General features: G+C 70.1%; 110 protein-coding genes, 1 tRNA gene and 2 pseudogenes (1 of these 113 cut by a window edge). 51 read left to right on the forward strand and 62 right to left on the reverse strand.

What is annotated here, in order from left to right; all coding sequences use genetic code 11:
* The 5 genes and pseudogenes from ABD808_RS37620 to ABD808_RS37640 all read right to left on the reverse strand — a co-directional run.
* Positions 1–187 (reverse strand): annotated as a pseudogene (locus ABD808_RS37620) (hypothetical protein); the annotation flags it as partial.
* Positions 188–408: 221 nt separating this feature from the next.
* A complete protein-coding gene (locus ABD808_RS37625; RefSeq protein WP_344908078.1) occupies positions 409–843 on the reverse strand; it encodes a hypothetical protein in 435 nt (144 codons plus the stop codon).
* An 11-nt stretch (positions 844–854) separates the two neighbouring features.
* Positions 855–1319 (reverse strand): hypothetical protein, encoded by a 465-nt coding sequence (locus ABD808_RS37630; RefSeq protein WP_344908080.1) that lies wholly within the window; start codon positions 1317–1319, stop codon positions 855–857.
* A 1-nt stretch (position 1320) separates the two neighbouring features.
* The gene (locus ABD808_RS37635; protein ID WP_344908083.1) at positions 1321–1584 is read right to left on the reverse strand and encodes a hypothetical protein; all 264 of its coding nucleotides are present in this window, start codon (positions 1582–1584) and stop codon (positions 1321–1323) included.
* 74 nt (positions 1585–1658) lie between these two features.
* Positions 1659–2882 (reverse strand): helix-turn-helix domain-containing protein, encoded by a 1224-nt coding sequence (locus tag ABD808_RS37640; protein ID WP_344908085.1) that lies wholly within the window; start codon positions 2880–2882, stop codon positions 1659–1661.
* Between the two features lie 94 nt (positions 2883–2976).
* On the opposite strand from ABD808_RS37640, the gene ABD808_RS37645 reads away from it, so the two are divergent.
* Positions 2977–3483 carry a hypothetical protein gene (locus ABD808_RS37645; protein ID WP_344908088.1) on the forward strand — a complete coding sequence of 169 codons (507 nt, stop codon included), beginning with the start codon at positions 2977–2979 and terminating at the stop codon, positions 3481–3483.
* A gap of 311 nt (positions 3484–3794) precedes the next feature.
* Here the strand turns inward: ABD808_RS37645 and ABD808_RS37650 are convergent, their stop codons facing one another.
* The 6 genes from ABD808_RS37650 to ABD808_RS37675 all read right to left on the reverse strand — a co-directional run bounded on the left by ABD808_RS37650 (position 3795) and on the right by ABD808_RS37675 (position 6070).
* A complete protein-coding gene (locus tag ABD808_RS37650) occupies positions 3795–4226 on the reverse strand; it encodes a DUF2637 domain-containing protein (protein ID WP_344908091.1) in 432 nt (143 codons plus the stop codon).
* Positions 4124–4339 (reverse strand): hypothetical protein, encoded by a 216-nt coding sequence (locus tag ABD808_RS37655; RefSeq protein WP_344908094.1) that lies wholly within the window; start codon positions 4337–4339, stop codon positions 4124–4126. Before ABD808_RS37655 ends, ABD808_RS37650 begins: the two co-directional genes overlap by 103 nt.
* Positions 4327–4581: a hypothetical protein gene (locus ABD808_RS37660; RefSeq protein WP_344908097.1), complete on the reverse strand. Its 255-nt coding sequence runs from the start codon at positions 4579–4581 to the stop codon at positions 4327–4329. Before ABD808_RS37660 ends, ABD808_RS37655 begins: the two co-directional genes overlap by 13 nt.
* Positions 4578–4952, reverse strand: a complete 375-nt coding sequence (locus ABD808_RS37665) for a hypothetical protein (protein WP_344908100.1) — start codon at positions 4950–4952, stop codon at positions 4578–4580. Before ABD808_RS37665 ends, ABD808_RS37660 begins: the two co-directional genes overlap by 4 nt.
* 11 nt (positions 4953–4963) lie before the next feature.
* Positions 4964–5866 (reverse strand): tyrosine-type recombinase/integrase, encoded by a 903-nt coding sequence (locus ABD808_RS37670; RefSeq protein WP_344908103.1) that lies wholly within the window; start codon positions 5864–5866, stop codon positions 4964–4966.
* Positions 5867–5995: 129 nt separating this feature from the next.
* A tRNA-Val gene (locus ABD808_RS37675) sits at positions 5996–6070 on the reverse strand.
* Positions 6071–6187: 117 nt separating this feature from the next.
* Here ABD808_RS37675 and ABD808_RS37680 point away from each other — a divergent pair.
* Positions 6188–7810, forward strand: coding sequence for a hypothetical protein (locus tag ABD808_RS37680; RefSeq protein ID WP_344908106.1), 1623 nt, complete (start codon positions 6188–6190; stop codon positions 7808–7810).
* Here ABD808_RS37680 and ABD808_RS37685 read toward each other — a convergent pair.
* From ABD808_RS37685 to ABD808_RS37725, 8 genes are all read right to left on the reverse strand, one after another.
* Positions 7802–9943: a tetratricopeptide repeat protein gene (locus ABD808_RS37685; protein ID WP_344908108.1), complete on the reverse strand. Its 2142-nt coding sequence runs from the start codon at positions 9941–9943 to the stop codon at positions 7802–7804. The two genes, ABD808_RS37680 and ABD808_RS37685, sit on opposite strands and share 9 nt — an antisense overlap.
* A 77-nt stretch (positions 9944–10020) precedes the next feature.
* Positions 10021–11469 (reverse strand): aldehyde dehydrogenase family protein, encoded by a 1449-nt coding sequence (locus ABD808_RS37690; RefSeq protein WP_344908111.1) that lies wholly within the window; start codon positions 11467–11469, stop codon positions 10021–10023.
* Between the two features lie 97 nt (positions 11470–11566).
* Positions 11567–12523: an AraC-like ligand-binding domain-containing protein gene (locus tag ABD808_RS37695; protein ID WP_344908113.1), complete on the reverse strand. Its 957-nt coding sequence runs from the start codon at positions 12521–12523 to the stop codon at positions 11567–11569.
* A 111-nt stretch (positions 12524–12634) separates the two neighbouring features.
* Complete coding sequence (locus ABD808_RS37700) at positions 12635–13027, reverse strand: nuclear transport factor 2 family protein (RefSeq protein WP_344908115.1); 393 nt, start codon at positions 13025–13027, stop codon at positions 12635–12637.
* Between the two features lie 114 nt (positions 13028–13141).
* Positions 13142–13399, reverse strand: a complete 258-nt coding sequence (locus tag ABD808_RS38755) for an FAD-dependent oxidoreductase (RefSeq protein ID WP_425549026.1) — start codon at positions 13397–13399, stop codon at positions 13142–13144.
* Positions 13400–13429: 30 nt separating this feature from the next.
* On the reverse strand, positions 13430–13849 hold the full coding sequence (locus ABD808_RS37715) for a CBS domain-containing protein (RefSeq protein ID WP_344908118.1): 420 nt from the start codon (positions 13847–13849) through the stop codon (positions 13430–13432).
* Positions 13850–13913: 64 nt separating this feature from the next.
* Entirely contained in the window at positions 13914–14828 is a 915-nt protein-coding gene (locus ABD808_RS37720) for a proteasome assembly chaperone family protein (protein WP_344908121.1), read from the reverse strand.
* Positions 14829–14885: 57 nt separating this feature from the next.
* Positions 14886–15071, reverse strand: coding sequence for a hypothetical protein (locus ABD808_RS37725; RefSeq protein WP_344908124.1), 186 nt, complete (start codon positions 15069–15071; stop codon positions 14886–14888).
* Between the two features lie 322 nt (positions 15072–15393).
* On the opposite strand from ABD808_RS37725, the gene ABD808_RS37730 reads away from it, so the two are divergent.
* Positions 15394–16593, forward strand: a complete 1200-nt coding sequence (locus ABD808_RS37730) for a saccharopine dehydrogenase family protein (protein WP_344908128.1) — start codon at positions 15394–15396, stop codon at positions 16591–16593.
* Here the strand turns inward: ABD808_RS37730 and ABD808_RS37735 are convergent.
* From ABD808_RS37735 to ABD808_RS37760, 6 genes are all read right to left on the reverse strand, one after another.
* Positions 16543–17601 (reverse strand): potassium channel family protein, encoded by a 1059-nt coding sequence (locus ABD808_RS37735; RefSeq protein ID WP_344908131.1) that lies wholly within the window; start codon positions 17599–17601, stop codon positions 16543–16545. The two genes, ABD808_RS37730 and ABD808_RS37735, sit on opposite strands and share 51 nt — an antisense overlap.
* A gap of 96 nt (positions 17602–17697) precedes the next feature.
* Complete coding sequence (locus tag ABD808_RS37740; protein WP_344908134.1) at positions 17698–18039, reverse strand: hypothetical protein; 342 nt, start codon at positions 18037–18039, stop codon at positions 17698–17700.
* Positions 18040–18093: 54 nt separating this feature from the next.
* Positions 18094–18561, reverse strand: a complete 468-nt coding sequence (locus ABD808_RS37745; RefSeq protein ID WP_344908136.1) for a peroxiredoxin — start codon at positions 18559–18561, stop codon at positions 18094–18096.
* A 122-nt stretch (positions 18562–18683) separates the two neighbouring features.
* Complete coding sequence (locus tag ABD808_RS37750) at positions 18684–19112, reverse strand: DUF3052 domain-containing protein (RefSeq protein ID WP_344908139.1); 429 nt, start codon at positions 19110–19112, stop codon at positions 18684–18686.
* Positions 19113–19337: 225 nt separating this feature from the next.
* Complete coding sequence (locus ABD808_RS37755; RefSeq protein ID WP_344908141.1) at positions 19338–19745, reverse strand: secondary thiamine-phosphate synthase enzyme YjbQ; 408 nt, start codon at positions 19743–19745, stop codon at positions 19338–19340.
* 71 nt (positions 19746–19816) lie between these two features.
* Entirely contained in the window at positions 19817–20014 is a 198-nt protein-coding gene (locus tag ABD808_RS37760; RefSeq protein ID WP_344908144.1) for a DUF1918 domain-containing protein, read from the reverse strand.
* 308 nt (positions 20015–20322) lie between these two features.
* Here ABD808_RS37760 and aceE point away from each other — a divergent pair, with 308 nt between their 5' ends.
* Positions 20323–23112: a pyruvate dehydrogenase (acetyl-transferring), homodimeric type gene (gene aceE, locus ABD808_RS37765; protein WP_344908147.1), complete on the forward strand. Its 2790-nt coding sequence runs from the start codon at positions 20323–20325 to the stop codon at positions 23110–23112.
* Between the two features lie 71 nt (positions 23113–23183).
* Here the strand turns inward: aceE and ABD808_RS37770 are convergent, their stop codons facing one another.
* Both ABD808_RS37770 and ABD808_RS37775 read right to left on the reverse strand, forming a co-directional pair.
* Entirely contained in the window at positions 23184–23558 is a 375-nt protein-coding gene (locus tag ABD808_RS37770) for a VOC family protein (protein WP_344908150.1), read from the reverse strand.
* The gene (locus ABD808_RS37775; RefSeq protein WP_344908153.1) at positions 23555–24040 is read right to left on the reverse strand and encodes an ATP-binding protein; all 486 of its coding nucleotides are present in this window, start codon (positions 24038–24040) and stop codon (positions 23555–23557) included. The genes ABD808_RS37770 and ABD808_RS37775 overlap by 4 nt, the downstream gene beginning before the upstream one ends.
* 216 nt (positions 24041–24256) lie before the next feature.
* On the opposite strand from ABD808_RS37775, the gene ABD808_RS37780 reads away from it, so the two are divergent.
* From ABD808_RS37780 to ABD808_RS37790, 3 genes are read left to right on the forward strand one after another with little or no spacing between them, the layout of a single operon-like run.
* Positions 24257–25111, forward strand: coding sequence for a helix-turn-helix domain-containing protein (locus ABD808_RS37780; RefSeq protein ID WP_344908155.1), 855 nt, complete (start codon positions 24257–24259; stop codon positions 25109–25111).
* Positions 25108–25305, forward strand: a complete 198-nt coding sequence (locus ABD808_RS37785; protein WP_344908158.1) for a DUF397 domain-containing protein — start codon at positions 25108–25110, stop codon at positions 25303–25305. The genes ABD808_RS37780 and ABD808_RS37785 overlap by 4 nt, the downstream gene beginning before the upstream one ends.
* The gene (locus tag ABD808_RS37790) at positions 25302–25487 is read left to right on the forward strand and encodes a DUF397 domain-containing protein (RefSeq protein WP_344908160.1); all 186 of its coding nucleotides are present in this window, start codon (positions 25302–25304) and stop codon (positions 25485–25487) included. The genes ABD808_RS37785 and ABD808_RS37790 overlap by 4 nt, the downstream gene beginning before the upstream one ends.
* An 8-nt stretch (positions 25488–25495) precedes the next feature.
* Here ABD808_RS37790 and ABD808_RS37795 read toward each other — a convergent pair whose 3' ends face one another.
* A complete protein-coding gene (locus tag ABD808_RS37795; protein WP_344908162.1) occupies positions 25496–26071 on the reverse strand; it encodes a dihydrofolate reductase family protein in 576 nt (191 codons plus the stop codon).
* Positions 26072–26231: 160 nt separating this feature from the next.
* On the opposite strand from ABD808_RS37795, the gene ABD808_RS37800 reads away from it, so the two are divergent.
* Together ABD808_RS37800 and ABD808_RS37805 are read left to right on the forward strand one after the other, a co-directional pair.
* Complete coding sequence (locus ABD808_RS37800) at positions 26232–27227, forward strand: sigma-70 family RNA polymerase sigma factor (RefSeq protein ID WP_344908165.1); 996 nt, start codon at positions 26232–26234, stop codon at positions 27225–27227.
* Positions 27228–27366: 139 nt separating this feature from the next.
* Positions 27367–28374, forward strand: a complete 1008-nt coding sequence (locus ABD808_RS37805; protein ID WP_344908168.1) for a DUF6236 family protein — start codon at positions 27367–27369, stop codon at positions 28372–28374.
* 81 nt (positions 28375–28455) lie between these two features.
* On the opposite strand, the gene ABD808_RS37810 is transcribed toward ABD808_RS37805, so the two are convergent.
* Positions 28456–29094, reverse strand: a complete 639-nt coding sequence (locus ABD808_RS37810) for a helix-turn-helix transcriptional regulator (protein WP_344908171.1) — start codon at positions 29092–29094, stop codon at positions 28456–28458.
* Positions 29095–29297: 203 nt separating this feature from the next.
* Here ABD808_RS37810 and ABD808_RS37815 point away from each other — a divergent pair, with 203 nt between their 5' ends.
* Positions 29298–29804 (forward strand): RICIN domain-containing protein, encoded by a 507-nt coding sequence (locus ABD808_RS37815; RefSeq protein WP_344908174.1) that lies wholly within the window; start codon positions 29298–29300, stop codon positions 29802–29804.
* A 165-nt stretch (positions 29805–29969) separates the two neighbouring features.
* Here the strand turns inward: ABD808_RS37815 and ABD808_RS37820 are convergent, their stop codons facing one another.
* Positions 29970–30449: a CGNR zinc finger domain-containing protein gene (locus ABD808_RS37820; RefSeq protein WP_344908175.1), complete on the reverse strand. Its 480-nt coding sequence runs from the start codon at positions 30447–30449 to the stop codon at positions 29970–29972.
* A gap of 106 nt (positions 30450–30555) precedes the next feature.
* On the opposite strand from ABD808_RS37820, the gene ABD808_RS37825 reads away from it, so the two are divergent.
* Complete coding sequence (locus tag ABD808_RS37825; RefSeq protein WP_344908178.1) at positions 30556–31425, forward strand: alpha/beta fold hydrolase; 870 nt, start codon at positions 30556–30558, stop codon at positions 31423–31425.
* A 67-nt stretch (positions 31426–31492) separates the two neighbouring features.
* Here ABD808_RS37825 and ABD808_RS37830 read toward each other — a convergent pair whose 3' ends face one another.
* Both ABD808_RS37830 and ABD808_RS37835 read right to left on the reverse strand, forming a co-directional pair.
* Entirely contained in the window at positions 31493–32203 is a 711-nt protein-coding gene (locus ABD808_RS37830) for a helix-turn-helix transcriptional regulator (protein WP_344908180.1), read from the reverse strand.
* A gap of 32 nt (positions 32204–32235) precedes the next feature.
* Positions 32236–33258 (reverse strand): PHP domain-containing protein, encoded by a 1023-nt coding sequence (locus tag ABD808_RS37835; RefSeq protein ID WP_344908183.1) that lies wholly within the window; start codon positions 33256–33258, stop codon positions 32236–32238.
* A gap of 213 nt (positions 33259–33471) precedes the next feature.
* Here ABD808_RS37835 and ABD808_RS37840 point away from each other — a divergent pair.
* From ABD808_RS37840 to ABD808_RS37875, 8 genes and pseudogenes are all read left to right on the forward strand, one after another.
* Positions 33472–33651: pseudogene (locus tag ABD808_RS37840) on the forward strand (response regulator transcription factor); the annotation flags it as partial.
* A gap of 93 nt (positions 33652–33744) precedes the next feature.
* Positions 33745–34695 carry an alpha/beta hydrolase gene (locus ABD808_RS37845; RefSeq protein WP_344908186.1) on the forward strand — a complete coding sequence of 317 codons (951 nt, stop codon included), beginning with the start codon at positions 33745–33747 and terminating at the stop codon, positions 34693–34695.
* Positions 34696–34719: 24 nt separating this feature from the next.
* Positions 34720–35724: an alpha/beta hydrolase gene (locus ABD808_RS37850; protein ID WP_344908189.1), complete on the forward strand. Its 1005-nt coding sequence runs from the start codon at positions 34720–34722 to the stop codon at positions 35722–35724.
* Between the two features lie 54 nt (positions 35725–35778).
* On the forward strand, positions 35779–36951 hold the full coding sequence (locus ABD808_RS37855) for a PucR family transcriptional regulator (RefSeq protein ID WP_344908192.1): 1173 nt from the start codon (positions 35779–35781) through the stop codon (positions 36949–36951).
* A gap of 166 nt (positions 36952–37117) precedes the next feature.
* Positions 37118–38038, forward strand: coding sequence for an ACP S-malonyltransferase (locus tag ABD808_RS37860; RefSeq protein WP_344908195.1), 921 nt, complete (start codon positions 37118–37120; stop codon positions 38036–38038).
* A complete protein-coding gene (locus ABD808_RS37865; RefSeq protein WP_344908198.1) occupies positions 38035–39003 on the forward strand; it encodes a beta-ketoacyl-ACP synthase III in 969 nt (322 codons plus the stop codon). Before ABD808_RS37860 ends, ABD808_RS37865 begins: the two co-directional genes overlap by 4 nt.
* A gap of 56 nt (positions 39004–39059) precedes the next feature.
* A complete protein-coding gene (locus tag ABD808_RS37870; RefSeq protein ID WP_344908201.1) occupies positions 39060–39332 on the forward strand; it encodes an acyl carrier protein in 273 nt (90 codons plus the stop codon).
* Between the two features lie 89 nt (positions 39333–39421).
* The gene (locus ABD808_RS37875; RefSeq protein ID WP_344908203.1) at positions 39422–40729 is read left to right on the forward strand and encodes a beta-ketoacyl-[acyl-carrier-protein] synthase family protein; all 1308 of its coding nucleotides are present in this window, start codon (positions 39422–39424) and stop codon (positions 40727–40729) included.
* A 200-nt stretch (positions 40730–40929) separates the two neighbouring features.
* Here ABD808_RS37875 and ABD808_RS37880 read toward each other — a convergent pair whose 3' ends face one another.
* Positions 40930–41424 (reverse strand): DUF3145 domain-containing protein, encoded by a 495-nt coding sequence (locus ABD808_RS37880; protein WP_344908206.1) that lies wholly within the window; start codon positions 41422–41424, stop codon positions 40930–40932.
* Positions 41425–41748: 324 nt separating this feature from the next.
* On the opposite strand from ABD808_RS37880, the gene ABD808_RS37885 reads away from it, so the two are divergent.
* From ABD808_RS37885 to ABD808_RS37900, 4 genes are read left to right on the forward strand one after another with little or no spacing between them, the layout of a single operon-like run.
* Entirely contained in the window at positions 41749–42972 is a 1224-nt protein-coding gene (locus ABD808_RS37885; protein ID WP_344908209.1) for a S8 family peptidase, read from the forward strand.
* Positions 42973–43026: 54 nt separating this feature from the next.
* On the forward strand, positions 43027–43554 hold the full coding sequence (locus ABD808_RS37890; RefSeq protein ID WP_344908211.1) for an RNA polymerase sigma factor: 528 nt from the start codon (positions 43027–43029) through the stop codon (positions 43552–43554).
* Positions 43551–44000, forward strand: a complete 450-nt coding sequence (locus ABD808_RS37895) for a hypothetical protein (protein ID WP_344908214.1) — start codon at positions 43551–43553, stop codon at positions 43998–44000. The genes ABD808_RS37890 and ABD808_RS37895 overlap by 4 nt, the downstream gene beginning before the upstream one ends.
* Complete coding sequence (locus ABD808_RS37900) at positions 43997–46663, forward strand: CHAT domain-containing protein (protein ID WP_344908217.1); 2667 nt, start codon at positions 43997–43999, stop codon at positions 46661–46663. Before ABD808_RS37895 ends, ABD808_RS37900 begins: the two co-directional genes overlap by 4 nt.
* A gap of 64 nt (positions 46664–46727) precedes the next feature.
* Here the strand turns inward: ABD808_RS37900 and ABD808_RS37905 are convergent, their stop codons facing one another.
* The 3 genes from ABD808_RS37905 to ABD808_RS37915 form a co-directional block, all read right to left on the reverse strand.
* The gene (locus ABD808_RS37905; RefSeq protein WP_344908220.1) at positions 46728–47558 is read right to left on the reverse strand and encodes a sulfurtransferase; all 831 of its coding nucleotides are present in this window, start codon (positions 47556–47558) and stop codon (positions 46728–46730) included.
* A 70-nt stretch (positions 47559–47628) separates the two neighbouring features.
* The gene (locus ABD808_RS37910) at positions 47629–48753 is read right to left on the reverse strand and encodes an alkaline phosphatase family protein (RefSeq protein ID WP_344908222.1); all 1125 of its coding nucleotides are present in this window, start codon (positions 48751–48753) and stop codon (positions 47629–47631) included.
* Positions 48750–49331 carry a DUF5998 family protein gene (locus ABD808_RS37915; protein WP_344908225.1) on the reverse strand — a complete coding sequence of 194 codons (582 nt, stop codon included), beginning with the start codon at positions 49329–49331 and terminating at the stop codon, positions 48750–48752. The genes ABD808_RS37910 and ABD808_RS37915 overlap by 4 nt, the downstream gene beginning before the upstream one ends.
* 87 nt (positions 49332–49418) lie before the next feature.
* Here ABD808_RS37915 and ABD808_RS37920 point away from each other — a divergent pair, with 87 nt between their 5' ends.
* Positions 49419–49709 carry a hypothetical protein gene (locus ABD808_RS37920; RefSeq protein WP_344908227.1) on the forward strand — a complete coding sequence of 97 codons (291 nt, stop codon included), beginning with the start codon at positions 49419–49421 and terminating at the stop codon, positions 49707–49709.
* Positions 49710–49747: 38 nt separating this feature from the next.
* On the opposite strand, the gene ABD808_RS37925 is transcribed toward ABD808_RS37920, so the two are convergent.
* Entirely contained in the window at positions 49748–52189 is a 2442-nt protein-coding gene (locus tag ABD808_RS37925) for a bifunctional acetate--CoA ligase family protein/GNAT family N-acetyltransferase (RefSeq protein WP_344908230.1), read from the reverse strand.
* A 168-nt stretch (positions 52190–52357) separates the two neighbouring features.
* Here ABD808_RS37925 and ABD808_RS37930 point away from each other — a divergent pair, with 168 nt between their 5' ends.
* On the forward strand, positions 52358–53281 hold the full coding sequence (locus tag ABD808_RS37930) for a carbohydrate kinase family protein (RefSeq protein ID WP_344908233.1): 924 nt from the start codon (positions 52358–52360) through the stop codon (positions 53279–53281).
* Between the two features lie 273 nt (positions 53282–53554).
* On the opposite strand, the gene ABD808_RS37935 is transcribed toward ABD808_RS37930, so the two are convergent.
* Positions 53555–54580 carry a LysR family transcriptional regulator gene (locus ABD808_RS37935; RefSeq protein ID WP_344908236.1) on the reverse strand — a complete coding sequence of 342 codons (1026 nt, stop codon included), beginning with the start codon at positions 54578–54580 and terminating at the stop codon, positions 53555–53557.
* Positions 54581–55048: 468 nt separating this feature from the next.
* Entirely contained in the window at positions 55049–57142 is a 2094-nt protein-coding gene (locus tag ABD808_RS37940; RefSeq protein ID WP_344908239.1) for a RecQ family ATP-dependent DNA helicase, read from the reverse strand.
* Between the two features lie 184 nt (positions 57143–57326).
* Between ABD808_RS37940 and ABD808_RS37945 the strand changes: the two genes are divergently transcribed.
* The 3 genes from ABD808_RS37945 (at position 57327) to ABD808_RS37955 (ending at position 60190) form a co-directional block, all read left to right on the forward strand.
* Positions 57327–58655, forward strand: a complete 1329-nt coding sequence (locus tag ABD808_RS37945) for a threonine/serine exporter family protein (RefSeq protein ID WP_344908241.1) — start codon at positions 57327–57329, stop codon at positions 58653–58655.
* Positions 58656–58733: 78 nt separating this feature from the next.
* Complete coding sequence (locus ABD808_RS37950; RefSeq protein ID WP_344908244.1) at positions 58734–59060, forward strand: hypothetical protein; 327 nt, start codon at positions 58734–58736, stop codon at positions 59058–59060.
* A gap of 11 nt (positions 59061–59071) precedes the next feature.
* A complete protein-coding gene (locus ABD808_RS37955) occupies positions 59072–60190 on the forward strand; it encodes a DUF6745 domain-containing protein (RefSeq protein WP_344908247.1) in 1119 nt (372 codons plus the stop codon).
* 83 nt (positions 60191–60273) lie between these two features.
* Here the strand turns inward: ABD808_RS37955 and ABD808_RS37960 are convergent, their stop codons facing one another.
* From ABD808_RS37960 to ABD808_RS37980, 5 genes are read right to left on the reverse strand one after another with little or no spacing between them, the layout of a single operon-like run.
* The gene (locus ABD808_RS37960; RefSeq protein WP_344908250.1) at positions 60274–61119 is read right to left on the reverse strand and encodes an STM4011 family radical SAM protein; all 846 of its coding nucleotides are present in this window, start codon (positions 61117–61119) and stop codon (positions 60274–60276) included.
* Entirely contained in the window at positions 61119–62402 is a 1284-nt protein-coding gene (locus ABD808_RS37965) for an STM4012 family radical SAM protein (protein ID WP_344908252.1), read from the reverse strand. The genes ABD808_RS37960 and ABD808_RS37965 overlap by 1 nt, the downstream gene beginning before the upstream one ends.
* On the reverse strand, positions 62399–63199 hold the full coding sequence (locus ABD808_RS37970; protein ID WP_425549027.1) for an STM4013/SEN3800 family hydrolase: 801 nt from the start codon (positions 63197–63199) through the stop codon (positions 62399–62401). The genes ABD808_RS37965 and ABD808_RS37970 overlap by 4 nt, the downstream gene beginning before the upstream one ends.
* Positions 63187–64272, reverse strand: coding sequence for an STM4014 family protein (locus ABD808_RS37975; protein WP_344908258.1), 1086 nt, complete (start codon positions 64270–64272; stop codon positions 63187–63189). Before ABD808_RS37975 ends, ABD808_RS37970 begins: the two co-directional genes overlap by 13 nt.
* Positions 64273–64312: 40 nt before the next feature.
* The gene (locus ABD808_RS37980; protein WP_344908261.1) at positions 64313–65281 is read right to left on the reverse strand and encodes an STM4015 family protein; all 969 of its coding nucleotides are present in this window, start codon (positions 65279–65281) and stop codon (positions 64313–64315) included.
* 266 nt (positions 65282–65547) lie between these two features.
* Between ABD808_RS37980 and ABD808_RS37985 the strand changes: the two genes are divergently transcribed.
* The 4 genes from ABD808_RS37985 to ABD808_RS38000 all read left to right on the forward strand — a co-directional run bounded on the left by ABD808_RS37985 (position 65548) and on the right by ABD808_RS38000 (position 70266).
* A complete protein-coding gene (locus tag ABD808_RS37985; protein WP_344908264.1) occupies positions 65548–66129 on the forward strand; it encodes a TetR/AcrR family transcriptional regulator in 582 nt (193 codons plus the stop codon).
* Between the two features lie 81 nt (positions 66130–66210).
* Positions 66211–66960, forward strand: coding sequence for an SDR family NAD(P)-dependent oxidoreductase (locus ABD808_RS37990; protein ID WP_344908266.1), 750 nt, complete (start codon positions 66211–66213; stop codon positions 66958–66960).
* A gap of 40 nt (positions 66961–67000) precedes the next feature.
* Positions 67001–67690: a class I SAM-dependent methyltransferase gene (locus ABD808_RS37995; protein ID WP_344908269.1), complete on the forward strand. Its 690-nt coding sequence runs from the start codon at positions 67001–67003 to the stop codon at positions 67688–67690.
* Positions 67691–67779: 89 nt separating this feature from the next.
* Complete coding sequence (locus ABD808_RS38000) at positions 67780–70266, forward strand: DNA gyrase/topoisomerase IV subunit A (RefSeq protein ID WP_344908272.1); 2487 nt, start codon at positions 67780–67782, stop codon at positions 70264–70266.
* Positions 70267–70281: 15 nt separating this feature from the next.
* On the opposite strand, the gene ABD808_RS38005 is transcribed toward ABD808_RS38000, so the two are convergent.
* From ABD808_RS38005 to ABD808_RS38020, 4 genes are all read right to left on the reverse strand, one after another.
* Entirely contained in the window at positions 70282–70665 is a 384-nt protein-coding gene (locus ABD808_RS38005; protein ID WP_344908274.1) for a hypothetical protein, read from the reverse strand.
* Between the two features lie 75 nt (positions 70666–70740).
* Positions 70741–71403, reverse strand: a complete 663-nt coding sequence (locus ABD808_RS38010; protein WP_344908277.1) for a response regulator — start codon at positions 71401–71403, stop codon at positions 70741–70743.
* Positions 71404–71473: 70 nt separating this feature from the next.
* A complete protein-coding gene (locus tag ABD808_RS38015) occupies positions 71474–72613 on the reverse strand; it encodes a sensor histidine kinase (protein ID WP_344908279.1) in 1140 nt (379 codons plus the stop codon).
* Positions 72614–72789: 176 nt separating this feature from the next.
* A complete protein-coding gene (locus ABD808_RS38020; RefSeq protein ID WP_344908282.1) occupies positions 72790–74880 on the reverse strand; it encodes a DNA gyrase/topoisomerase IV subunit B in 2091 nt (696 codons plus the stop codon).
* Positions 74881–75092: 212 nt separating this feature from the next.
* Between ABD808_RS38020 and ABD808_RS38025 the strand changes: the two genes are divergently transcribed.
* From ABD808_RS38025 to ABD808_RS38035, 3 genes are all read left to right on the forward strand, one after another.
* Complete coding sequence (locus tag ABD808_RS38025; RefSeq protein ID WP_344908285.1) at positions 75093–75995, forward strand: ABC transporter ATP-binding protein; 903 nt, start codon at positions 75093–75095, stop codon at positions 75993–75995.
* Positions 75992–77065, forward strand: coding sequence for an ABC transporter permease (locus ABD808_RS38030; protein ID WP_344908288.1), 1074 nt, complete (start codon positions 75992–75994; stop codon positions 77063–77065). Before ABD808_RS38025 ends, ABD808_RS38030 begins: the two co-directional genes overlap by 4 nt.
* A 151-nt stretch (positions 77066–77216) precedes the next feature.
* The gene (locus ABD808_RS38035) at positions 77217–77447 is read left to right on the forward strand and encodes a DUF7455 domain-containing protein (protein WP_344908290.1); all 231 of its coding nucleotides are present in this window, start codon (positions 77217–77219) and stop codon (positions 77445–77447) included.
* 166 nt (positions 77448–77613) lie between these two features.
* On the opposite strand, the gene ABD808_RS38040 is transcribed toward ABD808_RS38035, so the two are convergent.
* Positions 77614–78345, reverse strand: a complete 732-nt coding sequence (locus tag ABD808_RS38040; protein ID WP_344908293.1) for a GNAT family N-acetyltransferase — start codon at positions 78343–78345, stop codon at positions 77614–77616.
* A gap of 22 nt (positions 78346–78367) precedes the next feature.
* Here ABD808_RS38040 and ABD808_RS38045 point away from each other — a divergent pair, with 22 nt between their 5' ends.
* Positions 78368–79114 (forward strand): YaaA family protein, encoded by a 747-nt coding sequence (locus tag ABD808_RS38045; RefSeq protein ID WP_344908296.1) that lies wholly within the window; start codon positions 78368–78370, stop codon positions 79112–79114.
* A gap of 66 nt (positions 79115–79180) precedes the next feature.
* On the opposite strand, the gene ABD808_RS38050 is transcribed toward ABD808_RS38045, so the two are convergent.
* The 3 genes from ABD808_RS38050 to ABD808_RS38060 form a co-directional block, all read right to left on the reverse strand.
* The gene (locus ABD808_RS38050) at positions 79181–80854 is read right to left on the reverse strand and encodes an RNA polymerase sigma factor (protein WP_344908299.1); all 1674 of its coding nucleotides are present in this window, start codon (positions 80852–80854) and stop codon (positions 79181–79183) included.
* Positions 80855–81109: 255 nt separating this feature from the next.
* Positions 81110–83260: a SpoIIE family protein phosphatase gene (locus tag ABD808_RS38055; RefSeq protein WP_344908302.1), complete on the reverse strand. Its 2151-nt coding sequence runs from the start codon at positions 83258–83260 to the stop codon at positions 81110–81112.
* 350 nt (positions 83261–83610) lie between these two features.
* Positions 83611–84180, reverse strand: a complete 570-nt coding sequence (locus ABD808_RS38060) for an HhH-GPD-type base excision DNA repair protein (protein ID WP_344908305.1) — start codon at positions 84178–84180, stop codon at positions 83611–83613.
* Positions 84181–84393: 213 nt separating this feature from the next.
* Here ABD808_RS38060 and ABD808_RS38065 point away from each other — a divergent pair, with 213 nt between their 5' ends.
* From ABD808_RS38065 to ABD808_RS38090, 6 genes are all read left to right on the forward strand, one after another.
* On the forward strand, positions 84394–84642 hold the full coding sequence (locus tag ABD808_RS38065) for a hypothetical protein (protein WP_344908308.1): 249 nt from the start codon (positions 84394–84396) through the stop codon (positions 84640–84642).
* A 148-nt stretch (positions 84643–84790) separates the two neighbouring features.
* Positions 84791–86329, forward strand: coding sequence for a hypothetical protein (locus ABD808_RS38070; RefSeq protein WP_344908446.1), 1539 nt, complete (start codon positions 84791–84793; stop codon positions 86327–86329).
* Positions 86330–86428: 99 nt separating this feature from the next.
* Positions 86429–87958: a TY-Chap domain-containing protein gene (locus tag ABD808_RS38075; RefSeq protein WP_344908311.1), complete on the forward strand. Its 1530-nt coding sequence runs from the start codon at positions 86429–86431 to the stop codon at positions 87956–87958.
* A 176-nt stretch (positions 87959–88134) separates the two neighbouring features.
* Positions 88135–88887: a LamB/YcsF family protein gene (locus ABD808_RS38080; RefSeq protein ID WP_344908314.1), complete on the forward strand. Its 753-nt coding sequence runs from the start codon at positions 88135–88137 to the stop codon at positions 88885–88887.
* The gene (pxpB, locus tag ABD808_RS38085) at positions 88884–89498 is read left to right on the forward strand and encodes a 5-oxoprolinase subunit PxpB (protein ID WP_344908317.1); all 615 of its coding nucleotides are present in this window, start codon (positions 88884–88886) and stop codon (positions 89496–89498) included. Before ABD808_RS38080 ends, pxpB begins: the two co-directional genes overlap by 4 nt.
* Positions 89495–90343: a 5-oxoprolinase subunit C family protein gene (locus tag ABD808_RS38090; RefSeq protein ID WP_344908319.1), complete on the forward strand. Its 849-nt coding sequence runs from the start codon at positions 89495–89497 to the stop codon at positions 90341–90343. The genes pxpB and ABD808_RS38090 overlap by 4 nt, the downstream gene beginning before the upstream one ends.
* Before the next feature lie 7 nt (positions 90344–90350).
* On the opposite strand, the gene ABD808_RS38095 is transcribed toward ABD808_RS38090, so the two are convergent.
* Positions 90351–92930, reverse strand: a complete 2580-nt coding sequence (locus tag ABD808_RS38095) for an AAA family ATPase (protein WP_344908322.1) — start codon at positions 92928–92930, stop codon at positions 90351–90353.
* A 183-nt stretch (positions 92931–93113) separates the two neighbouring features.
* On the opposite strand from ABD808_RS38095, the gene ABD808_RS38100 reads away from it, so the two are divergent.
* Both ABD808_RS38100 and ABD808_RS38105 read left to right on the forward strand, forming a co-directional pair.
* Entirely contained in the window at positions 93114–93917 is an 804-nt protein-coding gene (locus ABD808_RS38100) for a ribonuclease HII (RefSeq protein WP_425549028.1), read from the forward strand.
* 75 nt (positions 93918–93992) lie between these two features.
* A complete protein-coding gene (locus ABD808_RS38105) occupies positions 93993–94625 on the forward strand; it encodes an HhH-GDP family DNA glycosylase (protein ID WP_344908328.1) in 633 nt (210 codons plus the stop codon).
* Positions 94626–94632: 7 nt separating this feature from the next.
* On the opposite strand, the gene ABD808_RS38110 is transcribed toward ABD808_RS38105, so the two are convergent.
* The 3 genes from ABD808_RS38110 to lplAB form a co-directional block, all read right to left on the reverse strand.
* Positions 94633–95295, reverse strand: a complete 663-nt coding sequence (locus ABD808_RS38110) for a nitroreductase family protein (RefSeq protein WP_344908330.1) — start codon at positions 95293–95295, stop codon at positions 94633–94635.
* Between the two features lie 92 nt (positions 95296–95387).
* On the reverse strand, positions 95388–96836 hold the full coding sequence (locus ABD808_RS38115) for a TerD family protein (RefSeq protein WP_344908333.1): 1449 nt from the start codon (positions 96834–96836) through the stop codon (positions 95388–95390).
* Between the two features lie 110 nt (positions 96837–96946).
* On the reverse strand, positions 96947–97996 hold the full coding sequence (gene lplAB / locus ABD808_RS38120; RefSeq protein ID WP_344908336.1) for a lipoate-protein ligase LplAB: 1050 nt from the start codon (positions 97994–97996) through the stop codon (positions 96947–96949).
* Positions 97997–98108: 112 nt separating this feature from the next.
* On the opposite strand from lplAB, the gene ABD808_RS38125 reads away from it, so the two are divergent.
* Together ABD808_RS38125 and ABD808_RS38130 are read left to right on the forward strand one after the other, a co-directional pair.
* Positions 98109–98636 carry a pirin-like C-terminal cupin domain-containing protein gene (locus ABD808_RS38125; protein ID WP_344908339.1) on the forward strand — a complete coding sequence of 176 codons (528 nt, stop codon included), beginning with the start codon at positions 98109–98111 and terminating at the stop codon, positions 98634–98636.
* Between the two features lie 133 nt (positions 98637–98769).
* Positions 98770–99474: a DoxX family protein gene (locus ABD808_RS38130; protein ID WP_344908342.1), complete on the forward strand. Its 705-nt coding sequence runs from the start codon at positions 98770–98772 to the stop codon at positions 99472–99474.
* Between the two features lie 20 nt (positions 99475–99494).
* Here the strand turns inward: ABD808_RS38130 and ABD808_RS38135 are convergent, their stop codons facing one another.
* Both ABD808_RS38135 and ABD808_RS38140 read right to left on the reverse strand, forming a co-directional pair.
* Positions 99495–100607, reverse strand: coding sequence for a sensor histidine kinase (locus ABD808_RS38135; protein ID WP_344908345.1), 1113 nt, complete (start codon positions 100605–100607; stop codon positions 99495–99497).
* A complete protein-coding gene (locus ABD808_RS38140; RefSeq protein WP_344908349.1) occupies positions 100604–101269 on the reverse strand; it encodes a response regulator transcription factor in 666 nt (221 codons plus the stop codon). The genes ABD808_RS38135 and ABD808_RS38140 overlap by 4 nt, the downstream gene beginning before the upstream one ends.
* Before the next feature lie 253 nt (positions 101270–101522).
* Between ABD808_RS38140 and ABD808_RS38145 the strand changes: the two genes are divergently transcribed.
* The 3 genes from ABD808_RS38145 to ABD808_RS38155 are packed head-to-tail and all read left to right on the forward strand — an operon-like array spanning position 101523 to position 104595.
* A complete protein-coding gene (locus tag ABD808_RS38145) occupies positions 101523–102389 on the forward strand; it encodes an ATP-binding cassette domain-containing protein (RefSeq protein ID WP_344908450.1) in 867 nt (288 codons plus the stop codon).
* A gap of 8 nt (positions 102390–102397) precedes the next feature.
* Complete coding sequence (locus tag ABD808_RS38150) at positions 102398–103912, forward strand: ABC transporter permease subunit (RefSeq protein ID WP_344908352.1); 1515 nt, start codon at positions 102398–102400, stop codon at positions 103910–103912.
* Entirely contained in the window at positions 103909–104595 is a 687-nt protein-coding gene (locus ABD808_RS38155) for an ABC transporter permease (protein ID WP_344908355.1), read from the forward strand. Before ABD808_RS38150 ends, ABD808_RS38155 begins: the two co-directional genes overlap by 4 nt.
* On the opposite strand, the gene ABD808_RS38160 is transcribed toward ABD808_RS38155, so the two are convergent.
* Entirely contained in the window at positions 104557–105207 is a 651-nt protein-coding gene (locus tag ABD808_RS38160; RefSeq protein WP_344908357.1) for a TetR/AcrR family transcriptional regulator, read from the reverse strand. The genes ABD808_RS38155 and ABD808_RS38160 overlap by 39 nt on opposite strands.
* A gap of 111 nt (positions 105208–105318) precedes the next feature.
* On the opposite strand from ABD808_RS38160, the gene ABD808_RS38165 reads away from it, so the two are divergent.
* Entirely contained in the window at positions 105319–106335 is a 1017-nt protein-coding gene (locus ABD808_RS38165) for an NADPH:quinone oxidoreductase family protein (protein WP_344908360.1), read from the forward strand.
* Positions 106336–106415: 80 nt separating this feature from the next.
* On the opposite strand, the gene ABD808_RS38170 is transcribed toward ABD808_RS38165, so the two are convergent.
* From ABD808_RS38170 to ABD808_RS38180, 3 genes are all read right to left on the reverse strand, one after another.
* Positions 106416–110306, reverse strand: coding sequence for a vitamin B12-dependent ribonucleotide reductase (locus tag ABD808_RS38170; RefSeq protein WP_344908363.1), 3891 nt, complete (start codon positions 110304–110306; stop codon positions 106416–106418).
* Between the two features lie 118 nt (positions 110307–110424).
* A complete protein-coding gene (gene nrdR / locus ABD808_RS38175; protein ID WP_344908366.1) occupies positions 110425–110898 on the reverse strand; it encodes a transcriptional regulator NrdR in 474 nt (157 codons plus the stop codon).
* Between the two features lie 248 nt (positions 110899–111146).
* Positions 111147–111482 (reverse strand): LysM peptidoglycan-binding domain-containing protein, encoded by a 336-nt coding sequence (locus ABD808_RS38180; protein WP_344908369.1) that lies wholly within the window; start codon positions 111480–111482, stop codon positions 111147–111149.
* Positions 111483–111657: 175 nt separating this feature from the next.
* Here ABD808_RS38180 and lexA point away from each other — a divergent pair, with 175 nt between their 5' ends.
* On the forward strand, positions 111658–111661 hold the start of the coding sequence (gene lexA, locus ABD808_RS38185; RefSeq protein ID WP_344908372.1) for a transcriptional repressor LexA. It continues 698 nt past the right edge of the window; the window shows 4 of its 702 coding nt (coding positions 1–4); its start codon is at positions 111658–111660; its stop codon lies off the right edge, out of view.

Below are 111661 nucleotides of genomic sequence, written 5' to 3' on the forward strand. Positions count from 1 at the left end.
CGGACCCCCAAGCGTCGCTCAAACCGACGCACAAACGTTCCTGCTTCTCGCGGCTGCAACCAGCTCGCAGGACGGGGCCATCGTCATGGGGCGAGATGATGACGTGCGGGACCTTGGGGACGCGGTACTCCACGTCCCCTCGGGACGGGTACGCCTCATGGGCGGTTTGAGAGTGGTAGATCCCCACCAGCTCCTCGCCCCGTCATACATCGCCTCCCGGGCGGCGAGCTGCTGGGTGGGCTCGAACGCGTAGTCGGTCTCGGAGTGCAGCTCGTTCTCCATCGGGACGATGCGGGCCGGCGAGTCTGCTGGGCCGCACAGGATCCACACGCCTCGATGGGGTGCTCCTCTAGCGCGTGGGCGGTCATCGCCTCCGCCAGCTTCCGCGTGATCCTCATGGCCCCACTATCAACCGGCCTGCGCGCACACCCGGCGCACTCCGGGCATCACGCTGGTGATGACGTCCCCCAGGCCCGCCTGCCCGGACGCCAGGGCCATGTCCACCTCGTTCACCACCCCGCTGAAGGCCGTGTACTCCAGCGGAGCGAGCCGGGCCTGCTCCTCCCCCAGGACCAGCGCAGTGTCCCCGCCCTGCGTCCGCACCTGGGCGTACCGGGCGAGGGACTGGGTCACCGCCCTCTCGCAGCCACGAGAGCCGCTGAGAGCCCCTGTGGCGGTACGGGTGTCCTCGGGTACCGGGGTCACCTGTACGGCGGTCGGTGGCGAGCCCCCACCGCGCGCAGCGGCCATCCAGGCGACGGTGCCCAGCAGGGACAGCAGCACGAAGCCCGTGACGAGAACGAGCACGGGACGGTGGGGGTCAGGGGGTGCCGCGTGCATCATGTCGTCTCCCATCAGTGCTGAGGCAGCAGGTCGGCCAGCCAGCACTCGGGACGGGCCTCGGACAGGTCGCGCTCGATCAGATCGCGGGTGCCGCCGGAGCGGATGACCTCGGCGGCCTTGATGATCGAGTAGTCCTGCGCGGGCCACATGCCCACGGTCATGACCATCTGGATCGGGCGGGCGGCCAGCCGGTGCGCGGGACCGGCGGGGGTGGCCATCTCCTCGGCCAGCGTCACCTCGAAGGGGGCGACGTGCACCATGGCCCGCGCCCCCCAGTCGCGGATCTCCTCGGCGATGTCGTCCGGCGTGTCCTGGAAGGGCACGCCCGAGATGGAGCTGATCAGCCGGTGACGGCCCCGGCGGTCCATCAGCAGGAGCATCTCGGTCACATGGTCGTCGTTCAGCATGTGCCTGCGGGCGACCTTGAACAGCAGGTCGGCGGCGGTCTGGACGTGGGAGGTCTGGAGGCGGGCCATCTCAGCCCTCCACGATGGCCAGCACGCGGGAGACCCGCCGGGCGGCCACGGCACGCTCGCCGACCGGGGCGATGGTCTGGCCCCAGGACCACTGGTAGTAGCCCTCCAAGACCTTCACCCGCTCGCTGAGGCGGGCGGCTTTCCGGTTGGTGACGGTCAGCTCGGGCCAGTCTCCGGCCGCGCGAATGAGCTGGGTGCGGAAGGTCTCGGGGTCAAGCTCCCCGGCAAGCTCGGATAGGTACTGCTCGGCAGCGTTGGTGTCCATGGCCGGGGACGGTAAGCCTGACCCGACGCGTGAATTTCACGGCTGTGAAGGCAGGACGAAAAGATTAAAAAATCTCAGTGCGGGACGCCGATTCGTGCGGCCAATCCTCGCAATTCACGCCCAACCGCTGCACCGTACGACTGCTGAAGCATCACCGCAACCGTCTCCCCCACGGCTCCGGAGTTGCGGATCTTGTGCGGGGCGACCCGCTCCGCACGCAGCAGCCACTGCTCCGCCTGGCTCCTGGTCTTCTTGTCCCGGGCCAGCCCGCGTCCCACGTCGGCCAGGAACGAGGCGTGCCGTCCCCGCCGGGGAGCGATGACGTCCTCGTCCACGTCCTGCGCCAGCTCCAGCAGGGTGCCACCGGACTCGCCCCGCTCGGTGGCCAGGGAGACCTTCCAGACACCGACATTGGAGGAGGAGAACGCGCCCCAGTTCTCGCCCGGGGTGTCGGACGTGCGCCCGGCCAGTTCGGTGGCCTGGTCCATCCAGTGCTCGGCCTTGCCGTAGTCGTAGACGACCGTGGCCGTGAGCGAGGCAGCCAGGGCGAGCATGCCCAGCACCTGCACGCCAAGGTCGTCGGTGGCGTGCGGTTCCAGGGTGTTGGCCGCGTTCTCGGCCGCCTGGAGGGTGGCGTGCCGGGTGGTGGTCGGCATGGTGTGCACGCGCAGGCTCGCGGCCTTGGCGGTGGTGATGGGCTCGTCCAGGATCGCCGCCACCTCGGCCGCCTTCATCGCGGCGATCGTTGCCAGGTCGTCGTACCCCAGGTCCTTGGCCGTGAAGGTCGCCGTCTGGAACGCCTCGATGAGCGTCTTCAGGGCGAGCCGGTAGGCGCGCTCGTCGGCAGGAGCTGCGGCGTGGACGTGCAGTTCGCCGATGAGCTGGGGAAGCTTCTCACCCACGGTCGTGTGCTTGAACTCCGACCGGTCGATCTTCCCCATCTCGGCGACCAGCTCGTCCAGCGGGCGGGCCCCGTCCACCGCCGGAGCGGTCAGGGTGTTGGTCATCAGGGCCGCCCGGACGGCCGGGATGGTGGCGTGCGGTGCGGCCTGGACGGGGTCGGCCGTCAGGTGGGGACCACCGATCAGGTCCTTCTCCGAGACGCGCAGCGCGGTGGCCAGAGCGGAGATGTGCGACCGCCGGTCGAGTGCGCGCTGCCCCCGCTCGGCCATCGACAGGAACGAGGGCGACAGGCCCGAGAGCCCGGCCAGCTCGGTGAGGGTCAGCCTCCGCCACTTGCGCAGGACCCGCAGACGCGCACCGATGGTGCCCGGGTCCCACGTATCCTGATCATGCATCGGCCCGTCCTCCTGGTTGCTCGCACTCCCAGGTTAGGCACGGGCCGACGCTGTTCGTAAGAAAAGCTGGAGCAGATCCGCCAGGATCAGTCTTATGAGGCTAACGCCCAACGAAGTCGCCTTGATCACCTCGGGGCTGACGACGTTCATGGCTCTGGTGACCGTCGTCGTCACGCGCCGCAATACCCGTGACACTTTGCAGCATCAGCGCGAGCTGGCTCACGACGAGCGCGTGTGGCACGAACGAGCGGCGTTGTACTTGGATCTCCTCGACTGGGTCCAGCGCCAAGAGGCTCACGTGACCACTCATCTGGGAAACCCCGACCTCCCCGCCGTCCTGCAATCGAGCGACGAAGAGGTCCGGGACAACCACCGTCGCCGGGCGCGTGTCCACGCCTACGCATCTGACGAGGTCAAGGGCCTGGAGCACGAGATGCACACCGTGCTGCTCGCCATGGTGGCCTGGAATGGGTCGCTGGTACGGGACGGCCGGTGGGGAGACATCAGGTCGCCGGAGTACGAGCACCACTCAGGTCAGGTCAAGCAACACCGAGAAGCTCTCGTCGGACAGATCCGACGAGAGCTACGACTCGACACCTAAGCGGTCTTCAGCTCACGGAGCACCGAGCTGGCGGTGTTGGTCGAGACCCCCAGGGCCACCCGGAGCTTGTCCCGGGAGATGGGCTTGCCCGCCTTCTCACGGTGCTTGGCGTCCAGCTCCTTGGCCAGGATCAGCAGCTCGGCCAGGGACTTCGGCGGCTTGGGGGACGCCTTCTTCTTGCCCTTCTTCTTCGGCTTCGGCTCGGGGGGCAGGCTCGGGCTCGATCACCGGCTCCTCGTCCTGGACGGGCTCGCTGACCGGCTCCTCCTGCGTCTCCTCCGCAAGGGCCGGCTGGCTCCCCCGCCGCTCGATCAGGGCCACCGCCAGCAGGAAGGCACCCGCCGGGACGCCCGCGCAGATGCGCCCCCAGACGGTGGGCTGGGCCTCGGCGAGGTTGGCTGCCAGGGTGAGCAGGACGCTACCCGCCAGCACCAGCGTGGGACGGTGCTCCTCTTGCCCATGCGCTTGTCCCGGCGAATCTCCAAGCTCGCCACCACCGCGAGGGCGTCCACGCAGACGGCCACCGCGTAGCTCATCCAGCCGTCCTGGCCGGACCTCTCCGCGAGGTGGGCGATGTGGCTGAAGCTCCCGCAGGCCGCGATCACGGCCAGCACCCCGATGGGCAGGTGGTCCAGGATCCTCACTGCTCCTCCAGGATCTCGTGGGCGACGGTGTACAGCTCGCTGTCGGTGGCCCCCATCAGCGCGGCGTGCAGATGCTCCAGCCCCTCCATCGGGATCCACGACGTACGCAGGACGGCACCCAGCAGGGCCTCGTCCATCTCGGCCACGAAGGCGGTCTCGTGGCCCTTCAGGGCGAGCCGGACGGCCCGGCGCAACTCGGTCACCTCCCGCACGGGCACCTCCCGGCCTGCTGGCAGGGGCAGTCCAGGATCTTGTCGGTGAAGGCGTAGACGGCCTGAGCGAGCCTGAGAAGCCCCTCACCCATCGAGGGGTGCCCGGAGTACCCGGCGAGGGAGATCGGCCGCGTGTGTCCCGCCGTCTCGACGAAACGGGGGCGGTACTCCTTGACGAGCAGGACGCCCATCAGGGCGATGCCCGCCAGGTCGCAGACGAGGGCGAGGTAGAGCAGGATCACCGGCCCTCTTCCTCGGCCTCGGTGAAGTCGGTGCACCGGCAGGCCGGGCAGCGCAGGCCCTCCGTGTGGTCGGTGGAACGGTGCCCGCAGGAGGCGCAGACCGCCGACCGGGGGACGGGAGCGGTCAGGTCCAGCTCGGTCTGCTCACCCTCCTGCGGGGTGCGTCCCATCTCCTCCACCAGTGCCTGCTTGGCGAGGTAGATGGCCGTGGCCGCCTCGTCGAGCAGGGCCCCGATCACGGGGCCGTCGCTGGCGTCCCCGATCAGGAGCCACGGGGCGAGGGTGTCGGCCTGCCGCAGGACCCGGCGGGCCCGGCGGACCTGCCGGTGCAGCTCGTGCTGCGGCCGGGGCCGCCGCTTGTTGTTCCTCATGTGGAGCCTCCTCAGATCCGGTCGCCCAGCGACAGCCGCTGTCCGGCCGCGCGGGCGCGTTGATCAGCAGCGGAGGCCCCGTAGCGGGAGGCCATCGAGACCGACTTCCAGCCCGCCAGGCGCATCAGGTCGTCCACGGAGCCGCCGTTGAGGCGGAAGAAGTGGCTCCAGGTGTGGCGGAGCATGTGCGGGAACAGCTCCCTGATCCCGGCGTCGGTGCCCCTGCGCTGGATCATCTGGAAGATCCCGGAGCTGGTGAGGTGGCAGCCCTGCGTCCCGAGCCACAGCCAGTCCAGGTGCGCGAGCCGCTGCTTGCTGCGGGCCTTGAGGTAGCGGTCGAGAGCCCGGCAGGTGGCGTGGCCGAACGGGACGGTCCTGGAGCGGCGGCCCTTCCCGAGGACCTTGACCTCGCGGTAGTCCAGGTCGATGGCGTCCAGCTTGAGGGCCGCCAGCTCGCCCCGCCGCAGGCCCGCGTCCATCAGCAGCATGAGGATCGCGGTGTCGCGGAGCTGGACGAAGGTACGGCCCTCGGCGGTCTTCAGGAGCTTGCCGAGCTGCTCCTGGGACAGGACCGGGATCGGCTGCTCGGGGACCATCGGGGGCTTGAGGCCCCACATCGGGTTGGCGTACCCGTACTCGCCGGACCACCAGCGGAAGAACTGCTGGATCGCCCGGTAGAGGTTGTTGGCGTAGCCCGCGCTGCGGCTGTCCAGGATGTCGATCGTGAAGTCCTGGACGTCGCGTCCCTCCACGTCCTCCCAGTCCGCGCAGTCGGTGTGCGCGATGAGCCACCGGGCGAACTTCTCGGTGGCCTGGACGTAGATGGTGGTGGTGCGCTGGCTCTTGTTCTCCGCGCGCAGATGCCTGCGGAAGGAGTCGATGTCGGGCTGGTAGGGGGTCGTGCTGGTCTTCAAGGTGACGTCCTTACTGCTAAGGAGTCACCCTCTGTGCGGCCTTCTCGGGTAAGAAGCGACGTCTCTTCAGACGTCCCGCACAGCGGGTCCTCCCTGCGGGGAACGTGTCCTCGCAGGTCAGACCGGCTGTGGTGGGCGCGGCAGGTTTCGAACCTGCGGCCACTCGCTTGTAAGGCGAGTGCTCTACCCCTGAGCTACGCGCCCGCGTTGCCGGGAAAGCGTACCTGGTTCGTGGTGGCGGGCGCGAAACGGTTTCCGTGGCGGGGGCGGATAGGGTGTGCTTCCCAAGGAAGGCTCAGGAGCGAGGGAAGCACCGCGACGTTGACCGCACTGCACCGGGACGCGGCCACGGTCCGGACGGAGCGTTCCGTCCTGGCCGTCGCTCATTCGGTGACGTCGACGACTCGGCTCATGGACGCGATGGCCGCCCTCGACGGGGATCTGCGGCTCCAGTGCTACTTCACCGAGATCCCGGGAGCCACCGTTCCGGACGGGGTCGCAAGGTTTCTCAGCGATCTTGAGGTGCGGGAGATCCCCTGGGAGCAGGCGGTCAGGCGCCGGTTCGATCTTGCTGTGAGCGCCGCTAGTAGTGGGCCCGTTGATCAGATCGACGCGCCGTTGATGAGCATCCCGCACGGTGCCGGATACAACAAGCATCTGGGGGCGGGGGCGCAGGTCTACGGGCTGAGCCGGGAGCAGCTTCTTCGTGGGGGGAGGGTTGTTCCTTCGGTGCTTGTCCTTTCGCATGAGGGGCAGGTGCGGCAGCTCGCTGACCAGTGTCCGGAGGCCCTTGATGCCGCGCTTGTGGCCGGGGATCCCTGTTATGACCGGCTTGTCGCCGGGATGCCGTGGCGGGACGACTATCGGGCCGCGCTCGGGGTGCGGGCGGATCAGCGGCTTGTGGTCGTGTCGTCCACCTGGGGGGCGGAGTCGTTGCTGGGGCGGGGGCCTGAAGTGCCCGCGCGGTTGCTTGCTGACTTGCCGGTGGACGAGTACCGGGTCGCGGCCGTGTTTCATCCGAACGTGTGGCACGGGCATGGGGTCTGGCAGTTGCGGGCGTGGCTCGCTGATTGTCGGAGGGCCGGGCTTCTGGTCATTCCGCCTCGGGAAGGGTGGCGGGCCGCGTTGGTCGCGGCGGACGCGGTGGTGGGCGATCACGGGTCCGTGACGCTGTACGCGGCGGCCCTTGGGCGTCCCGTGTTGATGGGGTTCGCGGCGTCTGGGGAGGTTGTGGCGGGGACGGCTATGGCGGAGTTGGGGCGGGTCGCGCCCGTTCTCGATCACCGGCCGGTCGACGCTCAGATCGAGGCGACTATCGCCCGTGGGTGGGAGGGGGCCGGGTTGTCCGCGGCCTCGTTCGCCGTCCAAGGGCGTAGTTCGGAGGTTCTGCGGGCGGAGATGTACCGGTTGATGGATCTGGCTCCGCCGCCGGGACGAGTGCGTGTTCTTCCCGTGCCGCCGCCGTATCCGGAGCCGCGCCGGTGGGAGGACGCCGAGCGGCCCGCGCTGGTGGCCTCGGTGACTGTTGAGGAGGCGCCCGGCCGCGTCGTCTTCGGGGTCGAGCGGATTCCGGCCGAGGTCGCCGATCTGCGGACAACCCCGCGCGGCGGTCATCTGGTCGTGGACGGCACCGAGACCGATCACCGGCTGCGTGGGCTGGCCGATGTGCTGGTTCGGCGGCACGACGCCGGGCACCGTCCCGTGTTCAAGGGGGATGAAGCCCGCACGGTCGCCGAGACGTCGGCCGACGGGTCGTGCCGGGTTCGGGTGCGGGACGGCTGTGCGGTCGTGGTGCGCGCGCGAGGCATGATCGACCCCGGGGTTCTCGCGTCGGTCGTGCATGCCTGGGTGGAGCGGAGGCGGCTCCTCGATGACCTGCCCAAGGAGACTGTTGTTCGGATCGGGACGAGGGTTCTGCCCTTCACCTGGGAGCCGTCAGGCTGAGGCGTCCCGGAGCTCGTCGGCGCGGAGGCTGCCGACCTCGTCGTAGGCCATGATCGCGGCCTGTCGCAGGGTCTCCGAACGGTCGGGGTCGCCCGTCAGCGCGGCCACCTCCGACAACGACTCGGTGATCTCGGCGACCTGGTAGGTGCGGTGCTGCGTGCGCATGATCTCCAGGGCCGTTTCGAGGACGGGCATCGCGGCGCCGGGGTCGCCCGCGGTGAGGTGGAGCCTGCCCAGGGTGGTGAGGACTCTGGCCTGGTTGTACGGGTCAGGGATCTCCGCGAAGAGTCGCTGTGCGCGTTCCAGGCAGTCTCTGGCCTCGTCCAGGGTGTTCAGTGCCAGGTGGGCGCGGCCCAGGTGGTGCAGGTTGATGGCGACGCCCCGTGGCCGGTCGTGTCGCGTTTCGAGGTCCCGGGCCTGGAGGAAGTACTCCAGCGCGCGTTCCGGTTCTCCCGCGTCGAGGTGGGCGCGTCCGATGAACTCCAGGGCCGTGGCGCGGTCTAGCGGCGCGGTCGCGGCGTGGAGGGCTCCGGCGAGGACCTCGTGCGCCTCCTCGAAGCGTTTGGTCTCGTACAGGGCGCGGCCGAGTTGGATGCCCATCCGGAAGCGTGCGCCCGGGTCGTCCAGCTCCTGAGCGGCGCGCAGTCCGATGCGGTGGGTGTCGATCCACTGGTCGTAGTGCTTGAGCGAGAAGTAGAAGCCCCACAGGGCTTCGCACACCTGCCAGGCCAGGTCGTGCCACCCCCGGTCACCAGCCGCATGGACGACGGCGGCCAGGTTCCTGTGCTCAAGACGCAACCGACCTAGCGCCCGCTGCACGGCGTCGCGGCCCTCCCCGTAAGGCGACGGCCGCCCCCGCAACTCCCGAAACACGGGCCCAGTCGTCGGACGGTACGGGTTGATCGCCAGATCCGCCTCGGCGGCCATGCGCAGGTACCACTCGGCGACACGCCGGACGGCCGTGTCCCCCTCCGGCTCCGCATGGCCGCGGGCGTGCGCCCGGACCAGGCCGTGGAAGGCGTAGCGGCCCGAGTCCGCGTCAAGGAGGTGGCGGTCGACCAGGGAGTCGAGGAGGTGGTCCGTCTCGGGTGCCGGACGGTCCAGCAACGCGGCGGCCGCGCCCGAACCGAACTCGACCGTCGAGGTGGGGCCGCCGGGCACCACGGTGGGACGGTCTCCGCCCGGATGCAGGGCGAGCAGGCGGTAGGCACGGCGCAGGTCGTCCGGCAGGTCACCGTACGCGGCGTCGCCGACCATCTGCACGATCCCCTCCTCGGCGGGGCCCGGACGCGGGACGCGCCGCGCGGCCTCCAGACCGGCGGCGAGTTCGCCGAGGCCCCGGCGGCGGACCTTCACCCGTCCCGCCGCCATCCGGATCGCCAGTGGCCAGCCGCCGCAGGCCCGGACGAGCCGCAGCGCCCCGTCCGGATCGCGGTCGACGGTCTCGTCGCCCGCCAGGGTGCGCAGCAGCGCCAGCCCGTCGGCCTCGGGCAGCCCGCCGAGGACGAGGACCTCAGCGTCGTGGCGTCCGGCGAAGTCGCCGACCTCGGTCAGGCCGCCGTCGGTGGTGACGAAGACGACGCTGTGTGGGGACGTGGGCAGCAGCCGTTCCACCTCCCCGGACAGGCGCGCGTCGTCCAGCAGCAGGAGCACCTTGCGACGCGCCAGCCGCGACCGCAGCAGGGCGAGACGCCCCTGGTCGGAGTACGAGAGATGGTCGCCGGACACCCCGAGCTGCTCAAGCAGCGACGTCACCGCCTCGCCGAGCCCGCCGCCCATGCCGCGCCGGGACAGGCCGCCGCCCAGGTCGGCGTACAGCAGGCCGTCCGGGAAGCGGTCGCGTTGCGTGCTGCCCCAGTGGACGGCCATCGCCGTCTTGCCCACCCCGCGCAGCCCGGCGACGACGAACAGCGCGGGGCCCGAGCCGTCGCGGGACGTCACGACCTCGGTGATGCGCTCCAGCATCGTCCGGCGGTCGTGGAACCGGTTGGCGGCGAGGGGGAACGCGCTGGGCGGCTCCGGCGGGCCAGAGCCGCCGTGCACATGCATGACCTCGATGTGCTGCGCCTGGACGACGTTGCGCGCTTCGCCGTCGAACCGGTTACCGCTCCCGTGCTCGTCGTTGCCGGACACCCAGGCACCGCCCCGCGAGTCGTGTTCGCTTGATCGAACGCAAGTCTGTCAGCGCGGCGGCCCGGCGGCAACGCGGGTCAGGGGGTGTCCAGGTGGACCCAGACCCCCTTGATCTCGGTGTAGGCCTCCAGGGCGTAGGGGCCCATCTCGCGGCCCCAGCCGCTGGACTTGTAGCCGCCCCACGGCGCCGCCGCGTCGGGGATGGGCAGCATGTTGATGAAGACGGCGCCCGCGCGGATGTCGGCGGCGAGGCGGTGGGCGGTGGCCAGGTCGCGGGTCCACAGGGACGCGGCCAGGCCGTACTCGGTGTCGTTGGCGCGGACGGAGAGTTCCTCGGGGTCGTCGTAGGCCAGGACCGGCAGGACGGGTCCGAAGATCTCCTCGCGGGCGATGGTCATGTCGTCGGTGACGCCGCCGAAGACGGTCGGCGAGTAGAAGTAGCCGTTCGCGAGGGGGCCGTCGGCGCGCTGCCCGCCGGTGACGAGTTCGGCGCCCTGCTCGCCGCCCGTCTGGACGAGTGAGTCGACCCGCTCCAGCTGTTCGAGGGACACCAGCGGGCCGATCTGCGTCTCGGGGTCGAGGCCGGGGCCGAGGCGCAGGGACGACGCGGCGGCGGCGAGCTTCTCGGTGAACTCGTCGACGCGGCGGCGGTCGACGTAGAGACGCGTGTAGGCAGCGCAGACCTGGCCGCTGTTGAGCAGGGCACCCTGGAGGTTCCCGGCGACGGCCTTGTCGATGTCGGCGTCGCGGGCGATGACGCTGGGCGCCTTGCCGCCGAGTTCGAGGGTGACGCGCTTGAGGTTGCCCGCGGACGCCTTGACGATCTCGCGTCCGACCGCGCTGGAGCCGGTGAAGGAGACCTTGTCGACGTTCGGATGCTCGACGAGGGCGCGCCCGGCGGCGGGGCCGCCGGTGAGCAGGTTGATCACGCCGGGCGGGAACCCGGCCTCGGCGCACAGCTCGACCAGCCGGACGGTGGTGAGCGGCGTCTGCTCGGCGGGCTTGATGATCACGGTGTTGCCGCAGGCGAGGGCGGGCGCCAGCTTCCACGAGGCGATCATCAGCGGGAAGTTCCACGGGGTGATCAACGCGCAGACGCCTACGGGTTCGCGGCGGACGTAGTGCAGCGTGTCCGGGAACGAGATCGGGGACACCGCGCCCTCGATCTTGGTGACCCAGCCCGCGAAGTAGCGGAAGTGCTCGGCCGCGCCGGTGACGCTGACGGACTGCGCGACGCCGAGGGGCTGCCCCTGGTCGCGGGTCTCCAGCTCGGCGAGGTCGGCCTGGTTCGCCTCGATCAGGTCGGCCACGCGCCACAGCAGACGGGCCCGGGCGCTCGGCGCCATGGCGGCCCACGCGGGGTCGTGCAACGCGGCGCGGGCGGCGTCGACGGCGGCGTCGACGTCGCTCGGGCCTGCTTCCGCGCAGGACGCGAGGAGAGTTCCGGTCGCGGGATCGGACGTGGTGAACTCCGCGCCGTCCGCCGCGGCGGCCCATTCGCCGTTGATGTAGAGCCGTGTGTTCATAAGGGGACCTCCCTCGCAGGTGGGGCCCCAGTCTCGGCGGACGGCGCTGATCAGGTCTTGTCTGTGGGCGTACGGGCTTTGACCGAACCGGTAACGATCAGCTGCCGTCGACGGTGACCCGGTACTCGCGGGGGCTGGCGCCGTAGGTGGCCTTGAACAGGCGGCTGAAGTGCGCCGCGTCCACGAAGCCCCAGCGGGCCGCGATGGCGCTGACGGGACGGTGCAGCTGGAGCGGGTCGCGAAGATCGCGGCGGCAGTGCTCCAGGCGGCGTTCCTTGATCCACGCCGAGACCGTCGTGCCCTCCTCGCGGAACAGGTTGTACAGGTGCCGGGACGAGACGAAGTGCGCGGCGGCGATGTCGTCCGGGGACAGTTCCGGGTCGTCCAGGTGCCGTTCGATGTAGGCGCGGACGCGCAGCAGCAGGGCGCGGCGGCGCGAGTCGGTGGTGGGCGCCGTCATGTCGAGGCGTTCGGCGAGGAGGGTGACCAGGAGGTCGACGATGTTGTCGCCGAGCCGGACGCTGCCGTGGTCGTCGAGGTCGTCCAACTGCTGGGCGAGCTGGAGGAGGAACGGGGACAGCAGCCCGCCGACGCCCTGGCGGCCGGAGATCCGGGTGGCGGTGATGCCCGCGACGGCGTCCTGCGGAAGGTGCAGCAGGCGGCGCGGGACCATCAGCACGAGCTGCCGGTACGAGTCGTCGAACGACAGCGTGTACGGGCGGGTCGTGTCGTAGATCGTGAAGTCGCCGGGGACGAGTGCGGCCTCCCGCCCGTCCTGCGTGAGCACGCAGTACCCGTTGAGCTGCACGCCGATCTTGTAGTGCCCGGGGTCGGACTGGGCGATGAGCGCGCCGGTGCGGCGGACGACGTTCGGCGTGGACGCCACATCGGCCACCTTGAGCGCGCCCAGCTCACGCCCGCGCATGCGGCCCTCGAAGCGTTCCGGGCGTGCCGTGTCGGCGCGCAGCGGCACGAACATCTCCGTGACGGAGTTGCGCCAGTACTCGAACCGCTCGGCGACGGGCAGTTCGGACGTGCGAATAACCATGGACATGAACGTTTCCCCAGTTGAGGCCCCATTCCCCTGATGTCCACATGGTGCACCGTCCGGACCGGATCGCGCTAGTGGCGTCCCGGTCCGGACGGTGGTCGCGTACCGTCCCGTTCAGGACATGGCCTCGCGGACGTTGTGCGTGTCGCAGAACTGCTCGAAGCCCGTGACCGCCCCGTCCTTCACCCGCCAGACGTGGACGAACCGCACCTTCATGGCCTTCCCGGTCGCACGGTAGGTGCCCGAGTAGTGACCGATGGCGACGACCGTCCCGTCGGTGCCGTCGATCAGCTCGGCGGCGTCGGCGCGGAAACCCTCCCAGTCCGCGTTGAGGCGCGCGAAGACCCCGGCCTTGATCTCGTCGGTGCCGACGTAGGTGCCCGCGTAGGGGAACCCTGCCATCTCCGTCCAGGCGATGTCGTCGGCGAACGCCTCCAGCATGCCCGCCAGGTCGCCCCGGTCCGACGCCGCGTAGTGCGCCTTGATGATGTCGTAAGCCTCGCTCATATCCTGCCCTCCCATTCCTGCCAGTCCAGCGTCTCGGCCAGCCCAAGATCTTGATTGTGTCCGAACGGCCCTTGTCTGTCGCGGCACAGGTTCAGGACGCGGGCGTGACGCGGGTCAGCGCGGCCGCGAGCCGGTCGGCGGCGGACGGGGCGGCCGGTGCGGGCAGGGTGCCGACGACCGTGAGGGCGAACCGCATGAGGGCCGGGTGCGACAGCCCGTGCCGGGCGGCCAGGCGCATGACGCGCGGGTCGTCGATGGCGCAGGCGCGGCCGAGGCCTTCTCCAGGACGAGAACGTCCAGACCAGACCGGGCCAGATGACAGGCGACAGCGGATCCGGCCGGACCGGCGCCCACGACGATGACATCACGCATCACAGACGACGATTGAACCACTACACAGCGTCATGTGGTGGGCGGTCCCGCGCTGATGTCGGCAAGGGCGGAACGTTCGTCGCGCTGAACGGCCAGGTCGCCGATCGACACCATCCCGATCGGACGATCGCCGTCCACGACCGGCAGACGACGCACGGCGTGGCGGCGCATCAGCAGCACGGCGTCGTCGGCGTCCGCGTCCGGCGCGACGGTCACGATGTTGGTGCTACAGATGTCGGCGACGGCCGTCGTGGACATGTCCTTCTCGACGGCGACGGCGCGGACCACGATGTCGCGGTCGGTCACCAGGCCGCGCAGCCGCCCCTCGTGGACGACGAGAACGTCCCCGATCCCGTGCTGCCGCATCAGATCACCGACCCGCACCAGAGACGTGTCCGGGGACACGGCCACCGGCACGGGAGTCATCACCTCGTTCACCTTCTGGGCCATGTGCGAGCCTCCCCTCACGGGCTCGCGTACCCACCGACAAGCGGGATATGTCGGCATAGGGACGTCAGCCCTGGGCGTCGGGCCCGTCCTGCTCGGCGAGGAAACGCTCGAACTGCGCGCCCAGCTCATCGGCGGTCGGCATCTCCTGCGACTCGGCGAGGAGGCTGTCGCGCTCGGCGGCCCCGGCGAAGGCGTCGTACTGCTGCTCCAGGGCCCGGACGACCTTCTCCACCTCGTCGTTGCCGTCCACCTGCTCGGCGATGTCGGCGTCCGTCGCGGCGGCGGCCTCACGCAACGTCTCGACGGGCAACGCCAGCCCGGTCGCGTCGACGATCGCCTCCAGCCCGGCGACGGCGGCCGCCGGATACGCGGACTGCGCCAGGTAGTGCGGGACGTGCACGGCGAACCCGACCGCGTCCTGCCCCGCCTCACCGAGCCGCAACTCCAGCAGACCGGCCACGCTGCCCGGCACCTGCACCTTGTCGAACCACGAGTTCCGCGAGATCAACTCCGGCCGCGTCGCGTGCGAGGTGATCCCCACCGGACGCGTGTGCGGGACGCCCATCGGAATCCCATGGAACCCGACGACCAACCGGACACCAAGCCGCTTCACCAGATGCAACACCGACGCCGTGAAGCCCTCCCACAACCGGTCGGGCTCCGGCCCGGACAACATCAGGAAAGGATTCCCCGCGTCGTCATAAAGGACCCGCACCACCAGCTCCGGCGACTCGTAGGACGCCCAATGATCACGGTCAAATGTCATCGGCGGGCGCCGAGCCCGGTAGTCGAGCAGCGCGTCGACATCGAACCGGGCGACGACACGGTGCTCCAGCGCTTCGAGGAGGTGCTCGCGCACGAGCTGCCCGGTGGACCCGGCGTCCACGAAGCCGTCGAGGCTGTGCAACAGCACCGGACCCGTCAGCTCCGGCAGGTCGGCGTCCAGCTCGTACAGATCCTCAGGGTTCAGCCTGCTCATTGCACATCTCTCGACTCGCCTGGCGGCTTCACGGACGTTGGGAGGCTCCTCGGGAACTCAGGGGAGGCTCCACAGGGACAGGGACAGCAGTCCCAGGCTAACCGCGATGAGGATCACCGCGACCGACTCGCCCCCCTCGTCAGCGGGCTCCGTCCTGCCGCGCGTCACCAGAGCCACGAACCACACGACGAACCCCACGGCGACGACATCCATCGCGACGGCGAGCGCGATCACATTAATCACCCTATCTATCTGGGGGGCGACCCCCAGACCCCCGGCTGCGCGGCTCGGGTCTCCTCGCTTCGGTCGCTGACTGTTGTTTATCGGGGGGGCGACCCCCCGAGCCCCCCGGAGGCGCGGTTCGGGTCTCCTCGCTTCGGTCGCTGGCGCTCCCTACGCTGCGGGACCCGCCCGCGCGCGCGGGCGTGCCCGCTCCGCTCGCTGGCGCTCACTCCACGTGCCCACCCGTAACCCTGTGGCTGAGGTTAGAGCCCCGTGACCGAGGTTAGGGCCTTGCGGAAAGGAACGCGGGAGAATCCGGGGTGGGATTGGGTTAGGGGTGTTCATGGCTGGTCGGTACGACATTGTGTTGTTCGGGGCTACCGGGTTCACCGGGGGGCTGACCGCCGCGTATCTCGCCTTGCATGCTGAGGCTGGGACGACCTGGGCTCTTGCTGGGCGTGATCTGGGGAGGCTGGCGGCTGTTCGTGAGCGGCTTGCGGAGTTGAATCCGGCTTGTGGGGAGCTGGCGCTGCTGCGTTGTGATGCCTCTGACGCCTCGTCGGTCGAGGACGTCGCTCGCTCGGCACGGGTTGTGATCACGACTGTTGGGCCGTATGCGCGGCTTGGGGAACCGCTTGTGGCGGCGTGTGCGCGGTTTGGCACCGATTACGTCGATCTCACGGGTGAATCCGCGTTCGTTGATCGGATGTATGTGAAATATCACGACGAGGCCGTGCGGAGTGGGGCGCGGATCGTGCATGCGTGTGGGTTCGACTCGATCCCGGCCGATCTCGGCGCGTATTTCACGGTCAAGCAGCTTCCGGAGGGCGTGCCGCTGCGGGTTGAAGGGTTCTTGCGGGTGCACGCGGAGGCCTCGGGTGGGACGTTGCATTCGGCGGTCGGTGTCTTCGCGGATCTGGGTGGGTTGGTGCGCGCTGGGCGGGAGCGGCGGCGGGTTGAGCGGGCCCCTGCCGGGCGTGCGGCTCGGGTCTCGCGGGTGCCGAAGACTCGGGTCCGTGGGTGGGCGCTTCCGTTGCCCACCATTGATCCGCGGGTGGTGGTTCGGTCGGCGGCGGCGATGGAGCGGTACGGGCCGGACTTCAGTTATGGGCATTTCGTTGCCGTCCGGCGCCTTCGTGGGGTTGTGGGGCTTGTGGCGGCGGGTGGGGCGTTGGTTGTGCTGTCGGTGTTGCCTCCGACTCGGCGACGGTTGCTAGGGCTGCGTTCCTCTGGTGAGGGGCCTTCTGAGGAGCGGCGTGGGCGCCACTGGTTCAGTTTGAAGTTCGTGGGGGTGGGCGGCGGCGAGCGGGTCGTGACGGAGGTCGCGGGAGGTGATCCCGGCTATGACGAGACCGCTGTGATGCTTGCCGAGTCGGCGTTGTGTCTTGCTCATGATGAGCTGCCGGTGAACGCTGGTCAGGTGACTACGGCCGTTGCCATGGGGGACGCGCTCATCGACCGGTTGGTCTCGGCGGGGATTGTCTTCCGCGTCCTAGAGCTCGTGCCAGGGGATTTCGGGGCGGGTCGGGGCCACCACTGCTAGGGACTGGCCGCCGCAGACCTTCTCGTCTGGGTTCAGGGTGAGCCGGAAACGGGCGTTGGGACGGTGCGACTCCCCCACCGCCAACAGGGTGCTGCCACGGCGCAGCAGGAACATCGACAGGTCGATGCGGGACCACTCGCCCGCGTCCTCTGGAACGTCCACCCGGTAGAGGGTTCCGTCCGTGTCGAGCGTGCTCGCGAGGTTGTGGTAGATCGACGCGACGCCGGGGTTGCGGACGGCGACCGCGACGATGGCGGGGTCGTCGATGTCGACCAGCTCGATGTCGGGGCTGATCAGGGCGAGCGCCTCGGTGATCTCCGCGCGGTGGCCGCCGTCGTGGACGCCCGCGAGCAGGTGCACCGACCCACCGTCCTCGCGGCGCAGGTAGGCCGACACGCCGAGCATCACCCGGACGGTCTCGTCGTCGCTGCGGCCGATGACCACGGCGGTGCGGGCCTTGTCCAGGCACGCGCGCTCGTAGGCGGTCTCGTCCAGAGCGACCACGTCGTACAGGTCGGGGTCGGGGTTCTCGCCCGCCAGCTCGTCCGTCCGGAAGATCGCGACGACGGGGGTCGCGGCGAACTCGGGGTCGGCGCGCAGCTGGCCGATGATGGCCCGCAGTCCCTCGCGCTCGTAGCCGATCACCACGAGGTGCCGCCGTTTGTGGAGCCGCGCCTGGCCGGTGGCCCGCATGGTCCGTCCCCTTCCCATCCAGAGCGTCAGCTCGGCGAACATCACCAGGCCCGCGGTCAGCCCGGCCACGATGACGATGGCGCCGCCGATCCGGCCGCCGGTCGTCGCCGGGGACAGGTCGCCGTAGCCGGTGGTGGTGCCGCTGACGAGGAAGTACCAGATGTAGTCCGTGGGCCGCTTGATGTCGGCGCCGGGCTCCTCGAACACCGCGATCAGCAGCCAGCCCGTCAGGAACGCTCCAAGGAGCACCAGCGCGGGCGCCCGCCAGGACCGCCGGGTGATCCGGTTGACCAGGCGCACCAGCATGATCGGCATCCGCGCAGCGTGCCAGCGGGCGAAATGCCGCGTCAAGGGGTGAATGCCCCGGTCACGGCGAGAGGGGGCTGGCCGAACACGGCCACGCGCCCGCGATCAGGTCGCCGGACCCCGCCGCAGCACACGGTTCAGCGCCGCGGCGACCTCCTCGGACAGATCACCGTCACCGGCCGGGACGGCCTGTGCCCCGGACGCCACCAGATCGGCGGGGGCCGCGTCGCGCGTGTGGCCGCAGTCGCGGCACTCGACCTCGCCCAGACGGCACACCAACGCGGTGGAGCCGCAGGTGGCGCAGGAGTCGAGGTCGTCCGCCCAGTCGTGGGCGGACTGGCAGCCAGGGCAGATCAGAACCTGACGGTCCGCCCGGACCCCGCGCTTCCACGGGCTCGCGCCGCGCACGGGGTCGGTCTGCCGCGCCCCGCAACGGAAGCAGGGCATCACACCTCCAGGGGTGCGGGGGCCGGTCCGTCGCGTCGGACCGGCCCATGTCACTCAGAGCCCGGCGAGCACCCTGCGGTACTCGTCGATGTCGCGTGCGTCGGGGATCGCGTTCACGACCTTCCAGCGGACCACGCCCTCGGTGTCGATGATGAAGGTGCCGCGCCGGGCGAGGCCCTTCTCCTCGTCGAACACGCCGTATCGCTGTGCCGTCCCGCCGTGCGGCCAGAAGTCCGACAGCAGGGGGAACTGGTACTTCTCCTGGTCGGCCCAGGCGCGCAGCGCGAACGTCGAGTCGACCGACACCGCGAGCACCTGGACGTCGTCGCCCGCGCCGTCGCCGCCCAGGGTGGGCAGCTCGTCCCGGATCTCGCACAGTTCGCCCGTGCAGACGCCGCTGAACGCCAGCGGGTAGAACACGAGGACGACGTTCTTCCCGCGCAGGCCGGAGAGCCTGACCGGGGTGCCGTGGTGGTCCTTCAGTTCGAAGTCGGGTGCGCCGTCGCCTACCTCAACCGTCAAGGTCTCTCCCGCGATTAGTGCCCGCCCATAGCGGGATATGCCCGCCTCCCACCGGACATGGGAGGCGGGCCCAGTCTGTCATCCCGCGGCGCCCACCGGCCCCGGGCCCCGGGTCGTCCGCCCTACTTGCGGACCTTCGGCGCGACGAGCCGCGTCCCGGACCACTCCCTCGCGGCGCTGACGCTGCTGGTCTGCGACAGACCCGCCGTCTGGGCGGCCTCTCCTATGTCGCTCGGCTCGACGTGACCGTCACGGCCCGCCTTGGGCGTGAGGAGCCAGATGTCTCCACCGCCCGTGAGCGGGATCATCGCGTCGGTCAAGCCCTCGAACAGGTCGCCGTCCTCCTCGCGCCACCACAGCAGCACGACGTCGACCACGTCCTCGTAGTCCTCGTCGACCAGCTCGCTCCCCGTGATGGACTCGACGGATTGCCGGAGCTCCTCGTCGACGTCGTCGTCGTAGCCGATCTCCTGCACCACCTGGCCCGCCTTCAGGCCGAGCCGTTCGGCCAGGCTGCGCTCAGACTGCGCCTGACCCGCGGTCGCGCTCACGAAAGTCCTCCCATTGTCGTCATTCCGCACGGTGTCGTGCGCTTGTCCCGGCCCCCTGGACCGGTGGCCCGCCCGCACCCGTGCGGTGTTTGCGGGACAGTCCACACAAGTGAGGGCCCCTAGCGCAAGTGTCTTCCCGGCTTTTGGTGGCCTCATTGGCCCGATTACGGAAATCACTGTCACAGAACGCACACGCACGGTGACCTGTCCCCGCGTCTTCGCGTGTCATCCCTTGATGAAGGACAGCCTGACCTGGCGATCGGGGTTGTCGACGTTGAGGTCGACCAGCGCGACCGCCTGCCAGGTGCCGAGGGCGAGACGTCCGCCGACGACAGGAAGCGTCGCGAACGGTGGTACGAGCGCGGGCATCACGTGTGAACGGCCATGCCCCCTTGACCCGTGCGCGTGTTCCCAGCGGTCGTCGGCCGGGAGCAGGTCGCCCAGGGCTGCCAGCAGGTCGTCGTCGCTGCCCGAGCCGAGTTCGAGGATCGCCACACCGGCGGTGGCGTGCGGGACGAACACGTGCAACAACCCGTCCCCACCCGCCGACGCGGCGAACCTCTCGCATTCGGCCGTGATGTCGTGCACGGTCTCGCGCGTACCGGTGGCCACCTGGACCACGGTGCTATCCATGACCCCCGGTCTACCCCATCCGGAGACCGGAACGCACCCGGAGCGGACGGAACCTCCGTCCGCGAATCCGCTCAGCGCGTAACTCGCGCCTTTTGTTCGATCACCGTGTCCGGCCCCGGGTAGACCAGAGCCTCGTGACCGTCGTCGAAGCGGACCAGGTAGGGCGGAGCGCCGTCCCTGCCCCGTACCTCGACGATCTCTCCCATGCGATCCGGCTGTCCCACGACGTTGCCGTGCACGTGCAGCCGGTCACCGATCTGTCCGTTCATCTCTCCCCCAAGCTCGTCCGTCCGGACCGTGCCGGGCATGGGGTGCCGTTGTTCCCCCCGCCTCATACGTTCCCCGCGTCCTACCAGGGGGAATCCTTCGCGGACACGGAAAACCGACCTCGCCGGGCAGGACGGCGCCCGCGCCGACCGGAGAGAATGGTTACCGAGTGGTAGAGATGCGTTAGCCGTGATTAGCGGCGACGATGGATCACGTGCCGAGGCGACGAACAGTCGACCCGGCGATCGGGGGCCACCACCCTGGCGGCACCGGTCTCACCAGCAAGGACGGCAAGGACAGAGGGGACCACGTGGCTTCCGGACGTCAACGCTTTTCGATCATCAGCGACGGCCTGCCGAGCCAGCTGCCCGACATCAACCCGGACGAGACCCGGGAGTGGCTGGAGTCGTTGGACGCGGTCATCAAGACCGAGGGCCGCGGCAGGGCCCGCTACGTCATGCTCCGGCTGCTGGAACGCGCCCGCGAGTTGCAGGTCGGCGTGCCGGGCCTGCGCAGCACCGACTTCATCAACACGATCCCGCCGGAACACGAACCCTGGTTCCCCGGCGACGAACACGTGGAGCGGCGCATCCGCGCCTACATCCGCTGGAACGCCGCGATCATGGTGTCGCGGGCGAACCGTCCCGACATCGGCGTCGGCGGGCACATCGCCACGTACGCCTCCGCCGCCTCTCTGTACGAGGTCGGCTTCAACCACTTCTTCCGCGGCAAGGACCACGGCGAGTCCGGCGACCAGGTGTTCATCCAGGGGCACGCCTCACCGGGCATCTACGCCCGCGCCTACCTTGAGGGACGCCTCCCCGAGGACAAGCTGGACGGGTTCCGCCAGGAGCACTCGCATCCGGGCGGGGGCCTGTCGTCGTACCCACACCCGCGGCTCATGCCCGACTTCTGGGAGTTCCCCACCGTCTCGATGGGTCTGACCGCGATCGACTCGGTGTACCAGGCCCGGTTCAACCGGTACCTCTACAACCGCAAGATCAAGGACACGTCCCGGTCGCACGTGTGGGCGTTCCTCGGCGACGGCGAGATGTCCGAGCCCGAGTCGCTGGGCGCGATCGGCCTGGCGGCCCGCGAGGAGCTCGACAACCTCACCTTCGTCGTCAACTGCAACCTCCAGCAGCTGGACGGCCCGGTGCGGGGCAACGGGAAGATCATCCAGGAGCTGGAGTCGTTCTTCCGGGGCGCGGGCTGGAACGTCATCAAGGTCATCTGGGGCCGCGACTGGGACCCGCTGCTCGCCCAGGACGTCGACGGCGTGCTCGTCAACCAGATGAACACCACGCCGGACGGGCAGTTCCAGACGTTCAGCGTCGAGTCCGGCGAGTACATCCGGGAGAAGTTCTTCGGCGCCGACCCGCGGCTGCGCAAGATCGTCCAGCATCTGTCGGACGACGAGCTGCGCAAGCTGTCGCGCGGCGGCCACGACTACCGCAAGGTGTACGCGGCGTTCCAGGCCGCCCGCGAGCACGTCGGCCAGCCGACCGTGATCCTCGCGCACACCATCAAGGGCTGGACGCTCGGCTCCGACTTCGAGGCCCGCAACGCCACCCACCAGATGAAGAAGCTCACCAAGGCCGAGCTGAAGGAATTCCGCGACCGCCTCTACCTCGACATCCCCGACTCGGCTCTGGAAGCGCCCCTGCCGCCCTACTACCACCCGGGCGAGGGGTCGGACGAAATCCAGTACATGCGCGAGCGGCGCGCCGCCCTCGGCGGGTTCCTGCCGAAGCGAGTGGTGCGCGCCAAGCCGTTGAAACTGCCGGGCGACCCGGTCTACAGCGAGATGAAGAAGGGGTCCGGCAAGCAGAACGTCGCGACGACGATGGCGTTCGTCCGGCTGCTCAAGGACCTGATCAAGGACGAGAACATCGGGGCCCGGTTCGTCCCGATCGCCCCGGACGAGTACCGCACGTTCGGGATGGACTCGCTGTTCCCCACGTCCAAGATCTACTCGCCGCACGGCCAGACCTACGACGCGGTCGACCGGAAACTGCTGCTCTCCTACAAGGAATCGGAGAGCGGGCAGATGCTGCATGAGGGCATCAGCGAGGCCGGTTCGATGGCGTCGACCATCGCCGCTGGCACCGCCTACGCCACACATGGCGAGCACATGATTCCCGTCTACATCTTCTATTCGATGTTCGGGTTCCAGCGGACCGGCGACCAGATGTGGGCCCTCGGCGACCAGATGGGCCGTGGTTTCCTCCTCGGCGCCACCGCGGGCCGCACCACCCTCACAGGCGAGGGTCTCCAGCATGCGGACGGCCACTCGCCGCTCCTCGCGGCGACGAACCCGGCGTGCGTCCACTACGACGCGACGTGGGCGTTCGAGCTGGCGCACATCGTCCAGGACGCGCTACGCCGCATGTACGGGACGTCCGAGGAGCACCCGACAGGCGAGAACGTCTTCTATTACTTGACCGTCTACAACGAGCCGTACCAGCAGCCCGCCGAACCCGACGACGTGGATGTCGACGGGCTCCTCAAGGGCCTCTACCGGTACAAGGCCGCCCCCGAGACCACCTCGGGGAACGGCGAGGCGCCGCACGCGCAGATCCTTGCGTCCGGCGTCGGCGGACGCTGGGCCCTGGAGGCACAACGCCTCCTGGCCGCCGACTGGGGTGTCGCCGCCGACGTCTGGTCCGCCACCTCGTGGAACGAGCTGGCCCGCGAGGCCCGCGACTGCGACGAGTGGAACCTGCTCAACCCTGATGGCGAACAGCGCGTCCCCTACGTAAGTCGAACCCTCGACAGCGTAGCCGGACCAATAGTCGCGGTATCGGACTTCATGCGCGCCGTACCCGACCAGATCGCCCCCTGGGTACACGGCGACTTCACCGCCCTGGGCACCGACGGTTTCGGGTTCTCCGACACCCGAGCCGCCGCCCGACGCTACTTCCACGTGGACGCCGCGTCGATCGTCCTAGCGGTTCTTACTCGCCTGGCCCATCACGGCGAGGTCAAGCCAGAAACATTGCAGCAGGCAATGGAGAAGTACCGTCTGAACGAGGACGTGGCCGACGTGTTCGCCAACGGCGCCACGACCTCGGAGAGCAACACGGGCGGCGACGCCTGACGGTGATCGCGGAGGTGTAGGCCGCGATCACTCGAAGGGCCCCGGGCTGACGCTCGGGGCCCTTCGCGCGTTCAGCCCGCCGGAGGCGAAAAGACCGCGAAGCGGTTACCGGACGGGTCCTCCAGGTGGGCGAACCTCAGCCCATCAGGCGTGGACCTCGCGGGGATCGCGACCTTTCCACCGAGCTTCTCGCTCTCGGCGCAGGTGGCGTCGACGTCCTGGACGAGGACGAAGAACACCGCGTGGTTCTCGGACGGGTCCGCAGTGCGCGAAAGGCCACCGCTCGGCGCCTCGACGCCCGGGTAGCGGATCAGGTCGTAGCCGTCGGAGTTCGGGTCGACGGCGAACTTCCAGCCGAACATGTCGCCGTAGAAACGGCGAGCCTCCTCCGGCGCGTCGGTACCGACCTGGAACCACGTGACCGTGTTGAACGCGGGAACACTCATTGATTTCCTCCTTCGAACGCTGCGGGCACCAGCGTCCTGGAGCACTCCGACAACCCGATGTCGGGGTTTCCGGACGATTTCTCCCCGAACTCTGCCCACACGACGGTGTGGTTACCGTCCGTCCGAAACCCCCACCCATCGGCCAGAGCCTCAACGACTCGCAGGCCACGCCCGCTCTCGCCCCCGTCCTCCGCCTTGACGCGCGGACGCCCGCGCCCACCGTCGTCCGCGACCTCCAGGCGGTAGACGCCCCCTCCCGCCAGCAGACTGACGGTCACGACACCCCCACCACCGGAGTCCGAGTGGACGATGGCGTTGCAGACGATCTCGCTCACGACGGTCACCAGGTCGTCCAGCCGGGGGTGGTCCTGCGACACCATGTCCCGCAGGAACTGCCGCGCGTACCCGACGGACCTCCGGACGCCCGGCAACGTGAGCGCGCCGAGCACCAGCAGCCCGCCGCTCATCACCGCGCGACCCACGACACTCCGCGCCGCGCGACCGGCGTCCCGTCCTTAACGGACGTGGTCCTTCTCGTCTCGGGCGCTCCCATCATGCGCCTCCTTCCATTTCGGAGTCGCCCGCCACATTCGCCGCCCGATGACCTCGTGTCGCCCGCTCTGAACGTTTCTCGACTGAACGTTCAATGCGTCGCCGTTTCGCATACGAGCGACCACACTCGGTGACACCCTGGAAGGATGCCTACCGGGAACGCCCCCACCGTCCGCCAGCGCCGGATCGGCTCGGCGCTCCGCAAGGCCCGCGACCACCACCAGTTGACCGTCGCCACCGTCGCCCTCCGCATCGGCCGCTCCAAGGGCTGGCTGAGCATGGTCGAAAACGGCCTCCAGATCATCGCCCCCGCAGAACTCAGCAACCTCCTCGACTTCTACGAGGTGGAGGACGGCCCCCTCCGCGAATCCCTCCTCCACCTCGCCACCCACAGCCCCGGTCAATGGGTTCGCGGTTTCGAGTACCGGATCTCGGCCGCAGCCCTCGACCTGGCCAGTCTCGAAGACGACGCCGCCGAGATCCGCACCTTCGAGCCCAGCATCGTTCCTGGGCTCCTCCAACTCCCTGACTACACTCGCAAGCTCATCGCCGTCGGCCCCGCCAAGCACTCTGGTAACACCAAACCGCTCGTGGACTTCCGGCTATCCCGTCAGCGAGTACTAAGCCGTCCTGACCCTCCCCGCTACGTGCCGATCATCGCGGAGGCGGTTCTCCACAACCAGGTCGGTGGTGATCCCACACTCCTGCGCGCGCAGCTTCGGAAACTGGCCAACGCCGCTCGCCTCGATCATGTAGATCTGCGCGTCCTCCCCAGAACTGCCAGCGAGTACCTCTGGTTCGGCAGTCCGCACCTCCTCATCTCCCTGCGCCCGCCCGGACGGCTCACTGTCTCTGTGAGAGACCACTACGCCCAGAGCCTGTTCGTAGAAGATGAAGACGAAGTGTCGGCCCATGAAGAGACCTTCGAACTACTGCGCTCGGCGGCACTCAACAGAACCGCTTCGCTGAAGCTCATCGAAGAGATAGCGTCACAATTATGAGTTCCCCCGAGCCAACCCACACAGCCTGGCGCAAGAGCACGCACAGCGGCGGCAACGAAGGCAATTGCGTCGAGATCGCCGACCTCAACGATCGCATCGCAATCCGCGACAGCAAGTCGCCTCACACTGGCCATCTCACGCTCACCCGCCAGACCTTCTCCACCCTCCTAACCCACCTGGCAGAGCAGCCATGATCACGGCGCCCCGCTGGCGCAAAAGCACCTACAGCGGCGGCGACGAAGGCAACTGCGTCGAGATCGCCGACCTCGATGTCCACGTCGGCGTGCGTGACAGCAAGGCACCGGACGCGGGTCACCTCACTCTCACTCGACGGGACTTCACCGCTCTCCGCGCCCGCCTGGTGTCCCTGCGGTAAGCGAGTTCTCAGACGAACTCGTAGGTGAGGTGGACGAGGCCGTCACCGATGGTCTTGTTGTCGACGAGGCGCATGGGCTTCTTGCCGTTGGCCTCGCCGAAGAGATGCTCACCGGCTCCGAGTACGACCGGGAACATGACCAGCCGCACCTCGTCGGCCAGGTCGTGCTCGATCAGCGTGTGTGCGAGTCGGTAGCTGGCGGGGACGACGATTTCGCCGTCCAACTCCTGCTTCAGCTTCGAGACCTCGGTTACGACGTCGCCGCTGAGAATCGTCGTGTTGTGCCAGTCGGGTTCGTCGAGCGTCGAGGACACCACGTACTTGGGCATGGTGTTCAATCTGTCGGCGAGTTCGTTGCTGCGGGGGCGCCACCGCGTCCCGAAGAATTCGTAGCTTCGCCGTCCCATCAGCCATGCCTCGGCAGTTAGCGCCTCCTGGAGCGCGACCTTGTTCCACTCCTGGAGGTCCTTGCCCCCGTACTGGGCGAACCAGCCGCCCCGCTCGAAGCCCTCCGCACCATCGGGGTCCTGGACTACCCCGTCCAGCGAGACGTTCTGCGGTCCGCTGAGCACGATCCTGCCCATTTGCGTTCCTCCTTCTTGCCGGCGCTGTTCGCCGAGTCACCCAGGTAGGCGCCATGGCGGGCGGGAACTGGGCGTCCGGCGACCGCCCAGTTCGGCCTTCGTCCGGCGCCTGTACAAGGGTGGAAGTGGGGCAAGCTGGGAGAAGAAGGGGGCGGTTCGGATGGCGGCAGCCGATCTGATCGCGCGGGCGCGGGCCGGTGACGGTGAGGCGTTCGGGGAGCTGACCGAGCAGTACCTCCGAGAGCTGCGGGTGCACTGCTATCGGATGCTCGGATCCTTCGAGGACGCCGAAGACGCCCTCCAGAACACGCTGTTGACCGCCTGGCAGGGCCTGGGCGGGTTCGAGGGACGGGCCTCACTGCGCACCTGGCTCTACCGGATCGCCACCAACCGCTGCCTTGACGCCCGCCGCGCGGCCAGCCGACGTCCGGCAAAGGCGTGGGACGTGCCCGGAGTGGAACCGCCCGAGCCGACCCGCCTCGGCGAGATCGTCTGGTTGCAGCCGTTCCCGGACGCCGTCCTGGAGGGCTCGGTCGAGGCAGGCCCCGAGGCCCGTTATGAGCAGACCGAAGCCATCTCCCTGGCCTTCATCACCGCCCTGCAAGCACTGCCGCCCCGCCAGGTCGCCGTCCTGGTCCTGCGGGACGTCCTGGGGTTCCACGCCCGCGAGGTGGCCGACATGCTGGACTCGACCGTCGAATCGGTCAACAGCGCCCTCAAACGAGCGCGCGCCAGCATGCGCCACCGAGCGACCACCGCCGACCGGCCGCCGCCCGCCGGGTCCCCCGGCGAGGACGCGCTTGTCGCGAGCTTCGTCCGCGCATGGGAGTCCGCTGACGTCGACGCGCTGGTGGCCTTGCTGACCGATGACGTCCTGATGTCGATGCCGCCGATACCCTTCGAATACCAAGGCCGAGACGTCGTCGCCCGATTCAGCGGCCTCCTGTTCGACGCGGGCCGCAGGTTCGATCTCGTCCCAACCCGAGCCAACGGCCAACCAGCCTTCGGCGCCTATCTGCGCACCCCCAACGGCCCCAGCCACGCCGCCGGTCTCTACGTCCTCACCCTCACCCACAACCGAATCAGCGCCCTGACCCGCTTCGAAAACACCACACTCCCCTGGTTCGGCCTCCCCCGCACCCTCCCCAACCGCTAGTCAATCCACGCCCGCCGAGCCGTACTAACTGGTGGTCAACGGGGCCGTCCCCAATACCGGAGTGCTGGGAAGTGGCCACCCGGGAGGCATGCTTGGTGTCAGACTTCGGGGAACTGGAGAGGACGGCACCGTGCCCGGAATGATCTACTACCCGACGATCAACCCGCCGACCCCGATACTCCACCAAGCGCTGCTCTATTGGGATCGCATAGCAACGGTAGTCCCACGCCGCGAATGGCGGATCCATCTAAACGACCGTACCCGCGAAGTTCTGGATGCGGGATTTTACATTCCCGCCGAGGTGGAGCTTGATCCGAGGGGAGCAAGCGAGCGCATCATCCAAGCTGTTGATAAATGGGCCAAGCGAACTCCATCTGACCTGATTTTAGGACGTCAGGACGAAGGTGTACACACCCTGCTTCCCCTCAAGGCGGGCATTCCCCTGTCAATGTTCCTGATCGACTCGGAGCTTGGACGGGGCGACCCGTTTGGCGGCCCGCTCTTCGTTTCCAACGCTGTACAGACGGCCGTGATCAGCGCATTGATACGTGAAGCCGTAGTCGATCTGGAAGCTTGGGGGCGTGCCGACTGTCACTTCCATCCCTGCACGGAGAGACCACCGTCCTTCAACGTGGCATACGACCCTCGTCCGCTCCTGGCCACCGACGATGCGGAGCGTCCTCAGCGCATCCCCTGTTGGAAAGTCGATATCGGCGGGCTGCTTCCCGTCCCACATCATGACGTCCTGCTCAGCGACCTGATCGCGTTTCGGGAACGCTATGCCGACGAGCGGCGGCGCCTGATGGAGGGTATCGACCTGTTGGTGGGCCAGCTCGGTAGCGCCCACGCGTATCCGGACGAGGTTTTCGCCGCGCTCAAGCGCGAGCTCGACGCGGCCCTGGCCGACTTGTCCGCAGCGGGGAAGGCCAGGCGGATCGACTGGATCAGGAGGCCGGTCAGCGTCGTCCTCGGCCTTGCGAGTGCCTATGCCGGATCCAAGGTGGTCCCGGACGCCGGCTGGCTCCTCGGTGCCGTCTCCGGGTATGCGATCAACATCGCGTCCACCAGCGTCCGCAATGGACCGACAGAGATCGGCAGAGATGTCGGCTACCTCTATCGCGTGGAACAACAGCTCAAGTCCGCCTGATATCCGGAGGGCGAAGCGTCAGCGCTGACGATCGGATGGTGCACTGTCTTTCCGCGCGTCCATCTCCCGACCAGCGGTGGATCAGGCGAGGAGTCTGGTGATGAGTTCCTCACGGGCGGACACACCGATCTTGCGGTAGATCGACTTGAAATGGTCGTTGACGGTGTGAGGCGACAGTTCCAGACGCCGGGCGATCTGTTTGGTGGCCAGTCCTTCAAGGACGTGGTCGACGACCGTGCGTTCCTTCGGGGTCAGGCCGTGCCAGACCGCCATCGCCGAAAGCAGTTCAGTGCCGGTGGCCGGTTGGATTGTCACGGCGACTGCGCTGTTCTCCTCCTGGCCGGTCATGGGTTGGGCGCGTAAGACGATCCATCCGCGCCGAGTGGGGACGCGGGTGAGCGCGGGCAGACTACGGCGCGCGGCCTGAGTGAGGTTCCAGATGGTGCTTTCCATCGGGATGGTCGGCGCGGCGAGGGCGTGGGCGGGCAGGGTTTCCAGTTCGCCGATCCACTCGCGCGCCGATGGTGTGGCCGCCACGACTTTCTCATCGGCTCCGATGGTGAGCACGCCTGGTGGTCGGTCGAACCTGCTGGGCTGCGGCAGTGCGCCCGTCGCATAGCGTCTCATCGCGGCGACGACGTCCCGGCTGAGTCGCTGGACGCGGGCGGCCTCGGCCGCTGAGATGGGCGCGACTCCAGATGCGCTCCGTCCAAGGCTCACCCGTCCAGTATCGACTACGCAACGCAGGGTGACGCCCACGTAGCGACATCACTTACCACCGCGCCTCTGGCTTCACGCCCTTGGCGACCCCCCGAGGTCTGGGGATGTCCGCGTGCCCGTCGCTCGGGCGACCGTTGAGGCCGACAGGGCGGATCGCCCGTCGACAAGACGGATGACCCCCCAGGACTGGAATGGAGAGCAAGATGCGCAAAACCATGATGTCGGCGCTGCTGCCGGTCATCGCCATACTCGGCGGGCTGTGGGCCGTTCCGTCCGCCTCGGCGACAGCGCCCTCGCCTCGTCCGGAATCCCAGCGGATCGACGGCGTCCTGATCAAGCCTCGGTTCGCCCACGACCTCTGCCTCGAAGTCGCCGACAGCAACTCCGGCAACGGCGCCCTCGTCACCGCGTGGGGGTGCCATGGCCGTGAGAACCAGCGGTGGACCATCGACGGAACAAGTATCAAGACCAGCCTCCCCGGCCACAGGTGCCTGGACGTCCGGGGCGGAAACGGCGGCAACGGGGCCGCCATCAACCTCTACGACTGCAACTCCTCAAGCGGACAGCAGTGGCACTTCGACGGCGACAGGCTGGTCAGCGGAGTCAACGGACACTGCCTCACCATCGTCGCCGCCAACTTCGCCGGAGGGGGCGCCGTCGTGAACTGGGAATGCGTCGGCTTCAACGAACAGGCGTGGGAACTGTCCTGACCGACGACGTTCGCGGCAGGGCTCGACAGGACCGTCCCCTGGCGTCGGGGGGCGGTCCTGGCTGCTGCGAGAAGGAAGACCCTTGGTGGTAGTCGAGCGGATGCGTTGGGCTGAGTTGCCGGACGACGTCCGCCTACCGCGTGAGGGATTGCGGATGCGCGTCCATTAGCGGGTGCGTTCGTAGTGGCGGCGTGCCTTTTCGCGGTTTCCGCAGACGGCCATAGAGCACCATCGGGCGCGGTTGGCACGGCTTCGGTCGAGCAGGAACAAGGTGCACTCCTGGTTGGCGCAGGGGCGTAGTCGGCCGGGTAGTTCCTTCTCGGTGGCGGCCCAGGCCAGGACGATTTCGACGGCCAGCCGGGCGTGCGGGGGCGTGTGCAACGTCCACTGGAGACCGTCCGAGGTGAGCTCCGGAATCTGGTGGACGTCTTCGAGCAGCGGGATCAACGTGGTGGGTTGGCTCTCGCCCGTCACTACGTCCCGCAGGGCGTCTCGTGCTTCTCGTAGGAGCTCCAGTTCGGCGAGGGTGCCGTCGCCGCCGTGCTCCCGCGCCCAGCGTCTGCCTGCGGTCGCGTCGCCGAGTGCGTCTTGTTGCTCGCCGTTGACGATTGGCCTGCTGTTGAGCAGGTCCAGCAGCGCGTCCATCGGGTGCCGCTCCCCTCCTAACCGGATTGAATCCTTTGACAGGTTAGCCCATGACGTGCTTCCATGGCGAAAGGCTAACCAGATCGAGCCATCAAAGGGGTTAGAGATGAGTTCAGTGCGCCATCGGACCGCCACTGTTGACGGGCACGAGATCTTCTACCGGGAGGCGGGGTCGGTCGACGCTCCCGCGATCGTCCTGCTGCACGGGTTCCCGACCAGCTCGTTCATGTTCCGCGAGCTGATCCCGCTACTCGCCGCGGACTACCACGTCATCGCGCCGGACCACCTCGGCTTCGGCCACTCCGACGCTCCCCTCGTGGACGAGTTCACCTACACGTTCGATGCCCTCACCGACCTCACGTCCGGGCTGCTCGACCGACTGGGCCTGGACCACTACGCCCTCTACGTCCAGGACTATGGCGCCCCCATCGGGTGGCGCCTCGCGCTCAAGCACCCGGAGCGGATCGCCGCCATCGTCACCCAGAGCGGCAATGGTTACGAGGACGGGTTCGTCGAGTCGTTCTGGGCCGGTCTCTGGGCGTACGGGACGAATCCCGGCCCTGACACCGAACCCGCCGTCCGTGCCGCGCTGAGTCTCGACGCCATCCGGTGGCAGTACGTACATGGCGTGCCCGACCCGAGCCTGGTCAGCCCGGACACCTGGGAGCACGACTTCGCGCTCGTCTCCCGCGAGGGCAACGATCAGGTTCAGCTCGCGCTGTTCCGCGATTACCAGAACAATCGCCCGCTCTACCCGCTGCTGCACGAATTCCTGCGCACGAGCGACGTCCCGGTGCTCGCCGTGTGGGGACGCAACGACGAGATCTTCGGCCCGGACGGCGCGCGAGCCTTCGCCCGGGACGCCAAGGACGCGGAAGTGCACCTGATCAACGGCGGTCATTTCCTGCTGGAAAGCCACCTGGACGTCGTCGCGGGGTACATGCGCGGCTTCCTCGGACGCGTCCTTCACCCCTAGCCGTCATCGCCGGGAGTGGCCGCGTCTCAGCGGGCCGTCTGCCGAACGGCCCGCTGGAAATGCGGTCTCAGACGAATTCGAGGGGACGGACCACGTAATCGGGCGGGGCGGATTTCATTTCATCGAAACCGCGTTCGGGGGCGGGTTCGTCCAGCAACGCGGCGCGGCGGACACGGTCGGTACGGAAGACGCGGGCACCGCCGCGTAGGCGGCACCAGCCGATCAGGTACCAGCGCGTCGAAACGGCCGTGAACGCTACGGGCTCGACGTCCCGTTCGGTTTCGACGCCGTCGGCGTCCACATAACCGATCCGGACTACGCGGCGAGCGGACATGGCTTCTTCCAAAACTGCGGGCACTGATGCCGCCCGCTGGTCGAAGGCTCCCGGCGGGGTCACAAAGCGGACGCGCTCGGCCAGTTCACGGGCTGATGCGCTGTCGGCCGCCGACATCGCCGCGACGATCTTGTGGAGCGCGGTCCGGGCAGAGCGGGAGTACGGGGAACCGCCCGATCGGGACAGGGTGATCGCTACCGCCACGGCCTCGGCCGGGGTGAAGTTCAGCGGCGGCAACGTGCGGCTTCGGTCGAGCGTGTAGCCGCCGCCTCGGCCGACGTCCGCGAAGATCGGAACCCCGGCCTGCTGGAGCGCGCAGATGTCACGCTCTATCGTGCGGACGCTCACCTCGTACCGCGCGGCCAGCTCCCGCGCGGTGACCCGGCGCGGCGCGCAGGCCCGTAGCTCCTCCACCAGGGCGTACAAGCGGTCAGTGCGGTTCACGCCGCGACCCTACGGCGCGCCTCCGACATTCCTCAGAGCTTGGAGCGGGCCCAGGTCAGGAGCGTTTCGGCGGGCAGGGTGTTGACGATCTGGGACTCGGTGACGGCGCAGCGGGCGGCGCGTTCGCAGCCGTGGGGTTGCCAGTCGAGTTGGCCAGGGGCATGGGCGTCGGAGTCGATCGCGAAACGGCAGCCTGCCTCAACTGCCAGGCGGAGGAGCCGTTTGGGCGGGTCCAGACGCTCTGGGCGGGAGTTGATTTCGACGGCCACGTCATAGGCGGCGCAGGCGTCGAAGACCAAAGGAGCGTCGAACTCTGATTCGGGACGCAGACCGCCGCGCTTGCCACCCGCTTTGACGATGCGTCCCGTGCAATGGCCCAGGACGTTCACGCGAGGGTTCGCGATGGCCGCGACCATACGTTTCGTCATGGCGACGCGGTCCATACGGAGTTTGGAGTGGACGCTGGCCACGACGACGTCCAAACGTTCCAGGAGGTCGGCGTCCTGATCCAGGGTGCCGTCCTCCAGAATGTCGACCTCGATGCCGGTCAGGATGCGGAACGGCGCCAAGCTTTCGTTGAGTCCCGCGACGTCGTCCAGTTGCCTGCGAAGGCGATCGGCGGTCAGGCCATTGGCGACCTTGAGGCGGGGTGAGTGGTCGGTCAGGGCGATGTAGTCGTGGCCCAGCGCTCGTGCTGTTTCGGCCATTTCCTGGATAGGTGAGCCGCCGTCCGACCAGTCGCTGTGGGTGTGCAGGTCGCCTTTCAGGGCGGCACGGAGGGCGGCCGTCGTCTCGTCCAGCGGTTCGCCCTCGGTGGCTTCCAGACGGCGCAGGTAGATGGGGATCTCGCCGCGCAGGGCCTCCTCGATCACGAGGGCGGTGACCTTGCCGATGCCGGGGAGCGCGGTCAAAGTGCCGTCGCGGGCGCGGGTGGCGAGGTCGTCGCGGGAGGCGGCCACGTCGGCGGCGGTGCGGAACGCTCGCACGCGGTAGGTCGGCTCGTGGGCGCGTTCCAGGAGGAACGCGATGCGGCGCAGGGCTTCGACGGGCTCCACGCCTCGCACCGTACCCAGGTATGACATGAAGTGTCGCACCGCGGTGTCATCCCGTTGCGGTCGCGGGTTCTCTAGCCTGTGCTCATGGCCAGGGTGGACGCTCTACCGCGGTATGTGCTGCGGGACGTCTTCCTTGCCGCGGCGGTGACGGGCCGGGCGGAACCGGCGCCGCTCGACCGGCCCTGGCCGTTCCTGCTCAGGTGGACGCGCTACGAGGTGTTGACGCTGGTGGCGCGCGGGCTGTCCAACGGTGAGATCGCGGAGAAGCTCGTCGTCGCCGAGCAGACCGTCAAGACGCACTTCGGACGGATCCTGATGAAGCTGGAACTCCGCGACCGTTCGCAGGCGATCGTCTACGCCTACGAGGTGGGGCTGGTCCGTCCGGGCGACTGATACCGGGGTCGCATCCGAAACCTCGCACCGTCGGTTGATCCGCGCTACAGCGCCCGATCCGTAGCTTCCTGATGAGTCGACCAGGGAGGACGGATGCTGAGCGTTCGCAAGGCGGTGACGGTCGTGTCCGTCCTGGTGGCGGCCGGGTCGGTGACGGCCGCGACCGGCAGAGCAGAGGTGTACTCCGCCCCGGGCCCGGAACCCGAACTGTCGGCGGTGACACTTGACGCCCGCTACCGGGCCACCGGCTGGGAGATCGCGAAGGCATTGGCGACCGCCAGACGCGTCCGCGACCGTGACCGGATACGAGCGTTAACGGCGTTCCTGGGCAACGGGCGGCGGTTCCTGTCGTTCGATCCGCGCGGCCACGGCCGGGCCGTCGAGATCATCGGCGACCTTCGCAGCGCCGACCGGGTCGCCGTCGTGGTGCCGGGTGCCGACAACTCCCTGACCAGGTTCGACTCCCCCGGGTTCGTCGGCGACGGTGGCCGTGCCCTGTACCGGCGGGCCCGCGCGACGGCGCCCGGCGCGCGGCTCGCCGTGATCGCCTGGCTCGGCTACGACCCGCCCCGGGCGCTCAGCGCCGACGTCCTGATCAGCGGACGGGCCGAGGACGGCGCGCCCGCCCTCCGCCGCCTGCTCGGCGGCGTCCACCGCGTCAACGCACGCGCCAGGTTCGCGCTCCTGTGCCACAGCTACGGCTCCGTCGTCTGCGGCAAGGCCGCGCCGCGCCTCGGGCCGCTCCCCGTCGACGAGATCGCCCTGTTCGGCAGCCCCGGCACCACCACGGACACCACCGCCGACCTCGGCACACGCGCCCACGTCTGGGCGGGCCGCGCGAAAGGCGACTGGGTGCGGTACGCGCCGAACGTCCACGTCGCCGGGCTGGGCTTCGGCGCCGACCCGGTCTCGTCCGGCTTCGGCGCGACACGGTTCGACGCCGGGACGGGCCCGCACAGCGCCTACCTGAAACCCGGCAGCCGCGCGCTCCGCAACCTCGCGCTGATCGCACTCGGCCGCGACGCCCAGGTCACCCGCGCCTGATGGGGAATGGTAGAAAGGCCGACGATGCCGCCGCCACAAACGACCAGCTCGCCGTGCACGCGGCGGCGCCGACGGGTTCTGGCCTGCGCCGCGTCCATCGCCGTCGTCCTGCTGACCAGCGCCGGGACCGGGCACGCCGACCCCTACGCGCCGCCCGTGGACGTCCCCGCGCTGACGCCGTCCACCCTGGACGTCCGGTACGCCGCCGAACGCCGGTCCATCGAGGACGCCCTCACGACGGCCCGGGCGGTCGGCGACTCCGGCCGGACCCGGACACTCGGCGCGTTCCTACGACCCGGACGCCGTTTCCTGTACTTCGACCCGCGCGGCCGGGGCCGGGCCGTCGAGGTCATCGGCGACCTGGCCCGCGCCCACCGCGTGGCCGTGCTCGTCCCCGGCGCCGACACCACGGTCACGGCGTTCGACACGCGCGGCGACAAACCATGGTCAACACCCGGCGGCGGGGCCCGCGCCCTCTACACACAAGCCCAGAACAACACCCAAGACTTGGCCGTCGTCGCATGGCTCGGCTACGCCGCACCGGAAACCTTCAGCGACGACGTCCTCACCGACGACCGAGCCGGAAAAGGGGCCGTGCGGCTCCACCACTTCCTAGACGAAATACACAAGGTCAACCCGTCCGCCCACGTCGGGCTGCTCTGCCACAGCTACGGCTCGGTGGTCTGCGGACGCGCGGCGATCGACGGCCCCATGGGCGCGGCCTGGCGACAGGTCACCGACATCGCCCTGTTCGGCAGTCCCGGCGCCGCCGCGCCGTCGGCCAAGGCCATGAGTTACACCACACGGATCTGGGCGGGACGCGGCACGTCCGACTGGATGGAGGACGTCCCCCACGTGCGCCTCCTCGGCCTCGGTCTCGGGCCGGATCCGGTCTCAGCACCGTTCGGCGCGCGGCTGTTCGACGCGGGAGAAGCAGGCCACAGCGACTACCTGGAACCCGGCTCCACCTCTCTACGCAACCTGGCCGCCATCGCGATCGGACACCCCACCTCAGTCACACGCGGCTGACCACGACGACCACGAAATGACGGGTCACCGCCGGTGTGGTGGCACCCTGGGAAGGTGGACACCGCGAACGAGACCGAGATACGCGAGCAGACCACCCAGCGCCTGGAGAAGGCCATGGGCACGTTCGGCACCGCGGCGCTGACCCGCATGGAGGAGCAGCTCCCCTGGTTCCGGCGCATGCCCGCCGACCAGCGCTCCTGGATCGGCCTCGTCGCCCAGGCGGGCATCGCCGCGTTCGTCGAGTGGTTCAAGAACGAGGAGAAGACCCGTCCGGCCATCGCCGGGGAGGTGTTCGGCACCGCGCCCCGCGAGCTGCTCCGCGCCATCAAGCTCCAGCACACCATCGACATGGTCCGCGTCATCATCGACGTGGTCGAGACCCGGCTCGACGAGCTGGCCGCGCCCGGCGGCGAGGCCCAGCTCCGCGAGGCCATCCTGCGCTACACCCGCGACGTCGCGTTCGGCGCCGCCCAGGTCTACGCCCGCGCCGCCGAGACCCGCGCCGCCTGGGACGCGCGCCTGGAGGCCCTCGTCGTCAACGCGGTGCTGCGCGGCGAGGTCGACGACGGCATGCACTCCTGGGCCGCCGCGCTCGGCTGGACCTCCAAGCCCGTCACGGTCATCGCCGGGCTCACCCCGGAGGACGAGGAGCCCGAGGTCACCATCGACCAGATGCAACTCGCCGCCCGCCGCGCCCGCGCCGACGTCCTGGCCGGAGTGCAGGGCCACCGTGTCATCGTGATCGTCGGCGGCGACACAGACCCCATGGAGGCGGCCCGCCCAATCGCCGCAAAGTGCGGCCCGGGCCCCGTCGTCGTAGGCCCCCAGGTCCCCGACCTGTACGACTCAACACGTTCCGCACACGCCGCCGTCGCGGGCCTACGCGCCGCCGCCGGCTGGCCGGACGCACCACGCCCCGTCCTGGCATCCGAACTCCTACCCGAACGGGCCCTGGACGGCGACGACGACGCTCGCCGCCACCTCGTCGACGACGTCTACAACCCCATGCTCGCCGCAGGCGCCCCCCTCCTCGACACCCTCACCACCTACCTGGAACAGGGCTCGTCCCTGGAGGCCACCGCACGCCTACTGTTCGTCCACCCCAACACCGTCCGCTACCGCCTACGCCGCGTCACCGAGTTGACCGGCCTGGCCCCCACCGACGGCCGCAACGCCTTCACCCTCCGCATAGCCCTAGTCCTAGGCCGCTTCCAAAAGCGTTGGTGACCGGCACGGGTCGCGTGGCCGTCGGGGCTCCAGGGGGTGCCCCCCTGGGCCAACACAGGTCGGCTCCTGAATATGCACAGGTTGTAGGGGTCGTACAAAGGGTTCCGACCAAACTTCGTGCCGATCCGCATCGTGGGGCGGCGAAGATCGCGGCAGGCTGGACGCTGTGATCCTCCTCGCATCGCCCGGCCAGGGCGCCCAGACCCCCGGCTTTCTGCGGCCGTGGCTAGAGATACCCGGAGTCTCCGATCGTCTCGCCTGGTGGTCCGCCGTCACGGGGCTCGACCTCGTCCGGTACGGGACGGACGCGGACGCCGAGGAGATCCGTGACACGGCGGTGGCGCAGCCGCTGCTGGTCGCCGCCGCCCTCGCCGCCTACGAGGCCCTTTACGAGGGGATCGACGGTGGCCCCGACGTGGTCGCCGGGCACAGTGTCGGCGAGTTGGCCGCTGGAGCGGTCGCCGGGGTTCTGACGCCGGAGACGGCGCTGGTCCTCGTCCGGGAACGGGGGCGCGCGATGGCCGAGGCCGCCGCCGTCACCGAGACCGGGATGACCGCGGTCCTCGGCGGCGATCCCGACGAGGTGCTCGCCTCCATCGACAAGCACGGGCTCACGGCCGCCAACGTCAACGGCGCCGGGCAGGTCGTCGCCGCCGGGACGGTGGAGCGGCTGGCCGAGTTCGCCGAGGAGCCGCCCGCGAACGCGCGGCTCCGGAAGCTGTCGGTCGCCGGGGCGTTCCACACCGAGCACATGGCGCCCGCCGCCGACACGCTGCGCCGCCTCGCAACGGGGGCGCCCACCGCCGATCCGGCGACGCGGCTGCTCCAGAACCGCGACGGCGCCGTCGTCGAGTCCGGCCCCGAGTTCGTGGCGCGGCTCGTCGACCAGGTCAGCGCGCCCGTCCGCTGGGACCTCTGCATGGAGACCATGCGCGAACTCGGCGTCACCGCGATGGTCGAGCTGCCGCCGGGCGGGACGCTCAGCGGCCTCGCCCGCCGCGAGCTCAAGGGCGTCGAACGGGTCGCTCTCAAGACACCCGACGATCTCGACGCCGCGCGCGAGCTGATCAAGGCGCACACGTCATGAGCGGCGGACTCCGCGTCCCCGACGCGCGGGCCGGTGCCCGCATCCTGGCCTTCGGCGACTACCGTCCCGCGCGGATCGTCACCAACGACGAGATCGCGCGGACCGTCGACACCAACGACGAGTGGATCCGCAGCCGGGTCGGCATCGCCGAGCGCCGCATCGCGGGCGACGACGAGGGCATCGTCGAACTCGGCGCGCACGCGGGCGGCAAGGCGCTGGCGGGCAGCGGGCTCGACCCGTCCGACATCGACCTGGTGATCCTCGCGACCTGCTCGGCGGAGTCGCCGATGCCGGGCTACGCGCCGCAGGTCGCGCACCGCCTCGGCATCGACGCGCCCGGCGCGTTCGACCTGAACGCCGCCTGCGCGGGCTTCTGCTACGCGCTCGCCACCGCCAGCGCCGCCGTCCGCGCCGGGAACGCCCGCAACGTGCTGGTGATCGGCTCGGAGAAGATGTCCCAGTGGCTCGACTGGACCGACCGTTCCACCTGCATCATCTTCGCGGACGGCGCGGGCGCGGCGGTCGTCACCGGCAGCGACTCGCCCGGCATCGGCCCGGTCGTGTGGGGCAGCGCGGGCGACAAGTACGACAAGATCATCATTCCGGACCGGCACTCGTTCATCCAGCAGGAGGGGCAGGCGGTCTTCCGCTGGGCGACCACCGCCATCGCCCCGATCGCGGCGGAGGCGTGCGAGCGCGCCGGGATCAAGCCGGAGGATCTCGCCGCCGTCGTCCCGCACCAGGCCAACCTGCGCATCATCAACGCGATCGCCCGCAAGGTGAACGCCGTCAACGCCGTCGTGGCCGACGACATCGTCCAGTCCGGCAACACCTCGGGGGCCTCCATCCCGCTGGCCCTCTCCCGCATGATCGAACGCGGCGACGTGCCGTCCGGCGCCCCGGCCCTGCTGGTCGGATTCGGTGCCGGACTGTCCTACGCTGCCCAAGTCATCCAGATCCCGTAGGCCGTCAACCCTGCTCGCAGGGCTCTCGACCAACCATCGAAGGAGAAACACAGACCATGGCCGAAGTCGCCACCGAAACGCAGATCCTGGACGGCCTCGCCGTGATCATCGACGACATCGTCGGCATCGACAAGTCCGAGGTGACCCCGGAGAAGAACTTCATCGACGACCTCGACATCGACTCGCTGTCGATGGTGGAGATCGCCGTGGCCGCGCAGGACGAGTTCGGCGTCGAGATCCCCGACGACGAACTGCGCAACCTGAAGACGGTCAAGGACGTCGTCGACTTCGTCCAGAACCTCCAGAAGACGGCCCCGGCCAAGAGCTGAAATACGGGGAAGGCACGCCGCCGCCCCCGCAGCGGGGACGGCGGCGCACCCCACCCCATCCCCTTTTCAGTCCGCGAGGAGCACCCACCATGAGCAAGAGCCAGACCAGAGTCGTCGTGACCGGTCTCGGTGCAACGACACCACTCGGCGGCGACGTGCCGTCGACCTGGTCCGCCCTGCTCGCCGGCGAGTCCGGGATCCGCCCCCTCGAATGGGAGGGCGTCGAGGACCTGCCGGTCCGGTTCGCCGCCACGCTGAAGGTGCAGCCGGACACGGTTCTGCCCAAGCAGTCGCTGCGCCGGCTCGACCGCAACCAGGCGATCGCGCTGGTCGCCGCGCGGGAGGCCTGGACGGACGCGGGGTTCGCCCCGTCCACCGGCGGCAAACCGCAGAAGGGCACGGACAAGGCCGGTGTCGACGGCGGGTTCGTCGTCGACGGCGACCGGCTCGGCGTCGTGGTGTCCAGTGGCATCGGCGGCCTGCACACCGCGCTGAACAGCTACGACGTGTACAAGGAGAAGGGCTGGACGCGGGTCTCGCCCTTCACCGTCCCGATGCTGATGCCGAACGGCGCGACCGGGCACGTCGGCATCGAGTTCGGCGCGACCGCCGGTTCGCACGCCCTGGTCAGCGCGTGCGCGTCCAGCGGCGAGGCCGTCGGCTACGCCATCGACATGATCCGCACCGGCCGCGCCGACGTGATCATCTGCGGGGGCACCGAGGCGTGCATCCACCCGTTGCAGATGGCGTCGTTCGGTTCCATGCGGGCCCTGTCGACCCGCAACGACGAGCCCGCGCGCGCATCCCGGCCCTACGACAAGAACCGCGACGGGTTCGTCCTCGGCGAAGGCGCCGCGGTGATGATCCTGGAGTCGGAGGAGCACGCCCTGGCCCGCGGCGCGCGGATCCACGGCATCGCGTCCGGCGCCGGTTACTCCAACGACGCCTTCGACATCGTGCTGCCCGAGCCGACCGGCAAGGGGCAGGCCAAGGCGATGCAGCGGGCCCTGGTCGACGCGGGGCTCGAGGCGTCCGACATCATCCACATCAACGCGCACGCCACGTCGACGCCCGCGGGCGACGTCGCGGAACTCAACTCGATCAAGGCGGGGCTCGGCGAGGACGTCGCGAGCCGGGTGGTCGTCACGGCCACCAAGTCGATGACCGGGCATCTGCTCGGCGGCGCCGGGGCGCTGGAGTCGATCTTCACGATCCTGGCGTTGAAGGAGGGCCTCGTCCCGTTCGTCGCCAACCTTGAGGACGTCGACGACGAGGTCGACCTGGACATCGTGCGCGACGAGCCGCGCAAGCTCCCGGACGGGCCCGCCGCGGCGCTCAGCAACTCGTTCGGCTTCGGCGGCCACAACGTGTCGGTCGCCTTCGAGCGCGTCCTCTGACCACCGCGGCCTCACGGCGACAGCGGACGGCCCGGCGAGTCTTCACTCGCCGGGCCGTCCGCGTTCGTGGCACCGGTGCGCGACGCCGGGCGCGGTCAGCGGGGCGCGCCGACCGGCCGCCGGTCGCCGTTCCGCTCGGTGGGGCGCGCAAGTTGCGGGGCTAGCACGCTCCGTGGGACGGCGTCAGGCGGCCACCGGGGTCACACGGCGGCGTGCAGCCAGCGGACGGGAGCGCCGTCACCGGCCCGGCGGAACGGCTCCAGCTCGTTGTCCCAGGGGGTGCCGAGCAGGCGGTCCAGCTCGATCTCCAGGGTCGTCTTGCCCACGGCGGCGTTCGCCATGACGGAGCGGAGCCGGTCCTCGGGGACCATGATGTCGCCGCTCGCCCCGATCACCCCCGAGAACACCCCGAGCGACGGGGTGAAGCTGAAGCGGACACCGTCGGTGCCCGGGGTGGGATCCTCGGTGGCCTCGAAGCGCACCAGCTTCCACGAGCGCAGCGCGGAGGTGATGCCCGCGGCGGCGCCCGGCCTCCCCTCCCAATGAAGTTCGGCGCGCAGCGTCCCGGGCGCGGCCGGCTGATCAGTCCACTCAAGGGAAACGGGCACACCTAGAACACCTGCGGCGGCCCACTCGATGTGCGGGCTCAGCGCAGGCGGCGCGGAGTGGACGTAGAAAACGCCACGTGCGGTCACCGGACCTCCTGGATCTGTACCGAGGCTCGTCTTCCCCTACGGCCTCGTACGTCCCAAGTCGGCGTCCGCGTCCCTCATTGTGCATCATCGGCACGGTGTCGCACCACCGTGAGTTCACCGATTATCGAACGCTTGACCACAGGATGCACACCGTTCACCGGGCCTGACCGACAAGCGTAGGCCCTCGCGGGCCCGCGCGCGGCGAAAGTCGGCCTTGGAACACGGCCGCCTCCGGCCGCATCGGTGCGTCCAAAACTCGTCACAAAGGGTTGCGACACGGGCACGATGTGTGCGGGGCCGGGCTGGTGACGAAACGAGGACGCAATGTTCGATCAACAGGCGCGGCTGGAGAGAGTTCTGGCGCGGCACACCGACGCGGTCGTGGTGGAGCCCTTCCCTGGGCGTCCGGCACTGATCCGGCGGGACGAGATCCTCGTCGCCGGACGGGACGCGGCCACCGCCGAGACCCTCGTCCGGCGCTGGTACGACTCGCGGGACGACGGAAACAGCGTCACGCGACTCCGGCTGCGCGCCGCCGCGAAGGTGGACGTGTGCGAGCTGGCCGCCGGTCTCGGCACCGGCGGGGGCCAGCGTCGGCAGCGGCGGCTGAGCGCGGCGCCGAACCATCTCGTCCATGGGCAACCGATGTGGTGGAGCGGCCCCGCCGACCTGCCCCGCCCGTCCGCATCCCTCGCCGCGCCGCCCGCGCCCGGGGCCGACGCGGCGCGCCGGGACGTGGCGGTCGCGATCCTCGACACCGGCCTGTCACCGCACCCCTGGTACGCCGACACCGACTGGTACCGGGAGCAGCGCGCCGAGGTCACGGAGGTCCTGGACGCCGACCTCGACTACGACCTGGACGCGCAGGCCGGACACGGCACGTTCATCGCGGGCGTCGTGCTGCGGCACGCCCCGGCGGCGCGGCTGCGGGCCCGCCGCGTCATCGGCGGCGACGGCGTCGGCGACGAGCTGGGCGTGATCCGGGCGCTGGAATGGCTCGCCGCGTGGGGCGGCGCCGACGTGGTCAACCTGTCGCTCGGCTGCCACACGTTCGACGACCGTCCGTCGCCGGTGCTGGCGTCCGCGATCGCGGCGCTCGGCCGCCGGACCGTCGTGGTGGCGTGCGCGGGCAACGCCGCGACCGACCGCCCGTTCTGGCCCGCCGCGATGAAGCCCGTCATCGGGGTCGGTGCGCTGGACGGCGACGTCCCCGCCGCGTTCACCAACCACGGCTGGTGGGTGGACGCCTGCGCGCAGGGCGTGGACGTGGCCAGCACGTTCGTCCGGTTCGACGGGACGCGGCCGCCCGTCCACGGCATCGACCCCGACCTGTTCGACGGCTACGCGATCTGGAGCGGGACGTCGTTCGCGACCCCGGTCGTCGCGGGCCGGATCGCGGGGCTGGCGGCGTCCGAGGGGCTCGACGCGGCGGCCGCCGCCGACCGCGTCCTCGACCCGGTGGCGCATCCCGTCCTGCCCGATCTCGGCGTGGTCGTCGGTTCCCGGACGCGCGTCGGCCAGGAACCCGAAATCGTCCACGCGGAGTGACACGTTCATGGCATAGGGTGAAATACCAGCGGGGGGCCTCGGGAGGAGACTTCGGTGGCCCATAAAGACGACAGTACGGGCGAACTGGTCGACCGGGCGCGCGGCGGTGATGGTGCCGCGTGGGCCCGGCTGGTCGAGCGGCACAGCGGGCTGCTGTGGTCGATCGCCCGCTCACACGGTTTGGACGACGCCGACTCCGGCGACGTGGTGCAGACCACGTGGCTGCGGCTGGTGGAACGGATCGACGGGTTGCGCGATCCGTCCGCCACCGGATGCTGGCTCGCCACGACCGCGCGGAACGAGAGCCTGCGCCTGGTCCGCCTGCGCGGGCGCGACGTGCCGCTCGTTCCCGCGCCGCGCACCCCGGAACCGGGCCCCGACCAGGTGGTCCTCGACCGGGAGCACGTCGGCCGGGTCGGCGCGGCGCTCGGGGCGCTGCCCCGGCGGTGCCGGACGCTGCTGCGGCTGTTCGCGGTCGCGTCCAGCCAGGCCGAGCTCGCCGCCGCGCTCGGTATTCCGGTCGGCAGCGTCGCCCCGACCCGGGCACGCTGCCTGGACGCGCTGCGGAGGCTCGTCCAGTGAACGACGACGAACTGATCGCGGGCGTCCGGGCGGCGTTCGACGCGCTCGACCCGGTGCCCGGCGAGGTGCTGGCGGCGGCGCGGGCGGCGATCGCGTGGAAGGCCCCGTCGGCGACGCTGGCGGAACTGAAACGCGACCGCGCCGCACGCGCGGCGGCCGGAGTACGCGGCCCGGCGGCCCGCGTGCTGACGTTCGCGTGTCCGGGCGGCTCGGTGGAGGTCGAGGTGTCCACGAACGGCCGCGACCGCGAACTCACCGGACGGCTCGTCCCGTCGGTGCCCGCCCTCGTCGAGGTCCGGCACCGGGACGTCCCACCGGACGGCATCACGGTCCGCGCCGAACCAGCCGGCCTGTTCTGCGTACCGGGCGTGCCCGAGGGCCTGGTAAGCCTCGTCTTCCGCCTGGAAGACGGCACGTCCATCGTCACCAGCTGGATCCGCCTGTGACGGGAACGTCCTTCCGGTGGGGCACCCACCCCCACCGGAAGGACGGCCCCGAGACCGAACTCCTACGCCTGGTCGACACAAACCCCTCGACCGCCCTCACCCAGGCCCTGGCCCTTCTCAACGAGGGCAAGGCTCCCGACCCGAACAAACGCGTGCCAGCCAAAGACGTCGACGCACCCAACGCCAACAACAGCGCGCCCGACACTGACGGCGGGTCGCTGGCAATGAGTGGCGGTGCGCTCGACATCAACACCAAGGTGTTCGCATTGCGGGTGGCAGGGCTGGCTGCGAAGGAGTTGGGGCGGCTGGATGAGGGGGTCGCCTTTCTGGACCGTGCTCTGGGCATGGCTGATGGGTATGGGGCGGCTCAGGTTCGTATGAATCTCGTCGGGTTGCTGACGGCGCGCGGCGATGTCACGAAGGCGTTGGCTCATGTAGCTGAGGCGGAGGGCATCCTGCGAGGGCCGGACGCTGATCGGCTGGCCGCCAACGAGGCGTGTGCATTGGCGCGGGCGGGGCGTGTGGACGAGGCGCATGCCGTAGCCGAGCGTGCCTTACCCGGGCTGAGGCAAGGGCACGACCCGGCGGCGCTCGCCGGGCTGCTGACCAACCTCGGGCTCGCCCAGGCGTTGCGCGGCGAGGTCGCCGAGGCGGAGGTGATCCTGGGTGAGGCGGTCGTGGTCGGCGAGGCGGCCGGGCTGCGACACCAGACGGCGATGTCCAAGGGGAATCTCGCGTTCGTGGTGGCGCGGCGCGGGGACGTTCCGCGCGCGCTTCGCCTGTTCGCCGAGTGCGAGCCGTATCTGGTCGGTGAACGTTGGGCGCAGTGCCGTTTCGATCAGGCGGAGATGCTCATCATGGCGGGTCTGCCGGGCGAGGCCCGTCCTCTCCTCGCTGAGGCTTTGGACGCCGCCACGGCCAATGGGTACGGCTGCGACATCGCGGACGGTTTCCTGCTTCTCGCACATGCCGAATTGGCCGCTGGCAACGCCGAGCAGTGCACCGGCGCCGCCGAACGGGCCCGCGCCGCGTTCACCGAGCAGAACCGCACCGGCTGGACGCTTCTGGCCGAGCACATTCTGCTCAAGGCGCGGTGGGCGTCCGGTGAACGGTCGGCCGTCCTGCTGCGCTCCGCCGAGGCCGCCGCCGAACGCCTGCACGGCGGCGGCTGGAGCGATGCGGCGGATGAGGCCCGGATCGTCGCGGCGCGGGTGGCGCTGTCGCTCGGCCGACCTGCCGGACACCTGCTGCCCTTGGTCGGGCGGCGGGGTGGGCCCGCGTCCGCGCGGATCGCGGCCTGGCATGCCGCCGCTCTCGAACGCACCGCCCGCAGCGACCACCTGGGCGCGGTGGACGCGGTCAACGAAGGGCTTCGGGTCGCCGAGGAGCACGCGGATGCGTTGGGCGCGCTGGACCTGCGGGCCCGGGCGTCGGGACTCACCGCCGATCTGGCCCAACTCGGCCTTGACCTGGCCGGTTCGGCGTCGGACCTGCTCGCCGTCGAGGAACGGCGGCGGGCGATCGCGCGTCCGGCCAGCGTCCGGCCGCCGAAGGACCCGAAGCGTGCGGCGGCACTGACCGCACTGCGGGCCCTCAGCGTCGAGCACACCGGACGCACGGCGAGGGGCGGCTCCGCCTCACCGCTGTCACGGGACCTGGCCGAATTGGAGGCTGAGGTCCGTTCTCGGACGCGGAGCCGCCCGCTCGGCGCTGCCCTGGCGGGCGCGGTGGACGGCGCCGAGATAGCGGCGGCGCTCCAGGAACGCGCGCTCGTCGAGCTGATCGCGATCGGACCCGATCTGCATGCCGTGACTGTCGTCGGGGACACGTTCCGCCGTCACTTGCTTGGCACGTGCGACGACGCCGTCCGCGAGACTGGGTTGCTTCGCTACGCCGTGCGTCGGCTTGCTGGCGGCGACGACCCGCAGGCGCTGTCTGTCCTCGGTGACGCGGCGGCTCGGCTCGATCGGTGGCTGCTGGCCCCGCTGCGGGACGATCTCGGCGATCGTGATCTCGTCATCGCCCCGACCGGTGCGCTGCACGGTCTGCCCTGGGCGGTGCTGCCGTCACTGGTCGGGCGGCCGTTCACGATTGTGCCGTCGGCTGGGGCGTGGCTGCGTGCCCAGGCCGCCGGGGGTGCTGGGCACACCGTGCTGATCGCCGGGCCGGGGCTTCGTCATGCAGGACGTGAGATCGCGGCTTTGCGGCGCCTCCACCCGGGTGCCCTGGTGTTGGACGGTGACAACGCGCGCGCCGAGACCGTGCTGGCCGCTTCGGACGGTGCTGGCCTCGTCCACATCGCCGCGCATGGCGAGTTCCGGCAGGGAAGTGCGCTGTTCTCTCGGTTGCGGCTCGCGGATGGGCCACTGCTGGTGCACGATCTGGACGAGCTGTCCGTCCCACCGCGATTGGTCGTCCTGTCCGCGTGCGACATCGGACGTGCCGACGAAGGTGACGCCGCGCTCGGCATGGCGGGCGTGCTCCTCGCGCTCGGCACCGCCACTGTCGTCGCCAGCGTCGCGCCCGTCCGGGACGCGGCCACGCCCGAGTTCATGGCCGCGTTCCACGCCAGCCTCGTCGACGGTATGACCCCGTCCCATGCGTTGGCCGCCGTCCCGCGCCCATCCGATGTGCTCGGCCTCGTGTGCATGGGCGCGGGCTGACGGTGTGTCCGCACGGAGCTGCGCCCTCGGTGACCACACAGTCCGTGCGGAGAGCCGCAGGGCTTCAGGTGTCTCCGACCGCGACGGGGTTGGACGGGTCCGTCACCCAGTTGGACCAGGAACCCACGTAGAGGGCGGCGGGGATCCCCGCCAGGTGGAGGGCGAGGATCTCGTGGGCGGCCGTCACCCCGGAGCCGCAGTACGTGCCGACGTCGAGCGCGTCGGTCGCGCCGAGTTGGGCGAAACGTTCGCGCAGCAGCTCGGGCGGCAGGAAGCGGCCGTCCACGCCGACGTTGCTCGAGGTGGGCGCGTTGCGCGCGCCCGGGATGTGCCCGGCGACGGGGTCCACGGGCTCCTGGTCGCCCCGGTACCGTTCGGGGGCGCGGGCGTCGAGCAGCACGCCCGCCGTGGCCAGCTCGGCGGCGCCCTCGGCGTCCAGCACGGGCAGCCGTCCCGGGTCGGCGATGAAGCCGCCCGGCTTGACCTCAGGGTCGTCGCCGCTCACCGGGCGGCCCGTCTCCGCCCAGGCGCGGTACCCGCCGTTCAGCACGCGGACCCGGTCGTGGCCGAAGTACCGCAGCGACCACCAGACGCGGGCCGCGGACATGGAGTCGGCGTCGTCGTAGACCACGACGAGACGGTCCTGCGACACCCCGGCGCGGCGCATGGCGGCCTCGAACGCGACGGGTTCGGGCAGGGGGTGGCGGCCGCCGGGTCCAGGCGGTCCGGCCACGTCCTGGTCGAGGTCGACGAACACGGCGCCGGGCAGGTGCCCCTTGCGGTAGGACTCGATCCCCGGCGGACCCGCGAGATGCCATCGGACGTCCAGCAGGACCACGGGTGTCTGCCGTCGGAGCAGCAAGTCCAGCGCGGGCACTTCGATGAGAGGGTGCACACCGCCAGTTTGACCGTCGTTGCCCCGATTAGGGAGGGGCGATTCCTTGTTCATCTCACCCATCTGAGCCTCATTGTCGGAACGTGGTCAGCAACGGGACCAGTTGTTCCGCCGAAACGAGGGAGCCGTGCATGCCGACCATCCGGTTCAGCCACGGTTCCCGCTCCGACGCGACGATCGCGAGTTCGGCGTGCGGGACGGCGATCACGTCCCCGATCCGCTCCAGCATGCCGGGGCCGACGGGGCCGAACCAACCGTCCGCGACGGCCCGGTCACGGGACACGACCCACGCGCGGTCGCCGAGCACGGCCGTCCAGGCGGCGAGAACGTCGTCGTGGGCGCCGGGCTCGCTGTAGACGTACCGGGCGCGGGCATCTCCGCCCAGGAGCGCGACGCCGTCCCGCAGCCCGTCGACGGTGTCGGCGTCCACCCGGTCCACCGGGTCGACCATGCCGTGGTCGGCGGTCACGTACAACGCCGACCCCGGGGGCAGGACGTCCGCGAGCTGCCGGACGAGGAGGTCCACGAACCGCAGCTGGTGCCGCCAGTCGGCGGACCCGACGCCGAACCGGTGCCCGGTCGAGTCGAGATCGGGGTGGTAGACGGTGACGAACGTTCGGTCGCCCGCGCGCAGGGCCGCCTCGGCGCGTCCGACGAGCTGCCCGAGGCCCTGCGCCGAGCGGTATCGGGCGCCGCGCGCGGTGGCGCGGCTGAGCGCGGTGCCCCGGTACTGGCGCAGCGCGACGTAGGAGGTCTCGACGCCGTCCGCCGCCGCCCGCTCGTACACGGTCGGGACGGGCTGGAACTCGACCGGGTCGACGGAGTCGTCCTGCCAGCGCAGGCAGTTCAGCAGCCTGCCGGTGCCGGGGATCGCGACCTGCACGCCGAGCAGGCCGTGCGCGCCGGGCGGGGCGCCGGTGGCGAGCGAGCCGAGGCTGCTGACCGTCGTCGCCGGGAACCCCGCCGTGATCGGGCCGCCGTCCATCGAGGTCAGGTAGGGGGCCTCGTCCGGATGGGCGCGGAGCTGCTCCCAGCCGAGCCCGTCGATCACCAGGACGCAGACGCGCGGCACCGGCGGCAGGCCGAGGACGTCCACCGCTCCGGGCACGCCCAGCGACGCCAGCACCGCGGGCGGCAGGTCGGCCAGCGCACCCGTCCCGTACCGGGGGACGGGCGGTTCGGGCGGCGTGCTCATCGCGCGGTCGCGGCCGACAGCTCCTCGGCGAACGCGAGCACCTGCGTCACGGCGTCGGCGCCGTCCGCCGCCTCGCTGACCCGCAGGGACAGGTCGTCGGCCGTGACGCTGCCCGTGTAGCCGTGGTCGGCCTCGCAGTTCTCGTCCCCGCATGTCGCGGGCTCCAGGTCGATGTGGGCGATGGCGCCCCAGCCGATGGTCAGCACGACCTCCGTGGGCGGCACCCCCGGGACGTAGGACGCCGGGTCCGGGACGACCCGGGTCACCGCGACCGACTGGACGCGCTCCAGCTTGACGGCCTCGGTGGTGGTGGACGCGTGCGGCTGCGCCATGCCCTCGCCCGGCGGGTGCTCGTCGGTGTGGCACACCAGCAGGCGGCTCGCCGACAGCACCAGCACGGTCACGTGCCGCCGCACCTCCATCGCGGGGTCGAACGTCGCCTCGTGGTGGACGACGAAGGCGACGACGGGCTCCTCGCCGATGGCCGACTCCACCGCGTCCGCGACCAGGTCCGGGTAGTAGCCGCTGCGCTCGATCGCCGTGCGCAGACCGCCGACGGTCGCTCGGGTTTCCCTCATGGCCCCATCCTGCCCTGTCCGGGGTCGGCCGCGCACACGACCGGCCCCCGGCATGATGATCGGCTCCATCGCGGGTACGGGTCCGGCATGGACGAGAAGCCGCTCCCCACGCCGCCACCGGTGCCGCCGCCCACCCCGGACCCGGCGCCGACCCCGGAACCGCTGGTCCCGCCCGTGGAGCCGCCGCCCGGGCCGTCCCCCGGGCCTCCGCCGCGGCCGCCCGGGCCCGTCCCGCCGGGGCCGTCCCCCGAACCGGTTCCGCCCGGACCGCCGCCGGAACCGACGCCGCCCGGCCCCGCGCCCGACCCGTCTCCCCCGGTGCCCGACCCGGACCCGGTTCCGCCGGGGCCGGAACCGGCCCCAGGACCGCCGGGCTGACGGGCTGACGGGCTGACGGGCTGACGGGCTGACGGACGTCAGGAGAGCCGCCGCGGCCCCAGTTCGGGCCGCGGTCCCGGCGGCCGGGCCAGGGTCATCGTCACGTGCCGGACGTCGACGCCCGAGGCGTCCGCCATGACCGGGCTCAGCTCCAGCCGCGCCACCTCGGGCAGGTCGTAGTTGAGGCGGGACGCGCGCAACAACAACTCCTCCAGCGCCGTCAGGTTCACCGGTTCCGCGCCGCGATGCCCGAGCAGCAGCGGCGCCGTGCGGACGGCGCGGATCATCTCCGCCGCGTCGACGTCCGCGAGCGGGGACAGCCGGTAGGCGCGGTCGTCCAGCAGGGCCGCGGTCTCGTCGGCGATGCCGAACAAGATCACCGCGCCGAACGAGGGGTCCTCCCTGATCACGACGCGGGTCGGCACTCCTCCGCCCTCGGACACACCGATGCCGTAGCAGGCCAGCAGCTCGGCCGCCTGCTCCGCCGTCGCCTCCACGGGCCCGCCCTGGTCGTCCGAGTCGAGCCATTCGGCGACCAGCTCGCGGGCCCTGTCTCGATCAACGCCGTCGAGCTCCGGCACACGGCCCGCGGGGCGCCGCCGCCACTGTGCGTACCGGATCACGTAGGCCAGCGCCCTGACGGCGTCCTCCGGCGACGGATAGGACGGGATCGAGCCCTCCGCCGCCATGCCGTCCGGGCCGGTCGCGCGCAGTTCGGCGGGCATGCCCTCCGTCCCGAGATACGTCGCCACGATCGGCTTCACGGCACCCGCCGCCAGCCGCCGGATCCTTTCCGGGACGCGCGGGTCGTAGCCGCCGAACGTCGGGGGCGTGAACAGCGCCACCACCGCGTCGACGGTCTCGTCGCTCAGCGCCGATGCGAGCGCCGCCTCGTAGTCGTCGGCGTCGGCGCTCGGACCGAGGTCGATGCGCGGCCGGGCGTCCAGGCCGAGCGCGACGGCCTCGTCCTGCGCCAGCAGCCCCAGCGAGTTCGAGTTGTCGATGATCGCGATCCGGTCGCCCGCAGGAAGCGGCTGGTAGGCCAGCACCTGCGCCACGTCGAACAGCTCCGCCAGGTCGTCCACGCGGATCACCCCGGCCTGCTGGAACAGCGCGCTGACCGCGTGATCGGGCAGCGTCAACGCCCGCGCCGCGTGCCCGAGCGGGACACCCTGCGTGCTCCGCCCACTCTTCACCGCCACGATCGGCTTGCGGCGTCCGAGCCTGCGCGCGAGCCGCGTGAACTTGCGGGGGTTGCCCAGCGATTCCAGATACAACAGGACGGCCTTGGTCGCCGGGTCCTCTTCCCAGTACTGCATCAGGTCGTTGCCGGACACGTCCGCCCGGTTTCCGGCGGAGACGAACGTGGACAGTCCCAGGCCGCGTTCAGCCGTCCGTTGCAGAATCGCGATCCCGAGCGCACCCGACTGGGAGAAGAAGCCCACGGGGCCCCGTCCCGGCATCGTGGGCGCCAGAGTCGCGTTCAACCTCACGCCCGCATCGGTATTGGCGATGCCCAAGCAGTTCGGACCAACGACACGCATCCCATAGGCCCGCGCGAGCCGCACCAGTTCCTCTTGCCTGGCACGCCCGTCCTCGCCGATCTCCCCGAACCCGGACGAGACCACGATCAGACCCCGCACGCCCTTGCCCGCGCACTCCTCCACCACCTCGTGGACGACGTCCGCCCGCACGGCCACGACCGCGAGGTCGACATCGTCCGGAATCTCCAGAACAGACGGATAAGCACGAACACCGGCCACCGCCGCCGCAGTCGGATGCACCGGATACACGGGCCCGCTGAAGTCCCCGGCCAGCAGGTTCCGCAGCGCCGTCCGCCCGACGCTGTGCTCGGCCCGGCTCGCGCCGATCACCGCCACCGACCCCGGGAACAGCAACCGCTGGATCGACCGCGACTCCGCCCGGTGCTCACGCGCCGCCATCACCTCCAGCGACGTCTCGGTCGGCTCGATGTCCAGGACGAGTTCGAACACGCCCTCCTCGTACCGCTGCTCGGCCCGGAAACCCGCCTCCCGGAACACCCGCGTCATCCGCCGGTTGTCGGGCAGCACACTCGCCACGAACCGGCGCACGCCCCGCTCCCGCGCCGCCGCCGCGATGTGCTCCAACAGCACGGGCCCGAGCCCGCGGCCCTGGTGCGCGTCCTCCACCAGGAACGCGACCTCCGCCGTCCCGCTATCAATTCGGTCATAGCGGACGACTGCCACCATCTCCTCGCCGATCGTGGCGATCAGCCCGACCCGCCGATCGTGATCGACATGCGTGAAGTGTTCGACATCACGGTCCGAGAGCGTCGGGCGCGGCGAGAAGAACCGGTAGTAGATCGACTCCGGTGACAGCCGCGAATGGAAATCGCGCAGGAGCCCCCCGTCAGCGGGCCGGATGGGCCGCAGATGCGCCGTTCCGCCGTCGCTCAGGACGACGTCGGCCTCCCACTGATCCGGGTAACGCTCGGTCACGTACCCGAGAGTAAGGCACGGGCACTCCAGGCCCCGCGAGAGGAAAAACCGTGCTTCCTCGGTTTCGCTGCGCGTTCGAGACCTAATCCGGGCTCAAGAGCTGTTACGGTCAAGCACACGCCCAGAATTGCCGCTCGCGCGGGCCGTGTTGATCGAGGTGATGACTCCATGACGCGCGTGGTCGTGGTCGGCGATCTTATGACAGATACCGTCGCGCGTGCCGCGTTCCCCCTCGCGAAGGGGAGCGACACGCCCGCCGCCGTGACGATCCACGGTGGCGGCTCGGGCGCCAACGTGGCCGCCTGGCTCGCCGTCGAGGGAATCGACGTCGCCTTCGTCGGACGCCGCGGCTCCGACATCGCGGGCCGCAACCGGGACATGGAACTGATGGGGTACGGCGTCGACGCCCGCCTCGTCATGGACCAGGAACGTCCCACCGGAACCTGCGTCGTGATGGTCACCCACAAGGGCGACCGCACCATGCTGTCCGACCCCGGAGCCAACGCCGCCCTCCTCCCCGAGGACATCGAGCGCTGCAAGGACCTGTTCGTCCAGGGCACCCACCTGCACATCTCGGGCTACTCCCTGATCAACGAGGGTTCCCGCAAGGCCGCCATCCACACCCTCGATCTCGCCCGCAAGGCGCAGATGTCGGTGTCGGTCGACGGCGGCTCGTCCTCCCCCCTCAAGCGGATGGGCGCCGAGCCCTTCCTCGAATGGACGCAGGGCGCCCGCCTCCTGGTCGTCAACGCCAAGGAGGCCGAGATCCTCACCGGCCGCGACACCCCCGAACAGGCCGCCAAGGTCCTCACCGCCTGGTACCCGCAGGTCGTCATCAAGAGCGGCGCCGACGGCGCCCTCTGGTACACCAACGGCCGCCCCGAACCCGTCACCGTCTCCGCCGAACCCGTCGAGAAGATCGCCGACGGCACCGGCGCCGGCGACGCCTTCGTCGCGGGCTTCATCCCACCCTGGCTGGACGGCAAGCAACCCGCCGACGCCCTGACCGCAGGCTGCCGCCTGGCCGCCCGAGCCATGCAACACCTAGGCGCCCGCCCCACCCTGGACGTAGTAGACAACCAAATCAAATAAGCCCAGGGGGGCGTGCGTGTTAGCCCAGGGGGGCGACCCCCTGGAACCCCCGCAACGCTGCTCAGGGCCTACTGCACGACGAACGTGCCACGTCCAACGCGGAGCTCACCCAGAACGCAGTTCACCTAGGGCACGAGCAGCGCTGTGCACCGCACGTCGAGCAACCCGCCATACCGCCGCGCGGCAGCAGGGGCAGCGGTGGTGGGTAGCCCGTCAGTCGCACGGGCGGTTGTGGGCGCGGCGGGTGGTGGTGGGTGGGGCGGGGTTGGTGGGTCAGGCGATGGGGGTGTAGGTGCGGACGTCCTCTTTTACCGCGGCCCACAGGCGGTTCAGGGGGTGGGCGGCGTCGTAGCGTTCGAGGTCGGCGCGGCGGACGAAGGCGCCGGTCATCAGCTCGGCTCGGGGCTTCAGATCGTCGTTCAGGGTGATGGTGCGGAGCGGGACGGCGTCCGGGTCGTCCTGGGCGGCCATTCCGCGGCCGATCGAACCGGTGACGATCATGCATCCCCGGACGAAGCCCGAGCGTAGTAGGGACAGGCCGTAGTGCACGTCGTCGATGTCGGCGACGACGGTGAGGCGGTCGCGGAAGTTCGTTCCGTACCAGGTGGCGAGCAGGTCGGCGACGAGGCCTGCCGGTGGCACCACCAGGGGGACGCCGCCTAGCCGACTGGTTTCGATTGCCGCGTCCGGCAGCTCTGACTCAGTCAGGTTGGTGAGGAGTAGCGCTTGGCCTCGCGCGTATTCGATGACCTCGTACTCCTCCAGGCGCAGGTCGCCCTCGGGGGTGCTGACGATGCTGCCGCAGATCAGGTCGACCTGGCGGGTCTCCAGGCGTGACCACAGCTCCTTGGTGCGGACGTGGGCGACCTTGAACTCCACCTCACGCTGCTGGAACTCCTCCGAGACCAGGTTCCACGCCCGGGACACGATCGGCAGCGTGAACTCGGTGGTGCCGACGGTCAGCATTCTGCCCAGACGGCGTCGGCTCCAGTGGATCGACTCCAACCATTTCTCGAAGGTCGTCCGCGCCAGTTCGACGGTGGTCTCCCCCGTCGGCGTGAACAGGTAATCCTTGCCGCGCCCCTGCCGAACCGTCAGCACCTCGCCGCACAACGCCTGGCTGTTCCGATTCAGGGTGTCGAGTTGCTTCTGGACACTCGACTGCTCACGCCCGAGCACTCTGGCTGCCCGCAACGCGGACCCCGTCTCGTGCACGGCCAGCAGCGTCCGCAGTTGGTCGAACGTCATATCGAGCAGCCCGGACGGGCAGTCGAGAAGCGCGTCAAGATTCGGCGACACGGAGATGGACATTACTACCTGCTCTGCTGGGCCGCCGAAAATGGCCGAACGGTCAGTTCGGCGGGAAATGATGACATTTCCTGCTGAACTTATCTCAAGATGTTCTTTCAAACAACTGGACAGAGTTTTCTAACCTCTAGAACACTTTCTCCGGGCCGATCCACCGCCGTCGTCATCCGTCTCTTCAAGACGGCGGCGCTCCCGGGCGCGCCCCGGCGGTGCCGGCCGCCGGGGCCGCCGTCCGGTCAGCCGACTCCCGTTCGCCGCGGACCTTCTCCGCCGCGGCGCCCGGGGTGGGACGCCGGCCCGTGCGCGGGGCCGCGCGCACGGGCCGGCCACGTCGTCACCGCCCGCGCCCACGGGGGCGCGCGGGCGGTCGGCGAGGGCCCACTGGTAGCCGCCGTCTTCGTCCGCGCCCACAGGGGCGCGCGGGCGGCTGACAGATGGGTTGGGTCGCTTGGGGTCCGGTTAGTTGGGGGTGGCCAGGGTCAGAGGGAGGATTGATTGGGCGCCGGATTCTTTGAGGAGGCGGGTTGCGATGGTCATTGTCCAGCCGGTTTCTATCTGGTCGTCTACCAGGAGGATCGGCCCTGGGGTGGTGCGGAGGGCTGTGGCCAGGTCGGGGGGGACGGTGAGGGTGTGCCAGACGGAGCGGAGGCGTTGGGCGCTGTTGTGGCGGCGTGGGGTCGGGTCGCCTACGGGGGTCAACTCGCCCAGGTAGGGGAGGCGGCCTATTTCGGCGATCTGGCGGCCGAAGGTGGTGACCAGGCGGGGGCGGGAGCGGGAGCCGATGGTGACCACGCCGGCAGGGCGGGCGGGCCAGTCCCAGGCGGCGAGGATCCGGACCACGGCGTCGAGCATGTCGGTGGGGACGTCGGTGTCGGGGGCGGCGAGCAGGGCGCGTAGGCGGGTGCCCCAGCCGATGTCGGTGAGGCGGCCCAGGGCGCGGCCCGTCTCGGCCTGGAGGGTGGGAGGGATGCGGCCGGAGACGCCCAGGTCGTCCTTGACTCCGGCGGGCCACATGCGGCGGGGGGCGACGTCCACGCCGGGGCGGTGTAGGCGGGTGCGGGCCTGGGTCGTGCTCTTCTCGGTGACGTCGGCGGGCCAGTGGCGACCTGTGCAGTTGTCGCAACGGCCGCAGGGGGTTGCGTCAGGGTCGTCGAGCTGGCGGCGTAGGTACTCCTCTCGGCAGGTTGTGGTGGTGATGTAGTCGAGCATTGTTTGTTGTTCTCGGCGGCGTTCGGCGGTGACGCGGTCGTAGCGTTCGCGGTCGTATGACCAGGGTTGGCCGGTCGCCGTCCAGCCCCCCTTGACGCGGCGGACGGCGCCGTCGACGTCGAGGACCTTCAGCATCATGTCCAGGCGGGTGCGGTTGAGGTCTACGTGGGGTTCCAGGGCGCCCGTGGAGAGAGGGCGGTCTGTGGACTGGAGGATTTCGAGGGTTTGGCGGACGGTGGGCTCCGGGGGGAACGCGAGGCTGGCGAAGTAGGCCCAGATGTCGCGGTCCTCACGGCCGGGGAGCAGGATCACCTCCGCGCGGTCGACGCCGCGTCCGGCGCGTCCGATCTGCTGGTAGTAGGCGACCGGAGACTGTGGAGCGCCGACATGGACGATGAAGCCGAGGTCGGGTTTGTCGAAGCCCATGCCTAGGGCGCTCGTGGCGACCAGGGCTTTGAGGTTGTTGTCGAGGAGGTCTTGTTCGTGCTGGAGGCGTTCTGCCTGTTCGGTCTGGCCTGAGTAGGCGGCTACCCGGTGGCCCCGGTCGCTGAGGTATCCGGCGATCTCGTGGGCGGCGGCCACGGTGAGGGTGTAGATGATGCCGGAACCGGGGAGTTCGCCTAGCCGGTCGCCCAGCCAGGCGATGCGCTGGGCGGCGGTGGGCAGTGTGACGACGGCCAGGTGGAGCGATTCGCGTTCGAGGGGGCCGCGCAGGACGAGGGCGTCGTCTCCGGCGAGTTGCTCGGCGACGTCCTGGGTGACGCGGGAGTTGGCGGTGGCCGTGGTGGCCAAGACCGGGATGCCCGGCGGGAGTTCGGCGAGGAGGGTGCGGAGCCGCCGGTAGTCGGGGCGGAAGTCGTGGCCCCAGTCGGAGATGCAGTGCGCCTCGTCCACCACGACGAGGCCGGCCCCGGCGGCGAGCTTGGGCAGGACGAGGTCACGGAACTCGGGGTTGTTGAGACGTTCGGGGCTGACCAGCAGGACGTCGACCGCGCCCGCCTCGACCTCGGCGAAGATCTGCTCCCAGTCGCCGGTGTTGGACGAGTTGACGGTGCGGGCATGGATGCCCGCGCGGTCGGCGGCGTCGATCTGGTTGCGCATCAGCGCCAGCAGCGGCGAGACGATCACGGTGGGCCCGGCGCCGCGGGCCCGGAGCAGCCGGGTGGCCACGAAGTACACGGCGGACTTGCCCCAGCCGGTGCGCTGGACGACCAGGGCACGGCGTCGCTCGACGACGAGGGCGTTGATCGCCGTCCACTGGTCGTCGCGGAGGCGCGCGCCGTCGCCCGCCAGTGCGCGCAGGCAGCGCTCGGCCTCGTCCCGGAGCTGGTCGGAAGTACTCATGCGTCCTTGCTACCAGCACCGCCGACGGCACCGCACCAGAATCTCGTTCTGTGGATAACGGGGGCGGCGGATTTCGGACGTGAGGGCACGGGTAGCCTGCAAATCAAGATCGGTTACCGGCGGGAAGGAACGCGGGCGGGGCATGGGCGCGGCGGAACGCTTGCGGCGGACGTGGCATGTTCTGATGACCCACTCGCCCCCTGAACCCCCCGAGGAGGAGCCCGCCGAGAGCGTCGACCCGCGAGCCATCGACCTGGTCCTGCGTGTCGGCGAACTGCTCCTGGCGAGTGGTGAGACGACCGAGCGGGTCAACGAGGCGATGCTGGGGTTGGCGGTCGCCTACGAGCTTCCGCGTTGTGAGGTGCAGGTCACTCTGACGAGCATTCTCGTCTCGGCCCATCCTGGGAAGGGCGAGCCTCCGGTTACGGGGACGCGGGCCATTCGTCGTCGTACACCCGCGTTCTGGCGGCTCACTGCGCTTCATCAGCTTGTCCAGGACGCATCTATTGGGATGTTGGAGCTTGACCAGGCCCACGAGAGGCTCGCGGAGATAAAGCGGGCTCGTCCTCCCTATCCGGCGTGGTTGCTGGTGGTGTCGCTGGGGCTTATCTCGGCGTCCGGCAGTGTGCTTGTTGGGGGCGGGCCACTTGTGGCGACCACGGCGTTCGTCGCCACTCTGCTTGGTGACCGTGCCGCTGCCGCGTTGGCGCGGCGCGGGATCGCGGAGTTCTTCCAACTGGCGTTGGCCGCCGCGATCGGTGCGGGGGCCGCGGCGATCGTGGTGGCGATGGGCAATCCCGGTCAGGCCGCGACGATCGTCACGGGCGCGATCCTGGCGCTGCTGCCGGGGCGTCCGTTGGTCGCGAGTATCCAGGACGGAATCACTGGTGACCTGGTCAGCGCTGGTGCGCGGGTCCTGGAGGTCTTCTTCATGCTCGCGGCGATCGTGTCGGGGCTGGGCGCGGTCGTGTACATCGCGGTCAAACTCGGTGTGTCGCTTGATGTCGGCCACCTGCCCACTCCTGCGGCGGAGTTGGAACCGGTCGCCGTCCTGGCTGCTGCGGCGATTTCGTTGACGTTCGCCGTATCGCTGGCCGTTCCACGCAACGTGCTGACTGCGGCGGCCCTTGGCGGCGGGGTGATCTGGGTGTTGTACGTCCTGGCGCGTGGGTGGAATGTCCCGCCGGTCTTGGCGGCTGCCGTTGCCGCCACTGTGGTGGGTGTCGGGGCGAACTGGCTGGCGCGTAGGCATGGGCAGCCCGTCATGCCGTTCGTGGTGCCTGCGATTGGCCCCCTGCTGCCCGGGACCGCGCTCTACCGGGGCATGGTCGAGCTCAACACTGGTTCTCCTGAGGCGGGTGTGTTGAGCCTTATTGGCGCCGTTTCCGTGGCGTTGGCGCTGGGCGCGGGCGTGAACCTCGGTGGTGAGTTCATCCGGGCGTTCCAGCACGTCGGGTTGAGCGCGTCGGGGCGGTGGGCCCGTCCGGCGGCTCGGCGCACGCGGGGCTTCTAGCCGGGTTGGGCGCCCGCGTCTGTCGGTGCTCGTTTTGTCGGCGCTCGTTCTGTCGGTGGTGGACGTTACGTTCGTCGCATGTACCGACAGGGAGACATCCTGATCTTGCCGGTGGCGGAGGACGCCGTCCCGCAGTCCGTCCGTGACCTGCCGGAGGCGCCACGGGACGGGCGGGGCCGCATGGTCCTGGCGCTGGGCGAGGCCACCGGGCACGCGCACGCGCTGTCCGCGCCGGGTTCGCTGCGGCGCGTCCCCGATCCGCTCGCCCCGGACCATCTGCACCTGCCGTCCGGCGGGCGGCTGGTCCACGAGGAGCACGCGGCGATCACCCTGCCGAAGGGCTGGTACCGCGTCATCCGCCAGCGCGAGTACATGCCCGGTACCGTCCGCGTCGTCGCCGACTGAGAGGTCTGTAAATGCCCACCGCGACAGCACGCGAACCCCATTTCGTGGTCGGCGACTGGCAGTCGACCGCCTTCTCCACCGGGCCCGCCGACCGTGAACGCGCGGAGGCCGGGATCGCGGCGGCGTACGCTGCCGCCGGTCTGCCCGCACCCGAGCGGTATGTCTGGGTGCCCTCCCCCGCGCGCGGCGCCGTCGCCGCGGCCGTCCTGGCCGGTCATGGCGACGCCCTGGCCGCCGCCGGGCTCGGCGAACTCGTCGCGCAAGCCAGGGCCGACCTGGTCGGCACCGACGCGGGAGCGAGCGTTCTGGCCAAGGTGCGGACGCGCCCGTGGGAGGCCGAACGCACCGCGGCCTGCTCCGAACAGGGGCCGGAGCAGTGGCCGCGGGTGTGGTCCGAGACGGGCGGGCTCCTCTGGAACCAGGTGCAGGCACTGGTCACGCGCGTGCGCGGCGCCATTGGCGAGCTGCCGGACGGCGACCGCGCGGAGGAGGCCGGGGCCCTCCTGCGCGGTGCCACGCTCGACGCGGTCCTCGGCCAGCACGACGCGCCTTGGCTGGCGCTGTTCGAAACGCTCGGACGGTTGGACGGCCCGCTCGCCGGTCTTGCCGAGGCCGCCCGGTCTTCCGGTTGGTGGTGGCCGTACGAGCGGCTGGTCATCCTGTCGGAACGTCCCAGCGAACTGCACCGCGACGAACCCGGACGGCTCCACCGTGGCGACGGTCCCGCGCTCGCGTATCCCGACGGCTTCGCCTTGCATTCCTGGCGCGGAATGCCGATTCCGCCCGACTTCGTCGACTCGCTGACCAACCTCACGCCCGCACGCATCTCGTCCGAGGAGAACGCCGAGCTGCGCCGGGTGATGCTGGAGATCTTCGGTTACGACCGCTATCTGGCCGAGACCGGCGCCCGTCCCGTGCACCGGGACGAGACCGGTGTCCTGTGGTCGATCGAGCTTCCCGGCGACGAACCGGTCGTGATGGTGGAGGTCGTGAACTCCACCCCGGAGCCGGACGGAACCCGCCGCACCTACTACCTGCGCGTCCCACCAGACACTCGCACAGCGCGCGCGGGCGTCGCCTGGACGTTCGGCGTGGACGAGTCCGACTACCACCCCGAGAAGCAGACCTGAGCCAGCGGGCCTCCCCCCCGCCCCCGGGCGGGCGTCCGTTGGTCGCACTTCCCCAGTCACCAACGGACGCCCGCTCATATGGGTCAGGGGCGGGCCGGGATTCGTTCCAGGATGCCTCCGGCGAAGGTGGTGTACAGGTCGAGTGGCTCCAGGTGGACGTAACCGATGTGGCAGTCGCACACGTCCAGGGGGCAGGGGCGCGGGGCGAGGGCTTTTCGGAACGAACCGTCGTAGAGGTTGCCCAGGACGGTGGGGACGAAATGGCAGCGGCGGACGGTGCCGTCGCCGTCCACAGAGACGACTGTGTCGCCGGTTCGGCAGGCGAGGCCACGGCTGGGGTGCGGGTGGCGGCTTGTCGGGAAATGGGGGTCGATCGCCGTCCAGTCGTCGGCCTCGGCGTCGGTGTAGGTGTGGCCTTCGGCGGCGTTGATCCACAGGTAGGTGCCGGAGGGCAGGTCGGCGCGCAGGCGTTGGGCGGCTTCCAGGTGGTCGGGGAGGCCGACGACGCCGACGCTGAACCGCACCCGACGGGCGTCCAGCTCATGGCACTTGGCCAGGAACCGGTCGTACGGGACCTGGCCGGGGTGGTACGTCGCCCACAGCGCGAGGCGGGTCAGGTCGGCGTCGGACGTCCACGACACGCGATGGCTCAGGTTCGTCTGGATAGCGACACGGTCGATATGAGGTAGATGGCTGAGGTCCGTGAGCGCGCGCCGGTACCAGGACCGGACGAGACCCTCGCCCCACGGCGTGAACAACACGGAGATGCGGTGGTCTTGGGTAGAGACCCATTCCGTGAAGCGTTCTAGCGCGGCACGGTCTGCGCGGAGCTGGGCCGGGGTGTCGCGGCGCTTGGCGAACGGGCAGTACGGGCAGTCGTAGTCGCAGCTGGAAAGCGGCCCCCGGTAGAGGATGGTGAGGTGCTCCATCAGCGGGCCTTGTAGGAAGCCATCAGCTCCTGGACGCGCGGTGAGAACAGCGCGGGGCCGATGGCGTCGGAGTAGGCAAGCCCTTCTGGAGTCAACCTGATGGTGTCGTCGGACGTTTCCAGCCATCCGTGCTCTTGGAAGGTGCCGAGGTCCGCGGGGAAATCGTCCAGCGGGTCTGTGCCGAAGTGTGACTTGTAGAGGGTTCGGTCAAGGCCTGGCGCCTGCAGGAGCGACTGGATGAGGTGGCGGCGACGGCGTTCGTCGTCGTCCAGGTCGAAGCCGACCCGTGCGGTGGTGAAGTCCTTCTCGGCCACGTAGTCGTTGATGATGGAGCGGACGTGTCTTTGCTCCACCGCGTATTCGAACGAGTAGTGGCGGCGGGACGTGTAGGAGCGGGCTCCGCACCCCAGTCCGATCATGCCGTCCGTCTGGCAGCAGTATTCGGTGCCATTGGCATGCGCGGAGGGCTTCCGGAACATCCGCATTGATACCTGCTCATAGCCTTCGGCCAGGAGGTGGTCTCTGCCGATCCGGTAGAGGCTCAGGCGGTGGTCGTCCCAGTCTTGCGCGCGGTGTTCGAGGCCGGTCTTCGGACGGACGTACAAGGGGTAGAGGTAGATCTCTTCTGGGTGCCAGGCTAGGGCGGCGTTCAGGGAGTGCATCCAGGTCGCGGGTGTCTGACCGTCGATGCCGTAGATGAGGTCGATGTTGAGGGTCGGGAAGCCCACGGCACGGATGCGCTCCAGGGCCGCTTCGACTTCGGCGCGTTTCTGGGGTCGGACGGCCGCGCGAGCCTCGCTGTCGATGAAGGTCTGCACGCCGATGGAGATGCGGGACGTTCCTCGGTCGGCGAGCACGGTCAGGCGGTCTGTGGTCGCGGTGGCCGGTGACGTCTCCACGCCCAAGGGGACCGTGCCGAATCCCGGGAAACGGCCCGCGATATCGCAGAGCCGTTCCAGTTCGGGCGCGGCGAAGTAGGTGGGAGTACCGCCACCGAAAGCGGCGGTGGCGAACGAACCCTTGCCGTCCAGCGCGTCCAAGACGGCGGTGGCCTGGCGGTCGAGAGCGTCTAGGTACGCGCCGGTCAGTTCTTCGGGCGCGCCGGTGCGTGTGAACAGATTGCAGAAGCCGCACCGCATCTCGCAGAAGGGCACATGCAGGTAGAGAAAGAGCGCGTCGAGCGCCTCGCCGGACCACACGTCGCGCAGTGGCTGCGAAACAGAGAACGGACGGTACGCGGTCTTGTGCGGATAGGCGTAGACGTAGGCCTGATAAGGATTCACGAAAGAACGAACTCCCCGTACGGAACGGTCCAGACGACCTCGTGGCCGATGCGGTGCCCGATGTGACCGTCCTCCCCGTAGGCCGTCCCATGGTCGGAGCAGACGATGACGAAGCAGGGACGTCGCATGAGGGAGAACAGGCGGCCGAGGTGCGCGTCCACGTGCCGGAGCGCGGCGGCGTGGCTCGCGCGCGTGTCCCCGTCTGCGGGCGTGGCACCGTCCAGGTAGAACCAGTTGGGCTGGTGCAGGGCCGCGACGTTCAGAAGCAGGAACAGGCGTCGTTCGGCTGGCAGCCGGCTGACGCAGTCGGCTATGCGGTCGATCTGGTTGGGCAACGATTGCGGGTCGGTCACGCCGAACCCACGTTCCCAGTGACTTTCGGCGAACAGCGACGGAAGCGCGGATCCGAGCGGTGTCAGCTTGTTGAAGAACCCGACGCCGCCCACGCAGACCGTGTGGTACCCGGCGGCGGCCAGCCCAGACGGTAGGTCGGTGGCGTCGAACGTCCAGGTGCCGTCCGTGGTCGTCTCGCTGCCCGGGAACGTCCCGGCGAACAGGCGAGGGTGCGGCCCCGGGGACGCGGGGGTCGGCAGGAAACCGGCCAGCATCGCGGTGTGCGCGGCGTAGGTGAAGCTGCCCGGCGTGTGGCGGCGTTCCCAGCGTCCGCCCGGAAGGAACCCTGCCAGGGTGGGCGTCTCACCGGACGCGGCCAGTTCGGCCGCCACGTCGTAGCGCAACGTGTCGAGAGTCACCAGCAGCAGGTCGTGGCTGCCGACGACGTCGTTCATGTCATACATACGGACAGTGCTGTTCTCAAATCGGCTGTTCTGATCTGGGTGGCATAGGTGTCGAGCCCTTCGGCGGGACCGCCGGGCAGACCGGTGAGGCCGGGAAGCAGGTCGCCGAAGGCATTGACCTCGCAGACCGCGAACCGCTTCATGCCCTGACCCACGAGCAGGTCGACGCCGACCATAGGGCTGCCCGGGAAACATGCGGCGGCCCGCACGCACACGTCCAGGGCCCGTTGCCAGCCGTTCGGCCCAAGCGCGCCCTGCACCGCAGTGAGGTCTCCCCTCGCACCGCCCAAGTGCAGGTTGGTCATCGGGTGGCGGCTCGTGCGGACGACCACGTGAGTGGGTTCACCGCCAATGACGACGACGCGCAGGTCGAACACACGGCCGCCGACCATTGCCTTCGGCAGCCACCGCTCCACGTGCAGCCCGTCCGGCGCGAGCGCGTCGATCAGGGCGGCGACCTCCGACTCGGTCTCGTAGGCGCGCACGCGCAGCGAGTTGACCGGCCCGTCTCCGGTCATGAACGCCGAGGTGACCGCCCTCACCCGGCCCGGTGCGGTTTGCAGCGCGACCACACCGGACGCGGACGAACCGTGCGCCGGTTTCACGAACACCCGCCGCTCCCCCGCCTCGGCCATCCGGGAACGGAGCGCGGCATAACCGTCGATCTCGGGCAGCGCGTGCGGGACGGGCACTCCGGCGTCCAGGAGCCCGGCATGCGCGCGCCGCTTGTCGAACATGATCGCGATCTCCTCGACGTCGCCGAGGAACCGCGCCCCGGCGGCCGTCGCCGCCGCCGACAGACGGGCCAGCGCCGCCGTGAACGTCCGGTGCCAGCGGGCGCCGCCGCCGACCCGCGCCGGTGAGCCGGGGCCGCGCAGGAGCGCGTCGGCAGCCGGGTCCTCGCCGGGCGAGTCGACGCGCAGCAGGTCGCCCGGCCGCAGGACGATCTCGCCGCCGCGCAGCACGTCCGTCCAGGCGATGAGCCGGGGCTCGGGCAGCCCGGACGACCGGCACGCGGCGGCGAACAGCGCGGGACGCCTGTCACCGGGCGTCCCGACCACCACGAACGTCATTCCGGCACCGCGCCGCTTTGCACGGCGACGGTGGCGCGGGTCATTCGGACACCGCGATGTAGAGCCAGTCCTCGTCGGGCTTCGACTGGTCGTCGAGATCGACCTCGACGCCGGGAAGCGCCGCCTTCACCCGCTCCATCATGGCGTCCGTCAGGAAGTGGTGGTGCAGGTCGAGTTCGCGCAGATGCGTCAGCGGCTGGCCCGAGAGCAACGCCTCGGCGCCCCGGTCGGTGAGGATGCCCATGGCGAGGCTGAGCGATTCCAGGCGCGCCACGACGGGCGCCCCCGCGATCGCCGCCGCGATCTCGTCCTGGATCTCGCTGTCCTCCAGGCCGAGGCGGCGCAGGGCGGGGAACCGCTCGCCGCCGAGGAACGGCGCGAGGTCCGCGACGGTCGCGTCGCCGCCGTAGTTGTCGGTGCCGAGCCACAGGTCGAGGTGCTCCAGGTTCGGCAGGTCGCTCGCCCCCACGGCCCGGACGATGTGCGCGGGCAGCCCGCCCGACTCGAACCGCAGCACCTTCAGCTTCGCGCTCGTGATCGGTTCGAGCGTCATTCCCTCCGCGCCGCGGACCTCGAACCGCTCCAGGCCGGGGAACGCGGTGAACAGCGGCGTGATGGCGGAGTGCTCGATCCAGGAGATCTCCGACTCCTCGCCGGTGATGTCGCCGAGGAACAGCGACGTCAGCTTCGGGAAGGAGGCCGCGGCCTTGCACAACAGGTCGACCGGGTCCGCGGCGTCGTCGTCGTAGGACGCGCCCCAGTAGCCGATGATCAGCGCCGTGACCTCGGTGGTGTCGACCAGCTCCAGGAACCGCGCGAAGACGTCCGCGAAGGGCTCCTCGCCGAACGTCGTCCCCACATGCCAGGCGGCCTCGGCGGCGGCCGGAAGCTCCTCGGCGAGACCGTCCTCAAGCGCGCCGTCCTCGGCCTCGTCGTCGTCCCACGTCCCCTCGTTGAACGTGGTCACATGCAGGCCGGCGTACTTGGATAGATGCTGGTAGACGCCCATGGGTCCCCTTCGTGAGCGAGATCGTCGGCCCTGTCCTATCAGGAGGGGCGGACACTACGCCGCGCTTTCTGGCGTTTCGCCAGGTTTCCTCCGTCCCATCCGTTCATGCCGAGGGGGGACGTGAGTAGCGGCGAGATGAAGCGCTCATGGCAGGGCATCGAAAAGAGCGCGTCAACCTCGTGCGGCACTCGCACGAAGGCTCGCCCGACACCGCATGCGGTACCGATATTTGACCGTTCGTTCTTGATAGGACTATCGTTCCGGGCATGGCACGGACGAAGGAGTTCGACCCGGACGAGGCGTTGAGCCGCGCGCTCGACCTGTTCTGGGAGCGCGGGTACGAGGCGACCTCGATGGCCGACCTCGTGGCGCGCCTCGGCATCGCCCGCGCCAGCATCTACGCGACGTTCGGCGGCAAGCACGACCTGTACCTGAAGGCGTTCGAGCACTATCTGCGCACGACGGACCCGACGGTCGCGGACGCGCTGTCGCGGCCGGGGCCCGTCCTGCCGCAGCTCCGGGCGCTGGTCGAGAGCTACGCGGCGGAGTCGGCGCGAGACCGGCCGAGACACGGCTGCTTCGTCGTCAACGCGGCGGTGGAACTCGCCGCCCGCGACCCCGAGGCCGCCCGGCTGGTGGAGGCCAGCTGGACTTTCCTGGAGGCGTCGCTCACGTCGGCGCTGACCCGCGCCCGCGCGCAGGGAGAACTGGCTGCGGACCGTGACCCGCGCGCGCTTGCACGGTTCGTGGTCGTCTTCCTCCAGGGCCTCCGGGTGCTGGGCCGCGCGCCCGCCGACGACGACCGTCTCCGCGAGGCGACCCGCGAGGCCATGACCATCTTCGACTGACCCTTTCCCCGCCTCACGCGAGGCGGGGCTTTCTTCGGTCCAATTCAAGAACGATTGATCTAATATCTAGGGAGACACGCCATGACGCTCGACGGCAAGATCGCGCTCGTCACCGGAGGTTCGGGCGGCATCGGCCGCGCCATCGCCCGCGCGTTCGTCCGCGAGGGCGCCACCGTCGTTCTCGCGGGACGCGACACGTCCGCGCTGGTCGACGCCAGCAAGGAGATCCATCCCGACCGCGTCGACCACATCGTCGCCGACGTGACCGACACGTCCAGCGTCGCCCGGATGGTCGAGACCGTCGTGGCCCGCCATGGCGGCCTGCACGCCGCCGTCAACAACGCCGGAGTCCTCGGCCCGACCGGGCCGCTCGCCGACATCGAGGAGGCGGCCTGGGACGACGTCCTCGCGGTGAACCTGTCCGGCGTGTTCCTGTCGATGAAGCACGAAATCGCGCACATGCGGCGGCATGGTGGCGGGACGATCGTGAACATCGCGTCGAACATCGGAGCGCATCGCCGTCTTCGCGGTATGGCCGCGTACACGGCGTCCAAGGCGGCGGTCAGCGCATTGACCCGCGCAGCGGCCCTCGACCACATCGCCGACGGTGTCCGCATCAACGCCGTTAGCCCCGGCGCCAGTGACACACCGATGTCGTTGCATCCCGGCGAGACCCGTGCAGAGCGCGCAGAACGGATGCGCACCGCCGCGCCGTCCGGGAGGGTGGCGGACACCTCCGAGATCGCCGAAACGGTGTTGTGGCTGGCGTCGGACGCTTCAAGCCACGTCGTCGGGCACGACCTGGTCGTCGACGGTGGCGCCGCCGCCTGACGGCGCTTTTCCGGGGCGGTTCCATGGGCAGACTCAGTCCATGGCCGTCACGCCCGACTTCGACTCCGACCCGGACCGCTTCCGCCTCGCCGCGAGGGTCACCAGGCAGTACCTGATCGGGGCGCGGAGCCTGCACGACCACATCGCCGCGAAGCTGCTGGCGGACGGGCCGTCCCGCGTCCTGGACATCGGCTGCGGGGAGGGCGCCCTCAGCGACGCGCTCCCCCACTCGCCGCCGTTCCAGCTCGTGGGTCTCGACGCCTCGGAGAGCCTCCTGCGCGCCCATCCGGGGACACGCGTCCAAGCGAACGCGCTCCGCCTACCCTTCCGGGACGGGACGTTCAACGCCGCCGTGGCCGTCAACATGCTCTACCACCTGGACGACCCGGGTCTCGCGCTCCGCGAGGCCCGTCGCGTCCTCGCCCCCGGCGGAGTCCTGTTCGCCACCGCGATCTGCCGTACCGACAGCCCCGAACTGTCGCCCGTCTGGCGTCCCCGGCCGACCACGTTCGACGCCGAGGAGGCCCCGGCCCGCGTCTGCGAGGTGTTCGGCGAGGTCGAGGTCGAACGCTGGGACGCGCCGCTGATCACGCTGCCGGACCGCGACGCCGTCCGCGACTACCTGGTCGCCCGCCACATGGCCCGTCCGGAGGCCGTCGAGGCCGCCCGCCGCGTCCCCACGCCCCTTCCGGTGACCAAACGGGGAACCCTGGTCGTGGCCCGCCGTTAGTGTGACGTCCGCCGCGAACCGGGCGTGAAGATCGGGCGTGTTCGGCGGGGGTGGCCGAAGATGTCTCTGGGACCGGCAACAATGTGGGCATGGCACGACGCGGATCCCAGGCCCCTCCACCGCCGGACTTCGAGGAGAACATCGTCGACGTCGACGTCTCCGAGGAGATGCGCGGCAGTTATCTCGAGTACGCCTACTCGGTGATCTACCAGCGGGCGTTGCCCAACGCCCGCGACGGGCTGAAGCCCGTCCAGCGGCGGATCCTGTACTCGATGAACGAGATGGGGCTGCGCCCCGACCGCGGGCACGTCAAGTGCGCGCGGGTCGTCGGCGAGGTCATGGGCAAGCTGCACCCGCACGGCGACAGCGCGATCTACGACGCGATGGTGCGGATGGCGCAGCCCTGGGCGATGCGGATGCCGCTGGTCGACGGGCACGGCAACTTCGGCTCGCTCGGCGGCGACGACATGCCCGCCGCCATGCGGTACACCGAGGCGCGGCTGTCCCGCGAGGCCATGCTCATGGTCGACTCCATCGACGAGGACACCGTCGACTTCCGCCCCAACTACGACGGGCAGGAGACCGAGCCCGAGGTCCTGCCCGCCGCGTTCCCGAACCTGCTGGTCAACGGCTCGTCCGGAATCGCGGTCGGGATGGCGACGAACATGGCGCCGCACAATCTCGGCGAGGTCATCGCCGCCGCCCGGCACCTGATCGACCACCCGGACGCCACGCTCGACGACCTGATGCGCTTCGTGCCCGGGCCCGACCTGCCCACCGGCGGCAAGATCGTCGGGCTGGACGGCGTCCGCGACGCCTACCAGAACGGGCGCGGCACCTTCCGCACCCGCGCCACCACGACCATCGAGAACGTCACGCCCCGCCGCAAGGGCATCATCGTCAGCGAGCTGCCGTACGCGGTCGGCCCCGAACGGGTCAAGGCCAAGATCAAGGAACTGGTCAACGCCAAGAAGATCCAGGGCATCTCCGACCTGAAGGACCTCACCGACCGCACCGTCGGCCTCCGCCTGGTCATCGAGATCAAGAACGGGTTCAACCCGCAGGCCGTCCTCCAGGACCTGTACAAGCTGACGCCGATGGAAGAGACGTTCGGCATCAACAACGTCGCGCTCGTCGACGGCCAGCCCCGCACCCTCGGGCTGCGCGAACTGCTCCAGGTGTACGTCGACCACCGCATCGAGGTCGTCCGGCGCCGGTCGATGTTCCGCCGCCGCAAGCGCGAGGACCGCCTGCACCTCGTCGACGGCCTGCTGATCGCGCTGCTCAACATCGACGAGGTCATCCAGGTCATCCGGCAGAGCGACGACGCCTCGCAGGCCAAACAGCGGCTCATCCAGATCTTCGAGCTGTCCGAGATCCAGGCCCAGTACATCCTCGACACGCCGCTGCGCCGCCTCACCCGCTACGACCGGCTCGAACTGGAGAAGGAGAAGGAGCAGCTCGCCAAGGAGATCGCCCGGCTGACCGCGATCCTCGAATCGGAGCGCAAGCTGCGCGGCGTCGTCTCCAGGGAACTGGGCGACGTCGCCAAGGAGTTCTCCACCCCGCGCCGGACGATCCTGCTCGAATCCTCGGGTCAGACCGCGGCGGAGGCCGTGCCGCTTGAGGTGGCCGACGACCCGTGCACGGTGCTGCTGTCGTCCACCGGGCTGCTGGCCCGCACCCACGACGCCGCCCCGCTGGCCGACAGTGGCCCCCGCGCGCCGCACGACGTGCTGACCTCCGTCGTCCCTGCCTCCGCACGCGGTCAGGTCGGCGCCGTCACCTCGCTGGGACGGCTGATCCGGATCGACGTGCTCGACCTGCCGACGCTGCCGGCGTCCGCCTCACCACCGTCCCTGGCGGGCGGCGCCCCGATCACCGAGTACGTCGACCTGGAACCGGACGAGACGATCGTGGGCGTCGCGGCCGTGTCCGACGCGGGCGGTGGCCTCGCCCTGGGCACGGCGCAGGGCGTGGTGAAACGGGTCGTTCCCGACTTCCCCGCCAACCGCGACGAGTTCGAGGTCATCACCCTCAAGGAGGGCGACCGCGTCGTCGGCGCCGTCCAGCTCCTGTCTGAGGAGCAACATCTCGTGTTCATCACCAACGACGCGCAGCTGCTGCACTTCGCCGCGTCGATCGTCCGTCCGCAGGGACGGGCGGCGGGCGGCATGGCGGGCGTCAAGCTCGGCGCGGACGCCCGCGTCCTGTGGTTCGGCGCCATCGACCCGGCCCGCGAGGCCCGGGTGATCACGATCTCCGGCTCGTCGTCGGCGCTGCCCGGCACCCAGACCGGCGCGATCAAGGTCGCCGACTTCGCCGAGTACCCGGCCAAGGGCCGCGCCACCGGCGGCGTCCGCTCGCACCGCTTCCTCAAGGGCGAGGACGTCCTGCTCCAGGCGTGGGCGGCACCGACCCCGCTGCGCGCCGCCGCCGCGGGCGGCCGCCCGGCCATGCTGTCGGCCACGCTGGGCCGCCGCGACGGCTCCGGCGAAGGCCTGGACACCCCCCTCACCGCCGTCGGCGGCCCCCTGGGCCCGCCCCCGCCCGAATCCACCCATCCCGAGGACTGATCCGCAGCGGGTGAGTTACGCCGGGGTTGTTTCGCCTACGCGGGGGCGCGGGATCGCGGCGGACGGGTCGCCGCCGTCCGGGCGGTGGCCGCGTTCGGCGGAGGACGCGAGGGCTTCGAGGAGGTCGGACGGCCCGCCGACGGCGCTGTCGTAGTGCCAGAAACGGATCAGCCGCTCCCCCTCGGCGCCCGGGTCGAACCTGCCCCGGGTGAAACAGCCGGCGACGGCCATGCGGGCGATGACCCGGGCGCCGTCGTCCAGGTGCGCGACGTACGCGGCCGCGTCGATGAGGCCGATCGCGGCGCGGGCGTTGCGGTCGTCGTCGCAGATGTCGGGACGGTTGATCCGCCACTGCGCGTACGGGCGCAGGTAGTTCACGATCATGCGGGTTCTCAGCACGGTCCTCATGCTGGAGGCGCGGAGACGCGGGCGCGGGCGGCTTGACCGAGGTCTTGCTGCCCGCTGACCGATCGATCAGTCGGTGAGGCCGTGCCTGAACGCGTAGGTGACGGCCTGGGCGCGGTCGCGGAGGCTGGCCTTGGCGAACAGGTTGTTGATGTGCGTCTTCACCGTCGCCTCGGAGATGAACAGGTCACCGGCGATCTCGGCGTTGGACCGTCCGCGCGCGATTAGGGTGAGCACCTCGGCCTCGCGGCGGGTGAGGCCGTCTGGCGGTTCGCCGCGGGCGGCGGCCTTGCGGGGGCGTTCGTCGGTGGCGACGGCCTCGACCAGCAGGCGCTGCACGGCCGGGTCGAGCTGGGCCGCCCCGCCGCGGACGGCGGCGACGGCGCGGGCGATCTCGTCGGCCCCGGCGTCCTTGGTGAGGTAGCCGCGGGCCCCCGCGCGCAGCGCCGCGAAGATCGACTCGTCGTCGGCGTAGGTGGTCAGGACGACGACCTCCACGTCCGGGTGCTCCTGTTTGATGCGGCGGGTCGCCTCCACGCCGTCCATCCGCGGCATCCGCAGGTCCATCAGGACGACGTCGGGCGCCAACTCCGCGACCATCGCCACGGCCTGCTCGCCGTCCCCGCAGGAGCCCGCCACGTCCAGGCCGGGCAGCAGTTCCAGCAGCAGCACCAGGCCCTCGCGGACCACCGTCTGGTCGTCGACGACCAGGATCCTCGTCTTGTCGCTCACCGCGTCAGTCTCCCGTCACACCATCACGCCATCACGCCGTCCCACCGTGACGCCATCGGCTGTCACACCGTCACGCCGGAACCCGCAGGGCCACCCGGAAGCCCCCGCCGTCCGGTCCGGTCACCAGCGTCCCGTCGATCAGCTCGGCGCGCTCCCGCATGCCCACCAGACCGTACCCGTCGCCGTTCAGCTCCAGGACGGGCTCCGTCCCCCCGCTGTCGACGACCTCCAGCTCCACCCCGTCGGCGAGGTAGCGCAGGACGAGCCGCACCCGCGCGCCCGGCGCGTGCTTGCGGACGTTCGTCAGCGCCTCCTGTGCGGTGCGGACGACCGCGAGGCCCGCCTGCGGGGACAGCTCGCGCGGCTCGCCCGTCACCCGCACGTCGCAGGGACGGCCGGTGCTGGCGTAGAACTCCTCGGCCAGCTCGGCGATGACCTCCTTCGGCTGGAGGATCTCGCCGCGCAGCGTGGCGAGCGCCCGGCGCGTCTCCTCCAGGCCGGATCGGGCCAGGTTCCGCGCCCGCTCCACCCGGTCCAGTGCCTGCACGCGGTCGCCGTCCCGGGCCAGCAGCAGCCGCGCGCCCTCCAGGTGGACGATCTGCGCGGACAGCGAATGGGCGAGGATGTCGTGGATCTCGCGGGCGATGTGCGACCGTTCGGCGAGGACGGCGTTGGCGGCCTCCGCGCGCCGGGTCGCCTCCTGCGCGAGGGTGCCCTGCCGGGTCGCCGCGGCGCCGACGGTGACGCCGACGAACGCGCCGAGCAGGCCGAAGTCGACGCCCTTGTCGCGGAACGCCTGACCGAGGACGGCGATCGCGGCGATGGTCAGCATGCTCGCGGTGATGCCCCAGCGCAGCGGCAACCGGACGAACAACGCCCACAGGGCGATCATGGAGACGACGAAGGCCCCGCCGAAGTCGGGTTCGACCGCGTAGAACGTCAGCGAGCCCGCGAGGGCGCCCACCAGGAGCGCGGTCGACTCCCGGAACAGGGGCGAGCACTCCCGCTTGCGGCCGAGGGCCAGACCGCTCACCAGCAGGGAGAACATCACGATGTTGAGGACGGCGACGCCGAGGCCGCCGCCGTGCAGCGCGGGCGGATGCTCCGAATGCAGCAGCCCGCGCACGTAGACCACGAAGGACCAGAGCATCATGAGGCCGACCAGCACCCTGATGGCGACCTTCTCCACCGACTTCGCGCCGCACTTCACGGTACGACGCTAACCGCTGGTGCCGCGTGCCCGATCCCCGTGGCGGCGACGGCGCCACGCGCGTTGGCCGAGGTGTTCATGGCCACGACACTAGAAGCCGGGCGGCACGCGCGGATCGGCCCCGGGCTGGAGGTTCCGTGCTCCACCGCCGGGTGGACGCCGCCCGCCCGCCGGGGTCAGACGTCGATGCGTTCGGTGTCGAGTTCGGACGCGCCCGCGGTGATGAACGCGCGGCGGGGCGCCACGTCGCTGCCCATCAGCAGGTCGAAGATCTTGGCGGCGTCCTCGGCGTCCTCGATGCGGATCCGGCGCAGGATGCGGTAGCGCGGGTCCATGGTGGTCTCCGCGAGCTGGTCGGCGTCCATCTCGCCGAGGCCCTTGTAGCGCTGGACGGGTTCCTTCCAGCGCTGGCCCTTGCGTTCGAACTCCACCAGCTTGCGGGTCAGCTCGCCGTCGCTGTAGCAGTAGACGTACTTCTCCTGGCCCTTGCGGGGCTTGACCAGCTCGATGCGGTGCAGCGGCGGGACGGCCGTGTAGACGCGCCCCTCCTCCAGCATGGGCCGCATGTAGCGGTAGAGCAGGGTCAGCAGCAGGCAGCGGATGTGGGAGCCGTCGACGTCGGCGTCGGCCATCAGGATGATCCGGCCGTAGCGGGCGGAGTCGACGTCGAAGGTGCGGCCCGAGCCGGCGCCGATGACCTGGATGATCGCCGCGCACTCGGTGTTCTTCAGCATGTCGGCGACGGACGCCTTCTGCACGTTCAGGATCTTGCCGCGGATCGGCAGCAGCGCCTGGAACTCGGAGTTACGGGCCAGCTTGGCGGTGCCGAGCGCCGAGTCTCCCTCGACGATGAACAGCTCGCTGCGGTCGTCGGCGGTGCGGCAGTCGACGAGCTTGGCGGGCAGCGCCGAGTTCTCCAGGGCGTTCTTGCGGCGCTGGTTGTCGCGCTGGGTGCGCGCGGAGATGCGGGTCTTGGCGGCGCCGACGATCTTCTCCAGCACGGCCCGCAGCGGCTGCTTCCGCCCGCGCGACGGGTTCTCGAAGATCGCGCGCAGCTCGCGCGTGACGACCTGGGAGACGATGCGGGTGGCGGCGGACGTGCCGAGGACCTCCTTGGTCTGGCCCTCGAACTGCGGTTCGGGCAGCCGGACCGTCACCACGGCGGTCAGGCCCTCCAGGACGTCCTCCTTGAGGACGTCCTCGTCGCCGTTCTTCAGCAGCTTGATGCCGCGCAGCTGCTCGTTGAGCACCTTCAGCACGGCGCGGTCGAAGCCGCGCACATGGGTGCCGCCCTTCGGGGTGGCGATCACGTTGACGAACGACCTGGTGATCGTGTCGTAGCCGCTGCCCCAGCGCAGCGCGATGTCGACCTCGAGGTCGCGTTCCACGTCGGTGGGGGTGAGGTGGCCCTGGTCGTCCAGGACGGGGACGGTCTCGGTGAAGTGGCCGCGCCCCTGGAGCCGCAGTACGTCGACGATGGGCTCGTCCTTGGCCAGGTAGGCGCAGTACTCGCCGATGCCGCCGTCGAACCGGAACGTCTCGTCGACGACCTCCTCGCCGCGCTCGTCGCGGACGTCGATCGTCAGGCCCGGGATCAGGAACGCGGTCTGGCGCATCCGGTCGAGCACGAGGTCCTGCTCGACCGTGGCGTCCTTCAGGAAGATCTCCAGGTCGGGCCAGAACCGGACCCGGGTGCCGGTGACCTTCTTGGCGACCTTGCGAACCTGGCGCAGGCCGGAGCTCTTCTTGAAGCGGGCGTTCGGCCGCCCGTCGTCGGCGAACTCGCCGGGCAGGCCGCGCCGGAAGCTGATCGCGTGGGTGTGCCCGTCGCGGTCGACCTCGACGTCGAGCCGCGCGGACAGCGCGTTGACCACGGACGCGCCGACGCCGTGCAGGCCGCCGGACGCCGTGTAGGACACCCCGCCGAACTTGCCGCCCGCGTGCAGCCGCGTCATGACCAGCTCGACGCCGGGCAGGCCGGTCTTCGGCTCCAGGTCGACCGGGATGCCGCGGCCGTTGTCGGCCACCTCGAAGGAACCGTCGGCGCGCAGCGTCACGCCGATGTGGGTGCAGTATCCGGCCAGGGCCTCGTCGACGGAGTTGTCGACGATCTCCCAGAGGCAGTGCGCGAGGCCCCGGCTGTCGGTCGAGCCGACGTACATCCCGGGGCGTTTGCGGACGGCCTCCAGCCCCTCCAGCACCGAGAGGTGCCGGGCGGAGTAGCCGTGCGGGTCTTCGGTGGTCGCTTCGGCGGTCGCGGCGGTCAACGTGCGTGTGCTCCTCGGGGGTGGGACGGTCGGCAGAAGAGTACCCCCGGCCGCCGACAATCCTCCGAAAGGCTCGCCGCCACGGCCGTTCCGGCACGTCCGCGCGGCGGACCGGGGACGGTTGGCCAGGTTACCGCGCCCGACGCACCAGACCTGAATGTCCACCGTCGGGTGGGTGTGTCCTCCTGGTCCGGATGTCTATCGTCCCCTGCATGGCGGAAACGATCGAGGTCACGGGCCTCCGCAAGCGATACGGGGACGTCCGGGCCGTGGACGGGGTGACGTTCGGGGTCGAGGAGGGCGAGTTCTTCGGCATCCTCGGCCCGAACGGCGCGGGAAAGACGACGATCCTGGAGATCGTCGAGGGGTTGCGGCAGGCCGACGAGGGCGGCGTGTCCGTGCTCGGGGAGTCCCCGTGGCCGCGCAACCCGCGGCTGCTGCCGCGCATCGGGGTTCAGTTGCAGGCGTCGTCGTTCTTCGAACGGCTGACGGCACGTGAGCAGTTGCAGACGTTCGGCTCCCTCTACGGCGTCCCCGCGAACAAGGCGGACGAGATGCTCGAACTGGTGGGGCTCACCGACAAGGCCGACGTCCGGGTGGAGAGGCTGTCGGGCGGGCAGGCGCAGCGCCTGTCCATAGCGTGCGCGCTCGTGCACGATCCGGAACTGGTGTTCCTGGACGAGCCGACCGCCGCGCTGGACCCGCAGGCCCGCCGCAACCTGTGGGACGTCCTGCGGCAGATCAACACAGAAGGACGCACCATCGTCCTGACCACGCACTACATGGACGAGGCGGAAGTCCTCTGCGATCGGGTCGCCATCATGGACGCGGGCCAGATCCTGCGCCTCGGCCCACCAGCCCAGTTGGTGCGGGGCCTGGACTCACCGGCCCGGATCAGCGTCGCCAGCGGCGTGCTCACGGTGGAGGACGCCCGGCGCCTGCCCCAGGCGGACGAGGCCGTCGACGACGGCGTCTCCCTGACCATCTCCACCCGGGACCCCTCGGCGGTCGTCGCGGCCATGGCGGCCAAGGACGCGCTGACAGGCGTCCAGATCCACGGCGCCACCCTCGAAGACGTTTTTCTGGACCTCACAGGACGGGCCTACAGAGCGTGAGCACGGTCGAAAGTTTCAAGAGTCTGTCCCGTGCCATGCTGCTGGGCTTCCGACGTGACCGGACGGCGTTCTTCTTCACCATCCTCTTCCCGCTGATGTTCCTGGTCATCCTGGGCGGCGTCTTCGGCAACATGGGGACGTCGAAGGTGGAGATCAAGGCGGTCGGCCCGACGCCCGTACTGGACGAGGCCGTCGCCCACGGCGGCTCCGAACTCGGCAAGGTCCTGAAGGTCACCCGAACCTCCGACCGGGCCGACGCCCTACACGACGTGGCGAAGGGCGACGTGGACGGCGCGGTCGAGCAGAAGGGCCAACAGCTGGTCGTCCACTACTCGATGGCCGACCGGGTCAAGGCCGGGACGGTCCAGGGCCTCATGGACTCGATCGTCCAGTCGGCGAACCAGGAGGCGACCGGCAAACCGCCCGCGTACACGATGACCGCGCAGAAGGTGGAGGACGACTCGCTCAAGGCCATCCAGTTCTTCACCCCCAGCCTGCTGGGGTGGGCGCTGGCGTCGGCGGGCATCTTCGGCGCGTCCCAGACACTGGTCTCCTGGCGGTCCAAGGGCATCCTGCGCCGCCTCCAACTCTCCCCCGCGCCGGTGCCCACGGTGTTCGCCGCGCGGGTCGTGGTCAGTCTGGTCATCGCGCTCGTGCAGTTCGCGATGTTCGTGGCGGTGGCGAGCCTCCCGATGTTCGGACTCAAACTCCAGGGCGCCTGGTGGATGGCCGTCCCGATGGTGCTGTCGGGCGTCCTCGCCTTCCTGTCGATCGGGATGATCATCGGCGCCTGGGCGAAGACGCAGGAGACGGCCACGGCGCTGACCCAGATCATCGTCCTGCCCATGGCGTTCCTCGGCGGCTCGTTCTTCCCGTTGGACCAGGCGCCGGCCTGGATGCGGACGTTGTCCTACATCTTCCCGCTCCGGTATCTGAACGAGGGGATGCTCGATGTGATGAGCCGTGGCCTCGGGCCCACCTCGGTACTGCCGGAAATCGGCGTCATGCTGGGCGTCGCGGTGGTCGGCGGATTGATCGCGGTCCGGCTGTTCCGCTGGGAGGCCAACTGACGGCGCGAGTTGACCGCGCGATGTGACCTTCCTGTGACCTCGCTCACGAATTGGGCCATTCTGCTGTGGGCGTACGGAGAACCAGGTTGGGAACGCAAACGTCGGGTTAGATGTTGTCCTAAGTACCGACCCCGAGCATGAGGAAGGTGCCGTGACTGGAGCCCTTGCCCCAACCAAGCCGCTGACCGTCGCCGACCGATGCGACCGCTGTGGCGCCCAGGCCTATGTCCGTGCAGTCCTTGTAGGCGGCGGCGACCTTCTGTTCTGCGCCCACCACGGGCGTAAGTACGCAGAGGCCCTCCGCTCCAACGGGGCCGACATTCAGGACGAGACCGACCGGCTCAACGAAACCCCGGCCGCCGCTTCGGAGGATGAGCGGTAGATCCCCATATAGCAGGAGCTCCGAACGGCGACCACCGGAAACGGTGGTCGCCGTTCACATTCCGCCCTTCGGCTCCATGCAGAGCGAATACGACCGACTTCCCAGAGTAATCATTTCCCGGCAATGCGCGCGATGAAGTGATCGACGTCACCGTTCGTCATGGCGGTCACTTCGCGGCGACGTCCCTCACCCGGTAGTGATAACCGCCTGCCCGTGTGAAGCCCTCCGACTCGTACATCGCGACGGCGGCCGCGTTGCCTTCGACGACCACCAGGTACGCGTGGTCGCACCCCTGTTCGCGACCCCATCCAAGGAGAGCTCGCAGGACGCGCCTCCCCAGCCCGCGCCTACGCGCGTCGGGCACGACCGCCATCGCGTAGATCCCGAGCCATGGCCCCTGGGGGACGGCACGGCCGACGGCGACACCGTCCAGGAACGCGTAACCCGCCGGGACGCCGGTGAGGATCCGCTCCGCCATGGGCATCTGGTGGTCGTAGCGTCCGTCCACCGTCCACCACAGGTCGAGCCACTTCTGGGACGGGGACGCCGCGATCTCCACGCCGTCACGCTCGTAGGCACCGGTGAGGGGCTTCACCATGGCGAGCGTCGGATCGACCAGCTCGTAGCCCCGGCCGTCTAGGAACATGTCGAGATTCGCGGGTCTCGGCCTGGCGCCCAAGGAGAACACGGTCGGCAAGCCGTGGGACGTGTAGAAGCGCTCCGCCTGGTCCACTGCCGGGCCCACGTCGCCAGGGTCGTTCAGGGGCAGGACGGAGTTGGCGCGCTTGGTGACCCCCGCGGCGTGTCGGAACAGCCAGCCGTCCATACTCTGGACCGACGGCGCGGGCCATGCCGCGGCGACCAACTCGTCGAGGTTCCAATCCGGGTGTCGCGCCACTCGTCTGCCTTCTGGGAGGAACGTGCACATCCTGCTGCCGCCGTCGGAGAAGAAGGCTACCGACGGAGACGGCCCTCCCCTCGACCTGGCCTCGCTGAGCCACCCGGGCCTCACCCCGGTGCGCAAGCGCGTCCTGGCGGCCCTGACGAAGGCGAGCCGCCGCAGGAACGCGGCCCAGGTCCTCGGCTTTCCGGCGGGGCAGGCGGACGCCGCGCTGGCCCACGACAGGGCGCTGCGCGAGGCCCCCACGCTGCCGGTCGCGCGGCTCTACACCGGCGTCCTGTACGACAACCTGGACCTCGCCGACCTCGACGCCACGGCCGCCGCCGAACAGATCACCGTCTTCTCGGGGCTGTGGGGCGCGCTACGGCTCACCGACCGCGTCCCCCCATATCGGCTTGCCATGGCGGTGTCGCTGCCGCCTGTGGGCCGCCTGAGCGCGCTGTGGCGCCCGGCGATGCGGACGGCGATGCCCGGGCCGGACGGCGACCTGGTCGTCGACATGCGGTCGGGACCGTACGCCGCCGTGTGGAAGGCGCCCGCACCGGCGGTGGCCGTGCGCGTGTTCCGCGAACAGGTCGTCGACGGCGTGCCACGGCGGACCGTCGTCAGCCACATGGCCAAGGCGACCCGCGGCCGGATCGCCCACGACCTGATCAAGGCCGGTGCGACGCCGCGTACCCCGAACGAGCTGCTGAAGGCCGTCTCCGATCTCGGCCACACCGCCGAACTCGACGGCGCCCATCTGGACGTCGTCCTGCCCGACTGACCCGCTTGCGCCCGATTGGCCCCGTCTGCCTGACCGACCCCGCGCTCGACAGCGCGGGGTCGTCGGTCAGTCGAGGTAGTCGCGCAGGACCTGCGAACGGGACGGGTGGCGCAGCTTCGACATGGTCTTGGACTCGATCTGCCGGATGCGCTCGCGGGTCACCCCGTACACCTTGCCGATCTCGTCCAGCGTCTTCGGCTGGCCGTCGGTGAGGCCGAACCGCATCGACACCACGCCCGCCTCACGCTCGCTGAGCGTGTCCAGGACGGAGTGCAGCTGCTCCTGCAGAAGCGTGAAGCTGACCGCGTCCGCCGGGACGATGGCCTCGGAGTCCTCGATGAGGTCGCCGAACTCGCTGTCGCCGTCCTCGCCGAGCGGGGTGTGCAGGGAGATGGGCTCGCGGCCGTACTTCTGGACCTCGACGACCTTCTCCGGGGTCATGTCGAGTTCCTTGGCGAGCTCCTCCGGGGTGGGCTCGCGGCCCAGGTCCTGGAGCATCTGGCGCTGCACGCGGGCCAGCTTGTTGATGACCTCGACCATGTGCACCGGGATGCGGATGGTGCGGGCCTGGTCGGCCATCGCGCGGGTGATCGCCTGCCGGATCCACCAGGTGGCGTACGTGGAGAACTTGTAGCCCTTGGTGTAGTCGAACTTCTCGACGGCGCGAATCAGACCGAGGTTGCCCTCCTGGATCAGGTCCAGGAAGAGCATGCCGCGGCCGGTGTAGCGCTTGGCCAGCGACACCACGAGCCGGAGGTTGGCCTCCAGCAGGTGGTTCTTGGCGCGGCGGCCGTCCTCGGCGATCCACTCGAAGTCCTCGAGTTCGTCGCCGGTCATCGTGGCGACGGCGAGGCGCTCCTCGGCGAACAGCCCGGCCTCGATGCGCTTGGCGAGCTCGACCTCCTGCTCGGCGTTGAGCAGCGGGACCTTGCCGATCTGCTTGAGGTAGTCCTTGACGGGGTCGGCGGTGGCGCCCGCGGCGGCGATCTGCTGCGCGGGGGCGTCCTCGTCGTCGTCACCGAGGGTGAAGCCCTCTTCCTCGGTGGTCACGCCGTCGGTCGGCTTGCCGGTGGCGGCGGGGGCCTTCGGCGCGGGCGCGACCACGGGCTCCTCCTCGGCCTCGGGGGTCTCCACGGCCTCCGCGGCCGCGTCGGCCTCCAGGTCGACGTCGAGGTCGGCGAGGTCGGCGTCGAGATCGACGTCCACGTCGTCCTCGACCTCGGGGTCGTCGTCGGCCTTCTTGGCGGACGACGCCTGGGACACCGCCTTGGCGGCCGGACCGACGCCCTTCTTCGCGGGCGCGGCCTTCTTCGACTTGGCGCCCTTCGCGGGCGCGGCCTTCTTCGGCGCGGGCCGGACGGCCGCCGGACGCGGCTCGGCCACGACCTCGTTGGCGGCATCCCCCGGCGCCGCGTCGTCGCTGACGACCGCGGTCACCGTATCGGGCTGCTCCTTGGCCGCGGCGGCGGTCTTGGGCCTGCGAGCCGACTGCGACGCGCGTTTGCGCGAACGCTTCGGCGCCGCGGAGTCGGCAGCGCTCACCATGACGGTCACACCCTCCTTGCTGAGGCTCCGCAGAATGCTGGAGGCCGCGGACACGGGGATGTCGGCCTCCTCGAACGTACGTCGTACGTCGTCGGCTTCGAGGCGATTGCCGTTGGACCGGCCACGCTCGATCAGTTGCGCGATGACGTGATCGTGCAGATCTGACGCTTTCGAGGTCGAGCTAGCAGGCGACACAAATACCTCTCGAACGAACGTGTGGCTTGGCTGACCCAAGTGCCCTGACGGGCCCGGCCTCACACTGGGTGGGGCCACACACTGGGCGGACCTTCCCGGTGCGGGACCGCAGCGTACCCGCTGTCACAGGGTCAAGCATTCTGGCACTGCTGCGCATTCCACCCTTGAAGTCCTACCCGGTAACTCTCCACCTTAGAGGGCGCGGGACGGTCCTTCGTACGTGCTGAGCCGTCTTCGCGTCGTCTCCGGCGCGTGTCAGGCGTGTTTGGGCGGGACGTGCAGCGCAAGCACGGTCACATCGTCTACCTGCTCATACCCGGCAAGCATCCGATCGACCAGGAAGTCGACGAGTCTCTCGGGATCTCCTACCACTTCAGGTGGGGCGTCCGCCGCGACGGCGACAAGCTCCTCCAGCCCTGCGTCCACCCCACGCCTACGGTTCTCCACAAGTCCATCGGAATAGAAGACCACAGTGTTGCCGGTCTCGATGGAAAAACTTGTCTGCTGTCGCTGGCTCGGCCACCCGAGGGGCGTGCCGGGCTCCCGCGTGCTGACGCGCGCGGGCGTGTCAGGCGAGATCAGGAGGGGTGGCGGGTGGCCCGCGTTGCTGAATTCGCCGTGCCCGGTCTCGGGGTCGATGACCGCGTACGCGACGGTGGTGAACTGTTCCTCGTCCTCGGTGGCGCTGAACAGCCGGTCGAGCCCGGCCAGGACGGCGGCCGGACGCGCGTCGTTCAGCGCGAGGGCACGCAGAGCGTTGCGGACGCGCCCCATCCCGGCTGCGGCCAGAACACCCTTGCCCATGACGTCGCCGACCGCGATGGCGAGCCGGTCGTCGGAGAGGCGGAACACGTCGTACCAGTCGCCGCCGACCTGCACGTGGCGGGTCGCGGGGTTGTAACGGGCGGCCAGCACCATGCCGGGCAGTTGCGGCAGGTCGCTGGGCAGGAGGCTGCGCTGGAGCTCCTCGGCCGTCCGGTGTTCGCGCTCGAACAGCAGGGCCCGCTCCACCGCCAGGGCGCACTGACCGGCGAGCGCTTCCAGGAAGACGCGTTCCTCTTCGGTGATCTCCCTGGGACGGGTGAACGAGAAGCGGAGGGCTCCTATCGGGGCACCCGCCGCGAGGAGCGGAAGACCCACCCAGGCGCGTTCTTCGAGGTTCTGGGCGAACAGGTCACGTTCGCTGTGGCCGAGTTGGATGCGCAGGCTGTCGGGGTGCTCGGCCAGAAACGGCCGACTTTCGCGCACGGCGACCGACATCACGGTCTGGTCGCTGACCTTGAATCCGCCGTCGCGGGACGGCGGGCTGGTCTCGGCCTCGGTGCCCGGCTGGGACGGGGCGACGATGCTGAGCCGGAGCTTGTCGTCGTCCAGCAGCGCCACCGCGGAGTAGTCGGCGCCGATCGCCGACCGGCCCACCTCGGTGATGACCTGGACGACCTGGGACACGGTCAGCGCCTCGGCGAGCATCGAGGTGGCCTGCTGGAGGCGCGCGGTGCGCAGCGCCGCCGCCGACAGCTGCTCGGTCAGCCGACCGCGCATCTCCTCGGCCTCACGCTGGCCGGTGACGTCGGTGTTGGCGCCGACCCACTCGATGACCGCGTCGCCCTGCCAGATGGGCACGGCGCGCACATCGAAGTGCCGATAGGTGCCGCTCTTGGTGCGGATGCGGTAGTTGGTCTCGAAGACGCGGTTCTCGTCGACGCAGTCGCGCCAGGCGACCTCGATGCGGGGACGGTCCTCGGGGTGCACGACCGACAGCCATCCGCCGACCGCGTAGTCGTCCGGGGTCTGGCCGGTGATCGCGCGCCACTCGGGCGCGTCGTCGATCACGCCACCGGCCGGGGCGGCGACCCACACCACCTGGGCGCTTGCCTCCACGAGCGAGCGGTAGCGCTGCTCCTTGCGCCGAATGACCTCTTCGGCCCGGCGCCGGTCGGTCACGTCCAGCGCGGTCAGGACGACGCCCTGATGCTCGCCGCCCGGATCCTTGGCGGGCAGCCACGAGCAGGCCAGGATGCGCTCTTCGAGCGCCGTCGTGACGCCCGCGGGCTCCGTGGCCGCGTCTTCCGGCGTGGACGCACTGTCGGCGGGAACGACCAGGTCGAGGTCGCTCAGCGGACGGTTCTCGTCGATCACCTTGCGCAGTGCCGTCTCGAAAGCGGACGCCACCGTGTCCGGCAGCACCTCGCCCGGCCTTCGCTGGTGCAGGTCCCCCACGGGCACGCGCAGCAGCGCGGCGAGGGCGTCGTTGGCCCTGCGGCACCGCAGATCGCGGTCGAAGAACGCCAGCCCGGCGGGGGCCTCGGTCAGCAACGTCGCGTACAGCGCGGCGTCGGACGCGTCCATGGGCTGCCCCTCCACCCCTGATGCGCGGGGATGCGGAACGGACGTCTCGGTGCTCATGGACAACACCTCCGCCCCAGAGGGTCCCGTACCGCGCGGCAATTTTTCATCACTATGAGTGAATGGGAGCAGGCTAGCGCTCCCGCCTCCATCACAACACCGGTTGGAGTCAGGTATTCATCATCTCGATGGTTCGCCTCGTACGGAAGCCCTGCTGAAACATCGTTGCCCCCTTCGGTCCCGGCGAACCCGTCGGATTCGGACACCGTCGCGGAAGACCCCTCAGGGAGGTCCGCCAAGACGGCGAGTAGGAGATGTTACGCGCTCAGGTGTCACAGGGCGTGGTAACCCCGGGGACGACTCCTGGAGCGCCTCCGGCAGCACAACGCGCGCGAGGTCGGCCGAGTTTCCTACTTCGCGGCCTTCTGTTCCTGCTTGAACGCCCGGACCTTGGCGAGGGTCTCGGGGCCGGTGATGTCGGCGACGGAGCGGTGGGAGCCCTCCTCGCCGTACGCCCCGGCGGCCTCGCGCCAACCCTCCGGCCGAACCCCGTACTGCTTGCCCAGGAGCGCGAGGAAGATCTGTGCCTTCTGCTTGCCGAAACCCGGGAGGGCGTTGAGGCGCTTGAACAGCTCCTTGCCGCTGTCCACGCCTTTCCAGACCCTCTCCGCGTCACCGTCGTAGTTGTCCACGAGGTACTGGCACAGCTGCTGGACGCGCTTGGCCATGGAACCGGGGTACCGGTGGACGGCGGGCTTCTCCGACAGCAGCGCGGCGAACCGTTCGGGGTCGCGGGCCGCGATCTCGTGCGCGTCGAGGTCGTCGGCGCCGAGCCGCTGGGTGATGGTGTAGGGGCCGGTGAAGGCCCACTCCATCGGGACCTGCTGGTCGAGCAGCATGCCCACGAGCGCGGCCAGCGGACTGCGTCCGAGCAGCTCGTCGGCTTCGGGACGCTGGGCGAGATGAACCTTCGTGGCCATGAGGCCAGCTTAGAGCCGGTCCGGATCCCCGTCAGAAGGGTCGCGCGGACGTCCCGCCCGGTCGCCGGGGCGCCCGGGCCGACCGGGCGGGGGCCGAGCCGAGTCCGTTCAAGGACATCTCAAATTTCGCCCAACGACACTCAGAACACATTGACACTCGTCACAAAAGCGCTGGAATGGGACATCAGACCCCGTGCGCGGAGGTATGCGCTGATGCCTGCACTAGCCGATCACCGGAGCGACACCCGTGACGCGCTCGCCCGGCGGCTCTGTGACGAGTTCTCGTCGTTCCCGTCGGACACGGTGCGCAGATGCGTGACCGACGTCCAGGCGCGCATGGCGCATCTGGGTTTGGAGGCCACTCCCACCAGGGTCGAACGGATGGCGCGCGAACACCTCACCGGACGGTTGAAATCGCAGCCGCCCTCCGTTCACGTCCAGGCGGACGGTGTCGACGGCTGACCCGCCCTTCGGACGTGTCTTGGGACACCGCCCTCGCCTGATCTGAGAGGCTAGAAGGGTGAGTCCCCGTAGCCGCCACCGTCCCTCCGGGGAACCGGGCCGGGACGGATCGGCGCTCCAGGGCGAGGTCTCCGCGATCTTCGACGGCATGCTGCAGCACGCCCGCGAACTGCTGGCCGTGCGCAGCCCCCTGGACGCCGAGCTCATCGTGAGCGAGATCCTCGGGTCGTGGTGGGGGCAGCGGGTCCCCGAGGGCGACGTCGAGGAGGTCATCGGCGAGGCCCTGGTCGACTACGCCGCGACCGCCCGGACCCCTGCCGCGCTGGCGTTGCTCATCGGCATCGCCTATCTGGGCACGCCCCGGCAGGCCGCCAAGGCCGAACGCGCGGCGCTGGACCTGATGGGCAGCGGCGTCGCCAGACCGGGGTGGGCCGACGGCGTGGGGATGGTGGCTCCGGCGGAGTGCTTCGTGTCCAGGGACGTCTACGGCGACCAAGACTCCATCATCTGCATCTACACCTATCGCGGGGCTGAACGGCACGCCCTGGTGGTCCTGGTCGATCGGAACAAGGGCGGAGACACCCGGTCGTCCACCGACCTGTTCGTCCCGCGCCCGCGCGTGCGGCGCCCGCAGACACCGGGGATGGTGCGGGACGCCTGGGTGTCGTCCCACGTCGACCGGCTCCTGGAACACTGCCGCCGGGAGGGTCGCGACAACCCGCTGATGCGGTTCGAGCCCTACGACTCACGGGACGCCAAGGCGTTGCTGCGCAGCGCGTTGAACGTCACCAACGACACCTACGATCCGCCGGTTAACGAGAACTTCGGGTCGTACCACGCTTTCGTTCGCGCACGTGTGGACATCCTTCCGCCCGGTGGGCGCCTGCCGCAGGCCCCGGTGTACGGACGCGACCGGAGGGCGACGATCGCGGCGAGGTTCCTGGCGTCGGACGAGGCGGAGGACCTGTCCGACCTTTCCGCCGCCAGCCGGTGCGCCGACCGCATCATCGAATACGGATGCATCCTCGATTTCGGACGGCCTCTGCGAGTCAGTCCCGTCAAGTGCGAGATGTTCCTTCTCGACTGGCTGCCGCGGAAGGTGCTGCTCTCCCCCACCGAGCAGGAGGCCGTGCCGCACGTGCTGGCCGCGTGGGTCCGGTGGGCGGGCAAACGCACGGGGCTCCCGGACGAGGGCGTCAGAGCGACGCTGGACGCCCTCTGGGACGCCACCGCGAAGTTCGCCGACGCCTACCGCGACCCGTCCGCATTCGGCCTCGACCGCGCGGTCGTCGACCGGCTGCTGCCCGACGGGGACCTGGAGGCGCTCCCCCGCCGCGCGTTCGCCCTGCCGTTCCTGTCCGGCACGCACAGGAGATCCGGGCGGCACGGTTATATCAATCTGTCCACCCTGAATCCCGCCGATCCCGACGACCGTCGCGTGATCCTCGAGTTCGAGCATCCCGGCGCCGACGAAGAACACCTTGACGCGCACGAACGGCTGGCGAAACGACTGTGGGACGGGGACCCGCCGCAGCTGTGGCACACCGCACAGTCGCTGCTCGACGTCGGCTTCGAACGGCATGAGATCCTGCACAGACTCATCGACGCCCTCGACCACTGGGGGGACGACCCGGAGGAGCTTCACGAAGCCCTGCGGGTGCTGCGCCACGAACCCCCACCGGAGTGAACTCCCGGTTTGCACGCGGCGCCCTCGGCGGTAATCATCAATTCTCGGACACGGTCTCGCGGGGGCCCGGGGCCCCGCCCCCGGTCATAGGGAGTGATCTTGTTGGAGTGGTCCGAGTTCGCCCGGCGGCTGGGTCGCGAGCTGGCGGGTCTCGAACGGGACACCATCCTCATCGTGCGGGAGCGCGATGAGAGCCGGCACTACGTCCAGGCCATGCGCGAGCCCGACCGGCTCTACGCCGAGGCGGTCAGCAACAACTTCCTCGAAGGCCCGCTGCTGCTCACGATGGCCGACGAGGAGATCATGAGCGATGTGGGCTGGCGCCCGCCCGCCGAGCCCGCCCCGCGCAACTGGTGGACGGAGCTGCCCGAGTTCGGCACGCCCGGCGGGATGCGTGCGGTGACCGGCGGCGACTTCTCGCGGCTGGCCGACGTGATGGTCACCGCGTTGCGCGACGTACAGGGCGTCCGGCGACCGTCCGACCTGGTGTACGAGTCGTTCCACCGGCACGGCACCGGGCTGATCGAGCTCAGCGACTTCGGTATCGACGTCGCCGACCCGTCGCGGGTGAACAGGCGCCGCGCCTCGACCGATTCCGTGCCCGATTCCCTGTCCGCTTCCCTGTCCGATCCGGTGGCCGACGCCATGTCCGATCTCACGTCCGACCGGCTGTCGGGTGAACCGTTCGTCGAGGTCGGTCCTCCGTTCGGCGAACCGCCGTCCACGGGACGCTCCCTACCGCTGGACGGTTTTCCCGGTCTGGACGCCGATCTGCTCGAACCCCGTCTCGCCGAGGCCAAGGCGAACGGTGACAACACCACGTACTTCCAACTGCTGGCGAACGCCGACCTGGTACTGCCCGCGACCGCACCCGCGGTGGAAGACCCCGACCGGGCCGAGTTCCCCACCATCGCGATCGGTAGCAGCACCTACGTCACGGTGTTCACCTCGCCGGGCGCCCTGGCCCGGACCGGGGACCGGCATCCCGGCCTGTACCGGCGCACCTCGTTCGCCCAGCTCGCCTCGGGCTGGCCGGATCCCACGTGGCGGCTGGCGATCAACTGGGGGCTGCCGAGTGAGGTGCTGCTGGACTCGTCCGTCATCACCCGCCTGCTCGGAGGGTCCGAAGCGACACCGCCGGTCGCGCCGGACGTGGCCAACCCGTACGGGACGGTGAATCCGAACGCGCTCGCTGGCCCGAATCCTGTGGTCGGTGGGTCGAGCCCATTGGTGAACGGTTCGGCACCGGGTGTCAACCACACGCCTGATGACTCCCACACCGCGATAGACCCGTACACGCTCGCCGAACTACAGGCGGCGCTCGAAGCGGACACGCCCGACCCTCGGGGCTCCGCCGCGCCGGAGCCGGTCATGCCGGAGGCCGTCGAGCCGCCGCCCGCCGAACCGGAACCCGTCTCGGCGCTCCCGCTCGGCGCGCCGACGAACAGAAACCCGGGCGCGCCCCCGGCGCGGCAGCCCGGCGGCCTCCCGCTGCGGCCGCCGCACGGCACCCGCCTGTGGCGCTCCACGGGTGAGGGCGAAGCGGCACCCCTCGCGGTCTACGACGCGATCGGCGGCGTGTGGGCGCCGGTGCGGACCGACGCCGTCCCGGCACCGCGCCCCGAATGACCCCGCACCCCGAGTGACCCCGCCGTTCCGTGGGGGCGTCAGGCCGCTGGAGGGCCTCTCCCGGTCGCAGACCTGACCCGGTGGACCGTCCAGCGACCCCGACGTCTCACAGGCGCGCACAGACGCGGCCGTGACCTGGTCGTCTGAGACGCGGAGATCGGTGGTAGGTCTTGGGCATGGCGGTCATCGACATCAACGCCGACCTCGGCGAGGGGTTCGGCGTCTGGGAGCTGGGCGACGACCTCGCGCTGCTCGACGTCATCACGAGCGCCAACGTGGCGTGCGGGTTCCACGCGGGCGACCCGCTGATCATGCGGCGGGTGTGCGCGGCGGCCGTGGCGCGCGGGGTGACGATCGGAGCGCAGGTGTCCTACCGGGATCTGGCCGGTTTCGGACGCCGCGAGATGGACGTCGCCGCACCGGAACTGACCGCCGAGGTCCTGTACCAGATCGCGGCGCTGGACGGCATAGCGCGCGCGGAAGGGGGCCGGGTGGCCTACGTCAAACCGCACGGGGCGCTCTACAACCGGGCGGTTCGTGACAGCGGCCAAGCGCGCGCGATTGCCGACGCGGTACGGGCCTACGATCCCGTGCTTCCCTTGTTGACCCTTCCCGGTTCAGCCGTGCAAGACGTCGCCGACGGGCTCACCGTTGTCGCCGAGTGTTTCGCCGACCGCGCGTACACGGCGTCCGGACGGCTCGTGTCGCGCCGTGAACCGGACGCCGTGATCCACGATCGGGGCGCTGTCGTCCAGCGCGCCGTCAGGATGTCCGTGGACGGGACGGTCGTGGCATCGGACGGCAGTGAGGTCACCCTCAACGCACGATCCATGTGCGTACATGGCGACACCCCGGGCGCAGTGGAACTGGCCCGGTCGGTGCGGGCGGCGTTGACGGAAGCAGGAGTCGCTCTGGAGCCGTTCGCGTGAGGGTGCTGCGAGCCGGTGACGCGGCACTGCTCGTAGAGGCGGGCGACCTCGCGACCGCGCACCGCTTGAACGCGGCCCTGCGGGACGAACCGCTCCCAGGGGTGGTGGATGTCGTCCCGGGTGAACAGACCGTCCTGCTGATCCTCGACCCGTCGGCTGACGTGGATGCCCTCGCCGCGCGTCTCCCCCGTTTGCGGCTGCCCGAGAACGCCGAACGCGACGCGGAGCCGGTGGAGATCCCCGTGATTTACGACGGCGCGGACCTGGATGAGGTCGCCGACCTCACCGGCCTGTCGCGCGACGAGGTCGTCCGCAGGCACTCCGCCGCCTCGTACACGGTCGCCTATCTGGGTTTCTCCCCCGGGTTCGGTTATCTGACGGGTCTCGACCCCGCGCTGCACGTGGCGCGTCGCGAGTCGCCACGGACATCGGTCCCGGCGGGTTCGGTGGCCATCGCGGGCCCGTACGCGGCCGTCTACCCGTCGCGGTCACCGGGCGGCTGGCGGCTGCTTGGACGCAGCGAACTGCGGCTGTGGGACGTGACGCGCGATCCGCCGTCGCTGCTCCGGCCGGGAACGCGCGTCCGGTTCGTCCCTGAGGGACCGGCGTGATCGAGGTGGTGCGGCCCGGGCCGCTGGCGACCGTCCAAGACCTCGGCAGGCACGGCCGGGCGCATCTGGGCGTCCCGAGTTCCGGCGCGGCGGACACGCGCGCCCACCGCCTCGCGAACCGGCTCGTCGGCAACCCTGAAAGCGCGGCAGAGGTGGAACTCACGTTGGGCGGGGCCGCGCTGCGATTCCACCGGCCCGCCTGGGTCGCGGTCACGGGAGCGCCTGTGCCGGTGCGCGTCGACGGCCTTTCCTACGGGACTAACGCGCCCTGCCATGTTCCGGAGGACGCGCTGGTCGAGTTCGGCACACCACGCTCGGGGCTGCGCAGTTATCTGTCCGTGCGCGGCGGTGTCGTCGTCGACGATGTCCTTGGCAGCCGTTCGACCGACCTTCTGTCCGGGCTCGGCCCGGCACCGCTCTCGTCCGGCGACCGTCTCGCGATGGGCGCCACCAAGGGACTCGGCGACATCCTCGTGGACGTGGCGCCCGTGCCGTCCATCCCAGAGACGCCGGTACTGCGCATCATCGCCGGGCCACGCGACGACTGGTTCACGGACGACGCGCTGACCACACTCACCTCCGCGTCCTACGTGGTCTCTCCGGACAGCAACCGTGTGGGGGTGCGGCTGGACGGGCCGCCACTGAATCGTGTCCGTGACGGTGAACTGCATAGTGAGGGCATGGTGACGGGTTCTCTCCAGGTGCCGCCGAGCGGAATGCCCATCATCTTCTTGGCCGACCATCCGACAACCGGTGGTTATCCGGTCGTCGCGGTGCTCGCGTCGTGTGCCGTCGCGGACGCCGCGCAGTTGCGCCCCGGCCAGAGTGTTCGTTTCCGCCTGTAGGCAGTGGTCAGGCCAGGCGGTGGGTGAGTTCGGCGAACGCGTCTCGCACATCGTCGGTGGTGAGGAGCGTGAGGTCGTCGGCGGTGGCGGCGTCGCCCAGTTCGGCGGCCCGCAGCGCGCGTCGCGCGCATGCCTTCTCGTACATGGACCGTGCGAAGCGGCCGTTGCCCAGTTCGTCGATCCTTCCCGCACCGCACGCGCGTTGGAAGACCAGGGCGAGGTCGTCCAGGGCACGTTCCTCCCAGTGGTCTCCGCCTTCCTCCGCGATGAGTTGGGCGATGCGCAGCAACTCGTCCGGCCCGTAGGAGGGAAAGTCGACGCGAACGTCGAACCGTGACGCCAATCCAGGGTTGGACGACAGGAAACGGTCCATCTCGGTCTCGTAACCGGCGAGGACGATGACGACACGGTCCCGGTCGTCCTCGGCACGCTTGAGGAGCGTCTGCACGGCCTCCGCGCCGAAGGCGTCCCCACCGGAATAACCCTGGTTGCTCAGCCCGTACGCCTCGTCGACGAACAGGACACCACCGAGAGCGGAATCCACGACCTTGTTCGTCTTGAGCGCCGTCGCCCCCAGGTGTTCGCCGACGAGGTCGGCGCGCTGCGCCTCGACCACTTCCGGACGCGCGAGCAGCCCGGCCGCGGCGAAGATGCGTCCGAGCACCCGCGCGACGGTGGTCTTCCCCGTTCCGGGCGGTCCGGTGAAGACGAAATGGCGGGTCGGCGGACGAGTGACCAGGCCCTGCTCCCGGCGCATCCGCGCGACCTGCAACTGGGCGGCGATCTCGCGGACCTGCCGTTTCACCGGTTCCAGCCCGATCATCGCGTCCAGCGAGCCGAGCGCCTCGTCCAGCGTCGGCGTCTCGACATAACCCCGGTACGGCTCGGTGACCTCGGCGAACGCGGCCTCGACGTCCTCGGCTCGCAGGGTGACCAGGTCGTCGGCGCTGGGCGTGGCGGGCCCGGCCCCCGCCGACACCGCGTCGACGACCCGCACGTCACGCGCGCGGGCCGCTGCCTCCGTCAGGGATCGCACAAACCGTCCGTTGCCCAGGTCGTCGACGATGCCGCGCCGTTCGACCTCCTCGAAGCGCACCGCGAGCCGCCGCCGGGCCTCCGGGTCAAGCCGGTCCTCGCGGAGGCCGGTGTGGTAGTCGGCGATCTGGAGCAGCTCGGACGGCCGGTACGACGGGAAGTGCACGCGCGTGCCGAACCGCGACGCCAGCCCGGGGTTGGAATCGAGGAACTCGGCCATCTGCGCGTCGTACCCGGCAAGGATGATGACCAGGTTGTCGCGGTCGTCCTCGGCGCGTTTCAGGAGCGCCTGCACGGCCTCGTCGCCGAACCGGTCGGGCTGCCCTTCGCCGGAGTTGATCAGGCTGTACGCCTCGTCGACGAACAGCACCCCGCCGAGGGCGGAGTCGACGAGCCGGTTGGTCTTGAGCGCCGTGGCACCGAGGAACTCGCCCACGAGATCGGCGCGGTGCGCCTCGACCAGCGACGGCTGCGGCAGCAACCCGAAGGCGTAGAAGATCTTGGCGAGGACGCGCGCCACGGTGGTCTTGCCGGTCCCGGAAGGGCCGACGAACACGAAGTGCCGCATCGGCTTCTCCGTGGGCACCCCGGCGGCGGCGCGCATGTGGGCCGCCTCGATGGACGCGGCGATCGACCGGACCTGGCGTTTGACCGGTTCGAGCCCGATCATGTCCTCAAGTTCGGCGAGGGCGTCTGCCACAGAAAGCTCCGGCGCCGCCTGCCCGTGGGTCTCCGCAGGGGCAGCGCGTTCTGCGGAGACGGTATCGGTCGCCTGCGCCGCCGCACGTTGCTCGTGGGCGGGCTGTTCTGTCGGGGCGGCAGCAGGTTCGTCGTCCGAAACTCGCCGACCGGGACGGCTCGGCTTGTCACCCTTGTCAGAGCGGTCCGGCCGGTCCCGCTTGTCGTTGCCGGACGGGTTCTTACGCGGGCCCACGGTCGCGTCCCCTTTCGGACCCGCCTGCTCCTGGACCCACCCCGTCTCGTAGGCCTCGGCGGGCACGGTCCGCCGTGCCTGGTCCCAGCGGTAGGCGAGGAAGGCGAGCGCCGCGAGCCAGCCGGGTACCACGCTCGCTTCCGGCAACGGATGCGCGACGGCAGCCGTCACCACACCGGCGGCGACCAGGGCGAGAAGTGTGGAACGCCACGGCTTGTACCCGCGCAACCGGAACGCGACAAACGCGACCGGAAGTGCGAGCAAGGCCAGCAGCAGTGCGGGGTTCAAATACGACGGATGCTCGTCGTCGGGGAAGAGGCGTCCCAAGGGCACCGACACCGCGAGCCACGTCACGATGACGGCGACGACCGCCATACCCGTGGGCGAACGCAACGTCAGATGGAAAACGACGAGCAGGATCGCCGTGAACGCGGCGGCCGCGAGGAACGGCCCGTCCAACACGACCGTGGCCGCCACCACCATGGCCACGAGGACGAGCCCGCCCAGGAACCGCACTCCCGGAGTGACCTGGAAATAGCGCCACCGCAGGCGCTCGAAAAGATCCCGCGCCGCGGCGTCCTTCGCCGTGCGGGAGCGAGACCTGCCGAACAAAGCCATCAGAAGCGAGTAAAGCGCAGGACCGCCCGGAACGGCACTCCCCGCGCCCGGTTCGTTGCCGTCGCCGCGCCCGCCTGGTACGGAACAAGAGAGACTTCCATCCCGGCACCAGGACATTTGTGCTGTCCGGAAGTAGGTGTTCGGCTCCCCATGGCGAGGCCGGTCGGCTGCGATGATGAGCGCATGGACTCCTCGCCCGAACCCACGCACGCCTTGCCAGGGCTCGACCCTGACCCTGCCGTATCGAAGAAGACGGCTTCCAAGGTGGCAGGACGTGCCGCGGGTTACGAAATCGAGGACGAGCTTCGGGCGGCGCCGTCGCGAAGCGGCCGTCCCGTCACGATCGCCGGAGTGGACGAGGTAGGACGCGGCGCCTGGGCGGGCCCCGTCGTGGTGTGCGCGGCGGTCACGGATCTGACTCCGCCACCCGTCCTTCAGGGGCGCGGCACCAGGACGGTCAGCCTGACCGACTCCAAGCTCCTCACCCAGGCCCACCGCGAGTCGTTCGCGGACGTTCTGCCGGGGTGGCTCACGGGCCACGCGATCGGCGCGTCCAGTCCCGAGGAAATCGACGAGGTCGGGATGACCGAGGCACTGCGGCGCGCCGCAGTCCGCGCGCTGGAGGCGCTGCCCGTCCCGCCCGATGTGGTCATCCTGGACGGCAAGCACGATTTCCTGAGCCGCCCTTGGCACGTGCGATGCGAAGTCAAAGCGGACCAGAGGTCGGTGACCGTCGCGGCCGCCTCCGTCTTGGCGAAGGTCCATCGCGACCGGCTCATGGCGGGCCTGGACGACGAATTCCCCGGTTACGGATTCGCGGACAGTGCGGGCTACCCGTCGCCCGTCCACCAGAAGACCCTCGCGGAATTCGGGCCGACTCCGCAGCACCGGCTGTCGTGGTCGTATCTGGACGACCTTCCGCGCTGGCGGCACCTCAAGAAGCACCGCGACCCGCTCGCAGGAGAAGGGCAACTCAGCCTCCTGTGACCCCCTGCGCGGTGCCCACGGCATGAGTCATCCAAGCAGCCTCGGGTAGGGCGGGCCTATTGGGAGGTGGATGCCATGGACACCGTTGTTAAGAAGCTGCTGCACGAATCCGGCGGGACGTATGCCGAGGAAGCCGGAATCCCCCTGAAGGACCAACCGGCCGCGTTGTTCAAGCTGCTCGTCCTGGCCAACCTGCTCAGCGCCCGCATCTCGTCTGACATCGCCGTCGCCGCCGCCCGCGAACTGTTCGCGGCGGGCGGCGGGACACCGCACGGGATGAGCGAACTGACCTGGCAGGAGCGAGTCGACGCACTCGGACGCGGCCACTACGTCCGCTACGACGAGAGCACCGCGACCCGGCTCGGCGAGGTCGCCGAGATCGTCCAAGACAAGTACAAGGGCGACCTGCGGCGACTCGCCGTCCAATCAGGACGCGACCCCGAGAAGGCGGCCGAACTGCTCCGCGAATTCCCCGGGATCGGCCCCACCGGTGTGGACATCTTCTGTCGCGAAGCCCAGTCCATGTGGCCGTGGCTCCGCCCCTACATCGACAGTCAGGTGCGCAAGGGCGCCGAACGGCTCGGCCTGCCGACCGACACGCGCGGGCTCGCCTCCACGGTTCCCGACAAGGACCTGGGACGGCTCACCGCCGCCCTGGTGCGAGTCGCCCGCGACAAGAAGCTGGCCGACACCGTGAAGGCCGCCTGACCGGTGCTCACAGCTGGATGACGACCTCATCGACGGGCTTGCGGGTGATGTCGGGCACCATCGCGTGATCGGCGGGATAGCCGGCCGGGATCACGACGTAGGCCCGTTCCTCCTGCGGACGGTCGCACACCTCGTTCAGGAACTTCATGGGGCTCGGCGTGTGCGTGAGGGTCGCCAGGCCCGCCTGGTGCAGTCCGGCCAAGAGGAACCCTACGGCGATGCCCACCGACTCCTTCACGTAGTAGGGACGCGGGGTTTCCGGACCCTTGTGCACCTCGAACACGATGATGACCGCCGGGGCGTCTTCCAGGAACGGCTTACGCCAGTCGGTGCCCAGTGGCGCCAGCGCTTCGAGCCATTCCTCCGAGGCACGCCGTTCGTAGAATTCGCGTTCCTCGTCCTCCGCGGCTTCCCTGAGCCTCTTCTTGCGCTCGGGGTCGGTGATGACGACGAACCGCCATGGTTGGAGATTGGCTCCACTCGGAGCGGTCGCCGCCGCGCGGATCGCGTGCTCGATGACGTCCAGTGGGACGGGACGGCTCGAGAAGTCGCGCACGGTACGCCGCAACGTCATCATGTCCGCGAACGCCTGGGCGCGCTGGACGGCTTCTTGCTCCGGAACGTCGAAACGGGGTGCGGGGACTACTGGATACTGCCGCTCAAAGCTCATGCGACGTTCCTACCCGCCACGCCGGGCCCGGAGCAATCGGCAGGATCAGCCAACGTTCCGGGCCCGTGCCAGCACCTGTGCGGGCGGGACGCTCAGTCCTTGCCGCGTGAGGCGACCCACTCCAGGTTCCAGTTGTAGGCCTGGTCGACGGTCATCTTCCCCCAGCGCGGACGGCCGGGCGGCGGCAGGACGAACCGGCCCTCACGGCGCACGACCAGTTCGCCGTTCACGTTCTCGATGAGTGCGAGGACGGCGTCGCGCGAGGCGTCCACGCAGTCGTTCATGCGCATGTCGATCGGCGGCGCGCCCACGGGGAACAGCGTCGCGATGGCGTCCAGGCCGCGGAAGTCGTCGGCGCCGTCGTAGATCTCGGCGAACACCAGGATCCGCTTGAAGTCGGCGGTGTGGTCGAGGTTGATGTGGAGGTTCTCGCCCGCCGCGATCGCGCCCGTACGGTCGTCCTTGTCGAGCTTGATGAAGGGCGGGCGCTCCAGCGCGCCCATGTCGCCGAGCGCGTGGATGATGCCCTTGCGGCCGTCGCGCAGCTCCCAGAGGCAGCACAGGTCGAGGTCGAGGTCGTGGCCGCGACGCCGCTTGCCGAACCGGCCCTTGGCGACGCCCTCACGCGCGGTCCAGTTGAGGTTGACCCGCATGTGGCCGCCCGTCGCGCCGTGCTTGGTGAGCGACACCGACGGCGAGTTCTTCGTGAGCGACACCGCGCCCGGCTGCCCGGCGGGCTGCGGCGCGGGAGGCGGCTGGTACTGCCCGCCAGGGGGCTGAGGCGGCGCGTACTGGCCCGGGGGCGGTGGAGGCGGCGCGTACTGCCCGGGAGGCGGCGGGGGCGCGTACTGCCCACCCGGCGGCGGAGGCGGCGTGTACTGGCCCCCGGGCGGCGGTGGGACGTACTGCCCGCCGGGCGGCGGCGGGGGCGGAGCGTACTGTCCGGGCGGCGGAGGCGCGGGCGGAGCCGCCGGGGCGGGCGGAGCGGCGGGCGCGGGCGGCGGGGCGGCCTCACCGGGTTCGTCGACCGAGATCCCGAAGTCGGTGGCCAACCCGGCGAGCCCCGAGTCGTAGCCCTGGCCGACCGCGCGGAACTTCCACGCGCCCTGCCGCCGGTACAGCTCGCCGAGCACGAACGCGGTCTCCGTCGTGGCGCCCTGGCTGTCGAAACGCGCGACCTCCGCGCCGCCCGCGGCGTCCACCAGCCGCACGTACAGCCCCTGGAACTGGCCGAACGTACCGCCGTCGGCCGACGCCGCCACCACGATCCGGTCGATGTCGGACTCGACGCGGTCAAGGTCGATCGACAGGAAGTCCTGGACGGTCGGCCCCCGCTGCTTGCCATCGTGCCGGACCGCGCCCGACTTGTGCGCGGGCTGGTTGTAGAAGACGAAATCGTCGTCCGACCGCACCCGGCCCGTGTCCGCGAGCAGGAGCGCGGACGCGTCCGCGTCGGGGACGCCGAGACCGCCCTGCCACCCCAGCTCGACCCGGACCGAGGGAACCGGCACCGCGGTGTTGGCGCCCTTCTGCATCGACATGAACGCTCCTCATCAACGACCGATGTCCCCAAACCTACGGGCCGCCGCACGCCCCCGCGACCTGCAATGAGGGACGCACGAAAAGCCCGGGGAGTTCCGGTCCGGTCGCGTCAGGGGACGCGGGCCGTCCATTCGGGCGTGCTGAACTTGTCGGTGACGTACTTGTGGGCGAGCCGCAGCTCCTCCTCACCCACCTGGTCGCCGACCAGGCCGTACCGGCTCCGGAAGTGCGCGACCATCCGGTCGATGATCTCCTCGCGGGGCAGCCCGGTCTGGCGGCGCAGCGGGTCGACGCGCTTCACGGCGCTGGCGATCCCCTTGTCGGAGATCTTCTCGCGGCCGATCCGCAGCACCCGCAGCATCTTCTCGGCGTCGATGTCGTACGCCATGGTCACGTGGTGCAGGACGGCGCCGGACGCTAGCCGCTTCTGCGCCGCACCCGCGATCTTGCCCTGTTCGGACGCGATGTCGTTCAGCGGCTGGTACCACGCCTTGATCCCGACCTCGCCGAGCGCGCCGAGCACCCAGTCGTCCAGGAAGGCGTAGCTCTCCACGAACGACATGCCCGCGACCAGCGTCTCCGGCGCGTACAGCGAGTAGGTGATCGTGTTGCCGGGCTCGATGAACATCGCGCCGCCACCGCTGATGCGGCGGACGACCCGCACCCCGTGCCGTTCGGCGGCCTCGGCGTCGACCTCGTTGCGCAGCGACTGGAAGCTGCCGATGACCACGGCGGGCGACGCCCACTCCCAGACGCGCAGGGTCGGCGGGCGCCGTCCCGCGCCGACCTCCTCGGCGAGCACCTGGTCGAGCGCCATGTGCAGCGCCGGTTCCTGCGGCGGTTCGTGGATCAGCCGCCAGTCGTGGTCGCGCCAGTCGGACGCCCGCGCGACGGCCCGCCGCACCGCGATCCCCACCGCCTCCGGGGTGATCCCGAGCATCACCGTGTCGCGGGGCAGGCCCGCCTCGACCCGCGCGCCGATCGCCTTCGCGTCGAGGCCCGCGGGCAGGCCGTCCAGGATGGCGTCTATCTTCTCCAGGGCCGCGTCGGGTTCGAGGAAGAAGTCACCGCTGATCCTGGGGGCGTGCAGGAGGCCGTCGACCACGTCCACGTCGGCGACGACGAGCTTGCCACCGGGGACCTTGTACTCACCGTGCATCACGTAGATTCGAACCCCGACCGACCACCGCTGATTCCGTCGACTGATTCCGTCGACGAACCGGCGGGAGGGCATCGTCGCGGATGTCGGTCCAGGGGGAAGGACGGCGCCAGTGAGCAATCTCGATGTCCGGCCCAAGCCGGTCGAGTGCGGCGGACGAGCCGACGTGTCCGGCGGTCCCGTGCATGAGCTTCTGCCCTCACGGGAGGTGCCGCTCGCCGGCACCGCCTTCACCCCGATCATGGGCGCGGACATCGCCCTGGCGGACGGTTCCGACGTGCGGCTGCCCGTCGAACCCGACTTCGAGTACGCCGCCCTCACCATGTCCGGAGTGACGGAGATCGGCGGGCAGCGCGTGGACCCCGGCTCGATGCTGTACCTCGGCTGTTTCCGCCGCGAACTGCCGCTCCGCGCGGTCGACGGGAACGGCGGGCTGGTGCTGCTCGGCGGCGAACCGTTCGAGGAGAAGCTCGTCATGTGGTGGAACTTCGTCGCCCGCACCGGCGACGAGATCGCGAAGGCCCGCGACGACTGGGCGGCGGGCGACCGCTTCGGCGAGGTGCGCGGCTACGACGGCGCGCGCCTTCCCGCCCCGGCCCTGCCCACCACCCGTCTCAAGCCACGCGGCCGCACCCGCTGACCAGTCGACCCCAAGATCACCTTCCGGTTCCGGGTCCGAATGCCGCTCTCACCTGCACCGGTCGCAAAATCGTCGCCCAGGCCGTCATACTCTCCGATCAAACCGGGCCCCACCGCACCGAAGGAGCGACGGAATGCGCGCTCGCCCCCTGTACGACGTCGTGGCCGTCCTCGCGCGGCTCGGCGTGGGCCTCGTCTTCATGGCGCACGGCTGGCAGAAGATCGAGGCGGGCATCACCGCGACGGGCGACTCGTTCGACGACCTCGGCGTCCCGCTCCCGACGGCGGCGGCCGTGTACACCGCCTTCGTCGAGCTGCTGGGCGGGGCCGCGCTGATCGTCGGGCTCGGCCTGCCGATCGCCGGGGTGCTCCTGTTCGCGGACATGGCGGGCGCGTTCGTGTTCGTCCACGCCGACGAGGGCTTGTTCATGGTGGACGGCAACACCGTTCAGAACGGTTACGAACTCGTCCTCGTCCTCGGGTTGGCGAGCCTGGTGTTCGCCGCCGGTGGCGGCGGGCGTCTCACGGTCGACCACTGGATCGGGGCGAAGCGGCAGCGCCGTCGCCATCCGCGCGTCACGGACGAGGACGACGCGGCGAGCTTCGTGAAATCGCTGCGGCTGGCGGAGTCGGAGCCGGTCGAGGGCGTCCGGGCGCCACGGTCGTTGGCGGAGGCGCCGCCCACCGACCCCGACGTCACCCAGGCGGACCCTGACGTCACACAGGCGGACGACGACCTGATGGTGGCCGGTCCGCGCAAGGCGAAGCGAAGCCTCCGCGTCCGGAGCACCAAGGCACCGGCCACCGCCCCGCCCGACGAGGGCACCGACGCCACCTGACCCGCCCGTCCGGCCACACCTCAGCGCGGGGTCGGACGAGGCCCGTGCGCGAACCGCACCGTGATCGACAGACCGCCTTCAGGACGCGCACTGGCGGTGAGATCGGCGTGGTGAGCCCGCGTGACGGCGTTGACGATGGCGAGGCCGATCCCGTAGCCGTCGCGGCCGTGCCGGTCGGGCGCCAGCTTCTGGAACGGCCGCAACAGCCGTTCGACCTGGTCGTCGGGGACGACGGGCCCGCTGTTGACGACCGTCAGGACCGCCTCCCCGCCGGAGGTCCGCGTGGTGATCCGCACGTGCCCGCCGACATGGTTGTGGCGGACGGCGTTGTCCACGAGGTTGGTGACGAGACTCTCGACCAGGCGCGGGTCACCGGTCATCATCGCGGGGCCCAGGTGTTCGGCGAGGTCGATGCAGCGCGCCTTCACCTTGTCGCGGCGGGAGCCGAGCACCTCGTCGACGACGCGGGCGAGGTCGACGGGGTCCCACCGGGTGACACCGCCCTCGCTGGTGGCCAGGGCGAGCAGCGACTGGACGAGCCGCTCCTGGTACCCGCCGAGCGACAGGGCCTCCTCACAGGCCGCGCGCAGCGACTCGGTGTCGGCGTCGGGGTCCGCGAGGGCGACCTCAAGGAGGGTGCGCAGCCCGGCGAGCGGCGTGCGCAGCTCGTGCGAGGCGTTCGCGACGAAATGCCGGTGCGCGTCGAACGAGGCCTGGAGGCGGGCGAACAGGTCGTCGAGGATGTGGCCCAGCTCGGTCAGCTCGTCCATGGGTTCGCCCAGGTCGAGCCGCCGGTCCAGGTCCTCGGCGGAGATGGCCCTGGCGGTCGCGGTGATGGCGCGCAGCGGACGCAGGAACCGGCCCGCGACGAACCAGCCGAGCGCCAGCGCGACCGGCACCAGCACGACCAGCGCGACCGCGGATCCGCCGAGGAGCTGCGGCCAGCCGAGCCCCGGCCCGTCGTCGGTGAGGGCGCTCGCCGAGGGGTCGTCCTTGGGCGAGGCCCCGTCCACACTGGCGAGCGGGACGAGGACGAACCCGAGCGCGCAGACCCCTGCCGCGTAGATCCCCGCCGCGTAGGCGAGCGCGAGCCGCGTCTGCAACGACCGCCGGGCAAGGCGCCGGGACGTCATGACGGCGACCCGACGCGGTAGCCGCCCTCGCGGACGGTCTCGATCACGGGCGGGTCGCCGAGCTTGGCCCGCAACCGGTGCACGGTGTGCTTGACGGCGCTGCTGAAGGGGTCGGCGGCCTCGTCCCAGACCCGTTCGAGCAGTTCCTCGGCGGAGATGACCAGGCCGGGCACCGCGAGCAGGCATTCGAGGAGCGCGAACTCCCGCGGGCTCAGCTCCAGGCGCCGACCGCCCCGGGACGCGACACGGCGGGCCGGGTCAAGGGTGATGTCCCCGTAGGTCAGGGTCGGCGGGACGGGCGGGCTGGCGCGGCGGCCCAGCGCCCGGACGCGGGCGACCAACTCGGCGAACGCGAACGGCTTCGGCAGGTAGTCGTCGGCGCCGAGGCCGAGACCCTCCACACGGTCCTGGACGGTGTCGGACGCCGTGAGCATCAGTACGCGGGTCGCGCAGCGGTCCTGGGCCAGCCGTCCACAGATCTCGTCGCCGTGGACGCCGGGCAGGTCACGGTCGAGGACCACCACGTCGTAGCGGGTGACGGCCAGCCGTTCGAGGGCGTCCGTCCCGTCCAGGACGACGTCGACGGCCATGCCCTCGCGGCGCAGCCCGGTGCCGATGGAGCGGGCGAGGACCTCGAAGTCCTCGACGACGAGGACCCTCACCGTCGCTCACCGCCGCTGGTCCGGCGGGCGGGTCGGGCGGGTCGGCCGCCGGATCGGGGTGCCATGCGGGTCACGATGCCAGATCCCAGGTTCCGTCCAGGTCTCGGCGACCGCGACCGGGCCGGAACCGGGCGCCGCGTACAACCATCGGCATGAGTCCATTCCGAACCCTGGGCCCGGCGCAGTGAGCGCGCCGGGAATCGTCGTCGACGGGTTGCACAAACGGTACGGCCGCGCGCTCGCCCTCGACGGCATGTCCTTCTCCGTCCGTCCGGGCGTCGTGACCGGTTTCGTCGGGCCGAACGGGGCCGGGAAGTCGACGACGATGCGCGTGATCCTGGGCCTGGACGCCGTCGAGGCGGGCACCGCGCTCGTCAACGGGAAGCCGTACCGCGACCTCCGGCATCCGCTGAACCACCTCGGCTCCCTGCTGGACGCGGCGGCGCTGCATCCGACCCGCAGCGGACGGAGCCATCTCCTGTGGCTGGCGCACGCGCAGGGCCTCAACGGGCGGCGGGTGGACGAGGTGATCGAGCGGGTCGGCCTGACGTCGGTGGCCCGGCGCAAGGCGGGCGGCTACTCGCTCGGCATGCGCCAGCGGCTCGGGATCGCCGCGGCCCTGCTGGGCGACCCGCCGACCCTCATGCTCGACGAGCCGTTCAACGGCATGGACCCCGACGGCATCGTCTGGATGCGCGCGTTCCTGCGGTCACTGGCCGCCGAGGGCCGCGCCGTGCTGGTGTCGAGCCACCTGATGAGCGAGGTGCAGGACACGGCCGACCGTCTCGTCGTCGTCGGACGCGGCCGGGCCATCGCCGAGGCCGCGGTGGCCGACCTGATCGCCGCCTCGTCCGGGAACCGGGTGCTGCTGCGGACCACGGCCGGGGCGCACGCGACGAGGGTGCTCGTGCACGCGGGCGCGACCGTCGCGACCACCGTCCCCGACGCCCTCACCGTCTCCGGACTGCCCGCGGTTCGTGTCGCGGCGCTGCTGGGCGAGCAGCGGGTGCCGTTCTCCGAGGTGTCGGCGCACCGCGCGACCCTTGAGGACGTCTACCTCGAACTCACCCGCGACGCGGTCGAGTTCCACGCCGCGACACCCACGGAGGCGTCGCGGTGACGCCAGTCATGACACCTCAGTCGTCCGGCCCCCGGGTCGGACGGGACGGCTTCCCCCAGCTCCTGCACGCGGAGTGGACCAAGTTCCGGACGACCCCCGGCTGGGTGACCGGCACCGCCGTGGCGGCCCTGCTGATGGTGCTGTTCGCCGTGCTCACCGGGATCAGCAGCGTTCAGAACGACGCGTCACCCGTTCCGAACGGACCGGACGGAACGGCGGTCACCGACAGCTTCTACTTCGTCCACCGGCCGCTGACCGGAGACGGCGACATCACCGTCCCCGTCTCCTCGCTCACGAGCAGCATCCCCACGAGCCCCGCCGAGCTTCGGCCCGGCAGCGTGCCGTGGGCGAAGGCCGGGCTGATCATCAAGGGCGGCACCCGCCAGGGCTCCCCCTACGCGGCGATCATGGTCACCGGCGGGCACGGCGTGCGAATGCAGGACGGCTTCGTCCACGACATCGCGGGCCCAGCCTCCGCCTCCTCCGCCGCCGTCCGCTGGCTGCGGCTGAAGCGCTCGGGCGACACGATCACCGGATACGCCTCGCCGGACGGCCGCCGCTGGACCACAGTCGGCACGGCACACGTGCCCGACCTCGGTTCGACCACACAAGGCGGCCTTTTCGTCGCGTCCCCACCGTCCATGGACGGCATGGGCACGCGGGGCAGCGTGACCACGGCCGTCTTCGGAGACCCGCGCGCCCAGGGAGCCTGGTCCGGCGATGACTGGACGGGCGAGCAGATCGGCCCGGAGTCCCCCACCTTCGCCGGTTACCCGGAGACCGTCTCGGGTTCGTTCACCGGGTCGGACGGCCGCTTCACCGTGACCGGCGCCGGTGACATCGCGCCCGCCGTCCGCGAGTCCCTGCCGACCGGCGGCACCGTCGGAGAGATCCTCATCGGCACGTTCGCCGCGCTGGTCGCCGTGATCGTCGTCGGCGCGCTGTTCATCACCGCCGAGTACCGAAGGAGCCTGATCCACGTGACCCTGGCCGCCAGCCCGCGACGGAGCCGGGTGCTACTGGCCAAGGCGGTCGTGCTGGGCGGCGTCACCTTCGTCGCCGGGTTGGTCGGCGCGGCCGTCGCACTTCCCCTCGGCGAACGCCTCGCCCGCTCCAATGGGGTGTACATCTTCCCGGTGGCGTCGTCGACCCAGCTACGAGTGGTGCTCGGGGTCGCGGCGCTGCTCGCGGCGGCGTCGGTGTTGGCGCTCGCGGTCGGCACGATCGTCCGGCACAGCGCCGCAGCGGTCACCACCGTCATCGTGGCCGTCGTGCTGCCCTACCTCTTGACGGCTGTGCCGTTCATGCCCGCGAGCGTGTCGAACTGGGTGGCGCGGGTGACTCCGGCCGCGGCGTTCGCCGTCCAGCAGACGCTGGAGCCGTATCACCAGGTCACGAGCATCTACACGCCGTACAACGGCTACTACCCGCTGGCACCGTGGGCCGGGCTCGCCGTCCTGGTCGGCTACGCGCTGGTGGCGCTGGCCGTGGCAGCCGTCCTGCTCAACCGGAGGGACGCATGAAGGAGGCCCTGCACGCGGAATGGACGAAGCTCCGCACCGTCACCGCCCCCCTGCTGCTCCTGCTCGGCACCATCGCGGCGACCGTGAGCCTCAGCGCCGGAGCGACCTCCCTGGCGACCTGCACGACTCGCGCCTGCGGCGGCGACCCGGCCAAGCTCAGCCTCACCGGAGTCCACCTCGGACAGGCGCTGGTCGCCGTCCTGGCCGTGCTGACCATCTCCGGCGAGTACGGCACGGGCATGATCCGCACCACCCTGACCGCGATACCGCGTCGTTTCACGGCCCTCGCGGCCAAGGCCATCACCCTGACCGGCGCCGTGACCGTGGCCGGGACGATCGCGGTACTCGGATCGCTCCTGGCCGGACGCCTCATCCTGCCCGCCCTGCCCCTGGCCAACGGGCCGACCCTGCGCGCGTCCGTCGACTCGATCGTCTACCTGGCCCTGATCGCCCTGCTCAGCCTCGGGGTCGCCACCGTCCTACGGGACTCGGCGACCAGCATCGGGATCGTCCTCGGCCTGCTCTACCTGTTCCCACTGCTCGCCCAGGTCGTCGCCGACCCGCAGTGGCAACGGCTGCTCCAGCGGATCGGACCGACGAGCGCCGGACTGGACGTGACCGCCGGATGGGCCGCCGCGACGGTCCTACTCGGCGCCCTGCTCTTGCACCTGCGCGACGCCTGACCCACCGGCCGACACGAGCGGCTCCCACGCGGCCATCGCGCAGGTGATGACCGTCTCCAACTCGTCGCGGGTGGCCCCGTCCCGAGCTTGGACGGACATGCCCTGCACCACGGTCGTGTAGTAGCGGGCCATGGCGTCGAGACCGGCCGACGACGCCCTGAGATCGCCGTCGACGACCCCGCGTTCGAGCCGCTCCCTGACGCTGGCGAGCATGCCGTGCCGGATGTCGGCCAGGAACTCACGCACCGCGTGGTTCTCCACTGCACCGGTCGGCGCGGCGAGAATCAGCATGCAGTAGTGCGGATCGTCGGACCGGGTGATCTGGTCTGCGGTGGCGCGCAGCATCGCGTGGACCGCCGCCCGCGTGGTCGGGTACTCGCGCAGCGCACGCTGGGGCGGGTCCCCAACGGTCGTGCCGTAGAGCAGCATGACCTTGCGGAACAGGTCCTCCTTGCTGCCGAAGCAGGCGTAGATGCTGGCCGAGGCGATCCCCATCGCCTTGGCCAGCTCGCTGAGCGAGGCACCCTCGTAGCCCCGTTCCCAGAACACGTCCAGCGCCTGCCGCAGGGCGATGTCCGGGTCGAACGTGCGCGGCCTGCCGCGAGTAGCCATCGGGAAGCACATCTCCGAACTTGTTTGTCGTTCGACCAACAATAGCTTGACCTGCACCGCGTCGCACTGCCACGATTTGTTTGTCGCTCGATAAACAAAAGGGGACCACCCATGCCCACCACCATGCCCGCCCACGTGCCCACCACCATGCGCGCCCTCCAGCAGACCTCCCTGGACGGCCCGGACGACCTGCGCCTGATCACCGACGCCCCGGTCCCGACGCCGGGCCCGGGCGAGGTGCTGATCCGGGTCACCGCCGCCGGTGTCAACTTCGTCGACATCTCGCAGTCCCGAGGCGTGTTCGCGGGCGGCCCACAGCCGCCGTACCTGGCGGGAGTCGAGGCCGCCGGGGAGGTCGTCGCGCTCGACGCGGAAGTGACCGGGCTCGAACCCGGCACCCACGTCGTCGGCGTCAACATGGGAGGCGGCGCCTTCGCCGAATACCTGACGCTGCCCGCCGTCGCCGCGCTACCCGTCCCCGAAGGCTGGACCGACGAGCAGGCACTCGGCCTGGTCGTGAGCTGGCCGACCGCCCTGGCCGCGCTCAAACCGCTCGGCGGCGTCACCGCCGGACAGACCGTGCTGATCCACGCCGCCGCCGGAGGCACCGGCCAGGTCGCGGTCACAATGGCCAAGCACTACGGCGCCAGGGTGATCGCCGCCGCGTCCCCGGGCAAACACGACACCGTCCGGGCCCTGGGCGCCGACCACGTCATCGACTCCCGGAGTACCGACATCGCCGCCGAGGTCCTCCGGCTGACCGGCGGCGCGGGCGCCGACCTCGTCCTGGACTCCGTCGGCGGCGCCACCCTGGAGGCCAGCCTCGCCGCGACCAAACGGGTCACCGGCCGCGTCGTCGTCTACGGCCTGGCGGGCGGCGAAGCCTCGATCACCAACTGGGACCTGGTCTACAAGCACCAGGTCCACGTCATCGGCCTGAACATCGGCATGCTGATCCAGGCCACCCCGCACATCTTCGGCGAGGTCATGGGCGACCTGTTCGGCCTCCTCGCCACCGGCGTCCTCGCCCCCGGTACCCCCACCACCCACGCCCTCGCCGACGGCCCCAAAGCCCTCGCGGAACTGGAAGCACGAGCCACCACCGGCAAACTCGCCCTACTCCCCTAACCAAGAAAGACGACAAGGGGGATCCGGAACACTCCCGGATCCCCCCCTCACACGTCACGGCCATTCGGCCGGGCGACGGGTCAGCTGCAACCGCTGGTGGAGCCGCAGCCCTCGCAGACGTAGCAGCTTCCCGCCGGGCGCATCTTCGTGCCGCAGGTGAGGCACAGCGGCGCGTCGGCGGTGCGGCCCTGGCGGCTCTCGATGACCTCCATGGACGAGCGCACCTCCCCCGCCGGGGCCGAGGCGGCGGGCGCGGGCGGGGTGATCGCGGCGGACTGCGCCAGGGTCTCGTGGTCGACCTCGTCCTCGGCGTGCAGGGCGGCCGGGTCCTCGCCGTTGGCCTGGAGCGCGCGCTCACCCGCGGTCAGGATGCCGAGCTCGGCCCGCTCCTCGTAGGGGATGTGGTCCAGCGCCAGGCGGCGGAAGATGTAGTCCATCACCGAGGTGGCCATGCGGATGTCGGGGTCGTCGGTCATCCCGGCGGGCTCGAACCGCATGTTGGTGAACTTCTCCACCCACGTCTCCAGCGGCACGCCGTACTGCAAACTGATGGAGATCGCCATGGAGAAGGCGTCCATCACACCGGCGAGCGTGGAGCCCTGCTTGCCGAGCTTGAGGAAGACCTCCCCGACCCCGTCGTCCGGGTAGGACGAGGCGGTCATGTACCCCTCGGCGCCCGCCACGGAGAACCGGGTGACGGTCGCCGGACGCTGCTTCGGCAGCCGCCTGCGGACCGGGCGCGTCGGGCCCGCCTCCGCCGGGGCCTCCTTGGCCTCCTCCTTCTTCCCCGCGACCGACAGCGGCTGACCCACCTTGCAGTTGTCCCGGTAGATCGCCAGCGCCTTCAGGCCGAGCCGCCAGCCCTCGAAGTACACCTTCTCGATGTCCTCGATGGTGGCCTTCTCCGGCATGTTCACGGTCTTGGAGATCGCGCCGGACAGGAACGGCTGGACGGCCGCCATCATCCGGACGTGCCCCATCGGGCTGATCGCCCGCTCGCCCATCGCGCAGTCGAACACCTCGTAGTGCTCGGGACGCAGCCCGGGGGCGTCCACGACGTGCCCGTGCTCGGCGATGTACTCGACGATCGCCTCGATCCGCTCCTGCTGGTAGCCGAGCTTCTCCAGCGCGCGCGGCACCGTGTTGTTGACGATCTGCATGGACCCGCCGCCGACGAGCTTCTTGAACTTCATCAGCGCGAGGTCGGGCTCGATCCCCGTGGTGTCGCAGTCCATCATCAGCCCGATCGTGCCCGTGGGCGCGAGCAGGCTCGACTGCGCGTTGCGGTAGCCGTACTTCTCGCCGACCTTCAGGCACTCCTGCCACTGCTTCGCGGCGGCGGCGTGGATCACCTTGCCCATCTCGTCCGGGGTGCGGATGCCGTCGTTGGCCGCGGCGTGCTTGCGCATGACGCGCTTGTGGCCCTCGGCGTTGCGCGCGTACCCCGCGTAGGGGCCGACGACACCGGCGATCTCCGCCGACCGCCGGTACGCGACACCCGTCATCAGCGAGGTGATCGTCGCGGCGAGGGACCGTCCGCCCTCCGAGTCGTAGGCGTGACCGGTGGCCATCAGCAGCGCGCCGAGGTTGGCGTAGCCGATGCCGAGCTGCCGGTAGTCGCGGGTCGTCTCCGCGATCTTCTCGGTGGGGAAGTCGGCGAAGGTGATCGAGACGTCCATCGCCGTGATGATCAGCTCGGTCAGCTTGACGAACCGCTGGACGTCGAACGTCCCCGCGTCCGTGAGGAACTTCAGCAGGTTGATGCTCGCCAGGTTGCAGGACGAGTTGTCCAGGCTCATGTACTCCGAGCACGGGTTGCTGGCGGTGATCCGCCCGGTCTCGGGGTTGGTGTGCCAGTCGTTGATCGTGTCGTCGTACTGGATGCCGGGGTCGGCGCACTCCCAGGCCGCCTTGGCCATCAGGCGGAACAGATCCTTGGCCCTGACGGTGTCGACGACGTCGCCGGTCATCCGGGCGCGCAGGCCGAACTCGCCGTCGGACTCGACGGCGTGCATGAACTCGTCGGACACGCGGACCGAGTTGTTGGCGTTCTGGTACTGGACGCTGCCGATGTCCTTGCCACCGAGGTCCATGTCGAACCCGGCGTCCCGCAGCGCGCGGATCTTCTCCTCCTCGCGCGCCTTGGTCGCGATGAACTCCTCGACGTCGGGGTGGTCGACGTCGAGCACGACCATCTTGGCGGCGCGGCGGGTCGCACCGCCCGACTTGATCGTTCCGGCGGAGGCGTCGGCGCCGCGCATGAACGAGACGGGCCCGCTGGCCGTGCCGCCGGACGACAGCAGCTCCCGGCTCGACCGGATGCGGGACAGGTTCAGGCCCGCGCCGGACCCGCCCTTGAAGATGACGCCCTCTTCCTTGTACCAGTCGAGGATCGACTCCATCGTGTCGTCCACCGACAGGATGAAACAGTTGTGCACCCGAATGTTGTCGCAGAGGTACTCGCCGCTCTCGGTCTGGATGTCGTAGACGTCCAGCGCGCCGAGATCCTCGATCTTCGCGATCTCCAGCCGCTTGGTCGGCCTGGCGGGACGCCCCGGCTTCTCGAAGCCCTGGTGCATCTTCAGGGCCTTGGCCGGGTCGATGAAGCCGATCTCGTCTGCGAAGACGCGGCGGTCGCCCGCGTTCTGGATGCGCAGCGTCCAGCACGGCTTCTGGTCCGGCCGGTTGGGCTTCTTGACGCCCACCCGGGAGAAGACGCCGAAACGCAGCAGCAGGCGCTGCATACCCCGGATCAGCTCCTCGGAGATCATGTCGACCTCGATGACGGTGGACGCCTCGCGGGCGGACACGAAACCGTCGGCCTGGAAAACGCTCCGCAGGTAGGCGGCGACGATGGGCAGCGGCGCGGTGAACAGACCGTCGGGGACGACCATGTCGACACCGCGGGCCAGAAGACCCCATTTATCAACGTAACCGGACAGAACATCGCCGTAGAGGCGTGTTCGGCGGCAGTCGAGGGTGTCGTCCTGCGTCTCGACCGACCGCTCGTGCCGGTGGACGTCAGGGAACACCACGTTCAGGTGGCGTGTGACCCACTCCCGCTCGGCGTCGGTCACCGTCATGGCTTCGATGGTCAGGGAACGGTTCGTTCCGGTCTCGTAGCAGCCCACGAAACCGTCCGCCTGGAGCCATCCGGCGAGTGCCGCCTCGGCGAACTCCCGCGAGGTGATCTCGCTCTCACCGTATGCTGCGACGCGATGCCATTCGAGCTGGTCACCGACGTTCAACTCGCCTGCCTCGACGAACCGCCCCGAATCGTCACCGGATGCCTTCCACACGACGTGGTCAGGGGTGACGTCGAGGGTGTAACCGGCCTTGGTGTGGATGCGCAGAACGTCCCGGACACCGTTGGCCTTGGTCGCGACGACGCGGGTGAGTCCGTGTGCGTCGTAGACCTTCGTCCCGACCGCGTCCCGCTCGACCAACCGGCCGATCGGGATCAGACCGGCGGGCGTACTGACCAGGGAGTCATAGGTCTGACACGCGCTCACCTGCTGGGGGGACCTGGTGCCGACGTTGAACCAGACGGGCGAGTTGAAGCTGAACAGCTGGTGGACGAGGGCGTGCTTCAGTTCGTGGTCGAAGATCTCGACGTCCTGCTCGGACGCGAGGTAGCCCTGTTCGAGGGCCGTGTCCACGTACTTGCTGACGACGCGGTCGACGAGCTGCTTCAGGCTCCATTCCCGCTGCGGCGTGCCGACCGCGCCGCGGAAGTACTTCGACGTGACGATGTTGACGGCGTTCAGCGACCAGAAGTCGGGGAACTCGACGCCGCGCTGCTCGAAGTTCACCGAGCCGTCGCGCCAGTTGGTCATGACGACGTCACGACGTTCCCAGCGCAGCTCGTCATACGGATGCACGCCGGGCGTGGTGAAGATGCGCTCGACCTTCAACCCCTTGCGGCCCCCCTTGCCGCGCCGGGCCGCCGAGCCGCTCACCGTCTCCGTCATGACCTTCCCCCTCTCGGGCCCCACCCGCAGGGCCCTGTTCAGGAACAACACCGCCGCCGCCCGGGCCATGCCCGCGCGGAGGCGCTCCTACCTGTGCTTATGTGTGCTGGCCTCGCCCTTACGTGGACGGGCCGGGTTCCCCCGAGGAACCGGCTTTCCGCAGTGCCTCGATCTCCTTGGCGAAGTCGTCCAGAGACTCGAAGCTCCGGTAGACCGACGCGAATCGGAGATAGGCGACCTCGTCGAGTTCGCGAAGCGGTCCCAAAATCGCGAGCCCGACCTCGTGCGAGGGTATTTCCGCGGATCCGGACGATCTGATCGCCTCTTCGACCCGCTGACCCAGCTTCGCGAGCGCATCCTCGTCGACCGGACGGCCCTGGCAGGCCCTGCGCACCCCGGCGATGATCTTTTCTCTGGAGAACGGTTCGGTGACCCCGCTTCGTTTGGCCACCATCACGAGCACGTTCTCCTGTGTCGTGAATCGCCGACCGCATTCGGCGCACGACCGGCGGCGCCGAATTGCGCCCCCGTCGTCGGTCGAACGGCTGTCGATCACTTTGGTGTCAGGGTTGCGGCAGAACGGGCAGTGCACGCTTGACCCCTCCCCTGACGAAAAGCTCCGCCACACTCAACAGTGCCATACATATTGGGTAAGCACATCGGTGTGACTACTAGATGTTGTGGTCAACGGTACGGCGCGCCGCAGGCGTACGCAACCTGATCCGATGCCTCGCACGTCACATCCGCCACGTCCACACAGGCCATCTCTCCTGTTCGACGATCTTCGCCCGGGCGTGTCGCGCGTCGCGTGTCGTGGGCTCCGTCGAGCAGAAGCGGCGATCAGTGGGCGGGAAGGCGAAGTTCCTGGCCCGGCTGGACGGTGGGGTCACCGCCCAGACCGTTCAGGTCGAGGATGCGCTGGACGACGCGACGCGGGTCGGCCCCCGGTTCGGCGCCGGCGGCTATGTCCCAGAGGGTGTCGCCGGGTCCGACGATGACGGTTCTCGCGGGATGCGCCGGGATTCGGTGAGTCTCACGGTCTCCGGCGAAGGCGCCGGGGCCGACCGTGAGCCAGAGTGACATGAGTGTGGCGGTCGCGGCGAAGCCGACCAGAACGGCGCGTCCGCGGCGGGTGAGCCGGATCGGGGCACGGTCACTGTGGGGCGAACCCGGCATCTCTCCCCCTCCTCGACGTCGAATGCATTTTCGATCGAACACCAGTACGATGTTCTACCAGGAGACGTCGGGAAAAAGCGAGGACCACTTCGAACAATTGTTTGATCATCGCGTTCCGACGCGATAGGTTCATGACAAGGAGTGACGGATCGAGGCGCCCGGGAGGCGACGAGCGATGA

It is taken from the genome of Actinomadura meridiana, assembly GCF_039537545.1.
GTDB lineage: Bacteria > Actinomycetota > Actinomycetes > Streptosporangiales > Streptosporangiaceae > Spirillospora > Spirillospora meridiana.

What these genes read in the sequence shown, in the direction of transcription:
- ABD808_RS37625 (WP_344908078.1), bottom strand. Translation starts at nt 843, where the DNA reads ATGATGCACGCGGCACCCCCTGACCCCCACCGTCCCGTGCTCGTTCTC.
- ABD808_RS37630 (WP_344908080.1), bottom strand. Translation starts at nt 1,319, where the DNA reads ATGGCCCGCCTCCAGACCTCCCACGTCCAGACCGCCGCCGACCTGCTG.
- ABD808_RS37635 (WP_344908083.1), bottom strand. Translation starts at nt 1,584, where the DNA reads ATGGACACCAACGCTGCCGAGCAGTACCTATCCGAGCTTGCCGGGGAG.
- ABD808_RS37640 (WP_344908085.1), bottom strand. Translation starts at nt 2,882, where the DNA reads ATGCATGATCAGGATACGTGGGACCCGGGCACCATCGGTGCGCGTCTG.
- ABD808_RS37645 (WP_344908088.1), top strand. Translation starts at nt 2,977, where the DNA reads ATGAGGCTAACGCCCAACGAAGTCGCCTTGATCACCTCGGGGCTGACG.
- ABD808_RS37665 (WP_344908100.1), bottom strand. Translation starts at nt 4,952, where the DNA reads ATGAGGAACAACAAGCGGCGGCCCCGGCCGCAGCACGAGCTGCACCGG.
- ABD808_RS37690 (WP_344908111.1), bottom strand. Translation starts at nt 11,469, where the DNA reads ATGAACACACGGCTCTACATCAACGGCGAATGGGCCGCCGCGGCGGAC.
- ABD808_RS37695 (WP_344908113.1), bottom strand. Translation starts at nt 12,523, where the DNA reads ATGTCCATGGTTATTCGCACGTCCGAACTGCCCGTCGCCGAGCGGTTC.
- ABD808_RS37700 (WP_344908115.1), bottom strand. Translation starts at nt 13,027, where the DNA reads ATGAGCGAGGCTTACGACATCATCAAGGCGCACTACGCGGCGTCGGAC.
- ABD808_RS38755 (WP_425549026.1), bottom strand. Translation starts at nt 13,399, where the DNA reads ATGCGTGATGTCATCGTCGTGGGCGCCGGTCCGGCCGGATCCGCTGTC.
- ABD808_RS37715 (WP_344908118.1), bottom strand. Translation starts at nt 13,849, where the DNA reads ATGGCCCAGAAGGTGAACGAGGTGATGACTCCCGTGCCGGTGGCCGTG.
- ABD808_RS37720 (WP_344908121.1), bottom strand. Translation starts at nt 14,828, where the DNA reads ATGAGCAGGCTGAACCCTGAGGATCTGTACGAGCTGGACGCCGACCTG.
- ABD808_RS37730 (WP_344908128.1), top strand. Translation starts at nt 15,394, where the DNA reads ATGGCTGGTCGGTACGACATTGTGTTGTTCGGGGCTACCGGGTTCACC.
- ABD808_RS37735 (WP_344908131.1), bottom strand. Translation starts at nt 17,601, where the DNA reads ATGCCGATCATGCTGGTGCGCCTGGTCAACCGGATCACCCGGCGGTCC.
- ABD808_RS37740 (WP_344908134.1), bottom strand. Translation starts at nt 18,039, where the DNA reads ATGCCCTGCTTCCGTTGCGGGGCGCGGCAGACCGACCCCGTGCGCGGC.
- ABD808_RS37755 (WP_344908141.1), bottom strand. Translation starts at nt 19,745, where the DNA reads ATGGATAGCACCGTGGTCCAGGTGGCCACCGGTACGCGCGAGACCGTG.
- ABD808_RS37760 (WP_344908144.1), bottom strand. Translation starts at nt 20,014, where the DNA reads ATGAACGGACAGATCGGTGACCGGCTGCACGTGCACGGCAACGTCGTG.
- ABD808_RS37770 (WP_344908150.1), bottom strand. Translation starts at nt 23,558, where the DNA reads ATGAGTGTTCCCGCGTTCAACACGGTCACGTGGTTCCAGGTCGGTACC.
- ABD808_RS37780 (WP_344908155.1), top strand. Translation starts at nt 24,257, where the DNA reads ATGCCTACCGGGAACGCCCCCACCGTCCGCCAGCGCCGGATCGGCTCG.
- ABD808_RS37785 (WP_344908158.1), top strand. Translation starts at nt 25,108, where the DNA reads ATGAGTTCCCCCGAGCCAACCCACACAGCCTGGCGCAAGAGCACGCAC.
- ABD808_RS37790 (WP_344908160.1), top strand. Translation starts at nt 25,302, where the DNA reads ATGATCACGGCGCCCCGCTGGCGCAAAAGCACCTACAGCGGCGGCGAC.
- ABD808_RS37795 (WP_344908162.1), bottom strand. Translation starts at nt 26,071, where the DNA reads ATGGGCAGGATCGTGCTCAGCGGACCGCAGAACGTCTCGCTGGACGGG.
- ABD808_RS37800 (WP_344908165.1), top strand. Translation starts at nt 26,232, where the DNA reads ATGGCGGCAGCCGATCTGATCGCGCGGGCGCGGGCCGGTGACGGTGAG.
- ABD808_RS37805 (WP_344908168.1), top strand. Translation starts at nt 27,367, where the DNA reads ATGATCTACTACCCGACGATCAACCCGCCGACCCCGATACTCCACCAA.
- ABD808_RS37815 (WP_344908174.1), top strand. Translation starts at nt 29,298, where the DNA reads ATGCGCAAAACCATGATGTCGGCGCTGCTGCCGGTCATCGCCATACTC.
- ABD808_RS37820 (WP_344908175.1), bottom strand. Translation starts at nt 30,449, where the DNA reads ATGGACGCGCTGCTGGACCTGCTCAACAGCAGGCCAATCGTCAACGGC.
- ABD808_RS37825 (WP_344908178.1), top strand. Translation starts at nt 30,556, where the DNA reads ATGAGTTCAGTGCGCCATCGGACCGCCACTGTTGACGGGCACGAGATC.
- ABD808_RS37845 (WP_344908186.1), top strand. Translation starts at nt 33,745, where the DNA reads ATGCTGAGCGTTCGCAAGGCGGTGACGGTCGTGTCCGTCCTGGTGGCG.
- ABD808_RS37850 (WP_344908189.1), top strand. Translation starts at nt 34,720, where the DNA reads ATGCCGCCGCCACAAACGACCAGCTCGCCGTGCACGCGGCGGCGCCGA.
- ABD808_RS37865 (WP_344908198.1), top strand. Translation starts at nt 38,035, where the DNA reads ATGAGCGGCGGACTCCGCGTCCCCGACGCGCGGGCCGGTGCCCGCATC.
- ABD808_RS37870 (WP_344908201.1), top strand. Translation starts at nt 39,060, where the DNA reads ATGGCCGAAGTCGCCACCGAAACGCAGATCCTGGACGGCCTCGCCGTG.
- ABD808_RS37875 (WP_344908203.1), top strand. Translation starts at nt 39,422, where the DNA reads ATGAGCAAGAGCCAGACCAGAGTCGTCGTGACCGGTCTCGGTGCAACG.
- ABD808_RS37885 (WP_344908209.1), top strand. Translation starts at nt 41,749, where the DNA reads ATGTTCGATCAACAGGCGCGGCTGGAGAGAGTTCTGGCGCGGCACACC.
- ABD808_RS37910 (WP_344908222.1), bottom strand. Translation starts at nt 48,753, where the DNA reads ATGAGCACGCCGCCCGAACCGCCCGTCCCCCGGTACGGGACGGGTGCG.
- ABD808_RS37915 (WP_344908225.1), bottom strand. Translation starts at nt 49,331, where the DNA reads ATGAGGGAAACCCGAGCGACCGTCGGCGGTCTGCGCACGGCGATCGAG.
- ABD808_RS37920 (WP_344908227.1), top strand. Translation starts at nt 49,419, where the DNA reads ATGGACGAGAAGCCGCTCCCCACGCCGCCACCGGTGCCGCCGCCCACC.
- ABD808_RS37930 (WP_344908233.1), top strand. Translation starts at nt 52,358, where the DNA reads ATGACGCGCGTGGTCGTGGTCGGCGATCTTATGACAGATACCGTCGCG.
- ABD808_RS37940 (WP_344908239.1), bottom strand. Translation starts at nt 57,142, where the DNA reads ATGAGTACTTCCGACCAGCTCCGGGACGAGGCCGAGCGCTGCCTGCGC.
- ABD808_RS37945 (WP_344908241.1), top strand. Translation starts at nt 57,327, where the DNA reads ATGACCCACTCGCCCCCTGAACCCCCCGAGGAGGAGCCCGCCGAGAGC.
- ABD808_RS37950 (WP_344908244.1), top strand. Translation starts at nt 58,734, where the DNA reads ATGTACCGACAGGGAGACATCCTGATCTTGCCGGTGGCGGAGGACGCC.
- ABD808_RS37955 (WP_344908247.1), top strand. Translation starts at nt 59,072, where the DNA reads ATGCCCACCGCGACAGCACGCGAACCCCATTTCGTGGTCGGCGACTGG.
- ABD808_RS37960 (WP_344908250.1), bottom strand. Translation starts at nt 61,119, where the DNA reads ATGGAGCACCTCACCATCCTCTACCGGGGGCCGCTTTCCAGCTGCGAC.
- ABD808_RS37970 (WP_425549027.1), bottom strand. Translation starts at nt 63,199, where the DNA reads ATGTATGACATGAACGACGTCGTCGGCAGCCACGACCTGCTGCTGGTG.
- ABD808_RS37975 (WP_344908258.1), bottom strand. Translation starts at nt 64,272, where the DNA reads ATGACGTTCGTGGTGGTCGGGACGCCCGGTGACAGGCGTCCCGCGCTG.
- ABD808_RS37980 (WP_344908261.1), bottom strand. Translation starts at nt 65,281, where the DNA reads ATGGGCGTCTACCAGCATCTATCCAAGTACGCCGGCCTGCATGTGACC.
- ABD808_RS37985 (WP_344908264.1), top strand. Translation starts at nt 65,548, where the DNA reads ATGGCACGGACGAAGGAGTTCGACCCGGACGAGGCGTTGAGCCGCGCG.
- ABD808_RS37990 (WP_344908266.1), top strand. Translation starts at nt 66,211, where the DNA reads ATGACGCTCGACGGCAAGATCGCGCTCGTCACCGGAGGTTCGGGCGGC.
- ABD808_RS37995 (WP_344908269.1), top strand. Translation starts at nt 67,001, where the DNA reads ATGGCCGTCACGCCCGACTTCGACTCCGACCCGGACCGCTTCCGCCTC.
- ABD808_RS38000 (WP_344908272.1), top strand. Translation starts at nt 67,780, where the DNA reads ATGGCACGACGCGGATCCCAGGCCCCTCCACCGCCGGACTTCGAGGAG.
- ABD808_RS38025 (WP_344908285.1), top strand. Translation starts at nt 75,093, where the DNA reads ATGGCGGAAACGATCGAGGTCACGGGCCTCCGCAAGCGATACGGGGAC.
- ABD808_RS38055 (WP_344908302.1), bottom strand. Translation starts at nt 83,260, where the DNA reads ATGAGCACCGAGACGTCCGTTCCGCATCCCCGCGCATCAGGGGTGGAG.
- ABD808_RS38060 (WP_344908305.1), bottom strand. Translation starts at nt 84,180, where the DNA reads ATGGCCACGAAGGTTCATCTCGCCCAGCGTCCCGAAGCCGACGAGCTG.
- ABD808_RS38065 (WP_344908308.1), top strand. Translation starts at nt 84,394, where the DNA reads ATGCCTGCACTAGCCGATCACCGGAGCGACACCCGTGACGCGCTCGCC.
- ABD808_RS38070 (WP_344908446.1), top strand. Translation starts at nt 84,791, where the DNA reads ATGCTGCAGCACGCCCGCGAACTGCTGGCCGTGCGCAGCCCCCTGGAC.
- ABD808_RS38080 (WP_344908314.1), top strand. Translation starts at nt 88,135, where the DNA reads ATGGCGGTCATCGACATCAACGCCGACCTCGGCGAGGGGTTCGGCGTC.
- ABD808_RS38095 (WP_344908322.1), bottom strand. Translation starts at nt 92,930, where the DNA reads ATGGCTTTGTTCGGCAGGTCTCGCTCCCGCACGGCGAAGGACGCCGCG.
- ABD808_RS38100 (WP_425549028.1), top strand. Translation starts at nt 93,114, where the DNA reads ATGGACTCCTCGCCCGAACCCACGCACGCCTTGCCAGGGCTCGACCCT.
- ABD808_RS38105 (WP_344908328.1), top strand. Translation starts at nt 93,993, where the DNA reads ATGGACACCGTTGTTAAGAAGCTGCTGCACGAATCCGGCGGGACGTAT.
- ABD808_RS38110 (WP_344908330.1), bottom strand. Translation starts at nt 95,295, where the DNA reads ATGAGCTTTGAGCGGCAGTATCCAGTAGTCCCCGCACCCCGTTTCGAC.
- ABD808_RS38115 (WP_344908333.1), bottom strand. Translation starts at nt 96,836, where the DNA reads ATGTCGATGCAGAAGGGCGCCAACACCGCGGTGCCGGTTCCCTCGGTC.
- lplAB (WP_344908336.1), bottom strand. Translation starts at nt 97,996, where the DNA reads ATGCACGGTGAGTACAAGGTCCCCGGTGGCAAGCTCGTCGTCGCCGAC.
- ABD808_RS38130 (WP_344908342.1), top strand. Translation starts at nt 98,770, where the DNA reads ATGCGCGCTCGCCCCCTGTACGACGTCGTGGCCGTCCTCGCGCGGCTC.
- ABD808_RS38135 (WP_344908345.1), bottom strand. Translation starts at nt 100,607, where the DNA reads ATGACGTCCCGGCGCCTTGCCCGGCGGTCGTTGCAGACGCGGCTCGCG.
- ABD808_RS38145 (WP_344908450.1), top strand. Translation starts at nt 101,523, where the DNA reads ATGTCCTTCTCCGTCCGTCCGGGCGTCGTGACCGGTTTCGTCGGGCCG.
- ABD808_RS38150 (WP_344908352.1), top strand. Translation starts at nt 102,398, where the DNA reads ATGACACCTCAGTCGTCCGGCCCCCGGGTCGGACGGGACGGCTTCCCC.
- ABD808_RS38155 (WP_344908355.1), top strand. Translation starts at nt 103,909, where the DNA reads ATGAAGGAGGCCCTGCACGCGGAATGGACGAAGCTCCGCACCGTCACC.
- ABD808_RS38160 (WP_344908357.1), bottom strand. Translation starts at nt 105,207, where the DNA reads ATGGCTACTCGCGGCAGGCCGCGCACGTTCGACCCGGACATCGCCCTG.
- ABD808_RS38165 (WP_344908360.1), top strand. Translation starts at nt 105,319, where the DNA reads ATGCCCACCACCATGCCCGCCCACGTGCCCACCACCATGCGCGCCCTC.
- ABD808_RS38170 (WP_344908363.1), bottom strand. Translation starts at nt 110,306, where the DNA reads ATGACGGAGACGGTGAGCGGCTCGGCGGCCCGGCGCGGCAAGGGGGGC.
- ABD808_RS38180 (WP_344908369.1), bottom strand. Translation starts at nt 111,482, where the DNA reads ATGCCGGGTTCGCCCCACAGTGACCGTGCCCCGATCCGGCTCACCCGC.